A 112953-nucleotide genomic window follows, 5' to 3' on the forward strand; every position below is an offset into this window, starting at 1 on the left:
CCGCTTTCGAGCGCGCTGTAGAACCCGGTGCCCAAGGTGCCAACAATGCCGCAATGCTGGCCGAGCAAATCCAGCGCTTGCGCAACCAACTGCGTCACGCTGGTCTTGCCGTTGGTGCCTGTCACGCCGACCAGATTGAGATGACGACTCGGGTCACCGTAAAAACGCCCGGCGATGTCCGAAAGTTGCGCCGCCAGGCCTTTGACCGGAATCAACGGCACGTCGGTGATCGGCAATACCGTGGCGCCTTCGACTTCATAGGCCACAGCAGCAGCGCCGCGCTGCAAAGCGTCGGCGATGTGCGCACGGCCGTCGAACTTGCCGCCGGGGACAGCGAGAAACAAATCGCCTGCCCGCACATTGCGACTGTCCAGGGTCAGCTCGCGGATCAACAGATCGCGACCGGCGTGGGCAAAAATCTTGTTCAGACTCAGAGACATCAGCCGCGCCCTCCATTGGCTTTCAGCGGAACGACCGGTGCAGCATTGGCCTGTTGTGTTGGCGGCAGGTTGTCCGGCGTGATGTTCATCAGGCGCAAGGTCCCGGACATCACTTTGCTGAACACTGGCGCCGATACGAGACCACCGAAGTAGCCGGCCTTGCTCGGTTCATCGATCACCACCACGATGGCGTAACGCGGATCGCTCATCGGACCGAAGCCTGCAAACAGCGAGCGGTAAGAGTTTTCGGCGTAGCCCTTGGTGCCAACCGAGGTCTTGCGCGCAGTACCTGACTTGCCGGCCACGTGATAAGCCGGCACCTGCGCGCGGAACACACCGCGCGGGGCCTCGATTACCTGGGTCAACATGCCTTGCATGGTTTTAGCGACAGACTCCGGCAACACTTGTGTGGTTTGCGGCAGCTTGTCGGTTTTGATCAGTGTCAGCGGCGCAAGCCGGCCGTTGTTGGCCAAGGCAGAGAAGGCGTGGACCAATTGAATCGCGGTCACGGAAATACCGTAGCCGTAAGACAGCGTGGCGGTTTCAGCCTTGCGCCACTCGCGGTAGTTCGGCAGGTTGCCCACGCGCTCGCCCGGGAAGCCAAGCCCGGTGTCTTGGCCAAGACCGACCTTTTGCGCCAGACGGAAAATCGTTTCTCCACCGATATCGAACGCGACCTTACTCATGCCGACGTTACTGGAATTGATCAGAATACCGGTCAGGTCCAGCACCGGGCCCTCGGACTTAGAGACGTCCTTGATTGTGTATTTACCGATCTGCAAACTGCCCGGATAGACTTCGACGGTATCGCTCGGCTTCCAGCGACCGGTTTCAAGCGCGGCACTCATGGAAATCGCTTTCATGGTCGAACCTGGCTCGAACACGTCGATCATCGCGCGGTTGCGCATCATCGCCGGTTGCAGGTTGCGCCGGTTGTTGGGGTTGTAAGTCGGCTGGTTGACCATGGCCAGAATTTCGCCGGTCTTGACGTCCATGATCACCAGGCTGCCGGCTTTCGCGCCGTTCTCGATGATCGCGTTACGCAATTCGCGGTTCGCCAGATATTGCAGGCGCAGGTCAATCGACAACGCCAAGGGCTTGCCGGCCTTGGCGTTTTTGGTGACCTGAACATCCTTGATCAACCTGCCGCGCCGGTCCTTGATAACCTGGCGCTTGCCGGGAACCCCGGCGAGCCATTCGTCATAAGCCAGTTCCACACCTTCGCGACCGTGATCGTCGATGTCGGTAAAACCGACCATGTGGGCGGTCACTTCACCGGCCGGGTAGAAGCGCCGAAACTCTTCAATGCCGTAAACACCCGGCACTTTCAGATCGAGCACTGCTTGTCCTTGTTCAGGGGTAAGGCCGCGAACCAGGTAAATGAATTCTTTGTTGGCCTGAGCTTCGAGGCGTTCAGCAAGCGCTTTAGGGTCTTGGCCCAAAGCCGCCGCCAGCGCTGGCCATTTTTCTTTGGCCAGCTGCATTTCCTTGGCGTTGGCCCACAGGGTGGTCACCGGCGTACTGACGGCCAATGGCTCGCCGTTACGGTCGGTGATCAAACCACGGTGAGCTGGAATCGGAATATGACGCACGCTGCGCGCATCGCCTTGGCCTTTAAGGAAGGCACGGTCGACGACTTGCAGGTCAATGATGCGCCAGCAGATTGCGGCGACCATGATGCCAAGCAAACCCAGCACCACGCGAAATCGCCACGGAAAGAGTGCGCCCTCAAGTTTCATCATGGCGCCACCATCTGCACTTCAGCTGCGCCAGGAATACGCATCTTCAGTTGCTCGGTCGCCAACACTTCGATGCGGCTGTGCGCGGTCCAGGTGCTCTGCTCCAGAATCAGCCGGCCCCATTCCGCTTGCGCCTTGTCGCGCACGCTCAACTCGTTGTAAAGCGAGTTCAGCAACTGACGATTCCAGTGCGCGCTGTAGGACACGCCGATGGCCGACACGAGAACGCCGATAAACAGCAGCAGCATGAAGAAGCTTCCGCCGGGAAGTGGCTTGGCGAAAAGCTTGCTCACCGCAGCTTCTCCGCGACGCGCATGACAGCACTACGGGAACGTGGGTTGGCTTTGAGTTCGGCCTCGGAGGCGGACTGCGCTTTGCCATGGACTTTGATGACCGGTTCGAAAGCAACGTGACGAACAGGAAGGTTGCGCGGCAGGTTGTCGGCTTCGCCTTTCACCAACTTGCGCATGAACAGTTTGACGATACGGTCTTCCAGCGAATGGAAGCTGATGACAACCAGACGGCCGCCGACTTCAAGGCATTCCAACGCGGCTTCAAGGCCTGCTTCCAGATCGCCCAGTTCGTTGTTGACGTGAATGCGCAACCCTTGGAACGCGCGGGTTGCCGGGTTCTTGCCTTTTTCCCACGCAGGATTGGCGACTTTCAAGACTTCGGCGAGATCTGCAGTGCGCTCGAACGGCTTGATATCGCGACGCTCTGCAACCGCGCGCGCCATGCGACCGGAGAATCGCTCTTCGCCGTACTCCTTGAACACCCGCGCTATTTCTTCCACCGGCGCAGTGTTGACGAATTCGGCAGCGCTGATCCCCCGAGACGGGTCCATGCGCATATCCAAAGGGCCGTCATTGAGAAAGCTGAACCCGCGCTCCGGATCATCGAGCTGTGGGGAAGACACGCCCAGGTCGAGCAAAATCCCGCTGACCTTGCCGTGCAGTCCACGTTCGGCCACTTCAGAACCGAGCTCGGCAAAGCTACGCTGCACAACGACAAAGCGGCCGTCTTCGGCCGCTAGCGTTTGCCCGGTGGCAATTGCTTGAGGATCTTTATCGAACCCGAGCAACTGGCCATCGGGCCCGAGCTGGCTGAGTATCAACCGGCTATGTCCGCCGCGCCCGAACGTACCGTCCAGATAGCAGCCATCAGGACGTACGGCGAGAGCCTCCACGGCTTCGTCAAGCAGTACGGTGATGTGGTTAAAGCCGCTATCAATAGTCACAGGATCAAATCACGCAGTTCATCAGGCATGGCGCCCGGTTGTTGAATAGCAGCCAGGTCAGCGGCAGAAACCGCATCCCAGGCATCCTCGTCCCATAATTGGAACTTGTTCAGTTGGCCCACCAGCATTGCGCGCTTATCCAACTTGGCATATTCGCGAAGACGCGGCGGAACCAGAAAACGACCACTGCCATCGAGCTCGAGGTCGACGGCATTACCAATCAGTAAACGTTGCAGGCGGCGGTTTTCTTCGCGAAGCGAAGGCAATGCACGCAATTTGGTTTCAATAATTTCCCACTCATCAAGTGGGTAAACACACAAACATGGATCAACGGCATCAATTGTGACAATTAACTGGCCGGAACTACGCGAAACGAGCTCGTCACGGTACCGGCTCGGCATAGCGAGACGGCCCTTTGCATCGAGACTGATAGCGTTAGCTCCGCGAAACACGTCAGCGTTTCTCCAAATTTTAGCGTTTTGAGCTCAAAAAACCCACTTCATGCCACTTTCCGCCACTTGCGCACACTATAGGAATGCGGCCACCACACCGTCAAGGCGCGTATCAAAGGAAAAGCCTTACAGAACTGAGATTTAGGAGTGTAAAAGGAGGGGCAATGAGAATCTGGCGTGTGAATTCACTCAATAACTTGAATCAGCACTGAAGGCTGCGTTCAGAAGTTAAAGTAGTTTGTTAAGAGTAAGATTTTTTCGGTATTACGGAAGTGCTTCAGCCGATGATAATGCGAGGAGGTAAAAGGCTACTATCAGCGCCCTGTTCAATGATTCGAACAGGGAGGGAAAAAAGGTGGAGAGTCGATCTGTAAGCCGGGTTCTGTCTTGAACAGTCATTCGTCTACGATGGCCATCACTGGACATCTTTAGCAACCTACCCGGTCCCAGCGCGGGCCACGCCTTGGGACCCTATTTGGTCTTGCTCCAAGTGGGGTTTACCTAGCCACGAACTGTTGCCAGACGTGCGGTGCGCTCTTACCGCACCTTTTCACCCTTACCGGCGCCGAAGCGCTTAGGCGGTTATTTTCTGTGGCACTTTCCGTAGGCTCACGCCTCCCAGGCATTACCTGGCACTTCGCCCTATGGAGCCCGGACTTTCCTCCCCCCCCTAATTTTCATAGAAGGCAGCGACTGTCCGATCGACTCTCCGCCGCGAAGGTTAACGGCAGAGCGAGCGAAGAACAAGCGCTAAAAGCCTTTAGCCATGCCTGTGCGTCGGGATTTACTCGCCCTTTTGTTTATCCAGCGCAACCTGGTAGAGCACGTTCTTGCGCTCGCCGGTAATTTGCGCTGCCAATGCTGCAGCACGCTTGAGCGGCATTTCTTCGAGCAACAAGTTCAAAACACGCATGGCTTCACTGCTGACGGCCTCTTCGGTTTCCGGAGCGGACCAGCCGGCCACCAGCACCACACATTCGCCACGCTGCTGGTTGCTGTCCGACTCAACGAACTCGCGCAGCTCGGCCAACGGCAAACCTTTGAGGGTCTCAAAGGTTTTGGTCAGCTCTCGCGCCAGCAGTGCCGGGCGCTCAGGACCAAACACCAACTCCATGTCTTGCAGGCATTCAAGGATGCGGTGCGGCGCCTCGTAAAAAATCAGCGTGCGCGGCTCTTCCTTGACCAACTCCAGGCGGGCACGCCGCCCTACGGCTTTTGCCGGCAAAAAACCTTCAAAAATGAATCGGTCGGACGGTAAGCCGGCCGCCGACAGAGCAGCGATCAACGCACAGGCACCCGGCACCGGAACCACGTTGATACCGGCGGCACGCGCCTGACGCACTAGGTGATACCCCGGATCGGAAATCAGCGGCGTACCGGCATCCGAGATCAGCGCCACGTCGTCGCCGGCAAGCAGGCGAGTGATAAACCGACTACCTTCATCGCGTTCGTTGTGCTCATGACAGGCCGCCAACGGCGTAGGAATGCCGAAGTGTTGCATCAAGCGTTGGGAATGACGCGTGTCTTCGGCGGCGATCAACGCAACTTCACGCAGGATCTTCAGTGCACGCGCACTGATGTCGTCCAGGTTGCCGATGGGCGTCGCCACCACATAAAGCGAGCCAGCAGCGGAATTCAAAGCACCTGGAGCAGTCAAAGCACACACCTCATGGTCGGTAAAGGCTGCCATTGTAGCGCGTAGTGCCGTTCGCGATACGCGTAAGCCACTAAGGGTTTCACTGCTTGCGAGGCACCACAGCAACATTTGCACGAGCTAAATTGTCCGATTCACGCCAGTAACATCGCGCCCCGGCCAGTGCTTGGGTACAATTCCACGCTTATTTGATCGAGTATCAGGAACACTACATGATCGCTTGCCTGCGGCTGTTCACTGCCCTCTGCCTCGCTGCCTTGCTGGCGGCTTGCGCCAGCTCGCCCTCTTCCAGCCTTGGCGAACTTCCACGAACCCCGGATGCCAGTATCGAGCAACTGCTCGAAAAGGCCGCTCAAAGCAAATCGCCGGATGAAGCCGCCCTGTTTCGACTGAGTGCTGCCGATCTCGCCTATCGACAGGGGAATGCCGGCCAGTCCGCGCAAATCCTGCAACAAGTGCCTATCGAACAACTCAAGCCCGGCCAACAGGTTTTCGCCAGCACCCTGGCCGCCGAACTGGCCATGGTTCGCAATCAGCCGAAAGCGGCGCTGACTGCATTGAGCCATCCCAGCTTGCAACGACTGGGCGAATTGCCGGTAGAGCAACAGGTTCGCACCGGCACCGTTCATGCTCGCGCACTCGAAGCTGACGGCCAGACCCTTGCTGCCGCACGGGAGCGCATCTTTATTGCGCCAATGCTGACCGGCGAAGCCGCCAGCAAAAACCACGAAGCGATCTGGACCCTGATCGCTTCGCTGCCTACCGATCAACTGCAACCGACCACCAACGATGACCTCGGTGGGTGGCTGGGCCTGGCTCTGGCGATGAAAACTGCCGGCACCCTGGAGCAGCAGCAAGCCGCAATCGACAACTGGCGCGCGCAAAACCCCAAACATCCCGCCGCCATCCAGTTGCCGCTGCCATTAACCAAACTCAAGGAACTGGCCAGCCAGCCCCTGAACAAGATTGCGTTATTACTGCCGCAAGACGGACCTCTGGCTGCAGTGGGCAAAGCATTGCGCGAAGGTTTCATGGCCGCTCACTACCAGGCGCAACAAGCCGGGCAGAAGCCGCCAGCCATCGAGTTCTATGACAGCTCGCGCCTGACGTCGATGGATGAGTTCTACCGCAAGGCTCAAGCCGACGGCGTGCAACTGGTTGTCGGCCCGCTCGAGAAGCCACTGGTGAAACAACTCAGCAGCCGCCCACAACTGCCGATTACCACTCTGGCGCTCAACTACAGCGAAGGTGAACAGGGCCCGGCCCAGCTGTTCCAGTTTGGCTTGGCTGCCGAAGATGAAGCTCGCGAAGTTTCGCGTCGTGCCCGCGCCGATGGCCTGCACCGCGCCGCTATCATGGTGCCGAAAGGAGAATGGGGCGATCGTGTTCTAAGAGCGTTCAGCCAGGATTGGCAGGCCAACGGTGGCAGCATCGTCGCCACCGAACGCGTCGATCAACCGGTGCAGCTTGCACAGCAAATTGCCGACATGTTCCAGCTGCGTCAAAGCGAAGGTCGCGCCAAGAGCCTGCAAAGCACCGTTGGTTCACAGGTAGCAGCCCAACCTTCGCGCCGCCAGGACATCGAGTTCATCTTTCTCGCTGCAACGCCTCAACAAGCCCAGCAGATCAAGCCGACGCTTAACTTCCAATACGCGGGTGATGTACCGGTTTACGCTACCTCGCACGTGTTCAGCGCCAGCGGTGATGTCAATCAGTACAACGACATGAACGGCGTGCGCTTCTGCGAAACACCTTGGCTGCTGGACGCCAACGACCCATTGCGCAAGCAAGTGACTGCTCAATGGCCACAAGCCGGCGGCAGCCTGGGTCGCCTGTACGCGATGGGCGTCGATGCGTATCGCCTGGCACCACGCCTGGGACAACTCAAGGCACTGCCAGATAGCCGCATCGAAGGTCAATCGGGTAGCCTTAGCATGACTCAGAACCAGCGAGTAGTGCGCCAGTTGCCGTGGGCACAGTTCGTCAATGGTCAGGTTCAACGCCTGCCGGACACCCCTCGCTGATGCCCGACAGCTCACGCCAGCAACGCGGTAAAGATGCCGAGCGCCATGCGCTCGAGCATCTTCAGCAGCAAGGTCTGCGCCTTGTGGCCCAGAACTGGTTATGCAAACGCGGCGAGCTTGATCTGGTCATGCTTGATGGCGATACAGTAGTATTTGTCGAAGTCCGCTACAGAAAAAACACTCAATGGGGTGGCGCGCTCGCTAGTATTGATGAGCGCAAACGGCAAAAATTGATATTTGCCGCGCAGTATTTTCTTCAGCGCGAGTCGCGCTGGGCCAATTCCCCTTGCCGTTTCGACGTGGTTGCCATCGACAGCAACCTCGATCAGTTGAACTGGTTGCAGAATGCCTTTGACAGCTGATCGCTTGCACCGCGAACCGGACACTTTCACCTAACACTTTTGCTCTTTGCTTTGCGGGCTGCACATTCATGTGCCAAGTAGCCGCGCTAATTAAGGTCACACAGATGGACATGCAATCCCGAATTCGCCAGCTTTTTCAGGCCAGTATCGACACCAAGCAAATGGCGATGGACGTACTTGCACCGCACATCGAGCAAGCCAGCCAGGTCATGGTCAACGCCCTGCTCAACGAGGGCAAAATGCTCTCGTGCGGCAACGGTGGCTCTGCCGGAGACGCCCAGCACTTTTCATCGGAGCTGCTGAATCGCTTCGAACGCGAGCGCCCGAGCCTGCCAGCCATCGCCCTGACCACCGACAGTTCGACGATCACCTCGATCGCCAACGATTACAGCTACAACGAAATTTTCTCCAAACAAATTCGCGCACTCGGTCAGCCGGGCGACGTACTGCTGGCGATTTCCACCAGTGGCAACTCGGCCAACATTATTCAAGCGATCCAGGCCGCACATGATCGCGAAATGATTGTCGTAGCAATGACCGGCCGCGATGGTGGCGGCATGGCGTCGCTGCTGTTGCCCGAAGACGTCGAGATTCGCGTACCGGCCAATGTCACTGCACGTATTCAGGAAGTCCACCTGCTGGCGATCCACTGCCTTTGCGATTTGATCGACAGCCAACTGTTCGGGAGTGAAGAATGACCCCTAATCGCTTGGGCCTACTGGCCTTGACCCTGTGCCTCGGCATCAGCGGCTGCACCTCGGTGGTTAACGCCAGCCGCGAAAAGCCGATTGAAGACGACCGCGGCACCCGCACCTTCGGCAGCAAAATCGACGACTCTCTGATCGACACCAAAGTCGGCGTGAACGTCGCCAAGGCCGACCCGGCGCTGGACAACGATTCACACATTGTCGTCACCAGCTTCAACGGCGTGGTATTGCTGGCAGGGCAAACGCCAACCGCAGACCTCAAGGCCAAGGCCGAGCAGGCTGCCGCCGCTGTGCAGCGCGTAAAGAAAGTCCATAACGAACTGCAGGTTTTGCCGCCATCCGGTTTTCTGGCTCGCCAAAATGACACGTGGCTAACCTCCAAGATCAAGACCCAGATGCTCACCGATCCGAACATCCCCGGCTCACGCATCAAGGTCGTCACTGAAAACGGCATCGTTTACCTGCTGGGCCTGCTGACCAAACAGGAAGCGGATCAGGCGACCAACCTGGTGCAAAGCGTTTCCGGCGTGCAGAAGATCGTGAAGTTGTTTGAATACATCGATTGATAGCGATTGCGACACCCATAAAAAAGGCGATCCTTGCGGATCGCCTTTTTTTATTTCACCACTTTCAAACTGGGTCGACCGCTGGGACGCGGCGGCTCGCTGTCGGGTGGCGGAAGTTCATCATCCGGCTCGATCTCGTCCTCGTCTTCCATAGGCGACTCCAGATCGAACACCATGCCCTGACCGTTCTCCCGAGCGTAAATGCCCAGGATCGATGCTATAGGCACGTACAACGTATGCGGCACACCGCCGAAACGCCCTTCGAAGCTGACCGCTTCGTTGTCCATGTGCAAATGACGCACGGCTGCCGGCGAAACGTTCAGGACAATTTGCCCGTCACTGGCGAATCCCTGAGGCACCTGCACCGACGGAAACTCGGAATTGACCAGCATGTGCGGGGTGCAATCGTTATCCACAATCCACTCATAGAGCGCGCGGACCAGATAAGGTCGACTGGAGTTCATAGCGGCTCCTTAAGCCTTAGCGCATATCGCGTTCGACACCAGACAGACTCGCCTGGAAAGCCTCACGCGCAAACGAGCGCTCCATATAATCAAGCAACGGCTTGGCAGGCCGTGGCAATTCAATACCCAAAATCGGCAAACGCCAGAGTATTGGTAATAGGCAGCAATCCACCAGACTTTGTTCCTCACTGAGGAAAAACGGCTTGTCGGCAAACAATGGCGACACGCCTGTCAGGCTTTCACGCAGCTCTTTACGAGCCACTACGCGGGCTGCTTCCTTGGCCTTGGGGTCCAGGATCAGATCCACCAAACCGCACCAGTCACGCTGAATACGATGAATCAGCAGACGGCTGTTGGCACGCGCCACTGGGTAAACCGGCAGTAAAGGCGGATGCGGGTAACGCTCATCCAGATATTCCATCACCACGGTCGACTCCCACAACGCCAGGTCACGATCGACCAGCGTGGGCAGGCTTCCGTAAGGGTTCACCTCAATCAGTTTAGGCGGCTGGCGACCAGCTTCCACATAAATGATCTCGGCGCTGACACCCTTCTCTGCAAGTACCATACGTACTCGGTGGGAATAGTGGTCGGCGGGGTCGGAGTAACAGGCCAACCGATTGGTCACGCCCATGGCGGTCCTCCTCGCTTGTTGAAATTATCGAAAACGGAAAAACGCGCGCGCCCAGAGGACGCCTCCCGTAACTGTCGCCTGGAAACCAGACGCGTTACACCTTTCAGAGACGCCCTTGGGCGCGCGCGATTGACAGCAATTGTTACAGCTTTATCAATGGACGTCTTTCCAGTATTCACGCTTGAGCAAATATGCGAATACGAAGAAGAACGCCAGGTACAGCAACACATAGGTACCGATGCGCTGATGCTGCAGCTTCACCGGGTTGGCCGAGTAGGCCAGGAAGGTCACCAGATTCTTGACCTTCTCGTCGAACTGCTCTTCGTTCAGCGTGCCGGTTTTAGGCAACACGGTCAGTTGGTCGCACGCTTCATGAGTCAAAGGCGTGCCCGTCAACGGATCGTATTGCTTCTTGCCGTCTTCGACGATTTGAACTTGTTTACAGCCTACCACCTGACGACCTTGCAGGCCGACCAGTACGTTAGGCATCCCGACGTTCGGGAAGACCTTGTTGTTCACACCCCAAGGGCGCGACGGGTCTTCGTAGAACGAACGCAGGTAACCGTAGAGCCAGTCGGTACCCCGCACACGAGCGACCAGCGTCAGGTCGGGCGGTGCAGCCCCGAACCAGGTTTTGGCGTCTGCCGGCTGCATGCCGATGCTCATGTGGTCGCCGATCTTGGCGCCGGTGAATATCAGTTTCGACAGCATCAGATCGTGAGGAATACCCAAATCATCTGCTACACGCTCGTAGCGCTGGAACTTCGCGCTGTGGCAACCCATGCAATAGTTGGCGAACGTGCGTGCGCCATCCTGCATTGCGGCTTTATCGGAAACGTCGATGTCGACTTTTTCCAGCTCGGGGCCATGTTCAGCCGCAAAAGACAGCACAGGCATGGCAGCAAGAATCAGTACAGCAAATAGCTTTTTCATCAGCCAGTCACCCTTTCCGGAACCGGTTTGGTCTTCTCGAGCCTGGTGTAGAACGGCATCAGAATGAAGTAGGCGAAGTACAGGAAGGTACATACCTGCGACAGCAACGTACGCTCAGGGGTTGGCGCCAATACGCCCAACACACCCAGGATCACGAACGAGATGCAGAACACCCAAAGCCAGATTTTGCTCAGCCAGCCTTTATAGCGCATCGACTTGACCGGACTGCGATCGAGCCATGGCAGGACGAACAGCACCGCGATGGCCGCACCCATGGCGATAACACCCATGAGTTTGTCCGGAATCGCCCGCAGGATCGCGTAGAACGGCGTGAAGTACCAAACCGGGGCAATGTGCTCTGGCGTCTTGAACGCGTTCGCCACTTCAAAGTTCGGCTTCTCGAGGAAATAACCGCCCATTTCCGGGAAGAAGAACACGATCGAGCAGAAGATGAACAGGAACACCACGACGCCGACGATATCTTTCACGGTGTAGTAAGGGTGGAAGGCAATACCATCCAGCGGTACGCCGTTCTCGTCTTTGTACTTTTTGATGTCCACGCCGTCCGGGTTGTTCGACCCGACTTCGTGCAGCGCCAGAACGTGCAGCACCACCAGACCCAGAATAACGATCGGCAATGCCACGACGTGCAACGCAAAGAAGCGGTTCAGGGTAATACCGGAAATCAGGTAGTCACCACGGATCCACTGAGTCAGGTCGTTGCCGATGACCGGAATCGCACCGAACAGCGAAATAATTACCTGGGCACCCCAGTAGGACATCTGGCCCCACGGCAGCAAGTAACCCATAAAGGCTTCAGCCATCAGCGCCAGGTAGATCAGCATGCCGAAGACCCACACCAACTCACGCGGCTTCTGGTAAGAACCGTAGAGCAAGCCCCGGAACATGTGCAGATAAACCACGATGAAGAACGCCGAAGCGCCAGTGGAGTGCAACAGACGCAGGATCGAGCCGTACTCGACGTCGCGCATGATGTACTCGACGGAAGCAAAAGCTTCTTCAGCCGAAGGGGTGTAGCTCATTGTCAGCCAGACACCGGTAACGATCTGGTTGACCAGAACGAGCAGCGCCAGGGAGCCAAAGAAATAGAAGAAGTTGAAGTTCTTCGGGGCGTAATACTTGCTGAGATGGTCTTCCCACATTTTGGTCGCGGGAAAGCGCGCATCAACCCAATCCATGAACTTGCTCATCACGCTTTCTCCGTATCGACGCCAATGACAATAATCTCATCGGTCTCATAGGAATGCGGGGGAACTGGCAGGTTCAAAGGCGCAGGTTGCGACTTGTAGACGCGGCCAGCCAGGTCGTAGTGGGAGCCGTGGCAAGGGCAGAAATAACCACCCACCCACTTCGGACCGAGATCGGCGGGCGCCACTTCCGGCCTGAAGGTCGGCGAGCAGCCCAAGTGTGTGCAAATACCGATCAGCAGCAGAATTTCTGGCTTGATCGAACGCGTTTCCGGATCGACATAAGTTGGTTGCGTCGAGTTCTTGGAATCAGGATCAGAAAGCTGATCCTCAATCTTCTTCAGATTCCCCAGGATCTCCTCGGTACGGCGGACAATGAACACCGGCTGACCGCGCCATTCAGCAATCATTTGCTGGCCTGGCTCGATTTTGCTGACATTCACTTTCACCGGTGCACCTGCGGCTTTCGCCTTGGCACTGGGAAACCATGACCCCACGAACGGGACCGCAGCCCCCACCGCTCCTGCAGCTCCCACCACGGATGTGGCTGCTACCAAGAAGCGACGCCGGCCTGTATTCACGCCGTCATTGCTCATTCAGTCCTCTCCCATCAGCTTTGTGGCCTGTTAAATCAGGCGTCTACTAAGTAAAAATCTGAACTTATAAAAATTTTGCCGAATGGTAATGAAAAGCCCCAATTCTGACAAGGTAATTACCGAAGGGCTCCACTGCCAAGCCTTGTAGTATAGGGCCTCTACGGCTGTGGCAAGTTGTCACAGAGCAATTCTTTAATAAAACGCGCCCATAAAAAAACGCCCAGCTCCGTAAGGAACTGGGCGTTCTTTTTGAACGTGAAAGCGAATTAACGCTTCGAGTACTGCGGACGCTTACGCGCTTTACGCAGACCAACTTTCTTACGTTCAACTTCACGAGCATCGCGAGTAACGAAGCCAGCTTTGCGCAGAGCGCCACGCAGGGTTTCGTCGTACTGCATCAGCGCACGAGTGATACCGTGGCGGATTGCGCCAGCTTGACCACTCACACCGCCACCGATAACGGTGACGTAGATGTCGAACTTCTCGACAGTCTCAGTCAATTCCAGCGGCTGACGAACTACCATGCGGGCAGTTTCGCGACCGAAGAAATTTTCCAGGGTGCGGTTGTTGATCGAGATGTTACCAGTACCCGGACGCAGGAAAACGCGTGCGGTTGCGGTCTTGCGACGGCCAGTGCCGTAATTTTGAGTCGCCGACATAATGAACTATTCCGTTAAAACTTCAGTTCTTGGGGCTGCTGAGCAGTATGAGGGTGTACAGCGCCCGCATAGACTTTCAGCTTACGATACATGTCGCGACCCAGCGGGTTCTTAGGCAGCATGCCTTTGACCGCAGTCTCGATCACGCGCTCAGGGGCTTTAGCGATCAGCTTTTCAAAGTTGATCGACTTGATGCCGCCCGGGAAACCGGAGTGGGAGTAGTAGATTTTGTCGGTGGTTTTAGCACCGGTTACACGAATCTGCTCGGCATTGATAACGACGATGTAATCGCCGGTGTCAACGTGAGGAGTGTACTCAGCTTTATGCTTGCCACGCAGACGGCTCGCGATTTCGGTGGCCAGACGACCCAGGGTCTGACCTGCAGCGTCGACGACAAACCAGTCGCGCTGTACTGTTTCCGGTTTAGCAGTAAAAGTTTTCATTCTTTATAGCCTCAGGGGCCGCCCTGTAAATTTAGACGGCGGATCTTACTGAATAGTGCGTACTTTGACAAGTCAAAGGCAGCCGGATACAGACGCTTTCGGGGGCTCGGGTCGGCGCGTCCGTTCAACGGCAAGATTCTTCGGCGGCGGCGCATCACTTCCACTGCAGAAAGAGGTGCGCAATTATGCAGATTGCGAAAAATATTTCAACCTGCTTTTATGATTGTTTTCCCAAGGGAGCACCCGATGGACTATCGCCAGCTAGGCCGAACCAATCTGAATGTGAGTGCAATCTGCCTCGGAACCATGACCTGGGGCGAGCAAAACAGCCAAGCTGAAGCCTTCGCCCAGATTGAACGCGCCAAAAGCGCCGGGATCAATTTCATCGATACCGCAGAGATGTACCCAGTGCCGCCCAAGGCCGAAACCTATGCCACCACCGAGCGCTACATCGGTAATTACTTCAAGAGCCACGGTGATCGCGCTGACTGGATTCTGGCCAGCAAGATTGCCGGCCCCGGCAACACCATCGACTACATTCGCGATAAAAACCTGCGTCATAACCGTCAGCACATCACTGAAGCCGTGGACGCCAGCCTCAAGCGCCTGCAAACCGACTACATCGACCTGTATCAGTTGCACTGGCCGGAGCGCAGCACCAATTTCTTCGGCCAACTGGGCTACAAACACAAGATCGAAGCCAACCTGACGCCACTCGAGGACACCCTCGAAGCGCTGGACGAACAGGTCAAGGCCGGCAAGATTCGTCATATCGGCCTGTCCAATGAAACCCCATGGGGAACCATGCGCTTCCTCGCTTTGGCCGAAGCTCGTGGCTGGCCGCGTGCGGTGTCAATCCAGAACCCTTACAACCTGCTGAACCGCAGCTTCGAAGTTGGCCTGGCGGAAATTGCCATTCGCGAACAGTGCGGCCTGCTCGCCTATTCGCCATTGGCGTTTGGCTTCCTGTCGGGCAAATACGAGGGCGGCGCACGCCCACCAAAAGGCCGCTTGAGCCTCTACAGCCGCTTCAGCCGCTATTTCAATGCGCAGTCGGAAGCTGCGTGCAGCCGTTACGTGGCACTGGCCCGAGAACACGGCCTGGACCCGGCGCAAATGGCATTGGCGTTCGTCACGCAGCAGCCATTCGTCACCAGCAACATCATTGGCGCAACGACAATGGAGCAACTGGAAAGCAACATCGCCAGTTTCGACCTGAACCTTTCCGATGAAGTGCTGGAGGGGATTGAAGCGATTCACAAGGATCACCCGAACCCGGCGCCTTGATCGGTCTTTAGATCCGTTCGCGAGCAGGCTCGCTCCCACAGGAGATCACTTCAACCTGTGGGAGCGAGCCTGCTCGCGATAGCGGTCTTGAAGTCAGCGAAAATCAAAGCGACCGCGCAATAATCTCCTTCATGATCTCGTTGGTACCGGCATAAATGCGCTGTACCCGTGCATCGGCCCACGCCCGGGCAATCGGGTATTCCCACATGAATCCATAGCCGCCATGCAACTGCACGCACTCGTCGAGCACCCTGCATTGCAGGTCTGTGCCCCAATACTTGGCCATCGCGGCCGTCGGCACGTCGAGCTTGCCTTGCAGGTGCAACTCCAGACAGCGATCAATGAAAACCCGGCCAATCTGAATTTCAGTGGCCATCTCCGCCAGTTTGAAGCGAGTGTTCTGAAAGTCGGCGATTGCCTTGCCGAAGGCTTTTCGTTCTCGGGTGTATTCCAGCGTCCATTGCAACCCTGCTTCGGCCGATGCGACCCCGCCGATGGCGACGGTGAGCCGTTCCTGCGGTAATTCCTGCATCAGGTAAGCGAAGCCCATCCCGGCTTGGCCCAACAAATTTTCCTTAGGCACCCGCACATCCTGGAAGAACAGCTCCGAGGTGTCCTGGGCTTTCATTCCGACCTTTTCCAGGCGTTTGCCTTTGGCGAATCCCGGCGTGTCGGCTTCGACTAAAAACAGGCTGGTGCCTTTCGCTCCTGCCCTCGGATCGGTCTTGGCCACGACGATCACCAGGTCAGCCAGAAAGCCGTTGGTAATAAAGGTTTTAGAGCCGTTGATCACATACTCGTCACCGTCCAGCACTGCAGTGGTTTTTACCCCTTGCAGGTCGGAACCGGCACCGGGCTCGGTCATCGCAATCGCAGTGACCATCTCGCCGGATACCAGTTTGGGCAGGTATTTGTGTTTCAGCGCTTCACTGCCGTAATGCAGGATGTAAGGCGCGACGATGTCGGAGTGCAGGGAAAACCCGATCCCCGTCAGGCCTAGCCGACCGACCTCTTCGATCACCACCGCGCTGTAAAGAAAGTCCGCCCCCAGCCCGCCATACTCTTCCGGTAGATGGGAGCACAACATCCCCGCCTCCCCTGCCTTGTTCCAGAGTTGGCGGTCGATATACCCCTGTTTTTCCCACTGCCCATGAAACGGCACAGCCTCTTTTTCGAGAAACGTACGCACACTGTCGCGAAAAAGCTCGTGCTCGGAACTGAACAAGGTTCTGGGGATCATGCGGCACCTGTAGTTATTGTCAGACGGAAATCGCCTTCAGAGACTAAGCCTCGTATTCGATACAGGACACTGGACACATCAGACAAAAAATAAGACGATCCAGCCGTCTGGTGACCACTTTCCCCTATAAGAATAAAGTTGAATTATGTCTAACCAAGCCTCCACGCCTTTACGGCGCGTCAGTATCCTGGCCATTGACCGGGTTTTCGCTTCCACCCTCATGCAAGCCAAGGATTTTTTCCACCTGGCTAGCCTGCGTTATGGCAAACAGTTGGGACAAGGCCTTACACCCGCCTTCGAAACCCGCCTGGTCAGCCCTGACGGCAAACCGGTAAACAGTTTCAGCGACGTGATCATGCCGGTCGACGGCGCACTGGAAAACGCCGACATCATCATCCTCCCGGCCTTCTGGGACGATTTTGAAACCTTGTGCCAGCGTTACCCTCAAGTCCTGCCGTGGCTGCGGCAACAACATGCACGTGGCGCGGTACTCTGCGGCGAAGCCACTGGCGTTTTCTGGCTTGCCGAAGCCGGGCTGCTCGATGGCAAGGAGGCGACTACCTACTGGCGTTTCTTCAATGCATTTGCCGAGCGCTTCCCCAACGTCCAGCTCAACCAGGACAAGCACCTCACCGACGCCGACAACCTGTATTGCGCCGGCGGCACGACCTCGGCCTGCGACCTGTACATCTACCTGATCGAACGTTTCTGTGGCGCCAACGTTTCCCAGGCCGTGGCGCGCGACATTCTCTATGAAGTGCAACGCAGTTATTCGCCTGGAAGAATCGGTTTCGGCGGTCAAAAGCTGCATCAGGACGTGATCATTCTGCAAATCCAGCACTGGCTCGAAGAACACTTTGCCGACAAATTCCGCTTCGAAGACGTCGCTCGCGAACACGGCATGAGCATCCGCAACTTCATGCGCCGCTTCCAGACCGCCACCGGCGACAAACCGCTGCATTACCTGCAACGCCTGCGCATCGAAACCGCGAAGGGCTTGCTGTCCGGCAGCCGCAAAAGCATCAAGACCATCAGTTATGAAGTTGGATACGACGACGCAAGTTTCTTTGCGCGCCTGTTCCGCCAACACACTGAATTGTCACCGAACCAGTATCGGCAGCAGTTTCAGCAAGCTGCCTGACACACTAGAGATTCATTGTGGGAGCGAGCCTGCTCGCGGTGAGGCAGGAACATTCAACATCGCTGTTGTCTGACACACCGCTTTCGCGAGCAGCCTCGCTCCCACAGGGATAAATTTCGGCACACAAAAAAGGCCTGCATTTGCAGGCCTTTTTTTAGGCTTCCAGACTAAGGCTTGTGCGCCCGAGACAGGAATTCGTGAGACTGCATTTCCAGCAAGCGGCTGAGCGTGCGCTGGAACTCGAAGTTCAGGCGACCGCCGGTATAAAGGTCTTTGAGTTCAACTTCGGCAGAAATGATCAGCTTCACGTTACGGTCGTAGAACTCGTCGACCATGTTGATAAAGCGTCGGGCGATGTCGTCGGTGGTGACGTTCATTTGCTCGACACCGCTGAGCAGCACGGCGTGGAAAATCTTGCCCAGTTCGATGTAGTCGTTCTGGCTGCGCGGGCCATCACACAGTTCGCGGAAATCGAACCAGGCCACGTCGTCACAGGTACGCAACGCACGAATTTCACGGTTCTCGATCACCAGCACGTCGTTTTCGATGGCTTGCGTGCACTCCGGCGTTAACGCCCGAAAGCTCTTGCGCAGGCTTTCATGGGACGCTTCGTCCAGCGGGAAGTGGAACAGTTCCGCTTGTTCCAGGTGGCGCAAACGGTAATCGACGCCGCTGTCGACGTTGACGATTTCAGTGTTCTGCTTGATCAGCGCGATGGCCGGCAGGAAGCGTGCACGTTGCAGGCCATCCTTGTACAAGCCATCCGGCACGATGTTGGAGGTCGCAACCAGCGTCACGCCGTTCTTGAACAACTCTTCCATCAGCGTGCCAAGGATCATGGCGTCGGTGATATCAGAGACAAAAAACTCATCGAAACAGATCACCCGGGCTTCGTCGGAGAAGCGCTTGGCGATGATAGTCAGCGGGTTCTTTTCGCCCGGCAGGGTCTTCATCTCTTCGTGCACGCGCTTCATGAAGCGGTGGAAGTGAGTACGGACCTTTTCCTTGAACGGCAGTGCTTCGAAGAAGGTGTCTACCAGGTAAGTCTTGCCCCGGCCGACGCCACCCCAGAAGTACAGGCCTTTGACCGGCGCCTGCTCTTTCTTGCCAAACAGTTTGCCGAGCAGACCTGTTTTGACCTGCGAGGCGGCGACCAGATCGTCGTACAGGCGCTGCAAATGACGCACCGCAGTTTCCTGGGCGGCATCATGGAAGAAGTCCGGGCGTTTCAGATCAGCTTGATATCGTTCTAGGGGCGTCATAATTCGTTAGCAAGGCAACAAAAACGGGCCGTCACTGTAGCGATGGCCCGTGGGAATGGCAATCGGCCCTTGGTCGGACCGAGCCGTTGTTTTATTCCTGAACCGGCGTCAGGGCAACGCGCAGGGCGTCAATGGCGACGTCGCGAGCACTGCTGTCAGCGAAGGTTGCGCTGTCGGCAACACACTCACCTTCCAGCCATACGCTGAAGCTCAGGTCTTCGCTGCGCACATCCAGAGGCTGGCCCGCTTGCAACTGTTTGGTCACCTGGCCTGCTGTTTTACCGTCGGCGAAGTTGCGCGACAGCAGCAGTTGTTCGCCATCAGCCGCCAACAGGCGGAAGCGGAAACTGCCGTCGTCTTCACGAAAACTGACGAAACGCGCGGCTTTCGCGGCTTTCTTCTTGGTGGTGGCAGCGACTTGCGTCTGGGCGACGAAAGATCGCAGGCCAACCGCCTCGCGCAGTTCGTTAAGGAACGGTGTGGCCACGGCGCGGGCCTTTTTGGCGCCGATCTGCAGGATGTCTTCCAGGTCTGCAGGACGTTCGATCAGTTGATGGTAACGCTCGCGGGACTCGCCCAGCTCGCTGTCGAGCAGTTGGAACAGGCGATTTTTAGCTTCACCCCAGCCCAGGCCTTGCAGCAGTTCGCCGCGGAACTCGGCGGACTGCGCCGGCGTGGCAAAAGCCTGGAACAAGGTGAACAGGTGCGAATTGTCTGGATCTTTCGCTTCGCCCGGCGCGCGGGAGTCGGTAACGATGCGCGAAATCGCGTCCTTCATGTCCTTGGCGCTGCTGAACAACGGGATGGTGTTGTCGTAGCTCTTCGACATCTTGCGACCGTCGAGGCCTGGCAGCGTGGCGACGCTTTCTTCGATCAGCGCCTCGGGCATGGTGAAGAATTCTTTGCCATTGCCGAACAGGTGGTTGAAGCGCTGGCCGATGTCGCGGGCCATTTCCACGTGCTGGATCTGGTCACGTCCGACCGGCACTTTGTGCGCGTTGAACATCAAGATGTCCGCTGCCATCAATACCGGATAGCTGTACAGGCCCATGGTGATACCGGCGTCCGGGTCTTCACCGGTTTCGACGTTCTTGTCCACCGAGGCCTTGTAGGCGTGGGCGCGGTTAAGCAGGCCCTTGGCCGCTACGCAAGTCAGCAGCCATGTCAGCTCGGGAATTTCAGGGATGTCGGACTGACGGTAGAACGTTACGCGATCCACATCCAGGCCACCGGCCAGCCAGGTCGCGGCGATTTCCAGTCGCGAGCGCTGGATGCGCAGCGGGTCATCGCATTTGATCAGGGCGTGGTAATCGGCCAGGAAGTAGAACGAATCGGCGTTGCTGTCACGGCTGGCGAGGATGGCCGGACGGATGGCGCCGGCGTAGTTGCCCAGGTGCGGCGTGCCGGTGGTGGTGATGCCGGTGAGAATGCGGGTACGGGTCGTCATGGGTAATCGCTTGTCAGACTGCAATCAATTCGAAAGACGCGGCAGGATCAGATCCTTGAGATCAGTGAGCTTGCCATGAAAAAAGTGTCCGCATTCTGCCACTTTCAGCAGCTCATGGGGACGCTCGAGTTTTTCAGACCAGGCATAGACCAGCGTCGGATCGATCACTTCGTCGGTTTCTGGCTGAATCAGCGTCAAATCGCCCTGTTGTGGCAGTTGATCCTGATCGCCCAGGCGCATCACCGCAGGGGCGACCATGAACAGATGCTTGAGCTGCTCGCCATTGGCCTCAAGGCGTCCACCGAGACTTGCAGCAACAAAGCCGCCAAAGGAGAAACCAAACAGCGTCAACGGCCATTCAGGATGCTTGGCACGCAACCATTCGGCGGCAGCCTGGGCATCGTCGACTTCGCCGGTGCCCATGTCGTGCGTGCCTTCACTGGCGCCCACTCCACGGTAGTTGAAGCGCAACGTAATCAAACCGGCGTCGCGCGCGGTGCGCTGCAGGGTCGAGACCACTTTATTGAGCATGGTGCCGCCCTGCACCGGGTTTGGATGGCAGATCAGCGCTATGCCGCGCGGCTGCTCGTTATCCAGGTACAAACTTTCCAGTTGACCGACGGGGCCATCAATCACTACAGGGGTTTCGCGCATAAGCAAGGAAGGAACTCCGTGACCTCGAATCGGGTCGACTCGTCTAGCAAATTGTCTGTGCCAATCTATTGCGAGTGAATCGCGGTATACAGCGCAGGTTCGAGCCGTTAACGTAAAGCAAAGCCGTTTATAGAGGAAGGACTCGTGGAACACTCGCTCTTAGTTTGGTTGTTACCGACTCTTGCCCTGGTTGTGGGTGTCGCCATTGGATTCCTGATCGCTCGCCTGGTGCCGAGCGCCGCGCCTAACCGCACGCAACGTCAGCTGGATGACATTCAGGAACGTTTCGACAGTTATCAAAACGAGGTGGTGACCCACTTCAACAGCACTGCAACACTGGTCAAGAAACTGACTGCGAGCTATCAGGAAGTTCAGGATCATCTCGCCGAGGGCGCCAATAGACTGGCCCTGGACGAGCAAACTCGCCAACGCCTGCTGGCCGCCCTGCATGCCGATGCGGCAGTCGCGCCACGGGAACGCCTGACGCCCCCGCGCAATCAGGAACCGCCTCGCGACTACGCCCCAAAAGCCCCGAACGCGCCGGGCATGCTCGATGAGCATTACGGCCTGAAAAAGTAATCAGGTTTCGCGCGACATAAAAAACCCTTGAATCATTGCTGGTTCAAGGGTTTTTTTATGGCTGATGTTTTTAGCCAAGCACCTCGCTGGCCACCTGATCGACCGCGCTTTTGGTGATGTCGACAATCAGCTCGGCTTCGGCCTCGGTCAGAATCAGCGGCGGCGCAAAGCCAAGGATGTCGCCGTGCGGCATCGCCCGGGCAATCATGCCGCGTTCAAGGCAAGCGGCCGACACTTTGGGCCCCACCTTCAGCGCCGCATCGAACGGTGTACGGCGCTCACGATCAGCCATGAATTCGACTGCCGCGAGCATGCCGTCGCCGCGCACCTCGCCCACCAACGGATGCCCTTCCAGGGTTTCACGCAAACGACGGTTGAGGTAACTGCCGACTTTTTCCGCGTTGGCCGTCAGGTTTTCCCGTTCCAGAATGTCGAGATTCGCCAACGCCGCTGCCGCACAAATCGGGTGGCCAGAGTAAGTCCAGCCATGGCCCATCGCGCCTTCGGACTCAGAGGCTTTTTCAATCACGCTCCAGACTTTTTCGCCAATGATCACCGCTGATAACGGCGCATAAGCACTGGTGAGGCCTTTGGCGGTAGTGATCAAGTCCGGCCGCATACCGTAACGCTGGCTGCCCATTTTTGAACCCAAACGACCAAACGCGCAGACTACCTCATCGGCGATCAGCAACACGTCGTACTTGTTCAGCACCGCCTGAATCGCCGCCCAGTAACCGGCCGGCGGAACGATGATGCCGCCCGTGCCCATCAGTGGCTCGCCGATGAACGCGGCCACGGTGTCGGGGCCTTCGGCGAGGATCATTTTTTCCAGCTCATCGGCGCAATAACGCACAAACGCGGCTTCATCCATGCCGGCTGGCGCCTTGCGGTACCAGTGCGGGCACACGGTGTGTTTGACGCCGTCCACCGGCAAATCGAAATGCTGATGAAAGGTCGCAAGCCCGGTGAGGCTGCCGGTCATGATGCCGGAGCCATGATAACCACGGTCGCGGGAGATGATTTTCTTCTTCTGCGGACGGCCCAGTACGTTGTTGTAGTAGCGCACCAGTTTGACCTGGGTTTCGTTGGCATCCGAACCGGACAAACCGTAATAGACCTTTTTCATGCCCTCGGGCGCCCAGTCGATGATGCGGCTGGACAGCTCGATGACTGCCTCGGTCGAGTGGCCGACATACGTGTGGTAGTACGCCAGTTCCTTGGCTTGTTTGTAGATCGCGTCGGCCACTTCGGTGCGGCCGTAACCGATGTTCACGCAGTACAAACCGGCAAACGCATCGATAAATTCCCGGCCCTCATGGTCACGAATCCGAATGCCGGAAGCGCTTTGGATGATCCGCCCTTTCAATGCGCCACTGGCGTGATCATGGGCGTGGGTCGAGGGGTGCATGAAGTGCGCACGGTCTTGTTCAAACAACGTATCGAGTTCTTGGTTCATGGCAATTTCTCCTGAGAACTGGCTTTAGAACTGGCCTTGATGGTGCAGGCAAAAGTATTTGGTTTCGACGAAGGCTTCGAAGCCTTCACTGCCGCCTTCGCGGCCCAGACCCGAGGCTTTCATGCCGCCGAACGGGATGGGATGGCCGGTAAACTTGACGCCGTTGACCGCTATCATGGCGTGGTCGAGTCGGCGGATCAGTGGGTAAACAACGTCCATACGGTTGGAACAAATGTAGGCGGCCAAACCGTATTCGGTGTCGTTGGCCATCTCGATGGCGTGCTCCAGTGTGTCGAAAGGCATCACCCCGGCGATGGGTGCGAAATTCTCTTCGCGGTAAATGCGCATTTGCGGCGTGACATCGGCCAATACCGTCGGCTGATAGAACAAGCCGCCGAGCGCATGTGCCTCGCCACCCACGCATCGCCGTGCTCCCAGTTGCAAGGCATCTGCGACACGTTCGGCAGTGACATCGAGCGCGGCCTGGTGCATCAACGGGCCAACGTCGACGTTTTGCTCCTCATCACCTATCAGTGCCGGGCCTACCTTCAGCTGGCGCACGGCAGCAGCAAAAAGGCTGAGAAACTGCTGATACACCGGGCGCGCCACCATGATCCGGTTAGCGGCACAGCAGTCCTGGCCAGACGTTTGGAACTTGGCCTGCACCGCGACATTCACTGCCAGTTCCAGATCGGCATCGGCGCACACAATGAACGGCGCGTTGCCACCCAGTTCCAGCGAAACTTTCTTCACATCCTGAGCGGCCGCTTGCAGCACCAACTTACCGACACGGGTCGAGCCGGTGAAACTGACCGAGCGCACGCGGTGGTCCTGAACAAGTGTTTGCATGGCCATTTGCGGTTCGCCGAGGACGACATTGAACACGCCTGCGGGGAACCCCGCCTCCTCCGCCAACTGCGCCAGCGCGAAAGCCGAATACGGGGTTTCATGGGCAGGTTTGATCACCACAGTGCAGCCGGCGGCCAACGCCGCCGCCGCTTTGCGAGTGATCATTGCCGACGGGAAATTCCACGGTGTCAGCAATGCGCAGACACCCACCGGCTCCTTGAGCGTGCCCAACTGCGCGCCGGGAATGTGACTGGGGATGTTCTGCCCATACAGGCGCCGCGCTTCCTCGGCAAACCAGGGAATGAAACTGGCGGCATAGGCAATTTCGCCGCGAGATTCAGCCAGCGATTTGCCTTGCTCCTGACTGAGAATGCGCGCCAGGTCTTCCTGGTGTTCAAGGATCAACGCCGCCCAGCGACGCAGGATGGCCCCACGGGCCTCAAGGCGTTGCTCACGCCACGCCGGAAAAGCACGGTGCGCGGCCTCGACGGCGGCAGTGATTTGCGGTCGATCCAGCATCGGCACGTGGCCGATCAACTTCATGTCCGCCGGGTTATGCACGGCGATGCTATGGCCACTGTCGCTGTGCACCCAATGCCCGTCGACGTAGCAAAGTGCTTTGAACAGCAGCGGATGTTGATAAGTCATGGCAATCACTCCAGGCGTGTACGTGCAACCATGCTAGGGCCGCGAGCCTTGGGAGACTTCGCGTTTGGGGCGGTGTCACAAACGGTTTTTTCTGAATGAACAGCCCCAAACAGTGGATTCATGGGGTTCACGGTGCGGCTGATAACTCAGCCGGCGCAGCGCCCGTGGTCTTGATGATTTTGGTCACGATGTAGGTGAAGTAGCGTTCGATGCCCAGGTCATCGAGCAGCAACTGATCGATGAAGCGCTGGTAGTGATCGATGTCAGGCGCCTGAATCATTGCCATGTAATCCACGCCGCCACCCGTTGCGTAGCAGAACGCCACCTCGCCAGCCTCGTTCATGCGTTGTTCAAAGCGGCGCATGTCCTGCGCGGTGTGGCGAGCCAAGGTGATTTCAACCAACACCTGCTGGCTCTTGAACACGGCGTTCCAGTCGATCTGCGCCCGGTAACCCTTGATCAGCCCAATCGCTTCGAGTTTGCGCACCCGCTCCCAGGCCGGGGTGACCGAGAGATTGATCGCTTCAGCCAGGCTCGACTTGGTGATCCGTCCGTCTTCGGCAAGTATCCGCAGGATGTTCAGGTCATATCGATCGAGCTTGTGCATGGGCGAAAATCTCCGGGGCATTGAGGGACCATTGGTATTGAGTTCGGCCTGTCAGCTCAACACCTCGGCGATAACCGCCACGGTATCGCCGCAACGTACCAGACCGGGAAAGTGCCGAGCCGCCAACAGGCCACTGCGACTGGCGCGATACTCCACCGGGGCCACGCCACTGCGAGTGACGTCATAGACGCGTGCAATCACTTCGCCCTCGTTCACGCTGTCGCCCAGGTCACGGCACATTTCCAGCAAGCCGTCGTGTTCGCTGGCGATGAAACAATCAGCATCGGGCATGTCGAGCATGATCGACGCCGAGGCCTGAACCTCGCCCTGAAGAATCCCCGTATGCACTAGCAAATTGCGCACTCCGCGCTCAGCGATGGCCACGCTACGGGCGCTGGACGAGCCGCCACCGCCCAATTCGGTGGTGACAAAAACCTTGCCCTGGCGTTCGGCCGCAGTGTCGTACATCGCCCCGGCATCAAGCTCCAGCATGCGCATGCTGTACGGCGCATTGAAGGCGCGCATGGCGGCCTCGCAGCGAGCCTGCTGATTGTTGTCCGCCAGCACATGGCAGGCAGCGAACGGCAGGAAATCCAGGGTTCGCCCACCGGAATGAATGTCCAGCACCACATCAGCCAACGGCAACAACGTGCGGCAAAAATAGTCGGCGATTTTCTCGGTTACCGTGCCATCCGGTTTGCCGGGAAAGCTGCGATTGAGGTTGCCTTTATCGATGGGCGAGGTGCGTCGCCCGGCATGAAACGCCGGGGTGTTCATGAAGGGGACGATGATGATCCGGCCGCTGACCTCGGCAGCCGCCAGCCCTTGCGCCAGTTTGCTCAGCGCCACCGGCCCCTCATATTCATCGCCGTGATTGCCTCCGGTCAGCAGCGCGGTCGGCCCCAGACCACGCTGGATCACTGTGACCGGAATCATCACGGCCCCCCACGCTGAATCGTCCCGCGAGTACGGCAATTTGAGGAACCCGTGTTGCACGCCCTCGCGGGTGAAATCCACCGTGGCGCTGATCGGATTTTCAGGCAAATCACTCATGGATCAATCCTTGACGAACAGTTGGCGTGGCACATTGCAGAGCGTCTCGACCCCGGTTTCGGTAATCAGGATGCTCTCGGTTATTTCCAGTCCCCAGTCGTCCATCCACAAACCCGGCATGAAGTGGAAGGTCATACCCGGTTGCAATACGCTGGTGTCGCCGGGACGCAGGCTCATGGTGCGCTCGCCCCAATCCGGCGGATAACTGATACCAATCGGGTACCCGCAACGGCTGTCCTTGTGAATGCCAAACTTCTCCAGCACTTTGAAAAAAGCGACCGCAATGTCACCCGTCGTGTTGCCCGGTCTGGCAGCATCGAGCCCGGCCGCGATCCCCTCGACCACCGCTTTTTCGCCTTCCAGAAAATGCACCGGCGGTTTGCCCAGATAGACCGTGCGCGACAGCGGGCAGTGGTATCGTTTGTAACAACCGGCAATTTCAAAGAACGTCCCGGCGCCTTTTTCGAAGGGCGAATCGTCCCATGTCAGGTGCGGCGCACTGGCGTCGGCACCGGTGGGCAGCAGCGGCACGATGGCCGGGTAATCGCCACCAAATCCGTCAGCACCGAGGATGCCACTGCTGTAAATGTCGGCCACCAGTTCATTCTTGCGCATGCCCGGTTCGATCCGTTCGAGGATCCGTGCGTGCATCTTTTCAACGATGCGCGCAGCAATGCGCATGTACTCGATTTCCTGCGGCGACTTGATCGCTCGCTGCCAGTTCACCAGGCCGACCGCATCAATCAAAGAGGCCTGCGGCAGGTTTTTCTTCAGCGATAAATAAGCCGCAGCGCTGAAGTAATAGTTGTCCATTTCCACGCCAATGGTCAGCGCTTCCCACCCCCGGGCGCTGATGACTTCACGGGCGAGATAATCCATGGGATGCCGTTCGCGGGACTGCACGTAAATGTCCGGGTAACCGACGATGTTTTCGTGGCGCATGAACACCGTGCGCTTGGCGCCGTTGGCGTCTTGCCCGCGGCCGAACCACACCGGCTCGCCGTCGAGCGCCAGCAATACGCATTGGTGCACGTAAAACGACCAACCGTCGTAACCGGTCAGCCAAGCCATGTTGGACGGGTCGGTGACCAGCAACAACTCGATGCCTTGTGCCTGCATGGCCACTCGAACCTTGGCCAGACGCTGGGCGTATTCCTCTCGTTTGAACGGGAGATTGACGACTATCTGAGACATGCACATGCCCTCTGATAAATGACGCACGGATGAAAAAAACGGGTTAGCTGGAGAACTGGAATCCCTTGCCGGCCGAGCGCGCGCGCTCGAATGCCAAGTTGGCCATGGCCGTGTCTTGCGCGCCGGTGCCGGTGAGATCGCACAAGGTGATCTGCGTGTCACTGGTACGGCCCGGGCGCTGACCCGCCAGCACCTGGCCCAACTCCGCCAGCGCGGATTCATCAGCGATCGCGCCGACCGCCAACGCGTGATGCAACTCACCGAGGAGGCGGGTCTGGCTCAGGCGATCTGCCACATAACGGTCGACTTCGGCCAAGGCTTGCGGGGAAATTTCGTTCTTGTGTTCGGCGTCCGAGCCCATCGCGGTGATGTGCAGACCGGCGCGCAAATGGCACGCCTCGATCAACGGTTGACGGCTCGGCGTGCAGGTGATTGCGATGTCCGCACCGCTCATGGCCTCGCCAATGCTGGCGCACGGAATGACCGCCAGGGTGCCGTCACGTGCCAGCTCGGCGCTGAAGGCTGCTGCCTTGGCACTGTCACGTGCCCATACCCGAACGCTTTCAATCGGACGCACCAGGCGCAATGCCTGAAGCTGCAACGCGGCTTGTTCACCCGCTCCGATCAACGCGACGCAGCGACTGTCGGCGCGCGACAAACAACGCGCCGCCACCGCACCGGCAGCGGCCGTGCGTACCGCGGTCAAATAGCCGTTATCGAGTAGCAGGGCATCGAGCAAACCGGTGCGCGCCGATAGCAACATCATCATGCCGTTGAGGCTCGGCAATCCGAGTTGCGGATTGTCGAAAAAGCCCGGGCTGACTTTGATCGCAAACCGCTCCAGACCAGGCAGGTAAGCGGTCTTCACGTCCACTTCGCCGTTGTGTTCAGGGATGTCCAGTCGCAGGATCGGCGGCATGGCGACGGCCGCGGTGGCCAATAGCACAAATGCCTGTTCAATGGCGTCGATGCTCGCAAGGTCCAGCGCCACGCAGGCCCGCAGATCCGCTTCGCTCAGTAGTGTTATGTCGCTCATTAACGCTGCGCTCCCGTCGGTTATTGTTGGATTTATGCGTTGGCGCCAGCGAGTACTCGCCAGTGCTGATCGATGTCGACGTTGCAACCGCTGACCACCACCACAATCGGCCCGCGAGGCTCAATCACACCATTGAGCAACGCCGAGATCCCCACCACCGCGGCGCCTTCCAGCACCAGCCGTTCTTCGCGGTAGGCATGACGAATGCCGTCGGCGATGGAGGTTTCGCCCAACAGGTGCACGTGATCGCAGAGCTCGCGGGTCATGTCGAAGGTGTAACGATTGCTGAGGCCAATGCCGCCGCCGAGGGAATCGGCCAGGGTCGGCAGCTCTTCAACGGCTACCGGACGCCCGGCTTCGAGGCTGGCGTGCATGGCGGCACCGATGCGCATGCTGATGCCGTGCATGACGATGTTTGGGTTGGAACGCTTGAGGGCCAGCGCCACGCCGGCAAACAAACCGCCGCCCGATAGCGGCACCAATACCTGCGCCACGTCCGGTTGCTGCTCGATGATTTCCAGGCCCAGCGTGCCCTGCCCCGCGATGATCGCCGGATGATCGAAGGGCGGCAGTAATGTGGCACCGTGCTCACGGGCTATGCGCTCGGCTCCGTGTTGCGCCTCGTCCTGCGACTGCCCAAAGACGCACACTTCGGCCCCCAGCGCCCGAATCGCTTGAACCTTGTTCGCCGGCACCAAACGCGACAGGCAAATCGTTGCTTTCACACCTTGCCGGGATGCGGCATAGGCCAGCGCCCGACCGTGATTACCGGTCGATGCCGCCACCACGCCCAAGGCCTTTTGTTCGGGTGTCAGCTGCGCTACCGCATTGCTTGCGCCACGCAATTTGAAGCTGCCGGTGAGCTGCAGCGATTCAAGCTTGAGGTAGACCGGCACACCCAATCGCTGCGAGAGGCTGGGCGAATAGTCCATGGGCGTGCGCCGCACCAGTGATTCGATTCGCTGGCGAGCGAGGAAGATATCGTTGAGCTCCAGCGCTGACATGACCGCGTCCCGATTGAGGTGTTGGTCGCAGTCTAAGAGCGCTCGATTGTCTCAATGAATGTACTAGGGCAATTTAATCAACAAACTTCCCGATGACTTTTTTCGCCGTTAAAAGTCGTGAATTTGCGGGTACTGACCGAATATCTCGCGCATGCCGATCAGTGCATTACGCATTTCTTCGTCACTGCATTCCGCTCCCACACACACACGAACCGCCCGCGGCCTGGGCGTTCCGCGCACGGTGAACGGGTCTGGCGATGTGACCGCAATGTGCTTGTGACGCAGTGCCCGCACCAGGCTGTCGAGCTCCCAGTGCGGCGGTATTGCGATCCAGGCATTCAATGCATGGGGATGCTGGCCCAACAGGTACTCGTCCAGATATTCGCTGACCATCGCTTGGCGCCCCGCCAACAACTTGCGCTGCAGACGCACCAGCGTGTCGGCGCGCCCGTCGCGAATCCAGCGTGCGGCGACCTCGGACACCATCGGCGTGGCCATCCAGCTATTGACCCGCAAAATACTTTCGGTGCGCAACGCCAGGCGCTTGGGCACCGTCAGATAGCCGATGCGCAAACCGGTGAGCACCGATTTGGTCATGCTGGTGCAATAGAACGACAGCTCTGGCAAATAGTGGCTGATCGGCGGCGGGCGTTGCTCATCCAGCAACGGGCCGTAGACGTCGTCTTCGATAATGTGCACGCCGAAGCGCCGGGCGATGTCGGCTATTTCGCGACGACGGCCGTCGGGCATCAGGCTGGTGGTGGGGTTGTTCAGGTTGGGCGTGCACACCAGCGCGGTGATGCGCTCGTTGCTGCACATGTCTTCGAAGTGCTCGGGGTCAATGCCATGGCGATCCATCTCCAGGCCTTTGAGGGTAAACCCCAGGACCTGGGAATTACCGATCACACCGTGGTCGGTCACGCCTTCACACAACACCACATCATCAGGGCCGGCCAGTGAGGCCAACGCGAGAAAGATCCCGTGGGCCGCGCCGTTGGTGATCAGGATGTCATCACGCTCCACCCGTAAACCCTGCCGGGCTATCCAGTGCATCGCCGCCTCGCGGTGCGATTCAAATCCGGCAATCGGACGAAAGGCGTGAATCCACGGTTGGTCTTCTTCGGTACTGAGTTCGCGACAGGTTTCGCGCCAGAACTGGTCGTGTTCGCGAGTGTGCAGGATTCGGGTAATGGAAAAGTCGACCAGCGCACGCTCGGGACTGTCGAGGATGTAAGTGGCTACCCGGTCGCTCATTCGCCGCGATACAAAGCTGCCACGCCCAACTTCGCAACGCACCAGCCCTTGGCGCTCCAGCTCTTTATAGGCATTGGTGACGGTTTGCACGCTAATGCCCATCGCATCGGCTACATGCCGCTGCGGCGGGAGGCGCTGATCGTTGGCCAGCACACCCCGCTCGATGTCATCAGCAATTGCCTGCACCAGAATCTTGTATTTGGACTCACCGCTGCGGGCGATTTCCAATGCCGCTTTCCACTTGTCCATCAGCCTGGAGCCCGTGTTTGTGCGTGTTTGCACAGCATCCCGCGAGAATACGCGCAAAGCAATTGTCCTAGTGCAATGCAATGATGGCCGGGGCTTTTGTATGCTCGGTTCAGGGTCGATGCACAGGCTGGTATTCAAGCCACCCACAAAAAACGATCGACCTGTACCGGTGCTGTATTCAGAACCACAGCTCGTTGGATCAGCGCTTGTACGCTTTGCTCTTGTAACACTGCCTCCTACCACAGAGCCGTCAGCGACGGGTCCACAAGAAACAGGAGATTTTATCGATGAGCAATTTCACCCCACACAGCCGCAAGGCGTTGCATCAGTTGTTTGTGGCTTGCGCGGCGCTCGGCCTGGCCACCAGTGCCTGGGCGGCCAGCACGCTTGAAACCGTCAAACAGAACAGCAGCATTCGCGTCGGCTACGCCAATGAAACCCCGTTCGCCTTTACCGAAACCGACGGTAGCGTGACCGGTGAATCACCGGAAATCGCCAAAATCATCTTTGCCAAAATGGGCATCAAAAAAGTCGACGGCGTATTGACCGAGTGGGGTTCGCTCATCCCGGGTTTGCGCGCCGGGCGCTTCGATGTGATTGCCGCAGGGATGTACATCACTCCCGCACGCTGCAAACAAGTGCTGTTCACCGACCCGCAGTATCAATTGCCGGACGCATTGCTGACCGCTAAAGGCAATCCGAAAAACCTGCACAGCTACGAAGACGTCGCGAAAAACCCTGACGTAAAACTGGCGATTATGGCCGGCACGGTGAACCTGGCGTATGCCCGCGATTCCGGCGTCAAGGACTCGCAAATCCTGCAGGTCCCCGACACCACCGCTCAGTTACAAGCCGTGCGCGCCGGCCGCGCCGATGCGGCAGTGGGCACGCAGTTGACGATGAAAGGCCTGGCCAGCAAGGGTGGCGAAAAAGTCGAAGCAGTGACCGAATTCAAGGACGACCCTTCGCACATCGGCTACGGCGCCCTCGCCTTCCGCCCGGAAGACAAAGACCTGCGTGATGCGGTCAACGCCGAACTGAAAAAGTGGCTGGGCTCCGAAGAACACCTGAAAACCGTCGCCCCATTCGGGTTCGACAAATCCAACGTGACAAGCAAAACGGCTGCGGAGCTTTGCGCTCAATAGCCGAAACAGGCATGGCGCTCTGGCGCGATGCCTATTTCCCTGCTTAATCCGGATGGCCAGGTTGAACCATGGGTGAATTACTTCCGCTATTGATACAAGGCGCCTGGGTAACCCTCCAGGTGACATTCTTCGGCTCGATATTGGCGATTGTCGCCGCCATTTTGGCGGCCCTCGGGCGCATGTCACCGTGGCGGCCGCTGCGTTGGTTCTCTATCGCCTACATCGAAGTGTTTCGTGGCACCTCACTGTTGGTGCAGCTGTTCTGGCTGTTTTTTGTACTGCCATTGCCGCCGTTCAACGTTGAACTGAGTTCCTACAGCGTGGCGATTGTCGGCCTCGGGCTGCACATTGGTGCTTATGGGGCGGAGGTGATGCGAGGGGCAATAAGCTCTGTCGCCAAGGGTCAATACGAAGCATCGACGGCACTGAATTTCAGTGGCTACAAACGCTTTCGCCGAATCATTCTGCCCCAGGCGTTGCTGGCGGCCATACCGCCCGGCACCAATCTGCTGATCGAACTGCTGAAAAACACCTCGCTGGTGTCGTTGATTACCTTGTCCGACCTGAGCTTTCGGGCGCGGCAACTTGATCAGGCAACCTTCCAGACCCTGGAAATCTTCAGCCTGGCGCTGGTGATGTATTTCGTTATGGCACAAGCGATCAACCTGAGCATGCGCGCGCTGGAACGCAGATTGGCCCGTGGACGGATGCGAGGAGGTCTGTCATGACATTGTTCGACTGGACGTACGCCTGGCAAATCCTCCCTGATTTGCTGCGCGCCTCACTCAATACTGTCGGCATTACCCTGATCGGCTTTCTGATCGCGATTGTACTGGGGCTGTTTCTGGCCATCGGCCGCCGCAGCCGCAAGCTCTGGCTGTCGTGGCCAACGACCGCTGTGATCGAGTTCATTCGCAGCACACCGCTGCTGATCCAGGTGTATTTCCTGTACTACGTGCTGCCCAACTACGGCATCAGCATGAGCGCGATGCAGGTCGGGATCCTGGGCATTGGCCTGCATTACGCCTGCTACATCGCCGAAGTTTATCGCGGCGGCCTGGATGCGGTCCCGCGTGCGCAATGGGAGGCGGTAACGGCTCTGAACATCGCGCCGTACAGCGCCTATCGCAATATCATCCTGCCCCAGGCCCTGCGGCCAATACTGCCGCCATTGGGCAACTACTTGGTAGCGATGCTCAAGGACACGCCGGTGCTGTCGGCCATTACCGTGGTGGAAATCATGCAACAGGCAAAGAACATCGGCTCCGAAAACTTCCGCTACCTGGAACCGATCACCATGGTCGGCCTGTTTTTCCTCGCCCTGAGCATCGCTTTGGCTTATCTGGTACGGCGCCTTGAAGTGCGCCTGGAGCTACGCTAATGACTTCTCCACTCTCGACCCGGCAGAGCATCCTGACATCGTTACACCCGCAGGAGGCCATGGCCATGCAACAGCCTGATTCGCCCAAGCCGATTGTCAGCTTCCAGGACGTCACCAAAAGCTACGGCAACTTCACGGTACTCGATCATCTGAACCTGGACGTCACGCCGGGTGAGAAAGTCGCGATTATCGGCCCCAGCGGTTCGGGGAAATCCACACTGCTGCGTGTGTTGATGACACTCGAGGGCATCGATGACGGATTGATCCGCATCGAAGACGACTTGCTGACGCACATGAACAATCGCCACGGCGTTCTGGTGCCCGCCAACGATCGGCATATTCGACGGGTGCGCGGCAAGATCGGCATGGTGTTCCAGAGCTTCAACCTGTTTCCTCACATGACAGCGTTGCAGAATGTTATCGAGGCACCTGTTCAAGTGCTCGGCATGAAACCTGCCGAGGCACGCGAACGAGCGGCAGACTTGCTGGAACTGGTGGGATTAGGCAGCAAACTTGGGCATTACCCTTCGCAATTGTCCGGCGGCCAACAGCAACGCGTGGCCATCGCACGGGCACTGGCGATGCGGCCCAAGGTGATGTTGTTCGATGAGGTAACGTCGGCACTCGACCCGGAACTATGCGGCGAGGTGCTCAACGTGATCCGCAAACTCGGTACCGAGCACAAACTGACCATGCTGATGGTGACGCACCAGATGGGCTTCGCCCGTGAGTTCGCTGATCGTGTGTGTTTTTTCTACAAGGGCCAGATCCACGAACAGGGCACCCCGGCACAAATCTTCGAGCACCCGCAGCAGGAGCGCACGTGTGCTTTTCTGAGTGCAGTGAAGGAAGCCAATTAGCAACGCGCAGACCCAAGTGGGAGCGGGCTAGCTCGCGAAAAGGGTGTGTCAGACACGTTAAAAACGTCTGGCAAAACCGCTTCTCAAACACGCCCGCTCCTACAGGTTTTTATGGGTACTGCTGCACAGGTTGACCCTGCTGATATTGCTGAGTAGGTTGACCCTGTTGCTGATATTGCTGGCCCGGAATCGCCTTCAGATTGACTTCTACCCGACGATTTTGCGCCCGGCCATTGACGTCGCCGTTGCTGGCAATCGGATTATCCGGCCCGGCACCGCGAGCGACCAGGTTTGCACCGCTGACACCTTGCGAAGTCAGGTAAGTCGCCACGCTTTGCGCACGACGTTGCGACAGGTCCATGTTGTGTTGGCGGCTGCCGGTACTGTCGGTGTACCCGACGATCTCGATCTGGTTCTGGTTGAACTCCCTGAGCGAGCCGGCCAGGTTATTCAACGGCTGGTAGAAGCTGGGTGCAATGTTCGCCGAATCGGTGGCGAAAGTGATGTTGCCCGGCATGATCAACTTGATCTGATCGCCCTGGCGCTGCACTTCAACGCCGGTGTTAGCCATGCTGGCGCGCAGCTTTTTCTCTTGCTGGTCGGCGTAGTAACCATAACCGGCCGCCGAGGCACCCACGACAGCAGCACCAATCAGCGCGCCCTTGCCACGGTTATTGTGGTCGATGGCGGCACCGGCGAGTGCGCCGGCCAGCGCACCGAGGCCACCGTATTTTGCAGTTTTGCTCACACCCGAGGAGCCACCGTCAGCCTGACCCTGATTGTCATAGGGGTTCGGCGAGGCGCAGCCAGACAGCACGGCCATGGCAGTAGCGGCAATAATCAAACGACGCGTGGTGAACATGAAGAGCTCCTACTTTTTGCATTCTGTGGTGCAACGGACTTAAGCATGGACCTTTGCGGGCGTTGGATCATTTCGGCCGACAAAAATTCCGTACGTTATTCACAACTGCAATCAAGCGCGCACAAAAGGATTTTCACGCATTTCATCGCCCAGGCGCGTGTCCGGACCATGACCAGTTACCACGGTTGCTTCCTCGTCGAGGGTGTACAGACGTTGCTTGATCGAACGCACGATGGTCGCTTGGTCGCCGCCCCACAAATCCGTACGCCCCACCCCACGACGAAACAGCGTGTCGCCGGCAATCAGTAGCTTAGCTTCTGAAAACCAAAAGCTCATGGAACCCGGTGTATGACCCGGCGTATGCAGCGCCACACCGCAACCGCAAGCCAGTTCTTCATCGTCAGCCAACCAGCGGTCCGGCGACGGCACAGGGGTGTAGGGAACGCCGAACATCTGGCATTGCATCACCAGGTTATCCCACAGGAATTGATCTTCCTTGTGCAGGTGCAAGGTTGCGCCAGTTTTTTCCTTCAACTGGCCAGAAGCCAGGAAGTGGTCGAGGTGTGCATGGGTGTGGATGATGCTGACAACCTTCAAGCCCAGTGCGTCCAGCCGCGCGAGGATCAACTCGTGATTGCCACCCGGATCCACCACGATCGCTTTTTTGCTGATCGGGTCACCGATGATGGTGCAGTTGCACTGCAACGGGCCGACGGGGAAGGTTTCGCGAATGATGCTGGATGGCTGGGACATCGGAGGGGCTCTGGAAAACAGTGATGGGCGATTTTCGCACAGTTTTGCATCAAGCCATTTATCGCCCGGCATTCGTCAGCCGAGCAAACCCAGCTCCTTCGCCCGCGCCACTGCCTGGGTGCGGCGTTCGACGCCGAGCTTGCTGTTGATGTGGCTGGCGTGGGTTTTGACGGTGTGCAGCGAAATAAACAGCTGATCGCTGATTTCCTGGTTCGAGCAACCTTGGGCAATGAGTTTCAGCACCGCCAGCTCACGCGTGCTGAGTTGCTCGCACGCAAGCGATGACTCTTGTGCGATGCGCGGCGCAACCACCGGCAGATGCTCGACAAGGCTTTGTGCAACAGCCGTTTTGCCAGCCTGATGGAGTTGTTCCCGCAACCAGTCAGGGTATTTGCTCAGCAAGCTGTCGAAAGGCTGCAGCACGCCGCCACTGGCGGCTTGCAACGACAAAGCGAACGTTTGCCGGGCCTCGGGCTCGCGACGGTGCGCCAGCAACAGTTCGGTTTTCTGGTTAAGCACCATCACACTGAGCAATTGCCGGCCGGTTTGCTGGCCGTTTTCCAGCAACGCATTCAAGCGCCCCTCGGCCACCATTGGCTGCCCTTTGATGACTTCCAGTAAGGCCTGCTGTAAATCGACGTGCAGCGGTAACTGCGGATGAAACTCCGGCGGTGCAGCGGCCTGCTCGCCGTTGTAGGTTTGGCCCAAACGGGCGAGCCAGGCTTCGGCCAGATCGGTTCGTCCCTGAGCCAGCCACAGCTCGCATTTCACAAGGGTAATCATTGCCAGGTAGTAAATGGGCGGCACGTCCCAGATATGCATCAAGCGTTCGGCTTCGGCGAGTTCAGCGAAGGCTTTGGCGTATTCGCCGCTGCTGCCCTCAAGCCTGGCGATCACGCAGTGGCCAATCAACACACTGATATCGCGACAGGCGCGGGCTTCAGTCAAACCTGCCTGTAAGCGAATTCGCGCAGCCTGAGGCTGCAAGCGCAGGGCCAGTAAAAAACCCTCGTACAGCGTGAGACGGGCACGCACCGCGTATAGCCTTTGGGGGGATAAACCGTGCAGCCGTTGCAAGCCTTGATGGACCTCTTCCAACGCCCGCAAGATTTCCCCTCGCGCCTGCAATACCCGAGCGCGGTCGTAATGCGCCAGCGCTTCGAACAACGGATTACCCACCCGTTGCGCCAACTCCAGGGAATCACGATTAAGGCCACGGGCACGCCACAGATCGCCGTCGGCGATGGCCAGGTTGGAGAGTGTCGACAGGCACATCAACCGCTGGCCATAACGCTTGGCGGGGAGGCTTTCCAGCGCTTCAGCACAATACAGCAGGGTCAGCTCACGATTGCCACGTCCGCGAGCGATGATGCCGCTGAGTGCCAGCCATTGCGCCAGCATGGATTTTTGCGCGGTGGCCGACGGCGCCGGCAAGAAACGGCTCAGATGACTGGCGAGTTCCTCGGCGGCATCCAGCTGACACGCCAGGCCCAACGCCCAGCTGTAAAGCACAATCAGCCGAGGCGTGCTGATCAGCAGGCTGTCAGGCAAGTCCATTTTCCAGCGCAGCAACATGCCGACATTCTGCTCGGCCAGCAATTGCTCCTCGGAGAGGTTCTGCACCAGGTTCGCCGCGACGTCGAGGTGCCCGGCACGCAACGCTTGTTCCACTGCTTCGTCGAGCAAACCTTGGGCATTAAACCAGCGGCAGGCGCGCAAATGCAGGCTAGCGGCAGGCACGATCGCTTGTGCGGTAGGCCGCGTGCGCAGTAAATCGGAAAACAAATGGTGATACCGGAACCAGTGACCGTGTTCGTCCAGCGGCACCAGAAACACTTGATGGGCCAGCAGGTAACGCAGGATTTCTGCGCTGTCATGGGCCTCGCGCACCGCATCGCACAGTTCGCTGCAAAAACGTTCCTGAGACGCGGTGTCGTAGAGAAACGCCTGCACTTCAGCAGGCAGACAGTCGATCACTTCTTCGAGCAAGTAATCGCGAATCAGCCCTTCCCCGCCATGCAACGACTGGGGTAACGCGGCATCGGTGCCCGCCTCAGAGGCCGCCAGCAACCAGAAGCGCAAACCCGCCACCCAACCTTCGCTGCGCAGGATCAGGTTTTCCAGCGCTTCACCGCGCAGGGAACTGCTGTGCCGATCCAGCAACGTCGAGGCTTCATCAAAGGTCAGGCGCAAATCCTGCTCATGCAATTCGAGCAATTGCCGTGACAGGCGCAGGCGCGCCAGATGCCAGTCCGGACGCTGGCGACTGGTGACCATCACCAACAGGCCATCGGGCAAGTGATTAAGGAAGAATTGCAGGCAACGATCAAGCACCGGGCCTTGCGCCAGATGATAGTCATCCAGCACCAGCAACAGCGGCGTGCTGGTCGACAAGTGAACGGCGAGTTCATCGAGCAAACCGTCCAGCCACTCTTCGAACGCAAATGGTTGATGCCGCTGACGCATTTTCAGCAGGCCGAGGGATTGGCTGCCCAGTTGCGGAAAAAAGTCCTGCAGGCCTTCGAGCAATCGCTCAAGAAACCGCCCGGGATCGCTGTCTCGCGGGCTCAAACCCAGCCATAAGCTTTGCCAATGCGCCGGTAAGCCCTGACAAAACTCCACCGCCAATGAACTCTTGCCGAAACCGGCCGGTGCGCTGATCAGCAGCAACCGGCCATCGAGGCCAGCACTCAGCCGCTCACACAGACGGGGCCGCAACACGTGGCCATCAGGCAACGGCGGACGAAAAAAACGCCCGTCCAGTGCCGTGACGGCAACGCTTGCGGGGCCCGGGAGTTGGGACAGATCAGTCATGGCCGGCTCTTGTTTGAATTGCAGTTGGCGGCGTTGCAGATGTCCGCAGACTAGCCGTAAACAGAGCGGTAATGAAGGTTATTGCTACAAATGTCTACAAAAAGGCTACGAATCAGGGATTCGAACTTTTCCGCAGGCAAAAAAAACCCCGAACCAGTCGGGGTTTTTTCGAGGATGCGGCCTCGTTTCAGCGCAATTTAGCGAACACCGTCCTGACGCAATGCGGCTGGGGTGAAGTCACTGGTGGTGGCGGTGAAGCCGAAGTCATACGCCTGTTTCTCTTCGTTCTTCATGCCCAGTGCCAGGTAACGACCCGATTGCAGGTCATACAGCACTTCCAGCGCGTACCACGGCACTTGCTTGTCGTAGTAGTCCTCGGCATGCGCCTCGGCTACACGCCACAACTGACCGCGACCGTCGTAGTGATCGATCACCGCAGCCTGCCAGGTATCTTCGTCAATGTAGAAGTCACGTTTGGCGTAGATATGGCGCTGGCCTTCCTTCAGGGTTGCGACCACATGCCAGACACGGCGCAGCTCGTAACGCGTCAGGTCCTGGTTGATGTGACCGGCCTTGATGATGTCGGTGTACTTCAGGTTAGGCGAATCGATCTTGTAGCTGTCGGAGGCGATGTACATCTCTTTCTTGCCTTCGAGCTTCCAGTCGTAGCGATCCGGCGCACCGTTGTACATGTCCAGGTTGTCGGAGGTACGCAGGCCATCGGCTGCGGTACCCGGTCCGTCATAGGACACTTGCGGTGCACGACGCACACGACGCTGACCGGCGTTGTAGACCCACGCCGAACGCGGTTCCTTAACCTGGTCGAGGGTTTCGTGCACCAGCAGCACACCACCGGCCAGACGCGCCGGAGCCGTCACTTTCTGCTTGAAGTAGAACAGGATGTTGCCCGGATTTTTCGGGTCGTAATCCTTCATCTTGTCGCGAAACACGAACTGATCCTGGAAGTACACCAGGCTGAACGAGCCGTTCGGCTGCGGCGTGGCCTGGGTCACCAGACGGGTTACGCTGCCACCGCGATAGCGGGTGATGTGGTTCCAGATAACCTCGACGCCACTTTTTGGAATCGGGAACGGGACGGCAGTTTCGAAGTTTTCCAGACCGTTACCGCCCGACACCAGGTTGGTATTGGTGGCGTTCTTCTTGATGGCGGCGAACACCTCATCCGGCACGGTCGAACCGCGATGGGACGGGTAAACCGGCATCTTGAAGGTGTCCGGGTAACGCTTGAACATCGCGTATTGGCCCGGGGCGAGTTTTTCCTTGTACTGGTCAACGTTCTGCGCAGTGATGGTGAACAGCGGTTTTTCACTGGCGAACGGGTCAGACAGGAAACCCTTGCTGTCGACGGTGCCAGCATTTTTCGGCAGTGGCTTCCAGGCCGGGATCGACCCGTCAGCGTTGCCCGCCATCTCGGCGCCCATCGGCGTCAGGCTCTTGCCCAGTTTGTCTGCCTCGGCCGCAGGCACGGCAGCCATGACGCTGGTCGCCAGCAGCGAAAGCCCCAGCACACCGATGTGGAACAGACTCTTTGTTATTTTCATATGTGTGTTCGTCCTGAAAATACAGTGCTTAGAAGTTCACGCCGACGCTGAGCGCAACAAAGTCGCGGTCATCTACAGTGGTGTACTTGCCGTCAAAGAAGTTGGTGTAGGCCAGGCTCGCGGTGTAGGTGTTCTGGTACTCGGCATCGACGCCCAGGCTCACGGCTTTACGACCTTCCTCGAAGTTGCCGCCAGGGCCAGGCGAGTAACCGCTGACGTCATGCGACCAAGCCACGTTCGGTTTCAGGTTCACACCGGCGAATACGTCGTTGTATTCCCAGATCGCGCGACCGCGGTAGCCCCAGGAGTTAGCCGTGGTGAAACCGTCGTTTTCGCAGTAGCGGCTGACGTTGTTTTGCGCGCCGCCGGCCAAGGTGCCCGTGTTGACAGCTTGGCACTGGCCACTAGGCAGTGGCCCAGGACCGTAGCTCGGGTCGCGGCCGTAACGTGCTTTCGATGTGGATTCCAGGCCACCGACGTGAGTCAGGCCGACTTCGCCCACCAGCGTCAATCGCGATGCGCCCATCACTTGGTCGAAGAAGTGAGTGAAGGTTGTCTGGAGCTGGGTGACTTCCTTGCGGCGATAACCTGGCTGATCCTGGCCTGGCGTGCCTTGAAGCACGGACAGGTTGGGGTTCAGTGGTGTCAGGCCCGAATAAAGGATGTCAGTGGTGTTGAGCTGAACCGGTGCATTCGGACGGTAGCTGACTTCACCGCTCCACGCCGTGCCCGTAGGCAAGGTGGTGGAGAAGCTCAGGCCATACAGGCGAATATCTTCAGGGTATTCGACGTAGTAGCTGGAGTTACCCGCGACCACCAACGGCAGCAAGGTTGGAGCCAGGCCCGTTGCGACACCGACCGGAACACCGGAGCCCGCCAGTGAGCGCACCAGACCAGCACCACTGTAAGCACTCGCAGGTGCACCCTTGCCGCTGAAAATTGGCGCACGGCTGTGGTAGTTCATGAAATAGCCACCGAACTCGGTATCCAGCGGCTCGAACATGTATTTAAGCGACACACCGAATTGGCCGCTGTCGCGTGCATCGCGATCCGCGCCACGACGAACGATCACGCCCTCATCCGGGTTACCCCAGGTCACGCCGTTAGCAGCGAGGGTGTTGAAGGTCGCGCCACGTAGCGACGCCGGCAACCTTGCTGCGGTCAACGAAGTATTGAGCTGGTTTTGGGTACGCAATACGGCCAGGTTGTTGTCACAGCCATCCGCAATGACGTCCGGTTGCGAGAAGAAGGTGCCGCAGTTGTCGACAACGGTCTGCTTCCATTGCAGCTGATAAAAGCCTTCAGCCGAAAGATTTTCGGTGATGCTTTGCGAGACATAGAACATGTTGACCGGGATCAGGCCTTCCTTGATCTCGGCGCCTGGACGACGGAACGCAGAAACGTCGATCGGGTTGATCGAGTTGATGCCACCACCGATGAAGGTACTTTCACCCCAGCTCACTACTTGCTTGCCCAAGCGCACGGAACCTGGCTCATCGGCAATGGAATAGTTGTGGTAGATGAAGGCGTCGAGGATCTCGCCACCAGAAGACTTGGCGCCTTCCTGACGGCCATTATTGCTGACGTTCTTGAATTCCAGGTCTTCGTTTTGCAGCGCGAAGTCGTACCAGTATTTGCCCCGGACGAAAACGCCGGTGTCACCGTACTTCAGTTCCAGGTCATGGATGCCTTTGAAAATCTTCGAGAAGGCTTGCCCGCTCTTGAAGTTCAAGTGGCCGTCATCGGAGGTCTGCGACAGACCGTGTCCGCCATTGTTGATACCGATCAGGTTCTTGTTCGGCTGCTGGGTCGACACACTCATACCCAGGGAGAGCGACGAATCGAACTGACCTTCGATTTCACCTACGTTGAAACTGACGCCGAATGCTGGCCCGGCGAGCGTAGAGGCAAGACTGACCGCCAGGGGCAATTTCGCCCGGCGCCAGAACTGGTTTACTGATGTCATCGACGCTACTCCATGTGCATTATTGTTATGGCAGTGAGCACTTCTAAAAACGCTGAGGATGGCTGGGAGCCAAGTTGTCCCAAAGTCATTCCAAAGTTGCATCGCCCCGTGTTGTGCGTTTGCTCCGTTCTTAAAAATCCTTGAGCGGACTATAGCCAGCAGGTAGTAGTGCTTGATCCCTCTAAAGTGTGATTTGCAGCTGCCAGCCACTCTGGAACAGTCCTTTCGCCAGTCCGACACCTGTCGGCACGGCAAGGATGGCTGAAAATCTGAATTTGACAAGCCAAGCGCTTGCTTGGTGGGGTTGGCGTGCCCTTTCGGGCACGCTGCAAACGCTTAAAGCGTCGAAAGGAAGGTGCTGTTGTTGGCTTGCCATTCGGTGATGTCGAGGCGAATCCGCTTCTTGTCGAGTTTACCGACGCTGGTCTTGGGAATTTCAGTAACAAGGGCAATCTGGCTCGGGATTGCCCACTTGCTCAGGTGCCCCAACTCGACAAATGGCTTGAGGTGTTCCTTGAGTTCCTTGGCCCCGATTGCATGGCCCTCACGGATAACCAGCAGTGCAAACGGACGTTCACCCCATTGCGGATCGGCGATGCCCACCACTGCTACTTCGCGTACCGCCACATGACGGCTGATGAGGTCTTCGAGGTCCAGCGAGGAAATCCACTCGCCGCCCGTCTTGATCACATCCTTGATGCGGTCACGAATATCGATCACGCCCATGTTGTCCAGCGTTGCGACGTCACCGGTGTGCAGCCAGCCACCGGCCCACAGCTCTGCACCTTTTTGCGGCTCGTTGAAATAGCCTTCGGTGAGCCAAGGCGCACGCAGCACCAGCTCGCCCTGAGTCTCGCCATCGGCAGGCAGGAAATTACCGTCCGTATCGACGATCGCCGCCTCGACCAGTGGCCCGGGCACACCTGCCTTGATCCGATAAGTGGTGCGTTCGTCTTCAGTGCCGGCCATCAACTCGTCATTCAGGTGCGCGCATGACACCAGCGGCCCGGTTTCCGACATGCCGTAAGCGGCGGTCAGCTGTATGCCTTTGCCCTTGGCGGCCTCGTACAGCGCGCGGTTCAGCGAGCTGCCACCGATGACGATTTTCCAACCGCCGAAATCGGTATTCTGCGCAGCCTTGGCATTGAGGACCATCTGCAGGATGGTCGGCACGCAATGCGAGAAAGTGACCTTTTCCTTGCGCCACAGTTCCACCAGGTATTCCGGGTCGTAGCGGCCGGGATACACCTGCTTGAGCCCGAGCATGGTCGCCACATACGGCAAACCCCAGGCGTGCACGTGGAACATCGGTGTGATCGGCATGTACACGTCATTGGTGCCCAGCAGCCGAACACTGTCGATGCAACCCATGATCGTCGACACGCCCATGGTGTGCAGCACCAGTTGCCGATGGGTGAAATACACCCCTTTCGGATTGCCCGTGGTGCCTGTGGTGTAGAAAGTGGTGGCGACCGAGTTTTCGTCGAAGTCCTGGAAATCGTACTGCGGGCTCGCGTCGGCCAGCAGTTGTTCGTACTCACCGACGAGGTTCGGCAGGTCCGCGGTTTTTTCCGGCAGGTCTGTCAGCAGCAGGGTTTTTTCGACGGTGGTCAGGTGCCCGGCAATCGCTTGATACAGCCCCACAAACTCGCTATTGACCAGCACAAAGCGGTCTTCGGCGTGGTTCATGGTGTAGAGGATCTGTTCTGGCGACAGCCGCACGTTAATGGTGTGGATAACCGCGCCGATCATTGGAATGGCGAACATGCATTCAAGGTAGCGATGGCTGTCCCAATCCATCACCGCCACGGTATCGCCGGCCTTGACCCCGGCCGCGGTCAGCACATTGGCCAGACGCGCTACTCGCTCGATCAACGTGGGATAGCTGTAGCGCAACTGGTCGCGGTACACGATCTCGCGGGTTTTCTCGTAACGCGCACCCGACATCAATAGCCGCTTGATCAGCAACGGATATTGGTAAGCGCCCTCGGCGGGAGGAATAACGCGAGTCTGCAACATAAGAATCCCTTTTCTGACTGCACGGTCGTGGCTGAAAGTAAGCACTCTAGTGCCCTCGAACGCCAGCCAAATCAGCCAAAGGAATGATTTGCAGAGACGAACAAATGCTAGCTTTGCGCCAGCATTTGCGCGCTTTCACTCATGTTTACGCCGTTTGCCCTACAGCCTCTTCTGAAGGAGTCCGTGGGAAAACCAATGCCGCCACGAAAGTCATCGCCGCGAAACCGGCCAGTATCAGGTAAAGCCCTACGAACCCTTGGCGCGGTTCGACGTAGGAAATCAGCGGAATCGCGGTCGCACTGGCGCCGAACGATAAGCAGTAACGCAGGGCGAACACCCGGGATTGCCAGTGTGGCGCGACGAAGTTGGCCACCATTGCGTCATTCACCGTGACCTGGCCAAACACCACGAACATGAACGCCGCACCCAGCGCGATCACCGCCCAGCCATCGACATACGCCAGCCCGAACAACAACGGCGCTTGGCACAAAGTGAGCACAATAAACGGCCATTTCAGGCTGAAACGATGCAGTACCCGGCCGATACTCAATTGCGCGACGGCACCAAAGGCATAGGCAAGGCTGACGACCACGCCCAGGGTTTGAGGCGACGCAAACAGGTCATGCAGACGGTCCTGAAACAGCTTCGGGTAGGTCATGGTGGTGGCGTTGAACACCACGCCGCCCGTGGCCGTGGCCGTGGCCAAGGCCAATACACCAAACACCATAAGCATCGAAATCCGCTGGCCGCCGGCCCCTTTGAGCGGTGTATGGGGGCGCTTGGGAATCGGTTCTTCGCGCACCTGCAGGGCAAAACCGAGGCCCAACACGATGGACACCACGCCCGGCAGGATAAACGCCGAGCGCCAGCCGAATTGCGCCACCAGAAACCCGGTCACCAGCGCCGAAAACGCCACACCCAAGTTGCCCCACATGCCGTTTATGCCGATTTCACGACCGCGATTCTGCGCATAAGCCACCAACATCGCCGTTCCTACGGGGTGGTAAATCGCGGCAAAAATACCGATCAGCGTCAGGCCCAGCACCAGCATCGGCGCACTGTTGCTTAAACCGGTAAAAATTGCCGAGGCGCCGATGCCGAAAAAAAACACCAGCATCATTTGCCGCCGACTCCAGTGATCACCCAGCCAACCGGCCGGTAGCGAACAGGCGCCAAAGGCAATAAAGCCGCCCAGCGACAGACCGATCAGCGCGGCATAATCCAGCGCGAACGCTTGGGTCATGCCGAGGACGGCGGCGGGAAAAATCAGCATGAACATGTGATCGATCACATGGGCTGCATTGACGTAGCGGATAACATTTCTGGACTGGTTCATCGCTGCACGCTTTTCGTTGTTGTGAGCGGCTTATGCTAAGTTGGCGAAAAAGCGTATTCCTGACAACAAAGTCATCGGATCAGACATGTTAATCAGCCACTTTCAACACGGCCCGGTCAGCGCGTATCCACGCGACTACGTGGATGGCGCCCATCAGGAACTCCATCAACACCGTGAAGCGCAGTTGCTGTACGCCGTGTGCGGCACCATGCGCGTGGTCACAGCCCAAGGTGCGTGGGTGATTCCGCCGACGCGTGCAGTGTGGATCCCACCGTGGGTTGAGCATGAGATTTTCATGTCCGGCGAGGTGCGCATTCGCTCGCTTTTCATTGCGCCCGAGTTATCACCAGCCAGCCTGCAAAAATGCTGTGTGCTGGCCGTCACCCCGCTGCTGCGCGAGCTGATAATGCGTGCGGTGCAAGGGCCGCAGCACGCCGAAAATCCGCTGATCCAACAGCTGATGCTGGAAGAAATTGCCGGGTTGGAGAATCTCCCGCTGCACATTCCGATGCCCGAGGACCGTCGCCTGCAAGGCATCTGCCTGGCCTTGCTGCGCACGCCCGATCACCCCAATACGCTGGAAGACTGGGCGCAACAGGTCGGCGCCAGTTCGAGAACCCTGGCGCGACTGTTTCAACAGCAACTGAAGATGAATTTCAACGCCTGGCGTCAGCAACTGCGCCTGATGGAAGCGCTGCCTCGCCTGCTCGCAGGCGAAAGCGTGCAGGCGGTGGCTGAGGACCTGGGCTACGGCAGCGCTCGGGCATTCAGCGCGATGTTCCGCCGTTTGCTCGGGGAAAACCCACGGGAGTATTTAAACGCGTTAAACCAATTAAGCGCGATCAATGCATTTCGGTGAAGGCAAGTTTCACCCCGATAGCGATCAGCACGGCGCCCATGGTCCGGTCAAACCAGTGGCCCATGCGAGCGAAACCTGCCCGCACACGCTGTTGACTGAAGAGCATCGCCACCAGGCAAAACCACACCGCCGTCGCCACCGCGAGATAAATGCCATAACCGGCCTGCACCGCCAGCGGTGTGTGCGGGTTGATCACCACGGTGAACAGCGACAGGAAAAACAGCGTGGCTTTCGGGTTCAAGCCATTGGTCACGAAACCGGACGTGAACGCACCACGCGCCGTGCGCTCGCCGACTTCTTTATGCAAGTCGTCCGCCACCGGTTTGGCCGGTTGCGCGCGCAAAGCCTTGAAGCCGATGTACAGCAAATAAGCAGCCGCCGCCCATTTCAATGCGTTGAACAGCACAATCGACTGGGACACGATCAGCCCGATGCCCAGCAGCGAATAACCGACATGCAGGAAGATCGCAGTACCGACGCCCAGCGCCGTCCAGGTGCCAGCGCGACGACCGTGGGTCACGCTCTCACGCACCACTACGGCAAAGTCCGGGCCGGGACTGGCCACGGCCAGCAAGTGAATAAGGGCAACGGTCAAGAACTCTGTCCAGTACATGAGGGGATCCTTTTGGCCAAGCGTAACTGTTTGTTTCATCTGGTAGGCTCGGCAGATTACGCCTTCACTTCATTGCACAAAAGGTACAGTTGATGACGAACACTCACCGCGCGGTTTTTCTCGACCATCCATCCCTGGACCTTGGCGATCTTGACCTCAGCCCGCTGCGCGATTGTTTCAGTGACTTGCAGTTGTTTGCGCAAACCGCGCCCGACCAGGTCATCGAACGCCTGAAGGGCGCGACAGTGGCCATCAGTAACAAGATTCTGATTGATGCCGCCGCCATCGCCGCCAGCCCTGAACTCAAGTTGATCCTGATTACCGCTACCGGCACCAATAACGTCGACCTCGCCGCCGCTCGCGCCCACGGCATCACGGTTTGTAATTGCCAGGGTTATGGCACGCCGTCAGTGGCGCAACACACGATCATGCTGCTGCTGAACCTGGCGACACGCTTGGCCGATTACCAGAAAGCCGTTGGCGAAGGACGTTGGCAGCAGGCCAAACAGTTTTGCTTGCTCGATTACCCGATCGTTGAGCTGGAAGGTAAAACCCTTGGCTTGCTGGGTCATGGCGAACTGGGTGGCGCCGTGGCGCGGCTGGCTGAAGCGTTCGGCATGCGCGTGCTGCTCGGTCAGATTCCAGGCCGGCCTGCGCGCGCCGACCGTTTGCCGCTGGAACAACTGCTGCCACAGATTGACGCCCTCACCTTGCATTGCCCACTCAACGAACACACCCGGCATTTTATCGGCGCTCGCGAGTTGGCCTCGATGAAACCCGGCGCGTTCGTGGTCAATACCGCCCGGGGTGGATTGATCGATGAACAGGCCTTGGCCGATGCATTGCGCAATGGCCACTTGGGCGGCGCGGCCACCGACGTGTTGAGCGTCGAGCCACCGACCGCCGGCAATCCGTTGCTGGCGGCCGATATTCCACGGCTGATCGTCACGCCACACAACGCGTGGGGCAGCCGCGAGGCACGGCAGCGGATTGTCGGCCAATTGACCGAAAACGCTCGGGGCTACTTCGCCGGTAAAGCGCTGCGGGTCGTCAGTTGATAGACTGCGGCACTTTTTTTCAGGGAGCAGATTATGGATCCGCGCAGTGAAGTACTGCTTCGTCAGGCCGAGTTATTCCAGGGTTCGGTGTTGCTGGCAGGTTTGCCTGCAGATGACTTGCTGGGCCGACTGCCAAATGCCCACGGTTGGTGCTGGCATGCCGGCGATCAAGCGGCACTCGACGCCCGTTTCGCCGAACGCAGCCATTTTGGCGTAACGGCACCCGAGCGTGAATTCGAGACAGCCGTGGTGTTCCTGCCTAAATCCAAAGACCTGACGGATTACATCCTCAACGCACTGGCCTCGCGCATGGCCGGTCGCGAGTTGTATCTGGTGGGTGAAAAACGCAGTGGCATCGAAGGCGCAGCGAAACAACTGAACCCGTTCGGAAAACCACGCAAGCTCGACAGCGCACGTCACTGCCAGTTGTGGCTGGTGATTGTGGCCAATGCACCGCAGGCCAAAACCCTGGAAAGCCTGGCCCAGATTTATGAGCTGCCACTGGCCGAAGGGCCACTGAAAGTCATCAGCCTGCCGGGCGTGTTCAGCCATGGCCGACTGGATCGCGGCAGTGCCTTGTTGCTGGAGCATCTGGATAAATTGCCCAGCGGTCATCTGCTGGATTTCGGCTGTGGTGCCGGCGTGTTGGGTGCAGCGGTTAAACGCCGTTACCCGCACAACCAGGTGACATTGCTCGACGTGGATGCGTTTGCCGCCGCCAGCAGTCGCCTGACATTGGCTGCCAATGGCCTGGAAGCGGACGTGATTACCGGTGATGGCATCGACGCTGCGCCAATGGGTTTGAGCGCCATTTTGAGCAATCCGCCGTTCCATGTCGGCGTGCACACCGATTACTTCGCCACCGAGAACTTGCTGCGAAAAGCGGCCAAACATCTGAAAAATGGCGGCGAACTGCGCCTGGTTGCGAACAGCTTCCTGAAGTATCAACCATTGATCGAAGAGCATCTCGGGGTGTGTGCGATCAAGGCTGAAGGGCAAGGTTTCAGGATTTACCGAGCCAAACGCGGGTAAAACTTCTTTTTCAAAAGAGGCTTGCCCAATCGGTTTTGCCTAGGCAGAATCCGCTCCGTCCTAGGGGAGTAGTCTCCCACGAGCACCATGCTCGTCCGGCATACGTCAACATACTTGGTCCTCAGACCATGGCGTATGCGACCCAAGCGTCCGCATCAGACGGATCGCAGGGTTTGACAAGACCTATGACACGAACACCTTACCCGGGGCGGGAAGGCTGTACGTGTCATAGCCGTGTCGACCCGCCCCTTAGGAAAACCCTGATGCTGGATTCACTTCTCGTTCCGACCGCAATCGTTGCCTTGGCCGAAATCGGCGACAAGACGCAACTGCTCGCACTCATTCTGGCTGCCCGTTTTCGCAAGCCCTGGCCGATCATCGCCGGTATCGTGGCTGCAACCTTGGCTAACCACGCAGCAGCCGGTGCGGTGGGCGCCTGGTTTGGTAGTTTCTTCTCGAATGCGATGTTGCACTGGATTCTGGCCGCCAGCTTCACCGCGACCGCGTTGTGGACGCTGGTACCAGACAAAATGGACGACGATGAGGCCAGTACTTCGCGCAAGTTCGGTCCTTTCCTGACCACGCTGATCGCATTCTTCCTGGCGGAAATGGGTGACAAGACACAAGTCGCCACCGTGATGCTCGCAGCCCAATACCCGGAATTGTGGCTGGTGATCATCGGGACTACTGCCGGGATGTTGATTGCCAACGTTCCCGTGGTACTGGCCGGTAACTTTGCGGCGGACAAATTGCCGTTGACCCTGATCCGTCGTCTGGCGGCATCGGCGTTCTTCATCCTGGCGATCGTCGCGGTGTACAAGGCGATGCAGAGCAGCGGCTGGGTTTGACGCGGTAGTTGGGTAGACCGGGTTATCGTTCATCGCCAGCAGGCTGGCTCCCACAGGGGAATGCATTCCAATTGTGGGAACCAGGCTAGCTCCGACGGGGAATGCATTCCAATTGTGGGAGTCTGACTAGCTCTTACGTGGAATGCATTCCAATTGCGGGAGCCAGACTAGCTCCGACGGGGAGTGCATTCCAATTGTGGGAGCCAGACTAGCTCCGACGGGGAGTGCATTCCAATTGCGGGAGTCAGACTAGCTCTTACGTGGAGTGCATTCCAATTGTGGGAGCCAGCCTGCTGGCGATGAGGCCCTTATCGACGATGAATCAACATCAGGATTTTGGGGCTTGCTCGTACAGCGGCATCACTTTCGGGATCGCGGCCTGCAACGAGGCAATACGACTGGCCGAAGCCGGGTGTGTGCTCATGAACTCTGGCGGCGCGCCTTCCGAAGCCTTGCTCATCTTGTTCCACAAGGTGATCGCAGCATTCGGGTTGTAGCCGGCGCGGGCCGCCAGTTCCAGGCCAATCAAATCAGCTTCGTTTTCGTTGGCGCGGCTATTGGGCAGGGTCATGCCGTAGTTGGCCACGGTGTCGGCCAATGCCAGGCTGTCCTGACCAAGACCGAACAATGCACCTGCGCCCTGCTTGGCCATTTCGATACCGTAAGCTTTCGACATCGCCTCACGACCATGCTCGCGCAACGCGTGGGCAATTTCATGGCCCATGACGGCGGCGATTTCATCGTCAGTCAGTTTCAGGCTGTCGATCAGCCCGGTGTAGAAAATAATCTTGCCGCCAGGACCGCAGTTGGCATTGAGCTCATCGCTTTTGATCAGGTTGACTTCCCACTTCCACTGGGCCGAATCCGGGCGAAATACCGGTGCCTGAGCAATCAGGCGATCGGCAATCAACTGAACGCGTTTTGCCTCGCTGCTGGTCTTGTCCAGCGCGCCCTTGCTGGTCGCTTCGCCGACAGTCTTTTGATAAGACTGGGCGTACATCTGGTTGACTTCGTCGGTGGACAACATGCTGAACATGTACTGTTTACGCTCAACGCCCACAGCGCCACCGCTGGTGGTGTTGACCGACTGGCAACCGGCAAGCAGCAAACCCGCACTCAACGCACATACAACCAATGTCTTGTTCATCTAAAAACTCCCTGAAAACATGCGCGTATCCTAGGCGGGGATTTGTATCGACGCCAGATACAAAAGGCCTGCGCATGAATATTTCAGACAAAACACGGACCGCCGCACAGGCGATACTTCAACCCGGAGTCAAACACTCCGGCCCATTCAATTTCGGATCATTCACCAGGTTTGCCAACGCCCGCTCACGCAGCGCCGCGGGTTCACTGGCCAGCAGTCCTTGCAAGACATGCAATGGCGTTTCGGGGTCGAGCCAGGTCTGTTGCCCTGCCGCATCCAGAATCAACGGTCGGCGCTGACTGGCCGCAGGCTGGGTGATCACTGCCGTGCTCAGCCACACCTGCTCTTGCACCGGATACGCTTCCCAAATGGCGGCGAAGAACAGCGCCGAGCCCTCCCCCGGCGTCAGCCAATAGGGGCGCTTGCGCGTGGTGCCGCGCCATTCGTAAAAACCGTTGGCCGGCAGCAAACAACGACGCTCGCGCAGGGCCTGGCGAAACATCGGTTGTTCGGCGACGGTTTCCGCACGGGCGTGCGCCGGGGTGCGCGACAAATCGGTCAGCCAGGGCGGCGTCAGCCCCCAACGAGCGCGGGCCAACTCACGCTGGCCATCGGCGCCTGCGCGCAGCATCAACACCGAATCGTTGGGAGAGATATTCCACTGGGCCTGCTGATCGGCGGGAAAGCCAGGCAGGGCCGCGAAGGCGGGGTTCCAGCGAAACAGGGCATAACGTCCACACATGGGGCAACACGACTCTTGATAAAACGAACGTCAGCCTAACAGACCAGCGTGCCGGGATAGCTTTCGGGTTCATCACCGGGCAGCGGCAACGCGGCATTGTACGCAGTGATCAGCTCCCGGGCGTATTGAGCCTGATCGTTATCCACCGACAGGCCGAGCAGGCCAAAAATCGGCAGTTCCCCGGTACCTCCGAGCAAATCCCTCCCCACCAGGTGCGCTTCGATGCCTTCACTGGCCAGCATGCTTTGCAACAACTCGCCTTCCATCAGGTTTTCGGGCTCGTAGATCCGCCGCATGGGATGCCCCTTTCATTCGTTTTCACTGTGAACTTCAAGCAGCCATTCGTGACCATCGGTCTGCAACACGAAGGTTATCGGGCGACAACACACCGGGCAGTCTTCGATATACGTCTGATCTCCACCGGACAAATCCAGAACGGCCTCGGCATTTTCCCCACAATACGGACAATCGTAGTGCTCGGTTTCCAGCATCGCGGTCTCCCAAGTGACTTGTGCGTATAATCGCCGGTCTATTTGCAGGGCTATTTTTGTCTGTCTACTTTTTCAGACCATGCCCCGTTGGTTTTCGATCAAAACCTTTACTTACCCTAGCCGTTTCCAACAAGAGAGCATGATGGGCGAATTCGATACCATCCGACCTTACGACGACAGTGAAGTACCAGCGGTGCTGGCTCGACTGCTCAGCGATAAGGCGTTTCTAGATATCCTCACCCACTTCCGCTTCCCGCGCTTTGCCGGTGCTTTCGGCTGGATGCTCAAACCTCTTATAGCTCATCGGCTGCGCCGTGAGTTCGCCGGTGTCAACTCGGTTGCCACGTTGCAAGACAAAGTCGAAGTGTATGTCGACCATACAATCGAACGCGCCACTGACGGTGTGACGTACACCGGCGTGGAACAGTTCAAGTCCGGCAGCGCTTATCTGTTTATCGCCAACCACCGCGACATCGTGATGGACCCAGCCTTCGTCAACTACGCCGTATACCACGCGGGCCTGCCGACGCCACGCATCGCCATTGGCGATAACTTGCTGCAAAAGCCTTTTGTCAGTGATCTGATGCGCCTGAACAAGAGCTTCATCGTGCACCGCTCCATCACCGGGCGCCGCGAGAAAATGGCCGCTTATCAGTTGCTCTCGGCATACATCAACCACTCGATCCGCAACGATTGCGCTTCCATCTGGATCGCTCAGGCCGAAGGCCGGGCCAAGGATGGCGACGACCGCACCGAGTCGGCCATCCTCAAGATGTTCCACATGAGCCGCAAGGACGAGCCATTTGGCGAAGTCATTCAATCGCTGAACGTCACGCCCGTGTCGATCAGCTATGAATACGATCCATGCGATCAGGCCAAGGCTCGCGAACTGTACATCCGCGCCACCACTGGCACTTACGCCAAAGTGCCGGGCGAGGACGATGTGAGCATCGCCAAGGGCATCACTGGCTACAAGGGCCGCGTTCACGTGAACTTCGCCGCGCCGATCACCCAACTGTTCGACGACACCAAGCAATTGGCGATCGAGATGGACAAGCAGATTCTCGGCGGCTACCGGCTATTCCCGGTGCACTACCTGGCTTACGCGCAATGGCAAGACGCCGACCCGCAATTGCAGGTGCCGACAGCCGCGCAAGTGTTTGCAGCAGACGAATTGGCGAAGGCTCAGGAGGAGTGGCAGCGTCGACTGGACGGTTGCCCGGCAGAGCACCGTCCGTTCATGGTGCTGCAATACGCGACACCGGTACGCAATCAGTACCGGGTAAAGGCCGGGTTGCCGCTGTAAGCAGTTTGGCTATGCACCGCAAGTGTGGCGAGGGCGCTTGCTTGCTCGCCACAGGTCTTTTGGCAAACACTCAAAATCGGGTGCTGATCCACGACACGATCAGCGCCAAACCCAGGCAGGCGAAGCCGAAACGATAGAAAAACCGGTTCATGCGCAACGTCGCCCAATCCAGGATCGGTTCTTGGTCGGGGCGACTCTGGCGTTGCGCATACAGACTTGCGGTCGCACGCTGTTCGCGGCGGCGCGTGGCGTGCAGCAACCAACAGCCCGGGAAGGCAACCAGTAACGCAAACAGGTTGATCAGCTTGGCGGGATGGTGGGTAAACAACGAAATCAAATGCAGCGACATTTCGGACCTCGGGCAATCCTGGGTGGCAGACGCCGAACCGACGACTGCGGCGCGGATTCTACCGAAAGCGTGCGACAAATAACGAACCACTTGGCCGATTAATGCCCTGCGTCACGGCTTCGTCATCTGAATGCGGCAGTCTCTGGCCCCTCGAAACCGACACGGAGACAGTCATGCTGCACGCACAAAACCAGGATCGCCTTTATCTGATAGCCCAAAGCGACGAGCAGCAAGCACTCGTCGGCAGCCTCGCCTTCAACGTGCAGGACCGCCATTGGCTGGTCTATTGCGCATTGAGCGGGCATCAGCATGCGGATTTGCCAGAGATGGATTTGCTCACGGGCGTGAGCGTGCTGGACTTTTACTCAGAAGCCGCCTGACAGCAGCCAATCCTGCGGGAGCCTGGCTTGCCAGCGATGGCGTTTTTGGAATCGCCATCACCGGCAAACCGGTTTCCTACAGGGGGCTCACGTTATTCGCCGAGGATCTGACCCACGGTCGGGTCCTTGAACAGACGTGTCAACGCATCGCTCAGGACGTCGCTCACCAGTTTGGTGTTGGTTTCCTGGTTGGGTGCCATGCCAAAACGCTGATCCAGCGATGCACCGTAACGACCGCTGTAACGGCGGTTTGCATTCTGCACGTCGGAACGGAACGTCGCGCCGATGGTGGCCTCAGTCACGTACATGCCTTCTTTGGGCGACTGATATTTCAGTTCGGCCAGGGTCACGGTCAGTTGCGGTGCATTCATGCCATTGGAAACCGGGGTAAAGCCCAGCAAACGCACGGCGGCTTCGGCTTGAGCCTGCAGCTTCGGCAGGATCTGCGCGCCCTGCACGGTGATGGCGCTAGTCTCCGGGTACAAACCACCACGGGTTCCAAGTGTTGGCGACGGACGACCGTCCACCACACGCACTACGACTTGCTGGCCATGGCCAACCGGTGCCAACTGAGTGGTCAGCTTCGGTTCCGGGCTCAGTTGTTGCGGGCTGTGGGCGCAGCCGGCCAGGGTCAAACCGGTCACAGTGATCAAACCGAACAACAGGCGTTGCAACATGCTCTTCTCTCCAGAATCAGGCACAAACAGGCCGGCAGTATAGCGGTGCGCCACTGCGGCTAACTAGCGTCTCGCCACAATTGCTGAAAACTCTGACAAACCTTGCCAGCCGGGGTTCCTGTCACACAGATGTCACTGCTCATACACCGTTGCGTCATGGCTCACTGGCAACCTTACAAATAGTCACCCCACAAGGTACTTTGCCATGCGCTACCTCATCTCGTTGTTCGCACCTCGCCCACTGCACCGCAGCTTTGCCCTGCTCGACCGCAACGGCTTTTGCCAGGCTTTCAAGCAGTGCAGCCTGCAGCCAATGGGTGAGGGCTGGGTCGAAATCGAAGAAATTCGCCTGAATTGGCTGCACCAACCTTTGCCTCCAAGCGCCCGCGTCAGCCAGCGTCAGCCCCGTGCCCGAGTGCAACATCTGCTGACCACTTGACCGAACACCTAATAAAAGTCATTAAACACGACCATTTCCCTGCGTTTCTTAGTTACAATCTCCCCCCGATTATAAGGACGTCTCCTGATCGGGCCTCGCAGCACCGTCAATGCCCTGGTATTGGCACCCCGCACCGCCCACAGAGAGCCGCCCACACAGATCGAGTGAAGCTGGCGCGCTTGCTGTTCCTCAAGCAAAACATCCACTTCTCGCGAATCTGCAGAGCTGTCATTACGCTCGGTCACTGAGCTGTTTGCCCGTTTCGCCTGTCATGCATTGCATGGCGACGATCCATCCGGGCACGGTGCCAGGCTGGGACAGCCCTTTTTTGAGGTTCACGTCTTCAAAAGAGCGTGAAAAAAACGGGTTTTCACAACTTCACAAGAGTGTGGCGAGCAAATGAATAGTTTTGCGTCTGAACATGCACCATTAGCGTCTGAAACAGCCCAACGACACAGGATCGAGTACTCCTCGAACACCGGAGCCTGAAGCCTGTCCGCTACGGATTTGGTTGCACAAACGGATGTATCGACCATAAGTCGAATTGCCAGCCGCGCGTTGAAATGAGTTCATGTAGCTCATGAACCCGGCCGGAAGCGTCCGTCGAAGTTGCGATAAATTGCGAAGATTCGGACATGGCGATCCTGCCATGGTTACCTTGGGCCCACTGATACGCCCCGGAACGCCTGGCAGCCATGCCGACAATTTGGTGCTGCAGATTTTGGAGACGCGTTAAATGGCGCATAACGAAGCAGTCGACGTAGTACTCGTTGGGGCCGGCATCATGAGTGCCACCCTCGCTGTACTGCTCAAAGAGCTCGACCCCGCGATCAAGCTGGAAGTCGTCGAGCTGATGGATTCCGGTGCCGCGGAGAGTTCCAACCCGTGGAACAACGCCGGTACCGGTCACGCTGGCCTGTGTGAGCTGAACTACACGCCGCAAGCCGCCGACGGCACCGTTGATATCAAGAAAGCCGTGCACATCAACACCCAGTTCGAGGTGTCGAAGCAGTTTTGGTCCTATCTGACCAAAAAAGGCACGTTCGGCTCGTCCAAATCGTTTATCAGCCCAGTGCCGCACCTGAGTTTCGTGCAGGGCGACAAAGGCGTGTCCTTCCTCAAGGAACGCTTCAACGTACTGAGCAAGCACCATGCCTTCTCGGACATGGAATACACCGAAGACAAGGCCACCATGGCCGAGTGGATGCCGTTGATGATGCCCGGCCGGCCGGCCGACGAAGTCATCGCCGCGACTCGGGTGATGAACGGCACCGACGTCAACTTCGGCGCCCTGACCAATCAGTTGCTCAAGCACTTGACCAGCGCACCCGACACCCAGGTGAAATACTGCAAACGCGTGACTGGCTTGAAACGTAACGGCAGTGGCTGGACCGTCAGCATCAAGGACGTGAACAGCGGCAATTCCCGTGATGTCGACGCCAAATTCGTGTTCCTTGGCGCCGGCGGTGCTGCGTTGCCACTGCTGCAAGCCTCGGGCATCGATGAGAGCAAAGGCTTTGGCGGCTTCCCGGTGAGTGGCCAGTGGCTGCGTTGCGACAATCCCGAAGTGGTCAAGCATCACCAAGCCAAGGTGTACAGCCAGGCTGCCGTGGGTTCGCCTCCGATGTCGGTGCCGCACCTGGACACGCGTGTTGTCGATGGCAAGAAGTCCCTGCTGTTCGGACCGTATGCCGGTTTCACCACCAAGTTCCTCAAGCACGGCTCGATCATGGACCTGCCGCTGTCGGTTCGCGCCGGCAACATCGGCCCGATGCTGGCCGTTGCTCGCGACAACATGGACCTGACCAAATACCTGATCAGCGAAGTCATGCAGTCGATGGAACAACGCCTGGAATCGCTGCGTCGCTTCTACCCTGAAGCGAAAGCCGAAGACTGGCGCCTGGAAGTGGCTGGCCAACGCGTGCAGATCATCAAGAAAGACCCGAAAAAGGGCGGCGTCCTGCAGTTCGGTACCGAACTGGTTGCGGCCAAGGATGGTTCCCTGGCTGCGTTGCTGGGTGCCTCGCCGGGCGCTTCGGTGACCGTTTCGATCATGCTCGAGCTGATCGAAAAATGCTTCCCGACCAAGGCCTCCGGTGAATGGGCTGCCAAACTGACGGAAATTTTCCCGGCGCGGGAAAAAGTCCTGGAAACCGACGCTGCGCTGTATCGCAAGATCAACTCGCACAACAACGTCGCACTGGAACTGGTCGAAGCAAGCAGCGAAACCGAAAGCTACGCTTGATTTGACCGCATAAAAAACGCCCCGCTCTCAATGAGAACGGGGCGTTTTTTTGTGGCCGCTAAAACAATCTCTGTGGCGAGGGGATTTATCCCCGTTGGGTCGCGAAGCGGCCCCGAACCTTGTGACCAGTCTGTTGAATCGGTTGGCGACTGCTTCGCAGCCGAACGGGGATAAATCCCCTCACCACAGAGACCTGGATCACCTCAAATACCGCGGGCCTTGGCCATCAGTTCGATGTAATCGGCGGCGTGACGCTGATCCTTGATCACCGCAACGAAGTCATTGCCGTGCTCATCCTTGCCATCCAGATCAAAACCGGCTTCGACGAAAAACGTCAGGAAACGCTCGAAGTCATCGATACGCAGGCCACGGTAGGCCTTTATCAGCTTGTGCAGCGACGGGGAAGTGGCGTCGACCGGCTCGAAATCGAGAAACAATTTGATCTGCTCATCGCCGATCTCATCACCAATCACTTGTTTCTTATCTTTACGCATTGCCGACTCCAGCTCGCAGACATTTCACGGGGCGGGCAGTTTAACCCTGTGCAGGCACACGGCTCAACGCGAACGAGTGCTGCCAGTGTGCAGATCGGCCCAGATATGGCCGTTGGCGTAGCTCAGGAACTGGCAATACACGGTGTCGTTGCGCAGCAAGTCGATCACCACCCGGTACTGTGCCAGCGGGTAATACAGAGTCAGCGTCTTGCTTTTATCGTCGTAGACCGGTTTTTTCAGGCTTTTGCTTTCGCCATCGAAATTGACCAACACCTGGCTGATCGTCGCGCCTTTGTTTAACGATTTGCCCTTGAGTCGGATCATCAACGGCGACGTCACCGGAATCGGTTGCTGATTGGACTGGCGTTGGCTGCCGATCACCACCGAATATTCCGTCACCTGTAGCAGCTGTTGTTGCTCAGGCTCGGCCTGGCGAAGGGTCAGGTCATCGGGCGGTAGAAACTGCGCATGCATCGGCGCCGGCGCGGCGGCCAGCGGCAGGCTGAGGGCTAGCAAAACTGCGACGCAACAGCGGGTCAAAAAGCGCATGACAGGCTCCGGAGGGCGGGGCCGAGCACTGTAGCAGTTGGCGCAGAAAAGTGGATCTGATCACGATCCATTGTGGGAGCGAGCCTGCTGGCGATGGCGTATCAGCTACATTGACGTCGACTGACACACCATCGAACAGGCTCGCTCCCACAGGGAGGCCGGGCGGGGTTCTTACATGCCTTTAACGGCAAAAATCCCGTTGGCGTTACGCCAGTAGCCTTTGTAGTCCATGCCATAACCGAAGATGTAGCGGTCGATGCATGGCAGGCCGACGAAATCGGCTTTCAAGTCCGGACGAGCCTTGCGGTCGTGGTCTTTATCGATCAGTACGGCGGTGTGCACTTTGCGCGCGCCGGCGTGTTTGCAGAAATCGATGATCGCGCCCAACGTGTGACCTTCATCGAGGATGTCGTCGATGATCAGCACGTCGCGGTCGATGAACGAGACTTCAGGCTTGGCCTTCCAGAACAGGTCGCCGCCGCTGGTTTCGTTGCGATAACGGGTAGCGTGCAGGTAGGACGCTTCCAGTGGGAATTGCAGATGGGTGAGCAGCTTGCCAGCGAAAATCAGGCCGCCGTTCATCACACAGAACACCACCGGGTTAGTGTCGGCCAGCTGTTCGTTGATGTGCGCACCGACGCGGGCGATGGCTGCCTCGACTTCAGCTTCGGTGTACAGGCAGTCAGCCTCTCGCATGATTTGACGGATATGCTCGAGATCAGCGGACATGGCGCTCTCCAGGGGGATGGATTCGGGAAAAGCGGGCAAAGGTACGCATCCCGCACGGTCAGATCAAGCGTTTGTGGACTAACGTACTGTATGTCTATAGGACAACACCCTCGGATAGATTAATCTAGGCCGGTTTTTTTGCCCGCCGCCGGAGCCTTTCCCATGCCCATCCTCGAGATCCGCCATCCGCTGATCCGTCATAAACTTGGCCTAATGCGCCGCGCAGACATCAGCACCAAGAATTTCCGCGAGCTCGCTCAGGAAGTCGGTGCCCTGTTGACCTATGAAGCCACCAAAGACCTGCCACTGGAAGCCTACGATATTCAAGGCTGGTGCGGCACGGTGTCGGTCGAGAAAATCGCCGGCAAGAAGATCACCGTAGTCCCTATCCTGCGCGCCGGCATCGGCATGCTCGAAGGCGTGCTCAGCCTGATCCCTGGCGCCAAGGTCAGCGCCGTGGGCGTGGCCCGCAACGAACAGACGCTGCAAGCGCACACCTACCTGGAAAAACTGGTTCCGGAAATCAACGAACGCCTGGCGATGATCATCGACCCGATGCTCGCTACCGGCAGCTCCATGGTGGCCACCATCGACCTGTTGAAAAAGGCCGGGTGCCGCGACATCCGCGCCATGGTGCTGGTTGCCGCGCCGGAAGGCATCGCCGCCGTCGAGAAGGCTCACCCGGACGTGACCATCTACACCGCCTCTATTGACGAAAAGCTCAACGAACACGGTTACATCATTCCGGGCCTGGGTGATGCCGGCGACAAGATCTTCGGCACCAAGCAAAAGGACGCGTGACCATGCAACAAGAGTTTAACGATCCGCTCTGGCGCACGGTGCTGTCTGGCGCGCAGATGCTGTTCGTGGCGTTCGGTGCGCTGGTGTTGATGCCGCTGATTACCGGCCTTGACCCGAACGTGGCGCTGTTTACTGCAGGTCTGGGGACGATACTGTTCCAGATCGTTACCGGGCGTCAGGTGCCCGTGTTCCTGGCATCAAGCTTCGCCTTCATTACCCCGATCATTCTCGCCAAAGGCCAATTCGGCCTTGCAGCGACGATGGGCGGCGTGATGGCGGCCGGTTTCGTCTACACCTTCCTCGGCCTGGCCGTGAAGATCAAAGGCACTGGTTTTATCGATCGTTTGCTGCCCCCGGTAGTGATCGGCCCGGTGATCATCTCCATCGGCCTGGCCATGGCGCCGATTGCCGCCAATATGGCTATGGGCAAGGCTGGCGACGGTAGCGAGCTGATTCATTATCAAACCGCGATGCTGATCTCGATGCCGGCACTGTTGACCACACTGATCGTCGCGGTGTTTGGCAAAGGCATATTCCGCCTGGTGCCGATCATTTCCGGCGTGCTGGTGGGTTTCGGCATGGCGTTCTATTTCGGCGTGGTAGATACCGCGAAGATTGCCGCGGCACCGTGGTTCGCGATTCCGCACTTCACTGCCCCGGAATTCAACTGGCAGGCAATTCTGTTCATCGTACCGGTCGCCTTGGCCCCGGCCATCGAGCACATTGGCGGTGTGATTGCCGTCGGTAGCGTGACCGGCCGCGATTACCTGAAAAAGCCTGGTCTGCACCGTACGCTGCTGGGCGATGGCATCGCCACCACCGCAGCCGGTTTGTTCGGTGGCCCGCCTAATACCACGTACGCCGAAGTGACGGGCGCGGTAATGCTGACCAAAAACTACAACCCGAAGATCATGACTTGGGCTGCGATCTTCGCGATCAGCCTGGCGTTTGTCGGCAAATTCGGTGCGTTGCTGCAGAGCATTCCGGTGCCGGTGATGGGCGGGATTCTGTGCCTGTTGTTCGGCTCGATTGCGGCAGTGGGCATGAACACACTGATCCGGCACAAGATTGACTTGGGCGAAGCGCGCAACCTGGTGATTGTCTCGGTAACGCTGGTGTTCGGAATTGGCGGTGTGCTGGTCGCCACCGGCACTGGTCCGGACGACTTCGGCCTCAAAGGCATCGCGCTGTGCGCTGTGGTGGCGATTGCGCTGAACCTACTGCTGCCGGGCAATGACAGCTGGAAGCACAAAAACGCGGATGATCCGCTGCTTTAAGCCGTCACACGACACATTGTGGCGAGGGAGCTCGCTCCCTCGTCACAGTATGTGTTTTTACAGTGAGAACGGTGCTCTTTCGCACAGAGTGCTTAACGCCTGCGCCCACTGTGGGTCGTCGTTCAGGCACGGCACCAGCACCAACTCCTCGCCCCCCGCTTCGCGGAACTGCTCCAGCCCGCGATCACCGATTTCTTCCAGCGTCTCGATGCAATCGGCAACGAACGCCGGGCACATCACCAGAATTTTCTTCACGCCACTTTTGGCCAACTCATCAAGGCGCGCTTCGGTGTAGGGTTCGATCCACTTTGCCCGGCCCAACCGCGACTGGAACGACACCGACCACTTGCCATCCGCCAAGCCCATTCGCTTGGCAAACTGCGAGGCTGTGCGCAGGCATTGAGCGCGATAACAGGTCGCCAATACTTCGGGCGAAGCGTTCTGGCAGCAATCGGCATTTTTGAAACAATGCTGGCCTGTCGGGTCGAGTTTGGTCAGGTGCCGCTCTGGCAATCCGTGGAAGCTCAGCAGCAAATGATCGTGATCCTGCTGCAGATACGGCTTGGCACTGGCGACCAAGGCATCAAGGTATTCCGGCTGATCGTAGAACGGCTGCAGAATCGAAAACTGCACGTCGAGTTTTTTCTCCCGCACCACCCGCTTCGCCTCCTCGATCACCGTGGTCACCGTGCTGTCGGCGAACTGCGGATACAGCGGGGCAAGCGTGATTTTCTTGTGGCCTTGAGCGACCAGTCGCATAAGGGTCGTCTCGATCGATGGCTCGCCATAACGCATCGCCAATTCCACCGGGCCTTGAGTCCAGGCAGCGCGCATAGCCTGTTGCAGGCGACGACTCAGCACCACCAGCGGCGAACCTTCCTCCCACCAGATCGAGGCGTAAGCATGGGCCGATTGCTCCGGACGCTTGAACAGGATCAGCGACACCAGCAAACGTCGCACCGGCCATGGCAGGTCGATCACATACGGGTCCATCAGAAATTGGTTGAGGTAACTGCGCACATCCGCCACCGACGTGGAGGCAGGTGAACCCAGGTTGACCAGAAGCAACGCGTGATCGGTCATGCAACGTCCTATTTCAGAGGCGGCTGGACAAGTCGTCCAATGCCGCGCGCAAATCAGTGAACTGGAAACTGAAACCTGCTTCCAGCAAGCGAACCGGTGTGGCCCGCTGGCCGCCCAGCAACAATAATGACAACTCGCCCAGGCCCACTTTCAAAGCGAAAGCCGGCATGGGTACAAACGCCGGGCGGTGCAACACGCTACCCAGTGTTTTGGCAAACTCGCGATTGCGCACCGGTGTCGGCGCACACGCATTATAAGGACCGCTGGCGTTTTTCTGATGCAGAAGAAAATCAATCAAGGCGATTTGATCATTGATATGAATCCATGGCATCCACTGCCGACCATTACCGATAGGCCCGCCCAGCGCCAGTTTGAAGGGCAATAACAACCGCGACAAAAAGCCGCCCTCGGCAGACAACACCAACCCGGTTCGCACCAGAACCACGCGAATACCCAAGGCCTCGGCGCGTTGTGCGGTTTCTTCCCAAGCGATACACAACTGGCTGGCGAAGTCTTCGGCGACGGGGGGCGAATCTTCGGTCAACTCACGCTCACCGCCATCGCCGTACCAGCCAACCGCTGACCCTGAAATCAACAGTTCAGGCTTTTGCTCACGGCTTTCGAGCCAGGCCAACAATGTTTCAGTCAGGCTGATACGGCTGCTCCATAGCAACGCCTTGCGCTTGTGAGTCCAGGGCCGATCGGCAATCGGCGCGCCTGCGAGGTTGATAATTGCGTCGACTGGCTCTTGCCCCACCTCTTCCAGTCGAGAAATTCCACGCGCCTGAGCGCCGCAGATTTTTGCGACTTTTTCAGGTTTACGGCTCCAGACAGTCAGGCGATGACCTTGGCTCAGCCAGTGTCGGCAGAGTGCTCGTCCTATCAAACCAGTACCGCCGGTCAGCAATATGTGCATGACATGTTCCTCGCGTGGCGTTTTACCCTGATCACTAGTCTATTTTTATAAGCAGGGATCTTTGTTATCGGGCAGGCTCTGTGATTAACAATAGGCCAAGCCGCTAGAACAATAACGCTAAAAGTTATACCAAAAAACAATATTGTACAGGTTTAAACCACGGCGTAGTCTGTACAGAAAGGCAAACGAGGCCCCTATGACTGTACCCATCGCGATCATCGGCACCGGCATCGCCGGACTCTCAGCCGCTCAGGCCCTCACAGAGCTTGGGCATGTCGTTCAACTTTTCGATAAAAGCCGCGGCAGTGGCGGACGCATGTCGAGCAAGCGCAGTGATGCGGGTGCTCTGGACATGGGTGCGCAATATTTCACTGCGCGCGATCGTCGCTTCGTCAATGAAGTGACTCGCTGGCAAACCAACGGCTGGGTCGCCGAATGGACTCCGCAGCTGTACACCTACCACGGTGGCCAACTCAACTTGTCGCCGGATGAGCAGATTCGCTGGGTCGGCACGCCGCGCATGAGCGCCATCACTCGTGGTTTGCTGGGTGACCTGGAGGTTCAGTTCGCCTGCCGGATCACCGAGGTCTTTCGCGGTGAAGAGCATTGGCATCTGCAAGACGCCGAAGGTTTCACCCACGGCCCCTTCAGCCATGTGGTGATTGCCACACCCGCACCTCAGGCAACCGCCCTCCTGGCCTCGGCACCTAAACTTGCCGGTGCTGCAGCCGGGGTGAAAATGGACCCTACGTGGGCCATCGCGCTGGCCTTCGACACGCCGCTGGATACACCGATGGAGGGCTGCTTCGTGCAGGACAGCCCGCTGGATTGGCTGGCGCGCAATCGCAGCAAACCAGGACGCGACAACACGCTCGACACGTGGGTATTGCACGCAACCAGTGCCTGGAGTCGGCAACACATCGACTTGTCGAAAGAGGCTGTGATCGAACAACTGCACGGCGCCTTCGCCGAATTACTGCACAGCGCCATGCCCGCTCCAACCTTCAGTCTGGCTCACCGCTGGCTCTACGCGCGGCCGGCCAGCAGCCATGAATGGGGCGTATTGGCCGACGCCGATCTGGGCCTGTATGTGTGTGGTGACTGGTGCTTGTCCGGGCGAGTAGAAGGTGCGTGGCTCAGCGGCCAGGAAGCGGCCCGTCGCCTGCACGAGCATTTGCAATGAACCGCATCAATCCCGGCAAATTGCTGCTGTCGAAGTGGACAGCAGCCCATCCGCAACACCGTGAAAAACATTTTCTGGTCACCGAATTATTCCGCGACGAGGACGGCACCGTACTGCAAGTCGAACTGCAGGCCGTTCTCACTCAGCGCAGCGAGCGGCTCGATTGGCAAATACTGAAGAACAGCGAAGCCTGGCAACTGGGCTGGAAGTAATCCCCCCGCAAAAACCTATACAAACCATTTGACTTGTACACCTTTGAATCTATGATGAAAGCATGTTGTACAGATATAACAATCTGTACAGGTTTAGATTCGAGGTGCTTCGATGTCTCATGCCCCCGCGAAACCGAAAATCGCTATCAGCTCCTGCCTGATGGGTCTTGATGTTCGCTACAACGGCGGCCACAAGGAATCCCGACTGTGCAGCCGCACCCTCGCTGACTATTTCGACTTCGTGCCGGTGTGCCCCGAAGTCGCCATAGGCTTGGGTATCCCCCGTGAACCGATTCGTTTAGTCGGTGACCCGCAACATCCTGAAGCAGTCGGCAGCGTCCACCCGGAACTCAATGTCACCCGCCCGCTGGCTGAGTTCGGGCGGAAAATGGCGGCCGAAATCGGTGATATTTGCGGTTACGTATTCATGCAAAAGTCGCCGTCCTGCGGGCTGGAGCGAGTCAAGGTGTACCACGCCAATGGCGTTCCGGTGGAGGGTGGCGGTCGGGGTATTTACGCTCAGGCATTTTGTGCGTTGCACCCGGATTTGCCGGTGGAAGAAGACGGCCGTCTCAACGACCCGGTGCTGCGCGAGAACTTCCTGGCACGGGTTTTCGTTTACAGCGACTGGCAAAAATTGCGTCGAGAAGGCTTGACCCGCCGCGGTCTGACAGAGTTTCACTCGCGCTACAAATACCTGCTAATGGCCCACAACCCGGTGGAGTACAAAATCCTCGGCGCGCTGCTGGGCAACATGGGCCAGACCGACCCGAACGAACTCGGGCCGCGTTATTTCAGCGAGTTGATGGTGGCCTTGAAAAAATGTGCCACGCGGCGCACCCACACCAACGTTCTGCAGCACATCAGCGGCTACCTCAAGCAAGCCATCAGCACCGAAGACAAACAGGAAATGCAGCATGTCATCGGCCAATACCGTCACGGCATCGTGCCGCTGGTGGTGCCGCTGACACTGCTTAAACACTACTTCCGCCAACACCCGGATCCGTACATAGCGCAGCAGGTTTACCTGCAGCCGCATCCGGAAAATCTCAGCCTGCGAAACGCCATCTAATGACAAAACAACTCGATACCAGTGCCATCGAAGACCTTGGCGACGACTTCAGGAAAGCCCTCGACGAAGGCTGGTTGCCGATACGCGAAGTCGCCCGGCAAACCGGCGTGAACGCCGTCACCCTGCGCGCCTGGGAACGACGTTACGGGTTGATCGTGCCGCAACGCACACCCAAGGGCCATCGGCTGTTTTCTGCCGAACACGTGCAAAGGATCCTGACCATTCTCACGTGGCTCAATCGCGGCGTTGCCGTCAGCCAGGTCAAGCAACTGCTCGACACCCCGCAAACCATGGCCGAGCCGATGGAAAACGATTGGCAGGTACTGCGCCATACCCTGCTGCACGCCGTGACCCAACTGACCGAACGCACCCTCGACGACACCGTCAATCAGGCCATGGCGTTGTATCCGCCACGAACCCTGTGCGAACTGTTGCTGATGCCGTTGCTCGCAGACCTCGAGCAGCGCTGGCAGGGCCAGTTCGGCGCACAAATGGAGCGGATGTTTTTCTATTCCTGGCTGCGCAGTAAATTCGGCGCACGCATTTATCACAACAACCGGCAATTGCGCAGTGCACCGTTGTTGCTCATCAATCATTCAGACCTGCCGCTTGAACCTCACGTGTGGCTGACTGCCTGGCTGATCAGTAGCGCCGATTGCCCGGTGGAGGTATTCGATGGGCCATTGCCCGCCGGAGAACTCGCGCTGGCGGTCGATCATCTGCAAGCCCGTGGCGTGTTGCTGTACTCCAGCAAGGCCATGAACCTCTCGCAATTACCAAAACTGTTGAACGGCATCAGTTGCCCAAAAATGATTGCCGGACCAACGGTATGCATCCATCACGCCGAGTTATCCGTAAGAACCCACGAGATCGCTGATTTGTTCCTGGCCGAAGATCCCTTGTCGGCCCATCAGGAGCTGGTTCAGCGCGGACTCATTTAATGGCGCACTTTTAATGAAGCGTACGGATACCACCATGCAATTGATCTGGCTGCGCAGCGATTTGCGCGTACACGACAACACCGCCCTCTCGGCTGCTGCAGCTCGCGGCCCGACTGTTGCCGTGTATCTACTCAGCCCGCAACAGTGGCTTGAGCACGATGACGCCGCGTGTAAAGTGGATTTCTGGCTGCGTAACCTGAGCGAATTGAGCCAGGCGCTGGGCGAATTGAACATTGCGCTGCTGATCCGCACGGCGCCCCGCTGGGATGAAGCGCCGCAGGTTTTGCTCGATCTGTGCCGGCAACTGAACATCGAAGCCGTACACGTCAACGAAGAATATGGCATTCATGAGAGCCGTCGCGACGTGTCAGTGGCCGATGCGCTGAAAGCCAGCGGCATCGATTTTTACAGCCACCTCGATCAGTTGCTGTTCAAACCCGGCACTGTGCTGACTAAAACCGGCACCTATTTCCAGGTCTTCAGTCAGTTCCGCAAGGTGTGCTACGACCGCTTGCGCGGGACGCTGCCAAAACGGGTGAAAGCTCCCGACGCTCAGGCCGCAACCGCTGTGCACAGCGACAAGATTCCCACCCATATCGAGGGCTTTGAAACGCCTGGCGATTCCCTTCGGGAGCTTTGGCCCGCCGGTGAAACCGAGGCAAGACGTCGTCTCGACGCCTTCGCCGATGCACACATCGAGTATTACAAAACCGAGCGCGACTTCCCGGCCAAACCCGGCACCAGCCAGCTCTCGGCTTACCTGGCGGCGGGGGTGATTTCGCCTCGCCAGTGCCTGCACGCGGCCTTGCAAAGTAACCAGGGTGAATTCGAAAGCGGCGACGTTGGCGCGGTCACCTGGATCAACGAATTGCTCTGGCGCGAATTCTATAAACACATTTTGGTGGGCTACCCACGTGTCTCGCGTCATCGGGCCTTTCGCCCAGAGACCGAAGCACTGGCCTGGCGCGATGCACCTGAAGAACTGCTGGCCTGGCAACAAGCGCGCACCGGCCTGCCGATCATCGACGCCGCGATGCGCCAGTTGCTGGAAACCGGTTGGATGCACAACCGCCTGCGCATGGTAGTGGCGATGTTCCTGACCAAGAATCTGCTGATCGACTGGCGCGAAGGCGAACGCTTTTTCATGCGCCACTTGATTGATGGTGACCTGGCTGCGAACAACGGCGGCTGGCAGTGGAGCTCTTCTACAGGCACCGATTCCGCGCCTTACTTTCGAATTTTCAACCCACTGAGCCAATCGGAAAAATTCGACCCGCAAGGTGTGTTCATCAAGCACTGGCTGCCAGAGCTGGCGCAGCTGAACAAAAAGGAAGTGCACAACCCGGCGGACGTCGGCGGGCTGTTCGGCGCGGCGGATTATCCGTCGCCAATCGTTAACTTGAGCACCTCTCGCCAACGTGCGCTGGCCGCGTTCAAGAACCTGCCATCGCGACAAAGTGCAGGCGCTGGCTATGAGTAATTTCCTGCGCCATTTTGCCCAACAGTTCGCGGAACTGAACAAAGACAACCTTCAGCGTCTGGATGAGCTTTACACCCAGGACGTGTTCTTCACCGATCCGTTGCATGAGGTGCAAGGCATTGGGCAGTTGCGCAGTTATTTTTCAGAGCTGTACGCCAACGTCAGTGAACTGCGTTTCGATTTCAACGGCTTCGACCAGGTCAACGAAGGCGAAGGGTATCTGCGTTGGGTCATGAGCTATCGCCATCCGCGCCTGGCCGGTGGCCAGTTAATTCGGGTCGAGGGCTGCTCGCACCTGCTCTGGCACGACAAGGTTTATCGGCACCGGGATTATTTCGATGCCGGAGCCCTGCTTTATGAACATTTACCAATAGTGGGCCGGGCGATTGCGTGGCTGAAAAGGAGGATGGGATGAACCTTGCAGCTCCACGCCGATATTGGTTGACCGGCGCCAGCAGCGGAATCGGTGCTGCGTTGGCCGAAGAAATCCTGAAAACCGGTGCGCATGTGGCTGTCAGTTCACGTTCGGCAGCCCCCCTCAAAGTCTTGTCGCTGCGCTATCCGGGGCAAGTGCTGGTGGTGGCGGGGGATTTAACCGACAGCCAGTGCGTGCGCGAGATTGGTGAACAGATTGCCAAGGAATGGGGCTCGCTGGACACCGTGATCCTGAACGCTGGCACCTGTGAATATGTCGATGTGCAGCAGTTTGATGCCTCAATCGTCGAATACGTGGTTCGCACCAATCTGCTCGCCAGCGCCTATTGCATCGAAGCGGCGTTGCCTTTGCTGCGTCGCGGCACTGCACCACACCTGGTGGGCGTGGCCAGTTCGGTGACTTACCTGCCGCTGCCAAGGGCTGAAGCCTATGGCGCATCGAAGGCCGGGCTGCGGTATCTGTTCGAGTCACTGCGCATTGACCTGGCGCCGGAAGGCATTGAAGTCACCGTCGTCAGCCCAGGCTTTGTCGATACACCGTTGACCGCGAAAAATGACTTTCCGATGCCGCTGAGCTGGCCGGCTGAAAAGGCTGCCCGGCACATTTTCAGCAAACTGAAGAACCGCCCACTGGAAATCGCTTTCCCTGCGCTGTTCATGTCCGTGCTCTGGCCACTGTCAAAAATGCCCAACCGGCTAAAACTGGCGATTGGCAAACGTATGGTGCGTAGCAGCCCACCGACCAAGGATCAATCGTGAACATCGCCATTATCGGCAGTGGCATCTCGGGGCTGACCAGCGCTTACCTGCTGAATCGCCATCACGAGATCACTGTGTTCGAATCCAGTGACTGGGTCGGTGGGCACACGCACACGGTCAATGTAACGGTCGAAGGCGAAAGCTATGCCGTGGACACCGGTTTCATCGTATTCAACGACTGGACTTACCCAAACTTCATACGCCTGCTGGGTCAGCTTGGCGTGGGGTTCAAGCCCACCGAAATGAGTTTTTCGGTGACCGACCCCGACAGCGGTCTGGAGTACAACGGCAATAACCTCAACAGCCTGTTCGCCCAACGTCGCAATCTTTTGTCACCTGGGTTCTGGGGCATGTTGCGCGACATTCTGCGCTTCAACAAAGAAGCCTTGCGTGACCTCGAAGAGCTGCGGATCAAGCCCGACACCACGCTGGATGAATACCTGCAGGCCAACGGTTATGGCGAGCGTTTCATCTTGCATTACATCGTGCCGATGGGGGCGGCGATCTGGTCGATGTCGATGGCCGACATGCTCGGTTTCCCGCTGCAATTCTTCGTCAGGTTTTTCAAGAATCACGGCTTGCTATCCGTCAGTGACCGGCCGCAGTGGTGCGTGATCGAAGGCGGTTCCAGCGCTTACGTTGAGCCACTGACCGCGACCTTCCGCGATCGAATTCGGTTGAACTGCAAGGTCGAGCGGGTGGACCGCGACGAGCACGGTGTGGTTATCCACAGCTCGGCCGGCATCGAGCGCTTCGATAAAGTGGTGTTCGCCTGTCACAGCGATCAGGCGCTGAAACTGCTGTCTGCGCCGAGTGCTGCCGAACGCTCGATTCTCGGTGCGCTGCCCTACGCCGATAACGAAGTGGTGCTGCACACCGACACTCGCCTGTTGCCCACACGCAAACTGGCTTGGGCGAGCTGGAATTACCGCCTCGGCGGCCCCGGCCATACGCTGGCGGCGGTCACTTACGACATGAACATCCTGCAAGGCATCCAGAGCGCGACTACGTTCTGCGTCAGCCTCAATCAGAGCGCCGGCATCAGCCCATTCAAAGTGCTCGCCAAATACACCTATGCCCATCCGCAATACAGCTTGACTGCCGTCGCCGCGCAGGCGCGCTGGGGCGAATTGGACGGCGCGCAACACACCTACTATTGCGGTGCTTATTGGGCCAATGGTTTTCATGAAGATGGCGTAGTCAGTGCTCTGCGCGTCGCCAGCTCGTTCGGAGAAGTGTTGTGAACAGCGCCCTTTACACTGGCTGGATCGCCCATCGGCGGTTTGCTCCGCGACAGCATCAGTTTCGGTATCGGATCGGCATGCTGTACCTCGATCTCGACGAACAGGACGCCGTTCTGGGTTTGTCGAAACTGTCAGGCAACAGCCGTTTTGCGCCGTTTTCGTTTCGCGAAAGTGATTACCTGAAAACCCATACCGGCAGCGGCATGCGCCTGATCGATGCGGTACGCCACCAGATCCGGGAGGCCATCGGCCATGCGCCACAGGGCTCAATCTGCCTGCTGACCCAGCCTCGCAGTTGGGGCTTGTCGTTTAATCCGGTGAGCTTTTTTTACTGCCATGAAGCTGACGGGCAACTGGCGGCGATTCTCTGCGAGGTCACCAACACCCCGTGGGGCGAAAGTTACCACTATGTGTTGCCGGCCAGAACACCGGAAAACCTGCGCGACTTTCATCAGCATTTCGCGGTTACCAAAGCCTTTCACGTATCGCCTTTTTTACCGCGCGACCTGGAATACCGGATGAGCTTCAGCCCCGCCACCCAAAAACTTGGCGTGCACATGGCTGACTGGCAAGGCGAACTCAAGTTGTTCGACGCCACGCTCAACCTCGAACGCGAAGCCTTGAGTCGCAGCAGCCTGCACCGGTATCTACTGCGTTTTCCGTGGATGACCGCAAAAACCTGCCTGGCGATTTACTGGCAGGCAATACGCCTGTTGCTCAAACGCGCACCGATTTTTGCTCATCAGGCTGCCGACGGCAGCTTTCAAACAGCCACTGTTCCCCCCAAGGATCACCGCCATGAAATCCTCTAGCGTCTCGGCCAAAGCCACCCTGCTCAGCACCAACGGCCTGACCGGTACGCTGCTGCGTCGTGGTGTACTGCGTCAACTGTCGCACCTCAAACATGGGCAACTGGTGGTCATCGAAGACGGCGAACGTTACGTTTTCGGGGCCGCAGGCAGTCATCTGTTGGGTGAGATCCACATACTCGACCCCGCCGCGTGGGGAATGGTGGCGAGCAACGGTTCGATCGGTGCCGGCGAAGCGTTTATTCATGGCTACTGGAGCACGCCGGACCTGACGTCAGTGGTTCGAGTGTTCGTCAGTAACATGGAAGTGCTGGATGCTCTGGAGGGCGGTTTGGCGAAGCTCAGCCGGCCGTTCGTGCAAGGCCTGCACTGGCTGAACCGCAACACACGCAAAGGCTCGCAAAAGAATATCGCCGCGCATTACGACTTGGGCAATGACCTGTTCGAGCAGTTTCTGGACCCCACCATGATGTATTCGGCCGCGCAATTTCTGACGCCCGACGACAGCCTGGAACAGGCGCAGCTGAACAAGCTTGAGCGCATCTGTCAGAAACTGGCGCTGAAACCGAGCGATCACCTGCTGGAAATCGGCACCGGTTGGGGCAGCATGGCGCTGTACGCCGCACAGAATTATGGCTGTAAAGTCACTACCACCACGCTGTCGAAAGAACAGTACGCCTTCACCGCGCAACGCATCGAAGCCCTCGGGCTGCAAACTCAAGTGACGCTGCTGCTGGAGGATTACCGCGACCTCACCGGCCAGTACGACAAACTGGTCTCGATCGAAATGATCGAAGCCGTGGGTCACCGTTTTCTGCCGACTTACTTCAAACAATGCGCGCACCTGCTCAAGAGCAACGGCTTGATGCTGTTGCAAGCCATCACCATCCGTGACCAGCGCTACGAGCAAGCAAAGAGCAACGTCGATTTCATTCAGCGTTATATTTTCCCGGGCGGCGCCCTGCCCTGCGTGCAGAAAATGCTGGAAATCGTCAGCCGTGACACTGACATGAACCTGCTGCACATGGAGGACTTCGGGCTGCATTACGCAAAGACGTTGCGCTTGTGGCACGAGAATTTTCGCCGCGCCCATGGCCGTTTGAGCGAGTTGGGCTACGACGAGTATTTTCTGCGGTTGTGGGAGTTTTACCTGTGCTACTGCGAGGGTGGATTCATGGAACGCACCATCGGCACTGCACAGTTGTTGCTCGCCAAACCCGCAGCAATCACCGCACCGCTACTGGGCCGTTTCGATGCTTGAACGCCTGGCGAATGCCGCGCTGTTTCAAATCGGCTGGTTTGCGTGTGTCGTTGGCGGTAACAGCCTGTGGTTGTTTGTAGCCTTGGCGGTGTTGGTGATTCATTTGCGGTGGATAAGTCGCTGGGCCGATGAGGGCCGCCTGATCCTCAGCATTGTGTTGCTCGGGACGACCGTCGACAGCTTGTTGCGCTGGCTAGGCGTGTTTGAATTCGCCGATATCGCGCCGTTGATTCCTCTGTGGCTGATGATGCTCTGGGCATTGCTGGCGACCACGTTGCGTCATTGCCTGTTGTGGACCGCACATCCGTGGTGGCTCGGCAGCGTGCTCGGCGCTCTCGGTGGGCCATTGTCTTATTACGCCGGTGGGAAACTGGCGGGTGTGCAGTTTCCCTACGGACAATTGCCGACGTTGATAGGCATTGGATTGCTCTGGGCACTGCTGTTTCCGTTGCTGCACTTCATGGCGCAACGACTCGCGTCCGAGACGCCAAGGTAAACGTCTGTCAGGCCCTTCACACGCAACCGGCCTGCTGCCTTACACTGCGCGCCATGAAAACCATACCCCACACGCAAATCGCCGAGCCGGTCGTCACGTGTTCGACCTGTTCGGCCTGCTGCTGCCAACTCGAAGTGATGCTGATCACCGACACTGGCGTGCCTGATCGCTTTATCGATACCGACGATTGGGGCGGGGAAGTGATGTTGCGCCTGGATGACGGCTGGTGTGCAGCGCTGGATCGCAACAGCATGATGTGCACGATCTACGAAAAACGCCCATTGATTTGCCGGGAGTTCGAGACCGGCTCACCGGAGTGCCTCGAAGAACGCCAAGGCATCGTTTCGGTTTACCGGTAAGTCATCTTTTACGCCATCGCGAGCGGGCTCGCTCCCACATAAGACCCATCAATAGGTGGGAGCGAGGCCGCTGGCGATGCGTGGATTTACAACGGCATTGTGTAGTGCAGCGAGTAGCTTTCTACGCCGTCGTTATTACTGCTCAGACCTGCATTGGAATAGTGCGTCGCACGAATTCCGACTTCATGCCCACCGGCAAAACGCAGTCCGAATCCCAGACGGTCTTCAAACTGGAAAGACTGGCCGATGTTGTTGTCTTCAAGTCGGGTATTGGAGAAAAACGCCACGCCAACTCCCGCCTCTACGTACGGTTTGACGTTCTGCCCGGCAAACTCATAAACAAACACCGGCGCGAACGATACGCTGCTGGTGCTGGAGGTCTTGTCACCGTCCCAGTAGGTATAGGCGCCGCTCCAGTAACCGGTCACGCGACCGACGTCACTTTGCAGCCAGCTCTTATCCCAATCGAACTGCATCCCCAAGCGATAGGTCATGGTCGAATCGCTGGTCTGACCGACCCCGAATTCGACGCCTGCGGCCTGTGCCGTAAAACTTTGCCCCATTAATGCGGCCGCAATCGCGGCCAAACAGAATAGTCGCTTCACTTGAAACATCCTTTTCCGAAAGAAATCGATTTCGTATGGTTTTTTGTTGCTCAACAGACAGAGCTATAGAAGTAAACGCTTAATCAGAAGTTCAGCTCTTTTCGGCGGATTTCACAATTTTTTACAGGTCGAATTTTTGCACAATACCGGACGTATTCCACAGTACCGGTAGAACATTACTGAAATGTTCCGGGTCGGCACTCGACCAGAATTGTGCAACGCGGGCGGGCCCATCGGCGAGCAGTTCACGCTCGGCCAACAACCGTTGAAGTTGCCGCGCCACAGCGGCGCCGGTGTCGATCAGGCTGATGTGCTTGGGGATCATCTGCCTAAGCAAAGGCTTTAGGAAGGGGTAATGCGTGCAGCCAAGAATGATCGTGTCACAACCGGCGGCCAACAGTGGCTCGACGTAGCTGGCGAGCAATCGGTGCAGGGCTTCGCTGTGCAAATCGCCGTTTTCGATCAGTTCCACCAACCCGGGGCAAGGCTGGGTGATGACACGAATATCGGTGGCAAAACGATCAAGCAAAGCGGCAAATTTGGCACTTTGCAATGTGCCGGTAGTGGCAAGTACGCCGACTACTCCACTGCGAGTAGCCGCGGCGGCTGGCTTGACGGCTGGCTCCATGCCGACGATGGGCCAATCGGGATAATCGCGCCGCAGGTCAGCGACTCCGGCAACCGTCGCCGTGTTACAGGCCAGCACCAAGGCTTTGGCGCCCTGCCGCTGGAAAAAATCGGCCATTACATGACAGCGCTGGCGAATGAACGCCGGGGTTTTCTCGCCGTAAGGAATGTTGCCGCAATCGGCGACGTACAGCAGTGACTCATGGGGCAACAGACGCTGGATTTCGGCCAGCACCGACAGCCCACCGACGCCGGAGTCGAACACGCCAATCGGCGCTTCACGCACGGGAGGGACCACACACGCTGCAGCCCGGATCGCGCTTGACCCGCAACTCGCGAAAGCGCGTGCCCAAGGCATCGATCAATAACAAGCGGCCCACCAGTGGCTCACCGAATCCAGCCAGCAGTTTCAGTGCCTCAAGTGCCTGCAAGCTGCCGACCAGCCCCACCAGCGGGCCGATAACCCCCGCTTCGCTGCAGGTGAGTTCGGCTTCACTGCCGTGCCCGTATAAACAGTGGTAACACGGACTGTCCGGACGACGCGGGTCGAACACCGACAGTTGCCCTTCAAGGCGAATCGCGGCGCCGCTGACCAACGGTTTGCCTGCCACTACACATGCGGCGTTGACGGCTTCGCGAGTGGCGAAGTTGTCCGAGCAGTCCAGCACCAGATCGACTGCGCCGATAGCGACGGCCAGGGAATCCTCATCCAGCGCTGCGCGATGGGCAATCAATTGAATCTCGGGGTTGATCGCGCTCAAGCGGCGGATCGCCGAATCGACTTTGCTCACACCGACGCTGTCGGTGTCGTGAATGATCTGGCGCTGCAGATTGGTCAGGTCGACGCTATCAAAGTCCGCCAAGTGCAGTTCACCCACACCGGCCGCGGCCAGGTAAAGCGCAACCGGAGAGCCGAGACCGCCAAGGCCCACGATCAATACACGGCTTTGCTTGAGTCGCAACTGGCCGTCGATATCGACGTGCTGCAACAAAATCTGTCGGCTGTAGCGCAACAATTCTTGATCATTCAGCACGGCAAGCGCCCCAGGCTGATACGTTCATGACCACCCAGATCCGTGCGGCTGTGAACCTCGACAAAACCCTGGGTGATCAGCAAATCACGCACGGCCAAGGCTTGATCGTAGCCATGTTCGAGCATCAACCATCCGCCCGCTTCAAGGTAATCCGGAGTCTGGGCGATGATCAGGCGCAGGTCGTCGAGCCCATCAATACCTGCCACCAAAGCGCTGGCCGGCTCAAAGCGTACGTCGCCCTGCGCAAGGTGCGGATCCGTTGAGGCAATGTAAGGCGGGTTGCTGATAATCAGCTGAAAACGCTGACCCTGCAGGGCGCTGAACCAATGGCTGCTCAGTACCGTGGCGTTGTTCAGGTGCAAACGCTGGCGATTGCGCTCGGCGAGGGCCACGGCTTCGAGCACGCGGTCTACGGCAGTCACTTTCCAGGCCGGACGTTCGCTGGCCAGGGCCAACGCAATGGCGCCGCTGCCGGTGCCGAGATCGAGGACCGATGCCTGGGTGGCTGGCAGCAGTTGCAGCGCGGTTTCTACCAGCAGTTCGGTGTCCGGGCGCGGAATCAACGTGTGCGGGGCGACTTCCAGATCAAGTTTCCAGAACCCTTGCTGCCCCAGAATATAAGCCACCGGCTCACCGCCACGGCGGCGCTGCAAGTAACTGGCAAACGTGAGGGCTGCTTCGCTCGGCACGATGCGTTCTGGCCAGGTGTGCAGGAAACTGCGCGATTTACCCAGCGCAGCCGCCAGCAACAACTCCGCATCCAGGCGCGCCGTGGGCGAGTCGGGTAAGTCGGCGGCACGCAATAAACTCGCAATGATCGTCATTTACTCACCTATCGCTGCCAGTTGGTCAGCCTGATATTCGGTCAACAACGGCTCGATAACCGCATCGACACCACCCGCGAGAATCTCGTCGAGCGAATACAAGGTCAGGTTGACCCGATGGTCGGTGACCCGGCCCTGGGCAAAGTTGTAGGTGCGAATGCGCTCGGAGCGATCCCCCGAACCCACCAGCAATTTACGCTCGCTGGCAATGGCATTCGCCGCGGCACTGGTTTGCTGATCGTTGAGTTTGGCCGCCAGCCAGGACATCGCGCGGGCGCGGTTCTTGTGCTGGGAACGCTCTTCCTGGCACTCCACGACAATGCCGGACGGCAAGTGCGTGATTCGGATCGCCGAGTCGGTCTTGTTGACGTGCTGACCACCGGCACCGGAAGACTTGTACGTATCGACGCGGATATCTGCCGGGTTGATCTCGATCGCTTCCTGTTCGTCCGGCTCGGGCAACACCGCCACCGTGCAGGCCGAGGTGTGGATGCGGCCCTGGGATTCGGTGGCGGGCACACGCTGCACGCGATGCGCGCCGGATTCGAACTTCAGCTTGCCGTAAACGTTTTCGCCCTCAACGCGAGCGATGACTTCTTTATAGCCGCCATGCTCGCCGATGTTCTCCGAGAGTATCTCGACCCGCCAGCCACGGCGCTCGGCATAACGCGAATACATGCGGAACAGGTCGCCCGAAAAAATCGCCGCCTCATCACCACCGGTGCCGGCACGAATTTCCAGGAACACGTTGCGCCCGTCGTTGGGATCCCTGGGCAGCAGCATGCGTTGCAGGCTGGCCTCAATGTCGATCAATTGCTCTTTGGCTTCGCGAACTTCTTCCACGGCCATTTCGCGCATGTCCGGGTCGCTGTCCTTGAGCAGCGCCTGAGCGCCTTCAAGATCGCTCTGCACTTTGAGCAACTGTTTATAGGTCTCGACAATCGGCTCGACTTCCGCATATTCCTTGGAATAGGTGCGGAATTTGTTCTGATCGGAAATGACCTCGCCATCGCCGAGCAAGGCAGTCAGTTCCTCGAAACGGTCCTGGAGGATGTCCAGCTTATTGAGCAGTGACGCTTTCATTGCGGTTTTTTATCCGAAAAGCTATCCGATGAGCCCTCACCTAGGGCAAAGAGTTCCTGGGCCATGGCCAGTGCGTCGAGGCGACCTTCGGCCGAGAGCTTTTTCAACTGCACACTCGGGGCGTGCAGGAGTTTGTTGGTCAAGCCACGCGCCAGTTGCACCAGCACGTCTTCGGCGCTGGTGCCGTTGGCCAGCATGCGCTGGGCCTTGTGTAATTCTTCGTCGCGCATGCGCTCGCTTTGCTGTCGATAAGCCTTGAGCACATCCACTGCCGCCAACTCGCGCAGGCGAACCATGAAATCGTCGGCCCCCATCGAGACCATTTCTTCGGCCGCTTGCGCAGCGCCTTGACGGCTCTTGAGGTTTTCGGCGACCACTTCATGCAGATCATCGACGCTATAAAGGTAAACGTCGTCCAGCTCGCCGACCTCAGGCTCGATATCCCTCGGGACGGCGATATCGACCATGAAAATCGGCTTGTGCTTGCGCAACTTCAAGGCGCTTTCTACCGCGCCCTTGCCCAGAATCGGCAACTGGCTGGCAGTGGAGCTGATGACGATATCGCTGCGCACCAGCTCAGCCGGGATGTCGGAGAGCAACACGGCGTGGGCACCGAACTGTTCGGCCAGGATGCTCGCGCGCTCCAGCGTCCGGTTGGCGACGACAATGCGTTTCACACCCAATTCATGCAGATGGCGGGCGACCAGGGTGATGGTCTCGCCGGCGCCAATCAGCAAAGCCTGGCTGCGTTGCAAGTCACTGAAGATCTGTTTCGCCAGGCTGACCGCCGCGAACGCCACGGACACCGGGTTTTCGCCGATCGCGGTGTCGGTGCGAACCTGCTTGGCCGCATTGAACGTGGCCTGGAACAGCCTCCCAAGCAGCGGGCCAATGGTGCCGGCCTCGCGTGCAACGGCGTAGGCCGATTTCATCTGGCCAAGAATTTGCGGTTCGCCCAGCACCAGCGAATCGAGCCCGGAGGCGACCCGCATCATGTGACGAACTGCCGCATCATCTTCGTGCACATAAGCGCTCGCTCGCAGCTCTTCGAGGCTCAAATGGTGATAATCGGCCAGCCAGCGCAAGATAATGTCCGCCGAAAGGTGATCCTGTTCTATATACAGCTCACTGCGATTGCAGGTGGAAAGGATCGCAGCTTCGCGGCTGTCGGTGAGTCGGCAGAGCTGCTGCAAGGCCTCCACCAGCTGCTCAGGGGTAAAGGCCACGCGCTCGCGGACGTCTACTGAAGCAGTCTTGTGGTTAATACCGAGTGCAAGGAAGGCCATTCAAGGTCGCTGATGGTGACGTGAAGCCGGCAATTGTCCTACTTCATCAGGGCCAGAACAACTACCGCTGACTATTGTCCCAATTACTTGCCCCTATAAAGGCATCAATTGAGACTCGGTTATGTTTGGCCGAAGGCTTGTGTCATGATGATCCGACCGCAGGTTAGTCGTCCTCTTCCTATATGAATAGATCTTCCGCGTTGCTCCTCGCTTTTGTCTTCCTCAGCGGCTGCCAGTCAATGGCACCCGTTTCGTCGGACGGTACGCCGCCGGTTGAAGACAGCACTCCAGCCCCTGAAAAGCCCAAGGTCTACAGCTCATTCAGTGAAGAAACCATCTTCAGTCTGTTGAGCGCCGAACTGGCTGGCCAGCGCAATCGTTTCGACATTGCCCTGGACAACTATGTGACCCAGGCAATCAATACCCAGGACCCGGGCATCTCCGAGCGGGCATTCCGCATCGCTGAATACCTGGGCGCCGATCAGGCTGCGCTGGACACTGCGCTTATCTGGGCGAAAAACGCTCCCGATGATCTTGAGGCACAACGAGCCGCAGCCGTGCAGCTGGCTCGCGCCGGGCGCTACGACGACTCCATGGTCTATATGGAGAAGGTCCTGCAGGGCAAAGGCGACACGCATTTCGACTTCCTTGCCTTGTCTGCAGCCGATACCGATCAGGAAACCCGCAACGGCCTGATGAAAAGTTTCGACCGCTTGCTGCAGCGTCATCCCAACAACAGCCAGCTTATTTTCGGCAAAGCACTGCTGATGCAGCAGGACGGCGACAGCAAAGGCGCACTGACCCTGCTGGAAGACAATCCGCCTGACGACGGCGAAATCGCCCCTATCCTGCTTCGCGCTCGCCTGCTGCAAACGCTCAACCGTGGCGATGAAGCGCTGCCTCTGCTGCAAAAAAGCATCAAGAAATACCCGGATGACAAGCGTCTGCGGCTGACTTACGCACGCATGCTGGTTGAACAAAACCGCATGGACGATGCAAAAGTCGAGTTTTCCAGCCTGGTTCAGCAATACCCGGAAGATGACGAGTTGCGCTATTCCCTGGCGCTGGTGTGCCTGGAAGCCAAAGCCTGGGACGAAGCCAAGGGTTATCTGGAAGACCTTATTGCCCGCGAAAGCCATGTTGATTCAGCGCATTTGAACCTCGGCCGTATCGCCGAAGAACGTAACGACCCGCAAGGCGCACTGATCGAGTATGCCCAGGTGGGCCCGGGCAACGATTACCTGCCGGCGCAATTGCGCCAGGCCGATATCCTGATGAACAACGGCAGGACCGCCGAAGCCCAAAGCCGACTGGCAACCCAGCGCGACGAGCAACCGGACTACGCGATCCAGCTATACCTGATCGAAGCCGAAACCCTGTCCGCCAACAATCAGGGCGACAAGGCCTGGGCTGTACTGCAGAAAGCCTTGCAGCAATACCCGGACGATTTGAACCTGCTGTACACCCGAGCCATGCTGGCAGAAAAACGCAACGACCTGGCGCAGATGGAAAAAGACCTGCGCCTGATCATCAAGCGCGACCCGGACAACGCCATGGCCCTCAACGCCCTCGGCTATACCCTGTCCGACCGCACGACGCGTTATGCCGAAGCCAAATCGCTGATCGAACAGGCGCACCAGATCAATCCGGAAGACCCGGCAGTACTCGACAGCCTTGGCTGGGTGAATTTCCGCCTGGGTAACTACGATGAGGCCGAACGCTTGTTGCGCAAGGCGCTGGATCGCTTCCCGGACCAGGAAGTCGCCGCTCACCTGGGCGAAGTCTTGTGGGTCAATGGCAAACAGCGTGAAGCCAGACAAATCTGGGGCAAGTTCCTCAAGGAGCAACCCGACAGCCCAATCCTGCGCGGCACCATCAAGCGCCTGACCGGATCAGAGACTCTTTAAGATTATGTTTTTGCGCCATTTCATCGTTTTCAGCTTCATCGCCTTGCTCGCCGGTTGTGCGGGTTTCGGCGCTCGCGAATCCGTTCAGGGCCACGGTGACCCTGCCCAATGGCGCGAGCACAAACAACAACTGACCAGCCTTGATGGCTGGCAGATCAACGGCAAGATAGGCATCCGCGCCCCGAAAGATTCGGGCAGTGGCACCTTGTTCTGGCTGCAACGACAGGATTACTACGACATCCGCCTGTCCGGTCCGTTGGGCCGTGGTGCGGCACGCTTGACCGGTCGTCCCGGCAAGGTGTCGCTGGAAGTGGCCAACCAGGGCCGGTATGAATCGACGTCGCCGGACATTCTGCTCGAAGAGCAAATGGGCTGGAAGCTACCGGTGTCAAACCTCGCCTGGTGGGTGCGCGGGCTACCGGCCCCCGACAGTAAAAGCACGCTGACGCTGGATGCCGACAGTCGCCTGTCCAATCTCGAACAGGATGGCTGGCAGATCGAATACCTCAGCTATGCCGAGCAAAACGGCTTTTGGCTGCCCGAGCGCATCAAACTGCACGGCACCGACCTTGACGTCACGCTGGTGATCAAGGAATGGCAACCACGCAAACTGGGGCAGTGAACATGACTGCACCACGCTTGACGCTGCCCTCGCCTGCCAAACTGAATTTGATGCTGCATATTCTCGGTCGTCGTGAAGACGGTTATCACGAGCTGCAAACCATTTTTCAGTTTCTCGATTACGGCGATGAAATCACGTTCGCCGTGCGCGACGACGGCGTGATTCAACTGCACACCGAATTCGAGGGCGTGCCACACGACAGCAACCTCATCGTCAAAGCCGCGAAAAAACTTCAGGCGCAATCCGGTTGTGCGCTCGGCATCGATATCTGGATCGAAAAAATCCTGCCCATGGGCGGTGGCATTGGCGGCGGCAGTTCAAATGCCGCCACCACATTGCTCGGCCTGAATCACCTTTGGCAACTGGGCTGGGATGAAGATCAACTGGCCGTGCTGGGCCTGACACTTGGCGCCGACGTCCCGGTTTTCGTGCGTGGCCACGCAGCTTTCGCCGAGGGCGTAGGAGAGAAACTTACCCCTGTAGACCCCGAAGAACCGTGGTATCTCGTGCTTGTGCCGCAAGTATCTGTAAGTACAGCAGAAATTTTTTCAGATCCGTTGTTGACACGTAACTCTTCTCCCATTAAAGTGCGCCCCGTTCCCAAGGGAAACAGTCGAAATGACTGCTTACCGGTGGTAGCAAGGCGTTATCCAGATGTACGTAACGCATTGAATTTGTTAGGTAAATTTACCGAAGCAAAACTCACCGGAACTGGAAGTTGTGTGTTTGGGGGCTTCCCAAGCAAAGCTGAAGCTGATAAAGTCTCGGCCCTTCTTACAGAGACCCTTACAGGGTTTGTAGCAAAGGGAAGCAACGTTTCGATGTTGCATCGCAAGCTGCAAAGTCTGCTCTAAAGGAACCGATTACTGGGTAATCGTTGCAACAGATACAGGGGCGTCGCCAAGCGGTAAGGCAGCAGGTTTTGATCCTGCCATGCGTTGGTTCGAATCCAGCCGCCCCTGCCATTTTCCTATACTCATCCAGGTTACCCTCAGCCTTCAGGTACTGCGCGTGTCCAAGATGATGGTCTTTACGGGGAACGCTAACCCCGATCTGGCTCGGCGTGTTGTACGTCAGCTGCATATCCCTCTCGGTGACATCTCTGTCGGGAAATTCTCCGACGGCGAAATTACTGCCGAGATCAATGAAAACGTCCGCGGTAAAGATGTCTTCATTATTCAGCCGACTTGCGCTCCGACCAACGATAACCTGATGGAACTGGTAGTGATGGCTGATGCCTTCCGCCGCTCCTCAGCGACTCGTATCACTGCTGTAATTCCTTACTTTGGTTATGCCCGTCAGGATCGCCGTCCGCGTTCCGCACGTGTGGCTATCAGCGCGAAAGTCGTTGCTGACATGCTTACCGTAGTCGGCATCGATCGTGTTCTCACGGTTGATCTGCATGCTGACCAAATCCAGGGTTTCTTCGATATTCCGGTAGATAACATCTACGGCTCCCCAGTATTGGTGGATGACATTGAAGATCAGCGCTTCGAAAATCTCATGATCGTGTCCCCGGACATTGGTGGCGTCGTGCGTGCACGTGCTGTTGCCAAATCCTTGGGCGTGGATCTTGGGATCATCGACAAACGCCGTGAGAAAGCCAATCACTCTGAAGTGATGCATATCATTGGTGATGTCGAAGGGCGTACCTGTATTCTGGTCGATGACATGGTCGATACCGCCGGCACTTTGTGCCATGCGGCCAAGGCCCTGAAAGAGCATGGCGCTGCCAAGGTCTTTGCCTACTGCACACACCCTGTGCTGTCGGGTCGAGCGATCGAGAACATTGAAAATTCCGTGCTGGATGAGCTGGTGGTGACTAACACCATCCCGCTGTCCGCTGCAGCACAAGCCTGTGCGCGTATCCGTCAACTGGATATCGCACCGGTAGTTGCCGAAGCGGTCCGCCGCATCAGCAATGAAGAATCGATCAGTGCGATGTTCCGTTAAGGGCCCTGCCCTTTCCATTACATCTCGTTGACGAAAAGCGCCCCGCCCCGGCATTCCTGTCGGGGCGGGGCTTTTTTGCCCATATCGCCTTTAGCGCTGGTCGCAAACGCTGGGGCGAATGTGGTTATTTTGGAGATACAACATGAACGATTTTACTCTGAATGCTGAAGTGCGTTCCGACCTGGGGAAAGGTGCGAGCCGCCGCCTGCGTCGTCTCGCAAGCCTGGTACCTGCTGTAGTTTACGGTGGCGAAAAAGCCCCTGAATCCATCAGCATGCTGGCTAAAGAAGTTGCCAAACTGCTCGAAAACGAAGCGGCTTACAGCCACATCATCGAGCTGAACGTTGGCGGCACCAAGCAAAACGTAATCATCAAGGCACTGCAGCGCCACCCGGCTAAAGGCCACGTGCTGCACGCTGACTTCGTACGCGTTGTAGCCGGTCAGAAACTGACCGCTATCGTGCCTGTACACTTCGTTGGCGAAGCTGCTCCGATCAAGAAAGGCGGCGAAATTTCGCACGTTGTTTCGGAAATCGAAGTGACCTGCCTGCCAAAAGACCTGCCTGAATTCATCGAAGTTGACCTGGCTAACGCCGAAGTCGGCTCGATCATTCACCTGTCTGACCTCAAAGCCCCTAAAGGCGTTGAGTTTGTTGCTCTGGCACACGGTGATGACAAGGCTGTTGCCAACGTTCACGCTCCACGTGTTGCTCCAGAAGCTACCGAAGAAGGCGCAGCAGAGTAATTTCACTCTGTTCGCCGGAGTGCACGGAAACATCGCGGACTAGAACGTAGCGAGAAAGCGGGCGAGAACGCGGAGTTTACATAATGGTAAATGAGCTCTTGTCGTCCACTTTCGCCGCACACAGTTGTCGCGGCGATGTTATCCACCACTCCAAGGAAGGGCCCCTATCGTGACTGCCATCAAACTGATCGTTGGCCTGGGAAATCCAGGCGCTGAATACGAACAGACCCGGCATAACGCAGGGGCCCTTTTTGTTGAGCGCATCGCGAACGCACAAGGCGTTAACCTTGTGGCGGATCGTAAATATTTTGGCCTGACCGGGCGCTTCTCGCATCAGGGTCAGGATGTTCGCCTGCTGATTCCCACTACCTACATGAACCGTAGCGGCCAAGCCGTGGCGGCACTCGCGGGGTTCTTCCGCATCACGCCTGAAGAAATCCTGGTAGCGCATGACGAACTAGACTTGCCACCCGGCGTTGCCAAGCTCAAACAGGGCGGCGGCCATGGCGGTCACAACGGGCTGCGCGACATCATTGCGCAGCTGGGCAATCAGAATACCTTTTACCGCTTGCGGCTTGGCATTGGCCACCCGGGCGTTGCCAGTATGGTTTCAAATTTCGTCCTGGGTCGTGCGCCACGCGCCGAACAGGAAAAACTCGATGCCAGCATCGACTTTGCCCTCGGCGTGCTGCCGGATATCCTCGCCGGGGAATGGAACCGTGCGATGAAAAACCTGCACAGCCAGAAGGCCTGACTCACTCCTCGGGGAAAACACCATGGGATTCAATTGCGGCATCGTCGGCCTGCCTAACGTCGGCAAGTCCACCCTATTCAACGCCCTGACCAAATCCGGGATCGCGGCCGAGAACTTCCCCTTCTGCACCATCGAGCCGAACACCGGTATCGTGCCGATGCCGGATCCGCGCCTGGAAGCTTTGGCTGCCATCGTCAATCCAAAGCGCATCCTGCCGACCACCATGGAATTCGTAGACATCGCAGGCCTGGTTGCCGGCGCCTCGAAAGGTGAAGGCCTGGGCAACAAGTTCCTCGCCAACATTCGCGAAACTGACGCTATCGCCCACGTGGTCCGCTGCTTTGAAGACGAGAACGTGATTCACGTCTCCAACAGCGTCGACCCGAAACGCGACATCGAGATCATCGACCTTGAACTGATCTTCGCCGACCTCGACAGCTGCGAGAAGCAACTGCAGAAAGTTGCCCGCAACGCCAAGGGTGGTGACAAGGATGCCGTGGTTCAAAAGGGCCTGTTGGAGCAGTTGATCGCTCACTTCACTCTCGGCAAGCCAGCGCGCACCTTGATGAAGACCATGAATGCCGATGACAAAGCAGTCATTCGCGGCTTCCACCTGCTGACCACCAAACCGGTCATGTACATCGCCAACGTCGCCGAAGATGGTTTCGAGAACAACCCGCTGCTGGACATCGTCAAGGCTATCGCTGAAGAAGAAGGCGCCATGGTGGTTCCGGTCTGCAACAAGATCGAAGCCGAAATCGCCGAGCTCGAAGACGGCGAAGAGAAAGACATGTTCCTCGAAGCCCTGGGCCTCGAAGAGCCTGGCCTGAACCGCGTGATTCGCGCAGGCTACGAAATGCTGCACCTGCAGACCTATTTCACCGCTGGCGTCGAAGAAGTCCGCGCCTGGACCGTCCGCGTCGGTGCCACCGCACCACAAGCCGCTGGCGTGATCCACACTGACTTCGAGAAAGGCTTCATTCGCGCGGAAGTGATCGCCTATGACGATTTCATCCAGTACAAGGGCGAAGCCGGCGCTAAAGAAGCTGGCAAATGGCGCCTGGAAGGCAAGGAATACATCGTCAAGGACGGCGACGTAATGCACTTCCGCTTCAACGTCTGATCGTAATTCTGCTGTTACAGGCGGACTGAAAAGCCCGCCACCATGCCCTGTCATTCAGGAACATGGTGGCGGGCTTTTTTACGGCTCATGAAAACTCATAGCCTTAGAAGTACGTGGTTGCCCCGGCGAAAAATGCGCGACCCGGCACATAGAAAGTCGTCGAACCGTCGCGCAAGTCTTCATCCAGCAGGTTTTGCACACCCGCGTTGAGGGTCAGCCAATGGGTGACGGCCAGGTTCGCGGTCAAATCATACGTGGTGTAGGACTTGACGAAATCATTGCCAATGCCGCGCTGCTTGCCCACGTGTTGCGCCGAGACTTCAGTGTTGAGCTGATCAGTGACTTGCCAGTTGATTGCACTGAACGCCGACAACTTGGGCGCGCTGATCAAGTCTTCTCCTGTGGACAAGTTTTTGCTTTCCAGCATGTAAGTGGCGTTGGTACGCCAATCGACGGAATCGCCGAGCGGTACGCGAACCGACCCTTCCCAGCCACGTGTTCGGGCTTTTTCGACGTTTTCCAGCATGGTCCACCAACGCCCCTGATAGAAGCCCAATGGCGCGTACTCGATCTTGTCTTCGAAGTCGGTGTGGAAGTAGGTCAGCCCCGCCTCCCAACCGTTGCGGTCGAAAGACACGCCGATCTCTTTGTTGACGCTGGTTTCCGGAGCCAGGTTCGGGTTACCGGCCATCCAGCAACTGCCTGTGGTGTAACCCAACGGTCTCAGCGAACCGCAGCCTCGTCCGCCGGATTCTGTGGCGGCACCCGCGCTGCCTTCTTTCAGGCTCGGCGCACGAAAGCCTTTGGAAACACCGCCACGAACGGTCCAGTCAGGCTGCGGGTGATAGACCAGATACGCACGCGGGCTGTTGTGATTGCCGTACTTCTCGCTGTGGTCGAAGCGGTTACCCAAGGTCAGCGACAAGTTATCGAGCAGGAACAGTTCATCCTCGAAGAACGCAGCGGAGTAGTCGCCCTTAAGCGTTGAACCGCTCACACCGACGCCCTGATAGTCCACAGGCACGGTGCCAAGCGTATCGCTGTTGGTCAGTTCCTCGCGCTTCCATTGCCCGCCCACCGTCAGGCGCTGGGCAAGCAAAAACTCGAACGGCAGGTTGAGGCTGCCTTCGACAATTTTTTCTTCAGCGGTCGCTTTGCCCCAGTCGATGTCGTTCTTGAACTTGTTCAGGTACACATCCACTTTCGAGCTGCCGAAACTCCAGTCACCGGTATGAGATACCGAATAGCTGTCACGAATCAGGCGGCCGGCACCGAATTGATCGCCCACGGTTTCGTTGTAATCACCGAAGGTTTTCTTGCTCGCCCATGACTTCTCCACCCCGTGTACGGCCTCAAACGAAAGGTTTTGCTCGTCGTTGATGCGCCAGTCGAACAAGGCGTTGATGCTCTGATCCTTGGCACCACCAGCACCGTCGCCGTACATGTACTCGCCGGTGTTGTCACGACGCACATCCACTTCATCAGCGGCGCGGCGCGTAACGTTGGCGCCCAGTCGCAGGCCCAGGGAATCGGTCAAGGGCCCCGCCAGGTTGAGGCTGGTCTGGGTGGTCTGGCCACGGTCGGAATCTTCAGGAAGGGTGATGTTGGTGCTGGCTGAACCCGTCCAGGTTTTCGACACTTTGCGCGTGATGATGTTGATCACCCCGCCCATGGCATCCGAGCCGTACAGCGAAGACATGGGCCCCCGCACAATCTCGATGCGCTCGATCATGTTCGGTGAGATCCAGTTCAGGTCCTGGCGCGCCAGGTCGCGGCGATAACTCAAGTCACCCGACCCGCCAAGCCGTTTGCCATCGACCAGGATCAACGTGTACTTGTCATCGAGGCCACGCAGCTTGATTTTCGATTGCTCACCCACCGGACCAAAGCCGCCGGTAACCCCGGGAACGCGACGTAGCAATGCGTTGAGGTCGTACACAGGCTGGCGTTCGATTTCTTCACGGGTAATAACACTGACGCTGGCCGGCGCATCTCGCAGGTCAGTCGCCCCTCCGGAGGCTGTGACAAACGAGGTATCGAGTTCGGTTACGTTACGCCTTTCAACTTCACCAATGTCCTCCGCCAGAACCGTCGGGGCGCCTAGCAGCACCCCGGCGGCGAGCACAATGGAGTTGAAAAAACTGGGGGGATTCTTCATCACAAACTGTCCTTGTTTCACTAAAACGCACCTTTAAGGTGCATTGAAGGGCAAGGAGTGTAATGAAAATCAATATCATTTAGAAAACGTAAATGTACATATTTTGTAAAATACCAGCCTGGCTTACACCTTTTTGGTTCTCGGCAAGAAGATCGCCAACACGCCCAATAACGGCAGGAACGAGCACAGGAAATACACGTATTCAATGCCGCGGATGTCCGCCAGATGCCCCAGCAGCGCTGCGCCGATGCCGCCGAAACCAAACATCAAACCGAAGAACACCCCGGCAATCATCCCGACATTACCGGGCACCAATTCCTGCGCGTACACCACGATCGCCGAGAACGCCGAGGCCAGGATGAAGCCGATGACCACGCTGAGAATGCTGGTCCAGAACAGGTCGACGTGCGGCAAAATCAAGGTGAAAGGTGCAACACCGAGGATCGAGAACCAGATCACCGCCTTACGACCAATCTTGTCGCCAATCGGCCCGCCGAAGAAGGTCCCCGCCGCCACCGCTCCCAAGAACAGGAACAAGTGCAACTGCGAACTGGCCACCGACAGGTCAAATTTCTCGATCAGGTAAAAGGTGAAGTAGCTGGTGAAACTGGCCATGTAGAAATATTTGGAGAACACCAGCAAGCCGAGTACTACCAGCGCGCTGATCACTCGTTGTTTCGACAAACCGTGAGTCGCCGCCTGACCTTGCTTGAGCTTGAACAAGCTCAGGTGATTGGCGTACCAGCGGCTGATCCGGTACAGCACGAACAGGGCAAACACGGCAAACAGACCAAACCATGCCACGTGGCCCTGACCAAAAGGAATGATGATCGCCGCCGCCAGCAACGGGCCGAAAGCAGAGCCCGCATTACCGCCGACCTGGAACGTCGATTGTGCCAGGCCAAAGCGCCCGCCAGACGCCAGCCGTGCCACACGTGAGGCCTCGGGGTGGAAGGTCGATGAGCCGATACCGATCAACCCCGCCGCCAACAGAATCATCGCGAAACTGCCGACCACCGACATCATCAAAATGCCGATCAGGGTGCACACCGTGCCGGCGGGCAGTAGCCACGGCTTGGGATGGCGATCGGTGTAGTAACCAACCCACGGCTGCAGCAGCGAAGCCGTCAACTGGAACGTCAAAGTGATCAGGCCGACCTGGGTAAAACTCAGGCCGTAGTTAGCTTTGAGCATTGGATAGATCGACGGCAGCACCGACTGAATCAAGTCGTTGATCAAGTGCGCCAGCGCCACAGCACCGATGATGCGCATGACCAAAGGGCTGCTTTGTGGAGTCGCGGACGCCGGCGTATCGCCGGTCTGGGCATTACTAATAGCCATGAGTTTTTCCGTACAACAGGTGGGTGCAAACGGGCAGGTGCGTCAATGTGCCATTTTTCGGTGCGACAGCGCCATCCCCTTAGGCTGCTAACGACCTTCAATCAGCGGTGATAGCGTAACGCCATGGTCTGAATCTTGCGTTGCATAGTCCCTTCAACGCGGGCGCCTTACAAAGGGGTCCGACAATGGGAAGTTTCGCTACAGAGTTGGCCCAAAGAGCTGACAAGGGTGAACTTTCGAGGCCTTTAAAAAGGGCACGAGTCGCGGTCGCAATGACCCCGACGCACGCCGATGGTGCGTGGTGTCAGAGGAGTCGTGGGCATGCAGTCTTTTTTATCACCGGGAATCGGATTGCTGGGGCGTTTCGGCTTCGCGCGCAAATTTCAACTGTTGTTTCTGCTGTTTATCCTGCCACTGGCGGGCAGCCTGCTCATGATCGGGCAGGATTATCGCGACAAACTCAACCTTATTTCCGGCGAGCGCGCCGGCGTTCGGCAACTGCTCGCGCTGGATGCCTTGGACAACTTGCTGGCCGCTCAGCGTGATCGTGCTGCGCGTTGCCGCGCCACCGAAACCAATCGCCAGCCGACGCCTGCAACGCTGGCGGCGATGGCCGAATTCGATGCCGTGCAACCCGCCGTCGGCCAAGCCACCTCGGACCTGGGCACAGCCCTGAAAACCGAAGGTGCGGAAGGCGAAACGCTTACCCGCTATCAAACCCTGCAAACAGCCCTGAACGGGCTCGACTCAAAAAGCCTGAGCACCGTCGGTTGGTGGCCAGACGGATATGATCGGTTCACCAATGCCTTGAGCGCCCTGCAAGCGTTGCGCGAACAAATTGCCATGGACACTCGCCTGACCATCGCGCCGTGGCTTGAAACGTACTTGCTGACACAGATTTCCACACAACACGCGCCGGACCTGATCGAGCGCGTCGGTCGCTTGGCCAGCGTAGGCCAGGCATCAGTGGTTTCCGGCCAGTTCACCCTGCAAAGCCGCCTGCAATTGCGTGACTTGCGCAGCCGTATAGGTGACGCGCGCGAGCAATTGGTCAAAACCGCAAGCCTGCTGGAGGCGCGTTTGCCCAAGGCCCTGCGAGCCTGGAGCGAGCAATACCAGGACAGTCTCAAACACCTGGATGCAGAACTGAAAATGCTGGATGACGGCGTATTCGGTGGCAGCATCACGCTCAAACCAGACGCCTTCGAACGCAGCCTCGATGCCCTGCTCACCGACCTCGCCACGCTGCGCCAGCAATCGCTGGTATCGCTGGATCAACGCCTGGAAAACTACCACGGCTCGGCGATTCGGCAGCTCATGCTGGTGGCGGCCATTTTTGGCTGCCTGTTGCTGGCAGCGCTGTATCTGTTTGTCTGTTTACAGGCATCGATTCGTCGTAGCGCCAGCGGTATTACGCTGCTGGCCGAAGCGTTGCGTGACGGCAATTTGAGCCTGCAGGTGCCGGTACACGGACGTGACGAACTCGCAGCCATCAGCACCGCGCTCAATGTGGCGGTCGTGCAATTGCGCAACAGCTTGTTGGGCGTCGACCACGAAACCTTGCAGGTGAGCAACGCAGTGCGCTCACTCAACCATCATTCCAGCGGCGCTCTGGGCGAAGTCGAAGCGCAACAATTGCAGATCAGTCAGATTGCTGCTGCGGCCACGCAATTGGCGGCGACCTCGCAAGGCGTTGCTCACAGCTGCGAGCAAGCTTCTGGCAGCGCTCAACACACGCAACAAATTGCCGCTGACAGCAGCCGCGACAGCCAACGCACCACGGCCAGTATTCAGCAACTCAACCAGCGCCTGAACGACACCGCTGCCGCGCTGGGCCGTGTCAGTGAACAGGGCCAGCAGATTCAATTAGTGGTCGACACCATTCGCGGTGTGGCCGAGCAAACCAACCTGCTGGCCCTGAACGCCGCCATTGAGGCCGCGCGCGCCGGTGACCAGGGCCGTGGATTTGCGGTCGTCGCCGATGAAGTGCGCAGCTTGTCGAAACGCACCCAGTCGTCCACCGCCCAGATTGCCGGCACGGTCGATAGCCTGCGCAGCACAGTGAATGAAGCCGTGAGTTTGATGGAAGCAGCCTGTCGCCAGGCGCAAAGTGATGCGCAGTCGGTGACGGGACTGGGCGAGCGCCTCGGGGAAATTGCCCTCGCGGTGCAAGGCGTCACCGAAACGCTGGCGCACATCGCTACGGCGGTAGAAGAGCAGGCAACCACGGCCGACGAAGTCAGCGGCAATATCCAGCAGGTCGATCAAGCTGCCGTAAGGTTGCTGGAAGGTGCACGCGCGGTGAACCTGGCCGCCGACACCTTGAGCCAGGGCAGCAAGGCACTTAGCGAAAATACCGGACGGTTTCGCCTGAGTTGAAAACCAGCAGTGGCGCAGCCTTTGTGGGAGTGGGCTTGCTCGCGAATGGGTCAGGTCGGGCAACTTCTCAGTCGACTGTTAAACAGTCTTCGCGAGCAAGCTCGCTCCTGCAGCTACGTTATGGATTGATGATCGCTTGCGGGAAGTCCTGTTCCAGCTCGGCCTTGAGCCATTGGATAAACCACTCCACGTCCGCTGAGAGTTCGGCGGACGGGGTCAGTACGCGGTAGCTTTCGAGTTTGACTTCGACATCCACCACTCGCACCAGCACGCCACTCTTGAGCTCTTCGCGCACCAATACTTCGTTGGCCAGCGCAATGCCCTGCCCCTTCTCGGCCACCGACAGCGCATGGTCATTGTTGACGTACAGCATGTCCGAATTGAGGTGGACATCCAGGCCGTGAGCCGCGAACCACAGGTTCCACCACTCGCCGTCGTCAACGTGGATCAGGTTGTGTTTCACCAGATCAGCGGGGGTTTTGACCGAGTCGATGCTGGCCAGGTATTCCGGGGTGCAGATCGGAAACACCCGTGGGCAAATCAGGCTTTCTCGCGAGTGTGCGTATTGCCCGTCGAGGCCATAAACAATCCCCAGATCAGTGGTCTTGCCGTCGACATCGGTGAAGGTCGAGTTGGGCTCGATGGCAAATTTCAAACCCGGCCGTAAATGCCGCATGGCTTCGATGCGCGGCATCAACCAGCGCTTGGCGAAGCCCGGCACCACCATGATTCGCAGCCAGCGCTCAGCCTCCTTGGGTTGCGCCTCTTTGCCGGCGTCGATGATCAACTGCAAGGCTGCGTAAATCTTGCGGTGATACTTCTCCCCCGCCAGCGTCAGGGTTACGCCACGAGATGTGCGCTCGAACAATTGAACGCCCAACCATTCTTCCAGCAACTTCACGTGTCGGCCAATGGCTGGCTGAGTCACATGCAAGGCTTTGGACGCTTCGACATAGCTGCCCAACCTGGCCGCCGCGTCGAAGGCGCGCACAGCGTTCAGCGGCGGTAAACGGTGCTCAGGCATGGTTTCAGGCGCCTCGAAGCTATTAAATTATTTAACACCAGCTATGTTAAAACTGAAGTTTCGCTGCCGCAACCTCTCACTGATAATCGAACCACAGCAAAACAAAAAAACAGCTGGCTACACACTCAAACGCATCTCGATCCTGCCCAAAAAAATAATATCCATTGCTCGACGGTTCGGCTGTTAGCAGCAGCACCAAGGGCAATGGGGGAATCGGAGGTAACGCATGAATGCTGTGCATTCGCTGCAAACACTGGCGGTGTCAATCCGCTCGGTGCGCAAAGTCTACGGTGATCCACACACCGGCCCGGTGGCGCTGAAAAGCATCGACCTGGATATTCGCGACAACGAATTCTTCACCCTCCTCGGCCCTTCCGGCTGCGGTAAAACCACCCTACTGCGGATGATCGCCGGGTTCGAATTTCCGACCCAGGGCGAAATTCTGTTGTACGGCGAAAACATCGCCGACCGGCCGCCCTTCGAGCGCCCAGTGAATACGGTGTTCCAGCACTACGCGCTGTTCCCGCACATGACCATCGCCGAAAACCTGGCCTTCGGCCTGGAATCACACCCGATGGGTAAGGTGCTTGGTAAACCGCAGATTGCTGAAAGGGTGCGTGAAATGCTCGCCCTGGTACAAATGGAACGCTTCGCCAACCGCAAGCCAGCACAGCTTTCCGGCGGCCAGCAACAGCGAGTAGCACTGGCCCGAGCGCTGGCGCCACACCCCAAGGTGCTGTTGCTGGATGAGCCGCTCTCGGCACTGGACCTGAAGCTGCGCCAGGCGATGCGCGAAGAATTGAAAGCGATTCAAGCCAAGACGGGCATCACTTTTATTTTTGTCACCCATGATCAGGAAGAAGCCCTGACCATGTCCGACCGCATCGCCGTTTTGTCCGAAGGTGAAGTGCAACAGGTCGGACGTCCGGAGGACATTTACGAGCGGCCGAGCAACCGCTTCGTGGCGGACTTCATCGGCGAAACCAACTTCATCGAAGGCACGGTCACCCGCGTCGAAGAGGGCTTGGCCTGGTTTGCCGGTCCCGCCGGCCACCCATTGCCAGGGCAGCCGTGCGGCAACGTCAAGGTGGGCGCCAACGTCGTACTGTCGGTGCGCCCCGAGCGCCTGCATCTGGTGGCGAACAACACTGACGGCGCCTTGCCGTGCCGCATCGACTCGCAAATCTATCTCGGCACCGACCTGCAATACCACGTCAGCCTCAGCGACGGTTCACGCCTGACCGTACGCACACCCAACAGTGTCGACCACAGCCAGCGTTTTGCCGTGGGCAGTCAGGCCGGCCTGTTGTTCGACAGTGGAAGCGCCAGCGTTCTGCGCGATTGAGCATGAGGGTTTGCCATGCACGTTTTACCGATCACCAATACGCTGGAACGCCGTCGTGCATTCCAGAGCTTCCTCGGCGTCAGCCCCGCGCTGATCGCCATCGGCCTGTTTCTGATCGTGCCGATCCTGATCGTCATCGGCTATTCGCTGATGGAAGCCAATCCCTATGGCGGTGTGAACAAGGTCTTTAGCAGCGACGCCTATACCTCGCTGCTGTTCGAGCGGCAACTGGACGACAGCCTGACGTTCGCCGACTCGTACCTGATCATCGCGTTGCGCTCCATCGGCATCGCCGGGCTGACCACGTTGATTACCCTGCTGATCGGTTTTCCTGTGGCCGTGTGGCTGGCGATGCAGCCACCCAATCGCCGCGGCCTGTTGATCTTTCTGATCACGGTACCGTTCTGGGCGAATCTGCTGATCCGTACTTACGCCTGGATTCTGCTGCTGCGCAACACCGGGGTCATTAACAACAGCCTGATGGGGCTGGGGGTCATCGATCAGCCGCTGCAACTGCTGTACACCGATGGCGCAGTATTGCTGGGGCTTGTGTATACCTACGCGCCCTTCGTGGTGTTGCCGATCTACGCAACCCTGGAAAAAATGGACATTCGCCTGCTTGAGGCGGCGCAGGACCTTTACGCCGGGCGCCTGCGCACGTTGCGCAAAGTGGTTTTGCCTATCGCCAAACCGGGGATTCTCGCCGGTGCCATTCTCACCTTCGTGCCGTGCCTGGGCGCGATGATCGCCCCGGAATTACTCGGCGGCGGCACTCGCATGATGCTCGGCAACCTTATCTTCCGGCAGTTCAGCGACGCGCGAAACTGGCCATTCGGTGCGGCCCTGTCGCTGGTGCTGATGGCGGCGGTCATGCTGGTGCTGACGTTCTACGCCCTGCGCGCCGAACGCCAGCGCATCGCCAAGGGAGGTGAGTGATGTTGCGTTTATTCAAACGTAAAGGCCTTGGCGTGCAGGATTTTCCGGGCTTCGGTGGTTTCAGTTTCCTGTTTTACCTGTACCTCTACGCGCCGATTGTGGTGTTGGTGGTGTTCTCTTTCAACGCCAACCAGTCGGCAACGGTCTGGACCGGTTTCAGCCTGGATTGGTACCGGGTTGCCTTCGCCAATCAGGCGTTGCGTCAGGCGGCCGGCAACAGCCTGCTGATTGCGGTGTGTGCCAGCATGCTCGCCACGGCCATCGCCACCCTCGCCGCGCTGGGCACCTCACGCGGGGCCAAATTCAAAGGCCTGCAGCTGTCGATGGGCGCGATCATGCTGCCCTTGGTGTTGCCCGAAATCGTGGTCGGCGTCGCGACGCTTGCGCTGTTTTCAACCATCGGCCTGTCGCTGGGTTACGGCAACCTGATCATCGCCCATACCGTGTTCTGCATTCCGTTTGCCTACCTGCCGATTCGCGCCCGGTTGAACGACATGGACCTGTCGCTGGAGCAAGCCTCGGCCGATCTTTACGCCGGTCCATGGCGCACATTCCGCAAGGTGACCTTGCCCTTGCTGATGCCGGGGATTTTCTCCGGGCTGATGCTCGCCTTCATTGTTTCTCTGGATAACTTCGTGATCTCGATGATGGTCTCGCAAGCGGGCACCACGACGCTGCCGATCTTCATCTTCGGCCTGTTGCGCATGGGCGTGACACCGGACGTCAACGCCGTTTCGACCCTGATCCTGGGTGTCTCGGTGCTGTTCGTCAGCCTGTCTTATCTGCTGAGCAAAAAGAACACCTGAACCTTCTACTGACTGTGGGGAAATCGCATGAGCAAGTTGATTGCAAGCATCACAACCTCGTTGTTGCTGGCGTTGCCGCTGACCATGGCGGGCAGCGTTCAGGCCGCAGAAAAACTCAACGTGGTGAGCTGGAGTGGCTACTTTTCGCCGGAAATTCTCGCCAAGTTCCAGAAGCAGACCGGGATCGAAGTGACTGTGGATTCCTACGACTCCAACGAAACGCTGCTGGCCAAGCTCAAACAGGGCGGCGCGGGGTATGACGTGGCTATTCCGTCGCACCAGTTCATTCCGATCCTGATCAAGGAAAAACTGCTGGAACGCTTCGATCCGGTCAACGAACCCTACTACGCCGGCGTCGTCGACAACCTCAAAAAGCCGACTTGGGACCCCGAAGGTGCCTACTCCATGCCGTTCATCTGGGGCACCACCAGCGTGGTGCTCAACGGCGATCGCTACAAAGGCCCGACCGACAGCTACAAAGTCCTTTATGAGCCACCGGCCGAGTTACAGGGGCGGATCAACATGTTCGATTCGGTCAGTGAAGTCATCGACATGGCCAGCCTGTACCTGAATATTCCGTTGTGCACCGAAGACCCCAAACAAATGCAGCAAGTGTTGACGCTGCTTAAAGCGCAAAAACCTTTCGTCAAGACCTACAGCTCCAAGGCCGGATCGATTCGCGAAAACCTGGCGGCTGGCGAAATCGACATGTCGATGTTCTGGGGCGGTTCTTCAATGCGTGCCCGCGAAATGAAACCGAGCCTTAAATACCTCTATCCGAAAGAAGGTGTACTGGCGTGGGTCGACAATATGGTTATCCCGACGGGCAGCAAGAACCCGGCAAACGCCAAGGCGTTTATCGCGTTCCTCAGCCAGCCTGAAAATGCCGCGATGACCCAGAATTTCCTCAAGCACCAGAGCCCGATCAAAGGCGTAGAGCCGTTCCTGGATGCAAGCCTCAAGGATGCCCCGGAACTGCACATTCCCGACGGTACAAACGTTGTGTTCAGCAAGACGTGTGGCGAAGGGGCGATTCGCCTGGCCGACCGCTTGTGGACCAACCTGATGCGTTGATCTTTACCGCCCCGTCGCATTGGCGGGGCGCTTCTCCAGCCGTCTGAAAGGCAGCGTTGCAATGACCTCTAACAACAACATCAGCGAACTGGTCCTGCTGCAGGCCCATGAACTCGCCGAGCGTATCCGCCTGCGCCAGGTTTCCTGTCGGGAAGTGATGCAGGCTTATCTTGCCCATATCGAACGCTTCAACCCACGGGTGAACGCGCTGATCAGCCTGCAAACGCCGGAAGACCTGCTGGCTCAGGCCGATGTGCGCGACGCTGAACTGGCACGCGGTCAGTACCTTGGCTGGATGCATGGCTTGCCGCACGCGGTGAAGGATTTGTCCCTGACCAAGGGCATTCGCACCACACTGGGTTCGCCGCTGTACAAAGATTTTATCCCGCAGCGCGACGGGATCATGGTGGAGCGAATCAAAGCCGCAGGCGCCATTATCATCGGCAAAAGCAACACCCCGGAATTCGGGCTCGGCTCGCAAAGCTACAACCCCTTGTTCGGCGCTACCGGTTGCGCGTTCGACCCGAGCAAAACGGCGGGCGGCAGCAGCGGTGGCGCGGCGGCGGCGCTGGCCATGCATTTGGTGCCGGTGGCTGACGGCAGCGACATGATGGGTTCACTGCGCAACCCGGCGGCCTTCAACAACATCTTCGGTTTCCGTCCGTCCCAGGGCCGCGTGCCATTCGATGACAGCGCCGACCTGTTCATCGACCAATTGGGCTACGAAGGCCCGATGGGCCGCAGCGTACGCGACGCTGCGTTGCTGCTGTCGGTACAGGCTGGGGGTGATGCCCGGGCACCGTTGTCCATCGCCGAATCGGGCGGCCAATTTGCCGCGCCCCTGGAGCGTGATTTCAAAGGCACGCGACTGGGTTGGCTGGGGGACTTCAATGGCTATCTGCCGATGGAGAAAGGCATCACCGAACTCTGCGAAAAAGCCTTCGTCGATTTCGAAAGCCTGGGCTGCCAGATTGAATCGGTACAACCGGCGTTCGCCCCGCAACAGTTGTGGGGCAGTTGGCTGACCTTGCGTCACTGGATGGTCGCCGGCTCTTTGGGCGCCGCGTATGCCGACCCGCAAAAACGCGCACAGCTGAAACCGGAAGCCTGCTGGGAAGTTGAAAACGGCTTGAAACTCTCGGCCAGCGATGTATTCAACGCGTCCGTAGTGCGCAGCAACTGGTACCGGGCGATCTCCAGGCTCTTCGAAGACTTCGATTACCTGCTGCTGCCCAGCGCTCAGGTGTTCCCGTTCGATAAAACCCAAGCATGGCCAACCTCGATCGAAGGCGTGACCATGGACACCTATCATCGCTGGATGGAAGTGGTGATCCCCGGCACGCTGTCCGGTTGCCCGGTGGCCAATGTGCAAGTCGGGTTCAACGAAGCAGGCTTGCCCATGGGCCTGCAAATCATCGGCAAGCATCAGGCCGACTTCGCTGTCCTGCAATTGGCCCACGCATACGAACAGGCCAGCCGCTGGTTCCAACGCTGCCCTTCGCCACTGCTCAGTGAGAGATTTTGATAAACGGTTGATAGCGTAGATAAATTTTTTAAAAAAAGCGCTTGACGCATATTCGTTTCCCGCGAATAATGCGCGCCACTTGGCTACATAGCTCAGTTGGTTAGAGCATAGCATTCATAATGCTGGGGTCCGGGGTTCAAGTCCCTGTGTAGCCACCAAGTACCGATTTACAGATGTCTCAGGATGTCTATAAATCAAAACAAGAAGCCCGCCTAGTGCGGGCTTTCTTGCGTCTGGAGTATTGTTTTCAGGACATCATCACCCGTTCCAGATAGCCCGGGCGATGGTTGCGACGCTCTAGCGAGGCCCACGTGGTGGGCTTGTGGGTACCGAATCAGCCAGGCACGGCCGTATGTTCACGAGGCAGTTCGGGGGCAATCCCCATAAACCTGCGCACCCGCTCCCCGGCAGCTTCTCGCCGTATGGCCTCGGGCGAGGCATCCAGCTGAACCTTGCCGTCCTCCATAAAAATCACGCGGTCCGAGATCGACATGGCGAAGTCCATTTCATGGGTGACGATAACCATGGTCATCCCTTCATTGGCGAGGTTACGGATAACGCTCAGCACTTCGCCCACCAGTTCCGGGTCAAGCGCCGAGGTCGGTTCATCGAACAACATGATGTCGGGATCCATGGCCAGCGCACGCGCAATGGCAACGCGTTGCTGCTGCCCACCCGAGATCTGGTGTGGGTATTTGCCGGCGTGGGCCAGCAGGCCAACTTTGTCCAGCAAAGGGTAAGCACGCTGTTCGCAAGCACGTTTGGAGGCGCCGTGGTAACGCGGTGCCAGGGTGACGTTGTCGAGAATGGTGCGGTGTGGGAACAGGTTGAAGTTCTGAAACACCATGCCGATGCGGCGCACACCTCGGCGGATTCGCGCGTTATTGGGTGTGTCGTGAGCACCGATAAAGCGTTCGCCGAACAACATGATGTCGCCCTGATCGATGGCTTCCAGACCATTGATTGTGCGAATCAGCGACGTTTTGCCAGAGCCTGACGGGCCGATGATGGAGATCACCTCACCGGACTTCACGTTCAGGTCGATGCCCTTGAGCACTTGATGTTCGCCGTAGCATTTGTGGATGTTGCTCAACTGCAGCGCCGGGATTTCTATCGGCTGGACGTTGCGCGCTACTGGCCTGTGGGCGCTGAGGGTTTGGCGCAGCGTGGCGGTGGCTTTTTCGTTGAGGCTTTGCGGTTTACGCGTGCTCAGGTCCAGGTAACTTTCCAGCCACTGCAGCAGTTGGCCGAACACGGTGACGATCAGCACGTAGTACACCGCGACGGCCAGCAAGGTTTCCATCACCAGAAAGTTTTGCGCGTAGAGCCGTTGGCCGACGGTCAGAATTTCGGTCAACGAAATAACCGAGATCAGCGAAGTCAGTTTGACCACGGTGATGTACTCGTTAATCAGCGTTGGCAACGCAATGCGAAAGGCTTGGGGAATGACCAGTAACCGCTCGATGCCCACCGTCCCGATGCCCAACGCGCGCCCTGCTTCTTTCTGGCCTTTTAGCACCGACAGCAGACCGCCACGATGGATCTCCGCCATGTACGCCGACTCAGTCACCACCAAGGCTAACAGGCCTGCGTAAAACGGGTTTTGCAGCACCGCGCCACTGGCCGGAAAAATCTGCGGTGCGTTGTACACAAACACCACCAAGACCAGCAGCGGCACACTGCGAAAGAACCAGATATAAACCGCGGCCGGAACACGCAGCAGACGGGTTTTCGAGAGTTTGGCCGAGGCCAGGAAAAAGCCGAGGATCAGGCTGAGAAACCAGCTCAAGGCGCTGAGCTCGATCACCACCAGGCAGGCTTCCCAGAAAGGCCTCATGGAAAACAGCGATACAAAATAGGACCAGTCAAATTGCATAAGGAACTCCCGTGGCCGCCCGCACGGGGGCGGCCTTGTCCTAGAGGAAAGTCAGTCAGGGATCGCGTCGAGGTTGTATTTCTTGAGGATTGCCGCGTACTCGCCATTGGCCTTGCTCTGGGCCAATGCTTGAGTCAGGGCCTGGAAGGTCGCGTCGTTGCCTTTCTTGACATAGATACCCAGCGTTTGTGGGTAGATGAGTTGGTCCGAGGCGATCACCACGCGCCCGCCCGTGCGTTTGATGATCATCTGCGCGGCGCCGCCAATTTCCACTTGGGCTTCGATGTTTCGCGACAACAGGGCCTGGGTGACTTCCGGGGAGTTGGGGTATTCGTTGACGGTGATCGCGCCTTTGTTATTTGCAAGGCAGTAATCGGTGGAGAGCTGGCGGAATTTGCCGACCCAGATACTGGCTTGCAAGAGGCCGATCTTATGGCCGCAAAGATCCTCCGGCACTTGTGCCTTCAGCTCGCTTCCCTTGGGCACCAGAATCGCTGCGCCGGCCTGAGCGTAAGGGATCGTTTGGGCTTGAAGCTGGCGTTCCGGCGTGATGTACATCCCGGAAATAATGGCGTCGTAGTGCCCGGCGTTGAGGCCCATGATCAGGTTCGGAAACTTGGTGTCCAGCATCTGGGTCTTCAGACCCAGGTGCGCGGCCATGGCGTCGATCAATTCCGGATCCGAACCTACGACTTTATCGCCATCGTAAGATTCGAAGGGCGGGTAGGTAATTTCCATGCCGATTTTCAACACGCCCGGTGTGGCGGTCACATCGGCCTGGCTCTGTCCGATGCACAACAGTGAGGCGGCGAACAAGGCAACGCGGGTCATGCGCGAGGATTTACTAAACATAGAAGCGAGCTCCTGTATGAGCGACGCTCGGGGCGTCGCTCAGGTTTTATTGTTGTTGGATGAAGCGCTCGATGTGGCGGGTGATTACTCGTCGTCCCGCGCCGGGATCCACCACTCTTCGCCGCGCACGGTGCTGATGTATTCCGGCCAGCGGAATTGGTGCGGAACCTTGAAGTCTTCAGGCAGCAACGGTGCCTGCCATTGCGTACCGCCGATGCCGCCGCCGGTGCGTTCGTTGAACTCGCGTTGGGCGGCGTGCAGCAGATCGGGTTGCGTGAACAGGTCGACCAGCGAGGTACCAATGGTTTTGGCTGCGACGTTGATCATCGGATCGATGGTCTGGCGAATCCCGCCCAAGGCGTTGGAGACCCAGTCCGGATAGGTGTAACCCGCCGGTGCCGAGAGCATCGGCCGCGCCACATACAGGCGCACGGTTGGGCAATGCCACGTGTATTCCGGGTAATCATCAGACGTCAGGTATTGCTGCCAGGCCGGCATTTGCAGGCGCAGCTGGCGTTCGCATTCCCGGGGTTCCATCAGTGCTTCGGTCGCTGGCAGGAAGGGCTTGGCCATGGGTTCCAGATTGAGATTGGCCTGGATTTCCTGGGCGATGGCAATGGCTTCAGCGTCCCAGACCGGCGCACCAATGGCGGCCAGATTGTCGTAGGTCGCCTGGGCCATCACGTGGTTGGCCAAGCCACCACGAGATTTGCAAACCCAGGTCTTTTTCCATTGGCAACCGGTGGCCATGCACACCGCCGCCGCGTTGTTGTCCATCACCTGGGAAATGGTTTCGGCTTGTTCGATGGAGTCGCACCGCAGCAGGTACTGGATTTGCGCAATGTGCGGCGGCAGGTTGTCGGCAGTCGCTTGGCCGGCAGTCAGAATGGCTTCGTTGAAACTCCACAGGCCGGTGAATGGCAGCGTCGAACGGCGCAGGCTTTCGTTCAAGGTGTAGAAGTGCACCAGCGCATCGTTGGCACCGGGTGCGCGAGCGGCGAGGTGGTTTTGCGGAATCGGGCTGTACTTGTCGGCGGCGATCCAGTTCTGCGGTTCTTCGCAGGTAAAGGTGTAGATATAGGAATAGGCGATGCCGCAGTGGGTGTCCCACGTGGTGGTGTTGTTCAGCGGCAGCATGTAGGTCGGGTGAAAACTGATGGCGGCGTCCAGGTCATCGTAGTAACCCTTGGCGGCGTGCACCGGTTTCGAAGCCCGGAGTTTTTCCGCAGGTTCGCCGAAGAATTTGATAGTGCCCTGAATACCGAATTCCAGCATGGCCGCCTTCGCTGCCAGCGCGCCGCCCAGCGCACTGATGCCGAGCGCCGAGTGCGGGTCGGTGTGGCCGGGGGCAAACTTGGACAGGCCATCGCGTGGCATTTTTTGAGTGGTGGCGGCCTGGCAATTACCGGGCACTGCATCGTATTCGGCGTAGGTGGCGAGGATCGGGCCTTCGCCTTGGGTGAAGGTCGCGCAGAACGCGGTGGGCATGCCGCCACTGCCTTCTTCCACCGTGAAGCCTTCCTTGCGCAGCAGCTCGACGTACCAGGCGCAGGATTTGTACTCACGAAACGCTGGCTCGGCGAAATGCCATATTTTCTGGTGCCAATCGGATAATTGCTGACGATTACTGTCGATCCAGTCCAGGACGAATTGCTTGTGCTGCAGCATGGCTTCCACCTCGGCTTTTTTTGTTTTTAGGGGTCGGGATCGTCGCGTTGACGTCTCGTTTCGCCGTAGTATTGGTGAAGCAAAATAAACAACAATCGAAAAAAACCGGCAGTGATTGAGTAAATAGTTTTACCTTTCGCAAGGCGCACGGGTGCCTGTATAAGCCAGAGAAAACAGGAGCTGTGCCATGCGATTTCCCTCAATGACGGCATTAAGGGCCTTTGACGCCGTGTCGCGACTGGGCAGTGTCACGGCTGCCGCCGTGGAGTTGAACCTGACCCGCAGCGCCATCAGCCACCGGATCAACACGCTCGAGGAAGGGCTCGGTTACCTGCTGACCGAGCGGACCGGGCGCGGTATCAAGTTGACTTACGAGGGTGAGCGCTACGCCCGGGAAGTGCACAGGATTCTCGCCAGCATGCTGGAAGCAGGACGTCGCTCCGATGACGACCAATTCACCGGGCGGCTGTGCGTCAGTTGCAACCCTGGGTTTGCCACTTATTGGCTGTGCCTGCACATCGGGTCTTTCCTCAAGCAGTTTCCCAAGGTGCGCCTGAAGATCATTTCGCCACGCACTACAGAGGACACAAGCGACGCCAGCGCCGACGTTTTCATTGCCTACGGGGTGGGCGACTGGCCGAATCAGGTGGCGCGCCAAGTGGTTGGTTTGCACTACTTTCCGGTGTGCAGCCCACGCCTCGTCAACGCGGGCCCGGGATTGAAAACCCCACAAAACCTGGAGGCGTATACGCTGCTGCACATGAACGATTATTCGGACTGGCGAACCTGGCTCGGCGCCGTGGGCGCCACCGGTATCGATGCGACCACCGGCGTGTTATTCACTGATGCTCACTGCGCCATCTCCGCGTGCATCGCGGCTCAAGGTGTGTCGATTGGCGACAATCTGCTTGCCGGCGATGCGCTGACGCGAGGATTACTGGTGCGCCCGTTTGAGTTGTCCATCCGCTCCAATCGTGGCTACTACCTGGTTGCCGATCCGCTGAAGGCCGAGCGCCCGGTCGTCAAGGCCTTCAGCGATTGGCTGGCGAGGCAGGTGTATGCGACAACGCCGGACATGAGCGGCATCTTTGCTCCCGAGCCAGACGTGGCCAGTTAGAGGGTCGGCAATGCCGCCAACGCCCGCTCCCATATTTGCCACGTCCGCAGCCACACCATCGCCTGCCAGTCCTGGTCGGCGGGATAAAACTGTTCCAGCAGGTTGAGCTTTATTTCGCGCCCTACCGCGTCACTCGGATTGCCATGCAGATGCAACCAGTGATCATCGCGCAAATGGCGATGCACCTGCGCGCCCGGATAAGTCCCGCACTCAATGACAAAAGGCATCAGTCTGACCTGCGGCAGCGCGTCGATCAGCGCCTGCGAGGTGTACCCCGTCGCGGTGGCCGCCACGCCGGTTTCGCTCAACGTATTGGCGCCGGTCAGCAAGGTATAGAGCCATGGGCCGTAAATGCGCTGCGCGTCCGGCAATGCGCTATAGGCGGTTTGGGTAATGGTCAGCAGCATGGGATGGCCGTACTCGCCGGCACCGGTGTGCAGGTCAAAACACATCGCGACGTCGGCATGCGCAACATGCTTTTGCAGGATCTGGTGCAGCGTGGTGTTCGACCAGCTCGGCGCCAACCCACCGTAAAACAATCCATCGGGATGGCTGTGTTGGCCGCCCTCGACAATCGACATGACCGCTGGCCAACCCTGCTGGTTTATCTGCTGGTCGAGCAAGGCATCGGTACGATCACGCTCCGGCCCCTTGAGTTCGGTGCAGGCATAAATGTCATGCAGTGCGGCGTAAGCCTGATTGTCCGGCAGCGCTTGCGCGAAGTTCAGGTGATTACGGTTCAGATCGATATTGTCTTCGTTCACCCGACGCAGCCACGCGGTGCCCCAAGGATTGATCAGGTGGATCATCACTACAGCAACATCGGCCGGCAACGTGCGCGAGCCCAAGTCCCGCAGCCACTTGATCTGACAGGCCGAGCCATAGAAACCTTCGACGCCGTGGGTGCCGCTAAGCGCAATCAGCAAGCGCTTGGCGTTCGGATCGCCAAGCACGGCCACGTCGGTGCTCAGAGGCTCACCAAACGGTCCTTGCAGCGGGTGCGGATACGCTGTCAGCGTCGCGCCTGCCGCACTCGCTGCCGCCAGAAACTGGTCACGCTGAGCGCGGTAGCCTGGCTGGGTCGGAAACTCGGTATGCATGTGCGCCTCTTGTTGATCTTGTGGCTGACTGTTGACCTCGACCCTACACAAAATCAGTCGATGGATGAAGAACAATAGCGAGTTCACAGCAAGACGTGGTTTGCGTCACTCCCTGTCGGCCGATACAGTCCCCGGACCTATTCCACAGGACGGAGTGCCCCACGTGTTTTCAGCCTTCCACTTGAGCCGCTATCGCCTGCCAGCGCTGTCACTGATCGTCGCCACGTTAACCGTCGCCGGATGCAGTGCACCGCCCTCCTCCACATTGCCCGTTGCACCGGAAGCCGCCTCAGGTTTTCGGACCGACCTGCAGACCAAACACGCCAGCAAACACATGGCCGCCGCCGCCAACCCGCTGGCCGCTGCGGCGGGTCGCGACATATTGCGTCAGGGCGGTTCGGCAATTGATGCGGCGATTGCCATGCAAGCCGTGCTGACACTGGTCGAACCACAATCCTCGGGCATTGGCGGCGGCGCTTTGATCGTGCTGTGGGATGGCAAGAAAGTGCGCACTTACGACGGCCGCGAAACCGCACCGGCGGGCGCTACCGAAAAGCTATTCCTGAAGGCCGATGGCTCACCGATGCCTTTCACCCAGGCACAAATTGGCGGTCGCTCGGTGGGCACGCCAGGCGTGTTGCGAGCGCTTGAACTGGCGCACCAGAAACACGGTCGCCTGCCTTGGGCGCAACTCTTCGAACCCGCCATCAAACTCGCTGAACAAGGCTTCGCTGTCTCACCGCGTCTGCATCAGCTAATTGCTTCGGATTCGTCGATGCAGCGCTCGCCAGACATGATGGCTTATTTCCTGAATGCCGATGGCAGCCCGAAAGCCGTCGGCACGCAACTGAAAAACCCGGCACTGGCAGCGGTGTTGAAACGCATCGCGAATGAGGGCCCTGATGCACTGTACAAAGGCCCTGTTGCCCAGGAAATCGTCGCCAAGGTTCAGGGCCACGCCAACCCCGGCAGCCTGTCGCTGAACGATCTAGAAGGGTACAAGGCCAAGGAGCGCGCGCCGCTGTGCACCGATTACAAACAGTGGCAGGTGTGTGGCATGCCGCCGCCCTCGTCAGGCGGCATCGCCGTGGCGCAGATCCTTGGCACCTTGCAGGCGCTGGAAACCCGCGATCCGCGTTATGCGCTGGCGCCGCTTAAACCCGTCAAAACCGACAAACCTGCAGGCATCGAACCGACACCTGAAGCCGTGCACCTGATCTCTGAAGCCGAGCGTCTGGCCTATGCCGACCGCGCGCAATATGTGGCCGATACCGACTTCGTGCCCGTCCCAGTCAAAGGCCTGGTAGACCCCACCTACCTCGCCAGCCGCGCCGCCCTGATCGGTGATCGCAGTATGGGCAGCGCCAAACCCGGCACGCCGCCGGGCATTCAGGTGGCCTACGCACCCGACCGCTCACCACTGCGTATTTCCACCTCGCAAGTAGTGGCCGTCGATGACCTGGGCGGCGCCGTGTCGATGACCACCACAGTCGAATCTGCGTTCGGTTCACACCTGATGGTTCAAGGGTTCATGCTGAACAACCAGTTGACTGACTTCTCATTCATCCCCGAAGAGAATGGGCAAAAAGTCGCCAACCGCGTCGAGCCCGGCAAACGTCCGCGCTCATCCATGGCGCCGACGTTGATTTTCGACCGCCAGAGCGGCGAGTTTCTCGCCACTGTCGGCTCGCCTGGTGGCTCGCAAATCATCGAGTACGTCGCTAAATCCACCATCGGCCTGCTCGACTGGAACCTCGACCCACAAACCGCTATCAGCCTCCCCAACTTCGGCAGCCGCAACGGCCCGACAGAACTGGAAAAAGGGCAGTTCAGCGCCGAATTGATTCAGGCATTGAAAGAAAAGGGCCACAGCGTCAATGAAATCGACATGACCAGCGGCACCCAGGCGATTGTCCGGGTCAAAGATGCACAAGGAAACGTGTCGCTTGCCGGCGGCGCAGATCCGCGGCGTGAAGGCGAAGCATTGGGCGATTGAGCCCTGCGAGAGTTGGCAAAGGCTTACCGGGAGGCACATGCTGCTCACCCAAGCGCAGGGCCTAAATGTATGGCGAGGGGATTTCCTGTGAGGTTTCTGTGGTGAGATCTGGAGTGAGAGATCTGTAGTGAGATCTGTGGTGAGATCTGTGGTGAGAGATCTGTGGTCAAGTCTGTAGTGAGATCTGTGGTCAGATATATGTGGTGAGGGGATTTATCCCCGTTCGACTGCGCAGCAGTCGCTAGTCCTGCCCCATCAGCTTGTATGGACTGGACGCCGGGGCCGCTGCGCAACCCAACGGGGATAAATCCCCTCGCCACAGATTTCCCTGAGCAGGGATAAATCCCCTCGTCACAGATTCCCTGAGCAGGGATAAATCCCCTCGTCACAGATTCCCTGAGCTGGGATAAATCCCCTCGCCACAGATTTCCTGAGCGCCCAACCGGTGAAGCAGGTTTGATCAAGGTCGCCGCTTCGTGGCTCAAGCGGCATCCACTTACCGCGAAATTTTCAACCCCTTGCGCGATGTATGTCTTTGCAGCGCCAGCTCGATCAATTTGCTGACCAGTTCGCTGTAGGTCATGCCGGCAGCCTGCCATAACTTGGGGTACATGCTGATGCGCGTGAAGCCCGGCAACGAGTTGATTTCGTTGATCAGCACTTCACCACTGTCGGTCAGGAACACGTCGACCCGCGCCAAACCCGAACAGCCCAACACGTGAAACGCCTCGACGGCCAAGGCGCGAATACGCTCGCTGGCCTCGGCGCTGATGTCTGCCGGGACCACCACTTGTGCGGCCTGTGCGTCGATGTATTTGCTGTCGTAGGAATAAAACCCGCTGCTGACCACGATCTCGCCACAACCGCTGGCGATGGCGTCTTCGTTGCCGAGCACTGCGCATTCGATTTCACGACCGCTGACGGCGGATTCGATCAGCACTTTCTCATCAAAGCCCAACGCCAGTTCGACAGCCGCCACGTATTGCGCTTCGTCTTCAACCCTGCTCACACCCACGGAAGAGCCCTGGTTCGCCGGTTTGACAAACAGCGGCAAACCGAGCTTTTGCCGAACCTGGTCGAACCCGGTGCGCTTCGCGGTTACGCGCGTGAGGGTCACAAACGGGGTGACCGCCAAACCGGCATCGCGCAGCAGGCGCTTGCTGATGTCCTTGTCCATGCAAACGGCTGAACCCAACACATCAGAGCCGACAAACGGCAGATCGGCCATGCGCAACAAGCCTTGCAGGCAGCCGTCCTCGCCGAGCGTACCGTGGACAATCGGGAAGATCACATCAACATGGCCCAGCAGTTCCTGGCTCGACGTTTCGACCAATTGCTGGCTGGCTTTGCCGGGCACAACGGCGAGTTCGCGGTTGGACTGATTGAGGGCAATCAGCGCCGGGTTTTCCTGATTGAGCAGGAAGTTCGACGGATCATTCAAGTGCCAAAGGCCCTGCTTGTCGATACCGATCAGCACCGGTTCGAAGCGCGACCGGTCGAGCGCGTCGACAATATTCTTCGCTGATTGCAGTGATACTTCATGCTCTGCCGAGCGCCCACCAAAAATGATCCCAACCCGCAGCTTGCTCATTCAAAACACCTCAACGATTGGCCACCAGATGCACCCCGAATAGCAGGTAACAACTGCCGGCGAGGCGGTCCAGCCATTTACGTGAACGGCCGTAGGCACCCGCCATCCGGCGGCTGGAAAAGATCAGCGCCACACTGCAATACCAACTGAACGACAACGTCGCCATGGTCAGCACTGCCAGCGCCAGCAACATCGGCGGCACGGTGGCCGGCATCGCGGTAGCGAAGATCGTGGCGACGAACAACGCAGCCTTGGGGTTGGTCATATTGCCCAGAAACCCCTGGCCATACGCCGACAACAACGTGCGCGGTGCGATATCAATCGAGGAGCCATCACCTGTCACAATGGGTGGCTTGCGCTTGAACTGCTTCAAGCCCAGGTAAATCAAATAGCAACCGCCGGCAATTTTGAAACTCAGGTAAAGCGTTGGCGCGGCGCTGAACAGCGACTTGATGCCCATGCCACCCGCCACCCCCCACAGCACCGTGCCCGTTGCCACGCCCAACGAGGCAACCACGCCGTGGCGCTTGGAACGGCTGGCCGCCAATTGCGCGACGTTAAAAAAATTCGGTCCAGGCGTCACCACCGCAACGGTCCATAACAGCGCCAGTGACAACAACGGAGCGGCGTAGCTCAAGTGAGACATGTCCATGGTAGGGAGCGCCTGGGTGGCTTGAGAGGATGGGCAATACCTTGCAACATTCGCCGACGTTTTTCTACCCGCACCACCGTTTCAACGTCAGCAGACAATCAGCCGCTCGTTGGGTTAACGTGGCTCGTATCACCTTTGGGAACAGCATTCCATGGCCAGGCAAACGCCTATCGATGATTGGTTTTACCGTGCGCCTGACGTCGGTGGACTCAAGCGATTCGAAGCTTTTTTTGCCGGCCACGGTTACGACCTCCATCGCCACGACACCTATGCCATTGGGCGAACCCTTGCTGGGGTACAGCGTTTTCAATACCGAGGCAGTTGGCGGCACAGTCTGCCCGGCGGGACGATGGTGCTGCACCCGGACGAAGTGCATGACGGCGAGGCCGGCACCGAACTCGGGTTCAAGTACCGGATGATGTACATCGAACCAGCGCTGATTCAGCAGATGCTGGGTGGGCGGCCGCTGCCATTCATCAAGCACGGAGTATCAAACGACCCGCGATTGTTCGCGGCAACGCAGGTGCTGCTGCACAGTCTTGATTGCCCGCTCGACCCCTTGGAAGAACAGGATGCGCTGTTTGATCTTGCCCAAGCCTTAAGCAACGTTTCAGGCGTGGCCACCAAACATCCTGCGTTCGATTACGTGGCAGCAGAACGCGCCCGCGAATTCATGCACAGCGCCCTCGATCGCAGCGTAACCCTGGATGAGCTGGCCCAACACAGCGGTCGGGATCGCTGGAGCCTGTCGCGTGATTTTCGTCTGTTGTTCGGCACCAGCCCTTATCGCTACCTGACCATGCGCCGCCTCGACCTGGTTCGTTCGCTGTTGATTCAGGGCCAGCCACTGGTGACTGCGGCGTTGATTGCCGGCTTCACCGATCAAAGCCACATGAGCCGTCAGTTCAGTAAAACCTACGGATTGTCGCCCGCGCGCTGGCTGAAAATGCAGCGGCGCTGAGCCACGCACAATCGTACAAGAAACACGCTGGCGTGCGGGCTATCGTGGTTGCAGGATCAACCATGAGAGCTACTAGATGAACGCTTATGAAAGTTTGAACTTCGCGCAAAAAATCGCCCTGATCGACCAGCATTGGTCGCCACGGGTCATCGCCGAAATGAACGACTACCAGTTCAAGGTCGTAAAGCTGCTGGGGGATTTCATCTGGCACGACCACCTCGACACCGATGAAACCTTCATCGTGCTCGAAGGGCAACTACGCATCGATTTTCGCGACGGGCACGTGCGGGTGAACGCCGGTGAGATGTACGTGGTGGCAAAAGGGGTGGAACACAAACCGTTCGCCGAGCAGGAGGTAAAACTCCTGCTGATCGAACCCAAAGGCGTGTTGAACACGGGCCACGAAGGTGGCGAGCGCACCGCTCAGAATGACCTGTGGGTGTGAACAACCAACGCCTCAGTGCACCGGTGTTTTGCTGTGCACCGGGTCGCCAAACGTCAACCCGGCCTGCTCCTGGAGACAGCGTCGACGGTCGCGTGGTCGGCGTCGGTCTGGTTTAAGTCGACAGTTGGCTGGCGAATTGCCCGACTGCGTTGACCACTTTCTGCGCACCGTCCTGAATCTCGACAATCACGGTGCCTGCCTCCGCTGCCAATGCCAGGCCTTGCTCGGCCTGGAGTTTGCCATCGGTCATCAGCGCCACGGCGTTGCGCGCCATGTCCTGGTTCTGGCGCACTACCAGCACAATTTCATCGGTGGCCTGACTGGTCCGCGAAGCCAGTTGCCGGACTTCATCTGCCACCACCGCAAACCCGCGTCCTTGTTCGCCAGCCCGAGCGGCTTCGATGGCGGCGTTCAGCGCCAGCAGGTTGGTTTGTTCGGCGATTCCGCTGATGGTTTTGACGATGCTGCCGATCACCAACGACTGTTCGTTCAGCGCTTCAATGCCTTCGCTGGCGGTTTGCATGTGCTTGGCCAGATCACGCATCACATCCACGGCCTGAGTCACCACAGCGGTCCCACGCTGCGCACTGTTGTCCGTTTGTTGCGAGGTGCTGTAGGCAATGTTTGCGGCTTCGGCGACCGCTCGCTCCTGATTGACCTGGTCGGTAATCACGGTGGCGAACTTCACCACTTTGTAGAGTTTGTTGTTGGCGTCGACCACCGGGTTGTAGGACGCCTCCAGCCAGACCTGCCGACCATGGCTGTCGATGCGTTTGAAACGCGCGGCCACGAATTCCCCGGCGTTCAGGCGGCGCCAGAAATTCTGATACTCGGCGCTGTTGTATTCCTCGGGCACGCAGAACAGACGGTGATGTTTGCCCTGGATCTGCGCCAGGCTGTAACCCATTCCGTTGAGGAATCGGTCGTTGGCCATCAGCACATTGCCATTGAGATCGAATTCGATAACCGCGGTCGAACGCACCAGCGCACTAATCAGGTTCTCGTGCTCGCGGGACGCTTCGATGGTGCGGGTCAAATCGCTGGAATAAATCGAGAAGTGACTGATGCGCCCGTCTGCCGAGCGAACGGGCTGCACAATCGAACGCAGCCAGGCTTCCTGGCCATTACCACGCAGTAAACGCACGGTACCGGCAAAGTGCTCGCCACGGGTCAGGGCAGTCTTGAAACGCTGATGGAATTCGTCCGACTTCACCTGCGCCGGAACAATGTCGTCCAGAGCACGGCCGATCAGGTCGGCGCTGTTGTAGAGCATCTCACTGGTGAAATTGGGGTTCACCGACTGAATTCGCCCATCGGCCTCAAGCGTCAGAACCAGCATCTCGCTTTCCAGGCTGTCCTTCACTTGTTGAAGGCTGGAAAGTTCTTCGCGAAGAGCCAACAGCTCTTGCTTCAAGCGTTTATTGAACATGAGGACGCACCGATGGGCAGGGTGAAAAGCGATATGCAGCCTAACCATCGGCC

109 protein-coding genes, 2 tRNA genes, 1 other RNA gene, 1 pseudogene and 1 riboswitch (1 of these 114 running past the window's edge) are annotated in these 112953 nt (G+C 58.2%); of the genes and pseudogenes, 52 read left to right on the forward strand and 61 right to left on the reverse strand.

All coding sequences use genetic code 11. The annotated features are described in order from the left end of the window. The 7 genes from ACQR3R_RS21615 to rsmI all read right to left on the reverse strand — a co-directional run. Nucleotides 1-440: the beginning of a UDP-N-acetylmuramoyl-L-alanyl-D-glutamate--2,6-diaminopimelate ligase gene (locus tag ACQR3R_RS21615; protein WP_428275154.1), read on the reverse strand. It extends 1024 nt beyond the left edge of the window; 440 of the gene's 1464 nt are visible here — the first part of the coding sequence; its start codon is at nt 438-440; its stop codon lies beyond the left edge, outside the window. Further along, nucleotides 440-2182, reverse strand: a complete 1743-nt coding sequence (locus ACQR3R_RS21620) for a penicillin-binding transpeptidase domain-containing protein (RefSeq protein ID WP_428275156.1) — start codon at nt 2180-2182, stop codon at nt 440-442. The genes ACQR3R_RS21615 and ACQR3R_RS21620 overlap by 1 nt, the downstream gene beginning before the upstream one ends. After that, entirely contained in the window at nt 2179-2472 is a 294-nt protein-coding gene (ftsL, locus tag ACQR3R_RS21625) for a cell division protein FtsL (protein ID WP_003205353.1), read from the reverse strand. Before ftsL ends, ACQR3R_RS21620 begins: the two co-directional genes overlap by 4 nt. Beyond that, nucleotides 2469-3416 carry a 16S rRNA (cytosine(1402)-N(4))-methyltransferase RsmH gene (gene rsmH, locus ACQR3R_RS21630; RefSeq protein WP_428275159.1) on the reverse strand — a complete coding sequence of 316 codons (948 nt, stop codon included), beginning with the start codon at nt 3414-3416 and terminating at the stop codon, nt 2469-2471. The genes ftsL and rsmH overlap by 4 nt, the downstream gene beginning before the upstream one ends. Continuing rightward, nucleotides 3413-3868, reverse strand: a complete 456-nt coding sequence (gene mraZ / locus ACQR3R_RS21635) for a division/cell wall cluster transcriptional repressor MraZ (protein ID WP_008147486.1) — start codon at nt 3866-3868, stop codon at nt 3413-3415. Before mraZ ends, rsmH begins: the two co-directional genes overlap by 4 nt. Nucleotides 3869-4223: 355 nt before the next feature. After that, nucleotides 4224-4577, reverse strand: an RNA gene (gene rnpB, locus ACQR3R_RS21640) — RNase P RNA component class A. 75 nt (nt 4578-4652) lie between these two features. After that, nucleotides 4653-5525, reverse strand: a complete 873-nt coding sequence (rsmI, locus tag ACQR3R_RS21645; RefSeq protein WP_428275162.1) for a 16S rRNA (cytidine(1402)-2'-O)-methyltransferase — start codon at nt 5523-5525, stop codon at nt 4653-4655. A gap of 209 nt (nt 5526-5734) precedes the next feature. On the opposite strand from rsmI, the gene ACQR3R_RS21650 reads away from it, so the two are divergent. From ACQR3R_RS21650 to ACQR3R_RS21665, 4 genes are all read left to right on the forward strand, one after another. After that, complete coding sequence (locus tag ACQR3R_RS21650) at nt 5735-7546, forward strand: penicillin-binding protein activator (protein WP_428275164.1); 1812 nt, start codon at nt 5735-5737, stop codon at nt 7544-7546. Further along, a complete protein-coding gene (locus tag ACQR3R_RS21655) occupies nt 7546-7908 on the forward strand; it encodes a YraN family protein (RefSeq protein WP_428275166.1) in 363 nt (120 codons plus the stop codon). Before ACQR3R_RS21650 ends, ACQR3R_RS21655 begins: the two co-directional genes overlap by 1 nt. 104 nt (nt 7909-8012) lie before the next feature. Further along, the gene (locus tag ACQR3R_RS21660) at nt 8013-8606 is read left to right on the forward strand and encodes a phosphoheptose isomerase (RefSeq protein ID WP_045059278.1); all 594 of its coding nucleotides are present in this window, start codon (nt 8013-8015) and stop codon (nt 8604-8606) included. After that, nucleotides 8603-9181, forward strand: a complete 579-nt coding sequence (locus ACQR3R_RS21665) for a BON domain-containing protein (protein ID WP_428275168.1) — start codon at nt 8603-8605, stop codon at nt 9179-9181. Before ACQR3R_RS21660 ends, ACQR3R_RS21665 begins: the two co-directional genes overlap by 4 nt. 50 nt (nt 9182-9231) lie before the next feature. Here ACQR3R_RS21665 and ACQR3R_RS21670 read toward each other — a convergent pair whose 3' ends face one another. The 7 genes from ACQR3R_RS21670 to rplM form a co-directional block, all read right to left on the reverse strand. Then, on the reverse strand, nt 9232-9645 hold the full coding sequence (locus tag ACQR3R_RS21670) for a ClpXP protease specificity-enhancing factor (RefSeq protein ID WP_428275170.1): 414 nt from the start codon (nt 9643-9645) through the stop codon (nt 9232-9234). Between the two features lie 16 nt (nt 9646-9661). After that, nucleotides 9662-10279 carry a glutathione S-transferase N-terminal domain-containing protein gene (locus ACQR3R_RS21675; protein WP_428275172.1) on the reverse strand — a complete coding sequence of 206 codons (618 nt, stop codon included), beginning with the start codon at nt 10277-10279 and terminating at the stop codon, nt 9662-9664. Between the two features lie 153 nt (nt 10280-10432). Next, nucleotides 10433-11212, reverse strand: a complete 780-nt coding sequence (locus ACQR3R_RS21680; RefSeq protein ID WP_428275174.1) for a cytochrome c1 — start codon at nt 11210-11212, stop codon at nt 10433-10435. Next, nucleotides 11212-12423, reverse strand: a complete 1212-nt coding sequence (locus ACQR3R_RS21685; RefSeq protein ID WP_428275176.1) for a cytochrome b N-terminal domain-containing protein — start codon at nt 12421-12423, stop codon at nt 11212-11214. Before ACQR3R_RS21685 ends, ACQR3R_RS21680 begins: the two co-directional genes overlap by 1 nt. Then, the gene (gene petA / locus ACQR3R_RS21690; protein ID WP_428275178.1) at nt 12423-13016 is read right to left on the reverse strand and encodes a ubiquinol-cytochrome c reductase iron-sulfur subunit; all 594 of its coding nucleotides are present in this window, start codon (nt 13014-13016) and stop codon (nt 12423-12425) included. The genes ACQR3R_RS21685 and petA overlap by 1 nt, the downstream gene beginning before the upstream one ends. 266 nt (nt 13017-13282) lie before the next feature. Then, nucleotides 13283-13675, reverse strand: a complete 393-nt coding sequence (rpsI, locus tag ACQR3R_RS21695; protein ID WP_003216038.1) for a 30S ribosomal protein S9 — start codon at nt 13673-13675, stop codon at nt 13283-13285. Nucleotides 13676-13689: 14 nt separating this feature from the next. Continuing rightward, on the reverse strand, nt 13690-14118 hold the full coding sequence (gene rplM, locus ACQR3R_RS21700; protein WP_007905295.1) for a 50S ribosomal protein L13: 429 nt from the start codon (nt 14116-14118) through the stop codon (nt 13690-13692). 246 nt (nt 14119-14364) lie between these two features. Between rplM and ACQR3R_RS21705 the strand changes: the two genes are divergently transcribed. Then, nucleotides 14365-15405, forward strand: coding sequence for an NADP(H)-dependent aldo-keto reductase (locus tag ACQR3R_RS21705; protein ID WP_428275182.1), 1041 nt, complete (start codon nt 14365-14367; stop codon nt 15403-15405). 103 nt (nt 15406-15508) lie between these two features. On the opposite strand, the gene ACQR3R_RS21710 is transcribed toward ACQR3R_RS21705, so the two are convergent. Beyond that, complete coding sequence (locus ACQR3R_RS21710) at nt 15509-16645, reverse strand: acyl-CoA dehydrogenase family protein (protein ID WP_428275184.1); 1137 nt, start codon at nt 16643-16645, stop codon at nt 15509-15511. A gap of 145 nt (nt 16646-16790) precedes the next feature. Between ACQR3R_RS21710 and ACQR3R_RS21715 the strand changes: the two genes are divergently transcribed. Beyond that, entirely contained in the window at nt 16791-17786 is a 996-nt protein-coding gene (locus ACQR3R_RS21715; RefSeq protein ID WP_428275186.1) for a helix-turn-helix domain-containing protein, read from the forward strand. A 167-nt stretch (nt 17787-17953) separates the two neighbouring features. Here ACQR3R_RS21715 and zapE read toward each other — a convergent pair whose 3' ends face one another. The 3 genes from zapE to ACQR3R_RS21730 all read right to left on the reverse strand — a co-directional run bounded on the left by zapE (nt 17954) and on the right by ACQR3R_RS21730 (nt 21149). Further along, nucleotides 17954-19048 (reverse strand): cell division protein ZapE, encoded by a 1095-nt coding sequence (gene zapE, locus ACQR3R_RS21720; RefSeq protein ID WP_428275188.1) that lies wholly within the window; start codon nt 19046-19048, stop codon nt 17954-17956. Between the two features lie 91 nt (nt 19049-19139). Beyond that, nucleotides 19140-20495 carry a tryptophan--tRNA ligase gene (locus tag ACQR3R_RS21725; RefSeq protein ID WP_428275190.1) on the reverse strand — a complete coding sequence of 452 codons (1356 nt, stop codon included), beginning with the start codon at nt 20493-20495 and terminating at the stop codon, nt 19140-19142. Nucleotides 20496-20519: 24 nt separating this feature from the next. Next, nucleotides 20520-21149 carry an alpha/beta fold hydrolase gene (locus ACQR3R_RS21730; RefSeq protein WP_428275192.1) on the reverse strand — a complete coding sequence of 210 codons (630 nt, stop codon included), beginning with the start codon at nt 21147-21149 and terminating at the stop codon, nt 20520-20522. Between the two features lie 144 nt (nt 21150-21293). Here ACQR3R_RS21730 and ACQR3R_RS21735 point away from each other — a divergent pair, with 144 nt between their 5' ends. Then, nucleotides 21294-21728, forward strand: a complete 435-nt coding sequence (locus tag ACQR3R_RS21735) for a ZapG family protein (RefSeq protein WP_428275194.1) — start codon at nt 21294-21296, stop codon at nt 21726-21728. Nucleotides 21729-21798: 70 nt separating this feature from the next. Here ACQR3R_RS21735 and ACQR3R_RS21740 read toward each other — a convergent pair whose 3' ends face one another. The 8 genes from ACQR3R_RS21740 to ACQR3R_RS21775 form a co-directional block, all read right to left on the reverse strand. Then, nucleotides 21799-23184 carry an aminotransferase gene (locus ACQR3R_RS21740; protein WP_428275196.1) on the reverse strand — a complete coding sequence of 462 codons (1386 nt, stop codon included), beginning with the start codon at nt 23182-23184 and terminating at the stop codon, nt 21799-21801. A gap of 24 nt (nt 23185-23208) precedes the next feature. Further along, nucleotides 23209-24681 (reverse strand): aldehyde dehydrogenase family protein, encoded by a 1473-nt coding sequence (locus ACQR3R_RS21745; protein WP_428275198.1) that lies wholly within the window; start codon nt 24679-24681, stop codon nt 23209-23211. A 127-nt stretch (nt 24682-24808) separates the two neighbouring features. Continuing rightward, nucleotides 24809-25288: an Lrp/AsnC ligand binding domain-containing protein gene (locus tag ACQR3R_RS21750; protein ID WP_428275200.1), complete on the reverse strand. Its 480-nt coding sequence runs from the start codon at nt 25286-25288 to the stop codon at nt 24809-24811. A 51-nt stretch (nt 25289-25339) separates the two neighbouring features. Then, nucleotides 25340-26341, reverse strand: a complete 1002-nt coding sequence (gene doeB, locus ACQR3R_RS21755) for a N(2)-acetyl-L-2,4-diaminobutanoate deacetylase DoeB (protein ID WP_428275202.1) — start codon at nt 26339-26341, stop codon at nt 25340-25342. A gap of 3 nt (nt 26342-26344) precedes the next feature. Then, the gene (gene doeA, locus ACQR3R_RS21760; RefSeq protein WP_428275204.1) at nt 26345-27535 is read right to left on the reverse strand and encodes an ectoine hydrolase DoeA; all 1191 of its coding nucleotides are present in this window, start codon (nt 27533-27535) and stop codon (nt 26345-26347) included. Nucleotides 27536-27578: 43 nt separating this feature from the next. Further along, nucleotides 27579-28571, reverse strand: coding sequence for an ectoine utilization protein EutC (eutC, locus tag ACQR3R_RS21765; protein WP_428275206.1), 993 nt, complete (start codon nt 28569-28571; stop codon nt 27579-27581). A 32-nt stretch (nt 28572-28603) separates the two neighbouring features. After that, entirely contained in the window at nt 28604-29575 is a 972-nt protein-coding gene (gene eutB / locus ACQR3R_RS21770; protein ID WP_428275207.1) for a hydroxyectoine utilization dehydratase EutB, read from the reverse strand. A gap of 108 nt (nt 29576-29683) precedes the next feature. Continuing rightward, the gene (locus tag ACQR3R_RS21775) at nt 29684-31078 is read right to left on the reverse strand and encodes a MocR-like ectoine utilization transcription factor EhuR (RefSeq protein ID WP_428275210.1); all 1395 of its coding nucleotides are present in this window, start codon (nt 31076-31078) and stop codon (nt 29684-29686) included. Nucleotides 31079-31365: 287 nt separating this feature from the next. Between ACQR3R_RS21775 and ehuB the strand changes: the two genes are divergently transcribed. From ehuB to ehuA, 4 genes are all read left to right on the forward strand, one after another. After that, a complete protein-coding gene (ehuB, locus tag ACQR3R_RS21780) occupies nt 31366-32223 on the forward strand; it encodes an ectoine/hydroxyectoine ABC transporter substrate-binding protein EhuB (RefSeq protein ID WP_428275212.1) in 858 nt (285 codons plus the stop codon). A 68-nt stretch (nt 32224-32291) separates the two neighbouring features. Next, complete coding sequence (gene ehuC, locus ACQR3R_RS21785) at nt 32292-32951, forward strand: ectoine/hydroxyectoine ABC transporter permease subunit EhuC (RefSeq protein WP_428275214.1); 660 nt, start codon at nt 32292-32294, stop codon at nt 32949-32951. Next, the gene (ehuD, locus tag ACQR3R_RS21790; RefSeq protein ID WP_428275216.1) at nt 32948-33604 is read left to right on the forward strand and encodes an ectoine/hydroxyectoine ABC transporter permease subunit EhuD; all 657 of its coding nucleotides are present in this window, start codon (nt 32948-32950) and stop codon (nt 33602-33604) included. Before ehuC ends, ehuD begins: the two co-directional genes overlap by 4 nt. A gap of 92 nt (nt 33605-33696) precedes the next feature. Continuing rightward, nucleotides 33697-34464, forward strand: coding sequence for an ectoine/hydroxyectoine ABC transporter ATP-binding protein EhuA (gene ehuA / locus ACQR3R_RS21795; RefSeq protein WP_428275386.1), 768 nt, complete (start codon nt 33697-33699; stop codon nt 34462-34464). 109 nt (nt 34465-34573) lie between these two features. On the opposite strand, the gene ACQR3R_RS21800 is transcribed toward ehuA, so the two are convergent. The 7 genes from ACQR3R_RS21800 to ACQR3R_RS21830 all read right to left on the reverse strand — a co-directional run bounded on the left by ACQR3R_RS21800 (nt 34574) and on the right by ACQR3R_RS21830 (nt 45776). After that, nucleotides 34574-35326: a YiaD family glycine zipper/OmpA-like lipoprotein gene (locus tag ACQR3R_RS21800; protein WP_428275218.1), complete on the reverse strand. Its 753-nt coding sequence runs from the start codon at nt 35324-35326 to the stop codon at nt 34574-34576. A gap of 111 nt (nt 35327-35437) precedes the next feature. Then, the gene (locus ACQR3R_RS21805) at nt 35438-36079 is read right to left on the reverse strand and encodes an MBL fold metallo-hydrolase (protein WP_428275220.1); all 642 of its coding nucleotides are present in this window, start codon (nt 36077-36079) and stop codon (nt 35438-35440) included. A 75-nt stretch (nt 36080-36154) separates the two neighbouring features. Beyond that, a complete protein-coding gene (locus ACQR3R_RS21810; RefSeq protein ID WP_428275222.1) occupies nt 36155-38893 on the reverse strand; it encodes a winged helix-turn-helix domain-containing protein in 2739 nt (912 codons plus the stop codon). 197 nt (nt 38894-39090) lie between these two features. Then, nucleotides 39091-40455: a DUF1329 domain-containing protein gene (locus ACQR3R_RS21815; protein ID WP_428275224.1), complete on the reverse strand. Its 1365-nt coding sequence runs from the start codon at nt 40453-40455 to the stop codon at nt 39091-39093. Nucleotides 40456-40483: 28 nt separating this feature from the next. After that, nucleotides 40484-42421, reverse strand: a complete 1938-nt coding sequence (locus tag ACQR3R_RS21820) for a DUF1302 family protein (RefSeq protein ID WP_428275226.1) — start codon at nt 42419-42421, stop codon at nt 40484-40486. Nucleotides 42422-42757: 336 nt separating this feature from the next. Then, nucleotides 42758-44440 (reverse strand): long-chain-fatty-acid--CoA ligase, encoded by a 1683-nt coding sequence (locus ACQR3R_RS21825; RefSeq protein ID WP_428275228.1) that lies wholly within the window; start codon nt 44438-44440, stop codon nt 42758-42760. 145 nt (nt 44441-44585) lie between these two features. Then, a complete protein-coding gene (locus ACQR3R_RS21830) occupies nt 44586-45776 on the reverse strand; it encodes an MFS transporter (protein ID WP_428275230.1) in 1191 nt (396 codons plus the stop codon). A gap of 85 nt (nt 45777-45861) precedes the next feature. Here ACQR3R_RS21830 and ACQR3R_RS21835 point away from each other — a divergent pair, with 85 nt between their 5' ends. Then, on the forward strand, nt 45862-46635 hold the full coding sequence (locus ACQR3R_RS21835; RefSeq protein WP_428275232.1) for a helix-turn-helix domain-containing protein: 774 nt from the start codon (nt 45862-45864) through the stop codon (nt 46633-46635). On the opposite strand, the gene ACQR3R_RS21840 is transcribed toward ACQR3R_RS21835, so the two are convergent. After that, a complete protein-coding gene (locus ACQR3R_RS21840; RefSeq protein ID WP_428275234.1) occupies nt 46619-47248 on the reverse strand; it encodes a LysE family transporter in 630 nt (209 codons plus the stop codon). The two genes, ACQR3R_RS21835 and ACQR3R_RS21840, sit on opposite strands and share 17 nt — an antisense overlap. 92 nt (nt 47249-47340) lie before the next feature. Here ACQR3R_RS21840 and ACQR3R_RS21845 point away from each other — a divergent pair, with 92 nt between their 5' ends. The 3 genes from ACQR3R_RS21845 to ACQR3R_RS21855 all read left to right on the forward strand — a co-directional run bounded on the left by ACQR3R_RS21845 (nt 47341) and on the right by ACQR3R_RS21855 (nt 50186). Next, nucleotides 47341-48306, forward strand: coding sequence for a 2-hydroxyacid dehydrogenase (locus ACQR3R_RS21845; protein WP_428275236.1), 966 nt, complete (start codon nt 47341-47343; stop codon nt 48304-48306). 33 nt (nt 48307-48339) lie between these two features. Next, entirely contained in the window at nt 48340-49338 is a 999-nt protein-coding gene (locus ACQR3R_RS21850) for a methyltransferase (RefSeq protein ID WP_428275238.1), read from the forward strand. Between the two features lie 50 nt (nt 49339-49388). Beyond that, a riboswitch (yybP-ykoY riboswitch) is annotated at nt 49389-49513 on the forward strand. Nucleotides 49514-49601: 88 nt separating this feature from the next. Beyond that, a complete protein-coding gene (locus tag ACQR3R_RS21855; RefSeq protein ID WP_428275240.1) occupies nt 49602-50186 on the forward strand; it encodes a TMEM165/GDT1 family protein in 585 nt (194 codons plus the stop codon). A gap of 328 nt (nt 50187-50514) precedes the next feature. Here the strand turns inward: ACQR3R_RS21855 and ACQR3R_RS21860 are convergent, their stop codons facing one another. The 4 genes from ACQR3R_RS21860 to ACQR3R_RS21875 all read right to left on the reverse strand — a co-directional run bounded on the left by ACQR3R_RS21860 (nt 50515) and on the right by ACQR3R_RS21875 (nt 52566). After that, a complete protein-coding gene (locus tag ACQR3R_RS21860; protein ID WP_428275242.1) occupies nt 50515-51333 on the reverse strand; it encodes a M48 family metalloprotease in 819 nt (272 codons plus the stop codon). Between the two features lie 118 nt (nt 51334-51451). Further along, nucleotides 51452-52075, reverse strand: a complete 624-nt coding sequence (locus tag ACQR3R_RS21865; protein ID WP_428275244.1) for an SOS response-associated peptidase family protein — start codon at nt 52073-52075, stop codon at nt 51452-51454. A 35-nt stretch (nt 52076-52110) separates the two neighbouring features. Then, the gene (locus tag ACQR3R_RS21870; protein ID WP_428275246.1) at nt 52111-52371 is read right to left on the reverse strand and encodes a putative signal transducing protein; all 261 of its coding nucleotides are present in this window, start codon (nt 52369-52371) and stop codon (nt 52111-52113) included. A gap of 12 nt (nt 52372-52383) precedes the next feature. Then, nucleotides 52384-52566 (reverse strand): zinc ribbon domain-containing protein, encoded by a 183-nt coding sequence (locus ACQR3R_RS21875; protein WP_428275248.1) that lies wholly within the window; start codon nt 52564-52566, stop codon nt 52384-52386. 142 nt (nt 52567-52708) lie between these two features. On the opposite strand from ACQR3R_RS21875, the gene ACQR3R_RS21880 reads away from it, so the two are divergent. Further along, entirely contained in the window at nt 52709-53872 is a 1164-nt protein-coding gene (locus tag ACQR3R_RS21880; RefSeq protein ID WP_428275250.1) for a 1-acyl-sn-glycerol-3-phosphate acyltransferase, read from the forward strand. A gap of 70 nt (nt 53873-53942) precedes the next feature. Here ACQR3R_RS21880 and ACQR3R_RS21885 read toward each other — a convergent pair whose 3' ends face one another. Next, nucleotides 53943-54221: a hypothetical protein gene (locus ACQR3R_RS21885; protein ID WP_428275252.1), complete on the reverse strand. Its 279-nt coding sequence runs from the start codon at nt 54219-54221 to the stop codon at nt 53943-53945. Between the two features lie 173 nt (nt 54222-54394). Between ACQR3R_RS21885 and ACQR3R_RS21890 the strand changes: the two genes are divergently transcribed. Then, the gene (locus ACQR3R_RS21890; protein ID WP_428275254.1) at nt 54395-54601 is read left to right on the forward strand and encodes a hypothetical protein; all 207 of its coding nucleotides are present in this window, start codon (nt 54395-54397) and stop codon (nt 54599-54601) included. 92 nt (nt 54602-54693) lie between these two features. On the opposite strand, the gene ACQR3R_RS21895 is transcribed toward ACQR3R_RS21890, so the two are convergent. After that, on the reverse strand, nt 54694-55278 hold the full coding sequence (locus ACQR3R_RS21895; RefSeq protein WP_123509216.1) for a YajG family lipoprotein: 585 nt from the start codon (nt 55276-55278) through the stop codon (nt 54694-54696). 205 nt (nt 55279-55483) lie between these two features. Between ACQR3R_RS21895 and ACQR3R_RS21900 the strand changes: the two genes are divergently transcribed. Both ACQR3R_RS21900 and mqo read left to right on the forward strand, forming a co-directional pair. Then, nucleotides 55484-55717 carry a hypothetical protein gene (locus tag ACQR3R_RS21900; protein WP_428275256.1) on the forward strand — a complete coding sequence of 78 codons (234 nt, stop codon included), beginning with the start codon at nt 55484-55486 and terminating at the stop codon, nt 55715-55717. Between the two features lie 736 nt (nt 55718-56453). After that, a complete protein-coding gene (gene mqo, locus ACQR3R_RS21905; RefSeq protein ID WP_428275258.1) occupies nt 56454-57962 on the forward strand; it encodes a malate dehydrogenase (quinone) in 1509 nt (502 codons plus the stop codon). Nucleotides 57963-58165: 203 nt separating this feature from the next. On the opposite strand, the gene ACQR3R_RS21910 is transcribed toward mqo, so the two are convergent. The 3 genes from ACQR3R_RS21910 to ACQR3R_RS21920 all read right to left on the reverse strand — a co-directional run bounded on the left by ACQR3R_RS21910 (nt 58166) and on the right by ACQR3R_RS21920 (nt 59734). After that, nucleotides 58166-58456 (reverse strand): PA4642 family protein, encoded by a 291-nt coding sequence (locus ACQR3R_RS21910; protein ID WP_428275260.1) that lies wholly within the window; start codon nt 58454-58456, stop codon nt 58166-58168. Between the two features lie 63 nt (nt 58457-58519). Beyond that, nucleotides 58520-59005 carry a hypothetical protein gene (locus ACQR3R_RS21915; protein ID WP_428275262.1) on the reverse strand — a complete coding sequence of 162 codons (486 nt, stop codon included), beginning with the start codon at nt 59003-59005 and terminating at the stop codon, nt 58520-58522. Between the two features lie 171 nt (nt 59006-59176). Next, the gene (locus ACQR3R_RS21920) at nt 59177-59734 is read right to left on the reverse strand and encodes a hypoxanthine-guanine phosphoribosyltransferase (protein ID WP_109634772.1); all 558 of its coding nucleotides are present in this window, start codon (nt 59732-59734) and stop codon (nt 59177-59179) included. Between the two features lie 162 nt (nt 59735-59896). On the opposite strand from ACQR3R_RS21920, the gene upp reads away from it, so the two are divergent. Further along, nucleotides 59897-60535: a uracil phosphoribosyltransferase gene (gene upp / locus ACQR3R_RS21925; protein ID WP_428275264.1), complete on the forward strand. Its 639-nt coding sequence runs from the start codon at nt 59897-59899 to the stop codon at nt 60533-60535. 2 nt (nt 60536-60537) lie between these two features. Then, complete coding sequence (locus ACQR3R_RS21930) at nt 60538-61812, forward strand: solute carrier family 23 protein (RefSeq protein WP_428275266.1); 1275 nt, start codon at nt 60538-60540, stop codon at nt 61810-61812. A 57-nt stretch (nt 61813-61869) separates the two neighbouring features. Here ACQR3R_RS21930 and hemH read toward each other — a convergent pair whose 3' ends face one another. Together hemH and ACQR3R_RS21940 are read right to left on the reverse strand one after the other, a co-directional pair. After that, on the reverse strand, nt 61870-62895 hold the full coding sequence (hemH, locus tag ACQR3R_RS21935) for a ferrochelatase (RefSeq protein WP_428275268.1): 1026 nt from the start codon (nt 62893-62895) through the stop codon (nt 61870-61872). 13 nt (nt 62896-62908) lie between these two features. Continuing rightward, nucleotides 62909-63811: a TIGR01777 family oxidoreductase gene (locus ACQR3R_RS21940; protein WP_428275270.1), complete on the reverse strand. Its 903-nt coding sequence runs from the start codon at nt 63809-63811 to the stop codon at nt 62909-62911. Between the two features lie 196 nt (nt 63812-64007). On the opposite strand from ACQR3R_RS21940, the gene ACQR3R_RS21945 reads away from it, so the two are divergent. From ACQR3R_RS21945 to ACQR3R_RS22000, 12 genes are all read left to right on the forward strand, one after another. Next, nucleotides 64008-64994: an FAD-dependent oxidoreductase gene (locus ACQR3R_RS21945; protein WP_428275272.1), complete on the forward strand. Its 987-nt coding sequence runs from the start codon at nt 64008-64010 to the stop codon at nt 64992-64994. Beyond that, a complete protein-coding gene (locus ACQR3R_RS21950) occupies nt 64991-65206 on the forward strand; it encodes a TIGR02450 family Trp-rich protein (RefSeq protein ID WP_428275274.1) in 216 nt (71 codons plus the stop codon). Before ACQR3R_RS21945 ends, ACQR3R_RS21950 begins: the two co-directional genes overlap by 4 nt. A gap of 112 nt (nt 65207-65318) precedes the next feature. Next, on the forward strand, nt 65319-66278 hold the full coding sequence (locus ACQR3R_RS21955) for a DUF1722 domain-containing protein (RefSeq protein ID WP_428275276.1): 960 nt from the start codon (nt 65319-65321) through the stop codon (nt 66276-66278). Beyond that, nucleotides 66278-67219 carry a MerR family transcriptional regulator gene (locus tag ACQR3R_RS21960; RefSeq protein WP_428275278.1) on the forward strand — a complete coding sequence of 314 codons (942 nt, stop codon included), beginning with the start codon at nt 66278-66280 and terminating at the stop codon, nt 67217-67219. Before ACQR3R_RS21955 ends, ACQR3R_RS21960 begins: the two co-directional genes overlap by 1 nt. A gap of 13 nt (nt 67220-67232) precedes the next feature. Then, complete coding sequence (phrB, locus tag ACQR3R_RS21965; protein ID WP_428275280.1) at nt 67233-68699, forward strand: deoxyribodipyrimidine photo-lyase; 1467 nt, start codon at nt 67233-67235, stop codon at nt 68697-68699. Next, entirely contained in the window at nt 68692-69114 is a 423-nt protein-coding gene (locus ACQR3R_RS21970) for a nuclear transport factor 2 family protein (RefSeq protein WP_428275282.1), read from the forward strand. Before phrB ends, ACQR3R_RS21970 begins: the two co-directional genes overlap by 8 nt. Then, nucleotides 69111-69893, forward strand: a complete 783-nt coding sequence (locus ACQR3R_RS21975; RefSeq protein ID WP_428275284.1) for an SDR family NAD(P)-dependent oxidoreductase — start codon at nt 69111-69113, stop codon at nt 69891-69893. Before ACQR3R_RS21970 ends, ACQR3R_RS21975 begins: the two co-directional genes overlap by 4 nt. Beyond that, nucleotides 69890-71137, forward strand: coding sequence for an FAD-dependent oxidoreductase (locus ACQR3R_RS21980; protein WP_428275286.1), 1248 nt, complete (start codon nt 69890-69892; stop codon nt 71135-71137). The genes ACQR3R_RS21975 and ACQR3R_RS21980 overlap by 4 nt, the downstream gene beginning before the upstream one ends. Beyond that, entirely contained in the window at nt 71134-71949 is an 816-nt protein-coding gene (locus tag ACQR3R_RS21985) for a DUF1365 family protein (RefSeq protein WP_428275288.1), read from the forward strand. The genes ACQR3R_RS21980 and ACQR3R_RS21985 overlap by 4 nt, the downstream gene beginning before the upstream one ends. Continuing rightward, nucleotides 71936-73207 (forward strand): class I SAM-dependent methyltransferase, encoded by a 1272-nt coding sequence (locus ACQR3R_RS21990; RefSeq protein ID WP_428275290.1) that lies wholly within the window; start codon nt 71936-71938, stop codon nt 73205-73207. The genes ACQR3R_RS21985 and ACQR3R_RS21990 overlap by 14 nt, the downstream gene beginning before the upstream one ends. Next, nucleotides 73200-73703, forward strand: coding sequence for a DUF2878 family protein (locus ACQR3R_RS21995; RefSeq protein WP_428275292.1), 504 nt, complete (start codon nt 73200-73202; stop codon nt 73701-73703). Before ACQR3R_RS21990 ends, ACQR3R_RS21995 begins: the two co-directional genes overlap by 8 nt. Before the next feature lie 53 nt (nt 73704-73756). Further along, entirely contained in the window at nt 73757-74062 is a 306-nt protein-coding gene (locus ACQR3R_RS22000; protein ID WP_428275294.1) for a YkgJ family cysteine cluster protein, read from the forward strand. A gap of 86 nt (nt 74063-74148) precedes the next feature. Here ACQR3R_RS22000 and ACQR3R_RS22005 read toward each other — a convergent pair whose 3' ends face one another. The 6 genes from ACQR3R_RS22005 to hemA form a co-directional block, all read right to left on the reverse strand. After that, on the reverse strand, nt 74149-74667 hold the full coding sequence (locus ACQR3R_RS22005; protein ID WP_428275296.1) for an acyloxyacyl hydrolase: 519 nt from the start codon (nt 74665-74667) through the stop codon (nt 74149-74151). 121 nt (nt 74668-74788) lie between these two features. Further along, entirely contained in the window at nt 74789-75580 is a 792-nt protein-coding gene (murI, locus tag ACQR3R_RS22010; protein ID WP_428275298.1) for a glutamate racemase, read from the reverse strand. Continuing rightward, nucleotides 75573-76328 carry a molybdopterin-synthase adenylyltransferase MoeB gene (locus ACQR3R_RS22015; protein WP_428275300.1) on the reverse strand — a complete coding sequence of 252 codons (756 nt, stop codon included), beginning with the start codon at nt 76326-76328 and terminating at the stop codon, nt 75573-75575. Before ACQR3R_RS22015 ends, murI begins: the two co-directional genes overlap by 8 nt. Beyond that, nucleotides 76322-77152, reverse strand: a complete 831-nt coding sequence (prmC, locus tag ACQR3R_RS22020) for a peptide chain release factor N(5)-glutamine methyltransferase (protein ID WP_428275302.1) — start codon at nt 77150-77152, stop codon at nt 76322-76324. The genes ACQR3R_RS22015 and prmC overlap by 7 nt, the downstream gene beginning before the upstream one ends. Continuing rightward, complete coding sequence (gene prfA, locus ACQR3R_RS22025; protein WP_428275304.1) at nt 77153-78235, reverse strand: peptide chain release factor 1; 1083 nt, start codon at nt 78233-78235, stop codon at nt 77153-77155. Continuing rightward, the gene (gene hemA / locus ACQR3R_RS22030) at nt 78232-79521 is read right to left on the reverse strand and encodes a glutamyl-tRNA reductase (protein ID WP_428275306.1); all 1290 of its coding nucleotides are present in this window, start codon (nt 79519-79521) and stop codon (nt 78232-78234) included. The genes prfA and hemA overlap by 4 nt, the downstream gene beginning before the upstream one ends. Before the next feature lie 239 nt (nt 79522-79760). Here hemA and ACQR3R_RS22035 point away from each other — a divergent pair, with 239 nt between their 5' ends. The 8 genes from ACQR3R_RS22035 (at nt 79761) to ychF (ending at nt 86625) form a co-directional block, all read left to right on the forward strand. Next, nucleotides 79761-81428, forward strand: coding sequence for a tetratricopeptide repeat protein (locus tag ACQR3R_RS22035; protein ID WP_428275307.1), 1668 nt, complete (start codon nt 79761-79763; stop codon nt 81426-81428). 10 nt (nt 81429-81438) lie between these two features. Continuing rightward, complete coding sequence (gene lolB, locus ACQR3R_RS22040; RefSeq protein ID WP_428275309.1) at nt 81439-82050, forward strand: lipoprotein insertase outer membrane protein LolB; 612 nt, start codon at nt 81439-81441, stop codon at nt 82048-82050. A gap of 2 nt (nt 82051-82052) precedes the next feature. After that, nucleotides 82053-82904, forward strand: a complete 852-nt coding sequence (gene ispE, locus ACQR3R_RS22045) for a 4-(cytidine 5'-diphospho)-2-C-methyl-D-erythritol kinase (RefSeq protein ID WP_428275311.1) — start codon at nt 82053-82055, stop codon at nt 82902-82904. Between the two features lie 36 nt (nt 82905-82940). After that, nucleotides 82941-83015 (forward strand) — tRNA-Gln (locus ACQR3R_RS22050). Next, on the forward strand, nt 82984-84003 hold the full coding sequence (locus ACQR3R_RS22055; protein ID WP_428275313.1) for a ribose-phosphate pyrophosphokinase: 1020 nt from the start codon (nt 82984-82986) through the stop codon (nt 84001-84003). Before ACQR3R_RS22050 ends, ACQR3R_RS22055 begins: the two co-directional genes overlap by 32 nt. Nucleotides 84004-84145: 142 nt before the next feature. Continuing rightward, entirely contained in the window at nt 84146-84748 is a 603-nt protein-coding gene (locus tag ACQR3R_RS22060) for a 50S ribosomal protein L25/general stress protein Ctc (RefSeq protein ID WP_428275314.1), read from the forward strand. A 169-nt stretch (nt 84749-84917) separates the two neighbouring features. Continuing rightward, entirely contained in the window at nt 84918-85502 is a 585-nt protein-coding gene (pth, locus tag ACQR3R_RS22065) for an aminoacyl-tRNA hydrolase (protein WP_428275315.1), read from the forward strand. 22 nt (nt 85503-85524) lie between these two features. Then, nucleotides 85525-86625 carry a redox-regulated ATPase YchF gene (gene ychF, locus ACQR3R_RS22070; RefSeq protein ID WP_428275317.1) on the forward strand — a complete coding sequence of 367 codons (1101 nt, stop codon included), beginning with the start codon at nt 85525-85527 and terminating at the stop codon, nt 86623-86625. Nucleotides 86626-86728: 103 nt separating this feature from the next. On the opposite strand, the gene ACQR3R_RS22075 is transcribed toward ychF, so the two are convergent. Both ACQR3R_RS22075 and ACQR3R_RS22080 read right to left on the reverse strand, forming a co-directional pair. Beyond that, a complete protein-coding gene (locus ACQR3R_RS22075; protein ID WP_428275319.1) occupies nt 86729-88783 on the reverse strand; it encodes a TonB-dependent receptor domain-containing protein in 2055 nt (684 codons plus the stop codon). 123 nt (nt 88784-88906) lie between these two features. Further along, complete coding sequence (locus ACQR3R_RS22080) at nt 88907-90124, reverse strand: MFS transporter (RefSeq protein WP_428275321.1); 1218 nt, start codon at nt 90122-90124, stop codon at nt 88907-88909. 321 nt (nt 90125-90445) lie between these two features. On the opposite strand from ACQR3R_RS22080, the gene ACQR3R_RS22085 reads away from it, so the two are divergent. After that, complete coding sequence (locus ACQR3R_RS22085) at nt 90446-92503, forward strand: methyl-accepting chemotaxis protein (RefSeq protein ID WP_428275323.1); 2058 nt, start codon at nt 90446-90448, stop codon at nt 92501-92503. A gap of 118 nt (nt 92504-92621) precedes the next feature. Here ACQR3R_RS22085 and ACQR3R_RS22090 read toward each other — a convergent pair whose 3' ends face one another. Then, entirely contained in the window at nt 92622-93527 is a 906-nt protein-coding gene (locus ACQR3R_RS22090) for a LysR substrate-binding domain-containing protein (protein ID WP_428275325.1), read from the reverse strand. Between the two features lie 226 nt (nt 93528-93753). Here ACQR3R_RS22090 and ACQR3R_RS22095 point away from each other — a divergent pair, with 226 nt between their 5' ends. The 6 genes from ACQR3R_RS22095 (at nt 93754) to ACQR3R_RS22120 (ending at nt 99371) form a co-directional block, all read left to right on the forward strand. Next, nucleotides 93754-94872: a polyamine ABC transporter ATP-binding protein gene (locus tag ACQR3R_RS22095; protein ID WP_428275326.1), complete on the forward strand. Its 1119-nt coding sequence runs from the start codon at nt 93754-93756 to the stop codon at nt 94870-94872. 15 nt (nt 94873-94887) lie between these two features. Beyond that, the gene (locus ACQR3R_RS22100; protein WP_428275327.1) at nt 94888-95808 is read left to right on the forward strand and encodes an ABC transporter permease subunit; all 921 of its coding nucleotides are present in this window, start codon (nt 94888-94890) and stop codon (nt 95806-95808) included. Further along, nucleotides 95808-96614 (forward strand): ABC transporter permease subunit, encoded by an 807-nt coding sequence (locus ACQR3R_RS22105; protein ID WP_428275328.1) that lies wholly within the window; start codon nt 95808-95810, stop codon nt 96612-96614. The genes ACQR3R_RS22100 and ACQR3R_RS22105 overlap by 1 nt, the downstream gene beginning before the upstream one ends. Before the next feature lie 27 nt (nt 96615-96641). Further along, nucleotides 96642-97688, forward strand: coding sequence for an extracellular solute-binding protein (locus tag ACQR3R_RS22110; protein WP_428275329.1), 1047 nt, complete (start codon nt 96642-96644; stop codon nt 97686-97688). 61 nt (nt 97689-97749) lie between these two features. Beyond that, on the forward strand, nt 97750-99213 hold the full coding sequence (locus tag ACQR3R_RS22115; protein ID WP_428275331.1) for an amidase: 1464 nt from the start codon (nt 97750-97752) through the stop codon (nt 99211-99213). A gap of 81 nt (nt 99214-99294) precedes the next feature. Further along, nucleotides 99295-99371: transfer RNA gene (locus ACQR3R_RS22120), tRNA-Met, on the forward strand. Nucleotides 99372-99547: 176 nt separating this feature from the next. Here the strand turns inward: ACQR3R_RS22120 and ACQR3R_RS22125 are convergent. From ACQR3R_RS22125 to ACQR3R_RS22135, 3 genes are all read right to left on the reverse strand, one after another. Further along, nucleotides 99548-101089 carry an ABC transporter permease subunit gene (locus ACQR3R_RS22125; RefSeq protein WP_428275333.1) on the reverse strand — a complete coding sequence of 514 codons (1542 nt, stop codon included), beginning with the start codon at nt 101087-101089 and terminating at the stop codon, nt 99548-99550. A 51-nt stretch (nt 101090-101140) separates the two neighbouring features. Then, nucleotides 101141-101941, reverse strand: coding sequence for a transporter substrate-binding domain-containing protein (locus ACQR3R_RS22130; protein ID WP_428275334.1), 801 nt, complete (start codon nt 101939-101941; stop codon nt 101141-101143). Between the two features lie 84 nt (nt 101942-102025). Beyond that, nucleotides 102026-103609 carry a hypothetical protein gene (locus ACQR3R_RS22135; protein ID WP_428275336.1) on the reverse strand — a complete coding sequence of 528 codons (1584 nt, stop codon included), beginning with the start codon at nt 103607-103609 and terminating at the stop codon, nt 102026-102028. Between the two features lie 187 nt (nt 103610-103796). Between ACQR3R_RS22135 and ACQR3R_RS22140 the strand changes: the two genes are divergently transcribed. Further along, nucleotides 103797-104726, forward strand: coding sequence for a LysR substrate-binding domain-containing protein (locus ACQR3R_RS22140; protein ID WP_428275338.1), 930 nt, complete (start codon nt 103797-103799; stop codon nt 104724-104726). Here ACQR3R_RS22140 and ACQR3R_RS22145 read toward each other — a convergent pair. After that, nucleotides 104723-105826 carry a DUF2817 domain-containing protein gene (locus tag ACQR3R_RS22145; RefSeq protein ID WP_428275340.1) on the reverse strand — a complete coding sequence of 368 codons (1104 nt, stop codon included), beginning with the start codon at nt 105824-105826 and terminating at the stop codon, nt 104723-104725. The two genes, ACQR3R_RS22140 and ACQR3R_RS22145, sit on opposite strands and share 4 nt — an antisense overlap. A 163-nt stretch (nt 105827-105989) precedes the next feature. Between ACQR3R_RS22145 and ggt the strand changes: the two genes are divergently transcribed. Beyond that, entirely contained in the window at nt 105990-107822 is a 1833-nt protein-coding gene (gene ggt / locus ACQR3R_RS22150) for a gamma-glutamyltransferase (protein WP_428275341.1), read from the forward strand. A gap of 496 nt (nt 107823-108318) precedes the next feature. On the opposite strand, the gene ddlA is transcribed toward ggt, so the two are convergent. Continuing rightward, complete coding sequence (ddlA, locus tag ACQR3R_RS22155; protein WP_428275343.1) at nt 108319-109413, reverse strand: D-alanine--D-alanine ligase; 1095 nt, start codon at nt 109411-109413, stop codon at nt 108319-108321. Nucleotides 109414-109423: 10 nt separating this feature from the next. Continuing rightward, a complete protein-coding gene (locus tag ACQR3R_RS22160; RefSeq protein ID WP_428275345.1) occupies nt 109424-110065 on the reverse strand; it encodes a LysE family transporter in 642 nt (213 codons plus the stop codon). A 151-nt stretch (nt 110066-110216) separates the two neighbouring features. On the opposite strand from ACQR3R_RS22160, the gene ACQR3R_RS22165 reads away from it, so the two are divergent. Together ACQR3R_RS22165 and ACQR3R_RS22170 are read left to right on the forward strand one after the other, a co-directional pair. Next, the gene (locus ACQR3R_RS22165) at nt 110217-111026 is read left to right on the forward strand and encodes an AraC family ligand binding domain-containing protein (RefSeq protein WP_428275346.1); all 810 of its coding nucleotides are present in this window, start codon (nt 110217-110219) and stop codon (nt 111024-111026) included. A gap of 76 nt (nt 111027-111102) precedes the next feature. Next, on the forward strand, nt 111103-111471 hold the full coding sequence (locus tag ACQR3R_RS22170) for a cupin domain-containing protein (protein ID WP_428275348.1): 369 nt from the start codon (nt 111103-111105) through the stop codon (nt 111469-111471). A gap of 187 nt (nt 111472-111658) precedes the next feature. Here ACQR3R_RS22170 and ACQR3R_RS22175 read toward each other — a convergent pair. Then, nucleotides 111659-112798 (reverse strand): annotated as a pseudogene (locus tag ACQR3R_RS22175) (methyl-accepting chemotaxis protein); the annotation flags it as partial. Nucleotides 112799-112953: the final 155 nt, after the last annotated feature.

Source organism: Gordonia sp. IEGM753 (genome assembly GCF_050321825.1).
In the GTDB taxonomy this organism is placed as follows: Bacteria; Pseudomonadota; Gammaproteobacteria; order Pseudomonadales; family Pseudomonadaceae; genus Aquipseudomonas.

Bases quoted from the DNA above. Each gene is read 5' to 3' on its own strand.
- ACQR3R_RS21620 (WP_428275156.1), bottom strand. From the start codon at position 2,182: ATGATGAAACTTGAGGGCGCACTCTTTCCGTGGCGATTTCGCGTGGTG.
- ACQR3R_RS21650 (WP_428275164.1), top strand. From the start codon at position 5,735: ATGATCGCTTGCCTGCGGCTGTTCACTGCCCTCTGCCTCGCTGCCTTG.
- ACQR3R_RS21655 (WP_428275166.1), top strand. From the start codon at position 7,546: ATGCCCGACAGCTCACGCCAGCAACGCGGTAAAGATGCCGAGCGCCAT.
- ACQR3R_RS21660 (WP_045059278.1), top strand. From the start codon at position 8,013: ATGGACATGCAATCCCGAATTCGCCAGCTTTTTCAGGCCAGTATCGAC.
- ACQR3R_RS21665 (WP_428275168.1), top strand. From the start codon at position 8,603: ATGACCCCTAATCGCTTGGGCCTACTGGCCTTGACCCTGTGCCTCGGC.
- ACQR3R_RS21670 (WP_428275170.1), bottom strand. From the start codon at position 9,645: ATGAACTCCAGTCGACCTTATCTGGTCCGCGCGCTCTATGAGTGGATT.
- ACQR3R_RS21675 (WP_428275172.1), bottom strand. From the start codon at position 10,279: ATGGGCGTGACCAATCGGTTGGCCTGTTACTCCGACCCCGCCGACCAC.
- ACQR3R_RS21680 (WP_428275174.1), bottom strand. From the start codon at position 11,212: ATGAAAAAGCTATTTGCTGTACTGATTCTTGCTGCCATGCCTGTGCTG.
- ACQR3R_RS21685 (WP_428275176.1), bottom strand. From the start codon at position 12,423: ATGAGCAAGTTCATGGATTGGGTTGATGCGCGCTTTCCCGCGACCAAA.
- petA (WP_428275178.1), bottom strand. From the start codon at position 13,016: ATGAGCAATGACGGCGTGAATACAGGCCGGCGTCGCTTCTTGGTAGCA.
- rpsI (WP_003216038.1), bottom strand. From the start codon at position 13,675: ATGTCGGCGACTCAAAATTACGGCACTGGCCGTCGCAAGACCGCAACC.
- rplM (WP_007905295.1), bottom strand. From the start codon at position 14,118: ATGAAAACTTTTACTGCTAAACCGGAAACAGTACAGCGCGACTGGTTT.
- ACQR3R_RS21705 (WP_428275182.1), top strand. From the start codon at position 14,365: ATGGACTATCGCCAGCTAGGCCGAACCAATCTGAATGTGAGTGCAATC.
- ACQR3R_RS21710 (WP_428275184.1), bottom strand. From the start codon at position 16,645: ATGATCCCCAGAACCTTGTTCAGTTCCGAGCACGAGCTTTTTCGCGAC.
- ACQR3R_RS21715 (WP_428275186.1), top strand. From the start codon at position 16,791: ATGTCTAACCAAGCCTCCACGCCTTTACGGCGCGTCAGTATCCTGGCC.
- zapE (WP_428275188.1), bottom strand. From the start codon at position 19,048: ATGACGCCCCTAGAACGATATCAAGCTGATCTGAAACGCCCGGACTTC.
- ACQR3R_RS21725 (WP_428275190.1), bottom strand. From the start codon at position 20,495: ATGACGACCCGTACCCGCATTCTCACCGGCATCACCACCACCGGCACG.
- ACQR3R_RS21730 (WP_428275192.1), bottom strand. From the start codon at position 21,149: ATGCGCGAAACCCCTGTAGTGATTGATGGCCCCGTCGGTCAACTGGAA.
- ACQR3R_RS21740 (WP_428275196.1), bottom strand. From the start codon at position 23,184: ATGAACCAAGAACTCGATACGTTGTTTGAACAAGACCGTGCGCACTTC.
- ACQR3R_RS21745 (WP_428275198.1), bottom strand. From the start codon at position 24,681: ATGACTTATCAACATCCGCTGCTGTTCAAAGCACTTTGCTACGTCGAC.
- ACQR3R_RS21750 (WP_428275200.1), bottom strand. From the start codon at position 25,288: ATGCACAAGCTCGATCGATATGACCTGAACATCCTGCGGATACTTGCC.
- doeB (WP_428275202.1), bottom strand. From the start codon at position 26,341: ATGAGTGATTTGCCTGAAAATCCGATCAGCGCCACGGTGGATTTCACC.
- doeA (WP_428275204.1), bottom strand. From the start codon at position 27,535: ATGTCTCAGATAGTCGTCAATCTCCCGTTCAAACGAGAGGAATACGCC.
- eutC (WP_428275206.1), bottom strand. From the start codon at position 28,571: ATGAGCGACATAACACTACTGAGCGAAGCGGATCTGCGGGCCTGCGTG.
- eutB (WP_428275207.1), bottom strand. From the start codon at position 29,575: ATGTCAGCGCTGGAGCTCAACGATATCTTCCTCGCTCGCCAGCGAATC.
- ACQR3R_RS21775 (WP_428275210.1), bottom strand. From the start codon at position 31,078: ATGGACAAGTGGAAAGCGGCATTGGAAATCGCCCGCAGCGGTGAGTCC.
- ehuB (WP_428275212.1), top strand. From the start codon at position 31,366: ATGAGCAATTTCACCCCACACAGCCGCAAGGCGTTGCATCAGTTGTTT.
- ehuC (WP_428275214.1), top strand. From the start codon at position 32,292: ATGGGTGAATTACTTCCGCTATTGATACAAGGCGCCTGGGTAACCCTC.
- ehuD (WP_428275216.1), top strand. From the start codon at position 32,948: ATGACATTGTTCGACTGGACGTACGCCTGGCAAATCCTCCCTGATTTG.
- ACQR3R_RS21800 (WP_428275218.1), bottom strand. From the start codon at position 35,326: ATGTTCACCACGCGTCGTTTGATTATTGCCGCTACTGCCATGGCCGTG.
- ACQR3R_RS21805 (WP_428275220.1), bottom strand. From the start codon at position 36,079: ATGTCCCAGCCATCCAGCATCATTCGCGAAACCTTCCCCGTCGGCCCG.
- ACQR3R_RS21810 (WP_428275222.1), bottom strand. From the start codon at position 38,893: ATGACTGATCTGTCCCAACTCCCGGGCCCCGCAAGCGTTGCCGTCACG.
- ACQR3R_RS21815 (WP_428275224.1), bottom strand. From the start codon at position 40,455: ATGAAAATAACAAAGAGTCTGTTCCACATCGGTGTGCTGGGGCTTTCG.
- ACQR3R_RS21820 (WP_428275226.1), bottom strand. From the start codon at position 42,421: ATGACATCAGTAAACCAGTTCTGGCGCCGGGCGAAATTGCCCCTGGCG.
- ACQR3R_RS21825 (WP_428275228.1), bottom strand. From the start codon at position 44,440: ATGTTGCAGACTCGCGTTATTCCTCCCGCCGAGGGCGCTTACCAATAT.
- ACQR3R_RS21830 (WP_428275230.1), bottom strand. From the start codon at position 45,776: ATGAACCAGTCCAGAAATGTTATCCGCTACGTCAATGCAGCCCATGTG.
- ACQR3R_RS21835 (WP_428275232.1), top strand. From the start codon at position 45,862: ATGTTAATCAGCCACTTTCAACACGGCCCGGTCAGCGCGTATCCACGC.
- ACQR3R_RS21840 (WP_428275234.1), bottom strand. From the start codon at position 47,248: ATGTACTGGACAGAGTTCTTGACCGTTGCCCTTATTCACTTGCTGGCC.
- ACQR3R_RS21845 (WP_428275236.1), top strand. From the start codon at position 47,341: ATGACGAACACTCACCGCGCGGTTTTTCTCGACCATCCATCCCTGGAC.
- ACQR3R_RS21850 (WP_428275238.1), top strand. From the start codon at position 48,340: ATGGATCCGCGCAGTGAAGTACTGCTTCGTCAGGCCGAGTTATTCCAG.
- ACQR3R_RS21855 (WP_428275240.1), top strand. From the start codon at position 49,602: ATGCTGGATTCACTTCTCGTTCCGACCGCAATCGTTGCCTTGGCCGAA.
- ACQR3R_RS21860 (WP_428275242.1), bottom strand. From the start codon at position 51,333: ATGAACAAGACATTGGTTGTATGTGCGTTGAGTGCGGGTTTGCTGCTT.
- ACQR3R_RS21865 (WP_428275244.1), bottom strand. From the start codon at position 52,075: ATGTGTGGACGTTATGCCCTGTTTCGCTGGAACCCCGCCTTCGCGGCC.
- ACQR3R_RS21870 (WP_428275246.1), bottom strand. From the start codon at position 52,371: ATGCGGCGGATCTACGAGCCCGAAAACCTGATGGAAGGCGAGTTGTTG.
- ACQR3R_RS21875 (WP_428275248.1), bottom strand. From the start codon at position 52,566: ATGCTGGAAACCGAGCACTACGATTGTCCGTATTGTGGGGAAAATGCC.
- ACQR3R_RS21880 (WP_428275250.1), top strand. From the start codon at position 52,709: ATGGGCGAATTCGATACCATCCGACCTTACGACGACAGTGAAGTACCA.
- ACQR3R_RS21885 (WP_428275252.1), bottom strand. From the start codon at position 54,221: ATGTCGCTGCATTTGATTTCGTTGTTTACCCACCATCCCGCCAAGCTG.
- ACQR3R_RS21890 (WP_428275254.1), top strand. From the start codon at position 54,395: ATGCTGCACGCACAAAACCAGGATCGCCTTTATCTGATAGCCCAAAGC.
- ACQR3R_RS21895 (WP_123509216.1), bottom strand. From the start codon at position 55,278: ATGTTGCAACGCCTGTTGTTCGGTTTGATCACTGTGACCGGTTTGACC.
- ACQR3R_RS21900 (WP_428275256.1), top strand. From the start codon at position 55,484: ATGCGCTACCTCATCTCGTTGTTCGCACCTCGCCCACTGCACCGCAGC.
- mqo (WP_428275258.1), top strand. From the start codon at position 56,454: ATGGCGCATAACGAAGCAGTCGACGTAGTACTCGTTGGGGCCGGCATC.
- ACQR3R_RS21910 (WP_428275260.1), bottom strand. From the start codon at position 58,456: ATGCGTAAAGATAAGAAACAAGTGATTGGTGATGAGATCGGCGATGAG.
- ACQR3R_RS21915 (WP_428275262.1), bottom strand. From the start codon at position 59,005: ATGCGCTTTTTGACCCGCTGTTGCGTCGCAGTTTTGCTAGCCCTCAGC.
- ACQR3R_RS21920 (WP_109634772.1), bottom strand. From the start codon at position 59,734: ATGTCCGCTGATCTCGAGCATATCCGTCAAATCATGCGAGAGGCTGAC.
- upp (WP_428275264.1), top strand. From the start codon at position 59,897: ATGCCCATCCTCGAGATCCGCCATCCGCTGATCCGTCATAAACTTGGC.
- ACQR3R_RS21930 (WP_428275266.1), top strand. From the start codon at position 60,538: ATGCAACAAGAGTTTAACGATCCGCTCTGGCGCACGGTGCTGTCTGGC.
- hemH (WP_428275268.1), bottom strand. From the start codon at position 62,895: ATGACCGATCACGCGTTGCTTCTGGTCAACCTGGGTTCACCTGCCTCC.
- ACQR3R_RS21940 (WP_428275270.1), bottom strand. From the start codon at position 63,811: ATGCACATATTGCTGACCGGCGGTACTGGTTTGATAGGACGAGCACTC.
- ACQR3R_RS21945 (WP_428275272.1), top strand. From the start codon at position 64,008: ATGACTGTACCCATCGCGATCATCGGCACCGGCATCGCCGGACTCTCA.
- ACQR3R_RS21950 (WP_428275274.1), top strand. From the start codon at position 64,991: ATGAACCGCATCAATCCCGGCAAATTGCTGCTGTCGAAGTGGACAGCA.
- ACQR3R_RS21955 (WP_428275276.1), top strand. From the start codon at position 65,319: ATGTCTCATGCCCCCGCGAAACCGAAAATCGCTATCAGCTCCTGCCTG.
- ACQR3R_RS21960 (WP_428275278.1), top strand. From the start codon at position 66,278: ATGACAAAACAACTCGATACCAGTGCCATCGAAGACCTTGGCGACGAC.
- phrB (WP_428275280.1), top strand. From the start codon at position 67,233: ATGAAGCGTACGGATACCACCATGCAATTGATCTGGCTGCGCAGCGAT.
- ACQR3R_RS21970 (WP_428275282.1), top strand. From the start codon at position 68,692: ATGAGTAATTTCCTGCGCCATTTTGCCCAACAGTTCGCGGAACTGAAC.
- ACQR3R_RS21975 (WP_428275284.1), top strand. From the start codon at position 69,111: ATGAACCTTGCAGCTCCACGCCGATATTGGTTGACCGGCGCCAGCAGC.
- ACQR3R_RS21990 (WP_428275290.1), top strand. From the start codon at position 71,936: ATGAAATCCTCTAGCGTCTCGGCCAAAGCCACCCTGCTCAGCACCAAC.
- ACQR3R_RS21995 (WP_428275292.1), top strand. From the start codon at position 73,200: ATGCTTGAACGCCTGGCGAATGCCGCGCTGTTTCAAATCGGCTGGTTT.
- ACQR3R_RS22000 (WP_428275294.1), top strand. From the start codon at position 73,757: ATGAAAACCATACCCCACACGCAAATCGCCGAGCCGGTCGTCACGTGT.
- prmC (WP_428275302.1), bottom strand. From the start codon at position 77,152: ATGACGATCATTGCGAGTTTATTGCGTGCCGCCGACTTACCCGACTCG.
- prfA (WP_428275304.1), bottom strand. From the start codon at position 78,235: ATGAAAGCGTCACTGCTCAATAAGCTGGACATCCTCCAGGACCGTTTC.
- hemA (WP_428275306.1), bottom strand. From the start codon at position 79,521: ATGGCCTTCCTTGCACTCGGTATTAACCACAAGACTGCTTCAGTAGAC.
- ACQR3R_RS22035 (WP_428275307.1), top strand. From the start codon at position 79,761: ATGGCACCCGTTTCGTCGGACGGTACGCCGCCGGTTGAAGACAGCACT.
- ispE (WP_428275311.1), top strand. From the start codon at position 82,053: ATGACTGCACCACGCTTGACGCTGCCCTCGCCTGCCAAACTGAATTTG.
- ACQR3R_RS22055 (WP_428275313.1), top strand. From the start codon at position 82,984: ATGCGTTGGTTCGAATCCAGCCGCCCCTGCCATTTTCCTATACTCATC.
- ACQR3R_RS22060 (WP_428275314.1), top strand. From the start codon at position 84,146: ATGAACGATTTTACTCTGAATGCTGAAGTGCGTTCCGACCTGGGGAAA.
- ychF (WP_428275317.1), top strand. From the start codon at position 85,525: ATGGGATTCAATTGCGGCATCGTCGGCCTGCCTAACGTCGGCAAGTCC.
- ACQR3R_RS22075 (WP_428275319.1), bottom strand. From the start codon at position 88,783: ATGAAGAATCCCCCCAGTTTTTTCAACTCCATTGTGCTCGCCGCCGGG.
- ACQR3R_RS22080 (WP_428275321.1), bottom strand. From the start codon at position 90,124: ATGGCTATTAGTAATGCCCAGACCGGCGATACGCCGGCGTCCGCGACT.
- ACQR3R_RS22085 (WP_428275323.1), top strand. From the start codon at position 90,446: ATGCAGTCTTTTTTATCACCGGGAATCGGATTGCTGGGGCGTTTCGGC.
- ACQR3R_RS22090 (WP_428275325.1), bottom strand. From the start codon at position 93,527: ATGCCTGAGCACCGTTTACCGCCGCTGAACGCTGTGCGCGCCTTCGAC.
- ACQR3R_RS22095 (WP_428275326.1), top strand. From the start codon at position 93,754: ATGAATGCTGTGCATTCGCTGCAAACACTGGCGGTGTCAATCCGCTCG.
- ACQR3R_RS22100 (WP_428275327.1), top strand. From the start codon at position 94,888: ATGCACGTTTTACCGATCACCAATACGCTGGAACGCCGTCGTGCATTC.
- ACQR3R_RS22105 (WP_428275328.1), top strand. From the start codon at position 95,808: ATGTTGCGTTTATTCAAACGTAAAGGCCTTGGCGTGCAGGATTTTCCG.
- ACQR3R_RS22110 (WP_428275329.1), top strand. From the start codon at position 96,642: ATGAGCAAGTTGATTGCAAGCATCACAACCTCGTTGTTGCTGGCGTTG.
- ACQR3R_RS22115 (WP_428275331.1), top strand. From the start codon at position 97,750: ATGACCTCTAACAACAACATCAGCGAACTGGTCCTGCTGCAGGCCCAT.
- ACQR3R_RS22125 (WP_428275333.1), bottom strand. From the start codon at position 101,089: ATGCAATTTGACTGGTCCTATTTTGTATCGCTGTTTTCCATGAGGCCT.
- ACQR3R_RS22130 (WP_428275334.1), bottom strand. From the start codon at position 101,941: ATGTTTAGTAAATCCTCGCGCATGACCCGCGTTGCCTTGTTCGCCGCC.
- ACQR3R_RS22135 (WP_428275336.1), bottom strand. From the start codon at position 103,609: ATGCTGCAGCACAAGCAATTCGTCCTGGACTGGATCGACAGTAATCGT.
- ACQR3R_RS22140 (WP_428275338.1), top strand. From the start codon at position 103,797: ATGCGATTTCCCTCAATGACGGCATTAAGGGCCTTTGACGCCGTGTCG.
- ACQR3R_RS22145 (WP_428275340.1), bottom strand. From the start codon at position 105,826: ATGCATACCGAGTTTCCGACCCAGCCAGGCTACCGCGCTCAGCGTGAC.
- ddlA (WP_428275343.1), bottom strand. From the start codon at position 109,413: ATGAGCAAGCTGCGGGTTGGGATCATTTTTGGTGGGCGCTCGGCAGAG.
- ACQR3R_RS22160 (WP_428275345.1), bottom strand. From the start codon at position 110,065: ATGGACATGTCTCACTTGAGCTACGCCGCTCCGTTGTTGTCACTGGCG.
- ACQR3R_RS22165 (WP_428275346.1), top strand. From the start codon at position 110,217: ATGGCCAGGCAAACGCCTATCGATGATTGGTTTTACCGTGCGCCTGAC.
- ACQR3R_RS22170 (WP_428275348.1), top strand. From the start codon at position 111,103: ATGAACGCTTATGAAAGTTTGAACTTCGCGCAAAAAATCGCCCTGATC.